111 protein-coding genes (1 of these 111 running past the window's edge) are annotated in these 110053 nt (G+C 70.7%); 58 read left to right on the plus strand and 53 right to left on the minus strand.

Features of this window, described 5'->3' with window-relative positions; genetic code table 11:
- Positions 1 to 81 precede the first annotated feature (81 nt).
- The 9 genes from ACFU8V_RS03510 (at position 82) to dinB (ending at position 11244) form a co-directional block, all read left to right on the plus strand.
- Positions 82 to 1002, plus strand: a complete 921-nt coding sequence (locus ACFU8V_RS03510) for an ABC transporter permease (RefSeq protein WP_378871778.1) — start codon at positions 82 to 84, stop codon at positions 1000 to 1002.
- Positions 995 to 1843 (plus strand): ABC transporter permease, encoded by an 849-nt coding sequence (locus ACFU8V_RS03515; RefSeq protein ID WP_366216361.1) that lies wholly within the window; start codon positions 995 to 997, stop codon positions 1841 to 1843. The genes ACFU8V_RS03510 and ACFU8V_RS03515 overlap by 8 nt, the downstream gene beginning before the upstream one ends.
- Complete coding sequence (locus ACFU8V_RS03520; RefSeq protein WP_378869000.1) at positions 1840 to 3600, plus strand: dipeptide ABC transporter ATP-binding protein; 1761 nt, start codon at positions 1840 to 1842, stop codon at positions 3598 to 3600. The genes ACFU8V_RS03515 and ACFU8V_RS03520 overlap by 4 nt, the downstream gene beginning before the upstream one ends.
- Positions 3600 to 5816 carry a peptidase C14 gene (locus ACFU8V_RS03525; RefSeq protein WP_378869004.1) on the plus strand — a complete coding sequence of 739 codons (2217 nt, stop codon included), beginning with the start codon at positions 3600 to 3602 and terminating at the stop codon, positions 5814 to 5816. The genes ACFU8V_RS03520 and ACFU8V_RS03525 overlap by 1 nt, the downstream gene beginning before the upstream one ends.
- Positions 5817 to 5850: 34 nt before the next feature.
- Positions 5851 to 7239 carry a hypothetical protein gene (locus ACFU8V_RS03530; protein ID WP_378869007.1) on the plus strand — a complete coding sequence of 463 codons (1389 nt, stop codon included), beginning with the start codon at positions 5851 to 5853 and terminating at the stop codon, positions 7237 to 7239.
- Between the two features lie 110 nt (positions 7240 to 7349).
- Complete coding sequence (locus ACFU8V_RS03535; protein WP_303709638.1) at positions 7350 to 8108, plus strand: SDR family NAD(P)-dependent oxidoreductase; 759 nt, start codon at positions 7350 to 7352, stop codon at positions 8106 to 8108.
- The gene (locus ACFU8V_RS03540) at positions 8105 to 9181 is read left to right on the plus strand and encodes an enolase C-terminal domain-like protein (protein ID WP_378869010.1); all 1077 of its coding nucleotides are present in this window, start codon (positions 8105 to 8107) and stop codon (positions 9179 to 9181) included. The genes ACFU8V_RS03535 and ACFU8V_RS03540 overlap by 4 nt, the downstream gene beginning before the upstream one ends.
- 1 nt (position 9182) lies before the next feature.
- Positions 9183 to 9986 carry an SDR family NAD(P)-dependent oxidoreductase gene (locus ACFU8V_RS03545; RefSeq protein WP_303709640.1) on the plus strand — a complete coding sequence of 268 codons (804 nt, stop codon included), beginning with the start codon at positions 9183 to 9185 and terminating at the stop codon, positions 9984 to 9986.
- A 61-nt stretch (positions 9987 to 10047) separates the two neighbouring features.
- A complete protein-coding gene (gene dinB / locus ACFU8V_RS03550; protein WP_378869015.1) occupies positions 10048 to 11244 on the plus strand; it encodes a DNA polymerase IV in 1197 nt (398 codons plus the stop codon).
- 69 nt (positions 11245 to 11313) lie between these two features.
- Here the strand turns inward: dinB and ACFU8V_RS03555 are convergent, their stop codons facing one another.
- Positions 11314 to 11664 (minus strand): nuclear transport factor 2 family protein, encoded by a 351-nt coding sequence (locus ACFU8V_RS03555; protein WP_062633303.1) that lies wholly within the window; start codon positions 11662 to 11664, stop codon positions 11314 to 11316.
- On the minus strand, positions 11657 to 12406 hold the full coding sequence (locus tag ACFU8V_RS03560) for an SDR family NAD(P)-dependent oxidoreductase (protein WP_249521285.1): 750 nt from the start codon (positions 12404 to 12406) through the stop codon (positions 11657 to 11659). Before ACFU8V_RS03560 ends, ACFU8V_RS03555 begins: the two co-directional genes overlap by 8 nt.
- Before the next feature lie 77 nt (positions 12407 to 12483).
- Here ACFU8V_RS03560 and ACFU8V_RS03565 point away from each other — a divergent pair, with 77 nt between their 5' ends.
- A complete protein-coding gene (locus tag ACFU8V_RS03565; protein WP_378869019.1) occupies positions 12484 to 13458 on the plus strand; it encodes a C-terminal binding protein in 975 nt (324 codons plus the stop codon).
- Positions 13459 to 13468: 10 nt separating this feature from the next.
- Positions 13469 to 14326, plus strand: coding sequence for a fumarylacetoacetate hydrolase family protein (locus ACFU8V_RS03570; protein ID WP_378869022.1), 858 nt, complete (start codon positions 13469 to 13471; stop codon positions 14324 to 14326).
- 262 nt (positions 14327 to 14588) lie between these two features.
- Here ACFU8V_RS03570 and ACFU8V_RS03575 read toward each other — a convergent pair whose 3' ends face one another.
- Both ACFU8V_RS03575 and ACFU8V_RS03580 read right to left on the minus strand, forming a co-directional pair.
- Positions 14589 to 15437: an SMP-30/gluconolactonase/LRE family protein gene (locus ACFU8V_RS03575; RefSeq protein WP_378869025.1), complete on the minus strand. Its 849-nt coding sequence runs from the start codon at positions 15435 to 15437 to the stop codon at positions 14589 to 14591.
- Positions 15434 to 16255 carry a hypothetical protein gene (locus ACFU8V_RS03580; protein ID WP_374459534.1) on the minus strand — a complete coding sequence of 274 codons (822 nt, stop codon included), beginning with the start codon at positions 16253 to 16255 and terminating at the stop codon, positions 15434 to 15436. The genes ACFU8V_RS03575 and ACFU8V_RS03580 overlap by 4 nt, the downstream gene beginning before the upstream one ends.
- Positions 16256 to 16320: 65 nt before the next feature.
- On the opposite strand from ACFU8V_RS03580, the gene ACFU8V_RS03585 reads away from it, so the two are divergent.
- Entirely contained in the window at positions 16321 to 17169 is an 849-nt protein-coding gene (locus ACFU8V_RS03585) for a Gfo/Idh/MocA family protein (RefSeq protein ID WP_378869029.1), read from the plus strand.
- A gap of 100 nt (positions 17170 to 17269) precedes the next feature.
- Here ACFU8V_RS03585 and ACFU8V_RS03590 read toward each other — a convergent pair whose 3' ends face one another.
- From ACFU8V_RS03590 to ACFU8V_RS03600, 3 genes are all read right to left on the minus strand, one after another.
- Positions 17270 to 17707, minus strand: coding sequence for a VOC family protein (locus ACFU8V_RS03590; protein ID WP_378869032.1), 438 nt, complete (start codon positions 17705 to 17707; stop codon positions 17270 to 17272).
- A gap of 21 nt (positions 17708 to 17728) precedes the next feature.
- On the minus strand, positions 17729 to 18073 hold the full coding sequence (locus ACFU8V_RS03595) for a TraR/DksA C4-type zinc finger protein (protein WP_085604452.1): 345 nt from the start codon (positions 18071 to 18073) through the stop codon (positions 17729 to 17731).
- A gap of 228 nt (positions 18074 to 18301) precedes the next feature.
- On the minus strand, positions 18302 to 20839 hold the full coding sequence (locus ACFU8V_RS03600; RefSeq protein WP_378869035.1) for an MMPL family transporter: 2538 nt from the start codon (positions 20837 to 20839) through the stop codon (positions 18302 to 18304).
- Between the two features lie 68 nt (positions 20840 to 20907).
- On the opposite strand from ACFU8V_RS03600, the gene ACFU8V_RS03605 reads away from it, so the two are divergent.
- Positions 20908 to 21480, plus strand: coding sequence for a TetR/AcrR family transcriptional regulator (locus tag ACFU8V_RS03605; protein WP_025104106.1), 573 nt, complete (start codon positions 20908 to 20910; stop codon positions 21478 to 21480).
- Between the two features lie 78 nt (positions 21481 to 21558).
- Here the strand turns inward: ACFU8V_RS03605 and ACFU8V_RS03610 are convergent, their stop codons facing one another.
- The 5 genes from ACFU8V_RS03610 to ACFU8V_RS03630 all read right to left on the minus strand — a co-directional run bounded on the left by ACFU8V_RS03610 (position 21559) and on the right by ACFU8V_RS03630 (position 25868).
- Complete coding sequence (locus ACFU8V_RS03610; protein WP_017202962.1) at positions 21559 to 21702, minus strand: hypothetical protein; 144 nt, start codon at positions 21700 to 21702, stop codon at positions 21559 to 21561.
- Complete coding sequence (purL, locus tag ACFU8V_RS03615; RefSeq protein WP_025104105.1) at positions 21702 to 24029, minus strand: phosphoribosylformylglycinamidine synthase subunit PurL; 2328 nt, start codon at positions 24027 to 24029, stop codon at positions 21702 to 21704. Before purL ends, ACFU8V_RS03610 begins: the two co-directional genes overlap by 1 nt.
- A 109-nt stretch (positions 24030 to 24138) precedes the next feature.
- Positions 24139 to 24519 (minus strand): PIN domain-containing protein, encoded by a 381-nt coding sequence (locus ACFU8V_RS03620; protein WP_378869040.1) that lies wholly within the window; start codon positions 24517 to 24519, stop codon positions 24139 to 24141.
- Positions 24516 to 24779 (minus strand): type II toxin-antitoxin system Phd/YefM family antitoxin, encoded by a 264-nt coding sequence (locus ACFU8V_RS03625; RefSeq protein WP_249521272.1) that lies wholly within the window; start codon positions 24777 to 24779, stop codon positions 24516 to 24518. Before ACFU8V_RS03625 ends, ACFU8V_RS03620 begins: the two co-directional genes overlap by 4 nt.
- A gap of 138 nt (positions 24780 to 24917) precedes the next feature.
- Complete coding sequence (locus ACFU8V_RS03630; RefSeq protein ID WP_378869043.1) at positions 24918 to 25868, minus strand: helix-turn-helix transcriptional regulator; 951 nt, start codon at positions 25866 to 25868, stop codon at positions 24918 to 24920.
- 99 nt (positions 25869 to 25967) lie between these two features.
- On the opposite strand from ACFU8V_RS03630, the gene ACFU8V_RS03635 reads away from it, so the two are divergent.
- From ACFU8V_RS03635 to ACFU8V_RS03645, 3 genes are all read left to right on the plus strand, one after another.
- Positions 25968 to 26408, plus strand: coding sequence for a VOC family protein (locus ACFU8V_RS03635; protein ID WP_378869046.1), 441 nt, complete (start codon positions 25968 to 25970; stop codon positions 26406 to 26408).
- A 276-nt stretch (positions 26409 to 26684) separates the two neighbouring features.
- Positions 26685 to 26912, plus strand: a complete 228-nt coding sequence (locus ACFU8V_RS03640) for a hypothetical protein (protein ID WP_025104100.1) — start codon at positions 26685 to 26687, stop codon at positions 26910 to 26912.
- 7 nt (positions 26913 to 26919) lie between these two features.
- Entirely contained in the window at positions 26920 to 27642 is a 723-nt protein-coding gene (locus ACFU8V_RS03645; RefSeq protein WP_378869049.1) for a 3-keto-5-aminohexanoate cleavage protein, read from the plus strand.
- 488 nt (positions 27643 to 28130) lie between these two features.
- On the opposite strand, the gene ACFU8V_RS03650 is transcribed toward ACFU8V_RS03645, so the two are convergent.
- Both ACFU8V_RS03650 and ACFU8V_RS03655 read right to left on the minus strand, forming a co-directional pair.
- Positions 28131 to 28508 (minus strand): VOC family protein, encoded by a 378-nt coding sequence (locus tag ACFU8V_RS03650; protein ID WP_378869052.1) that lies wholly within the window; start codon positions 28506 to 28508, stop codon positions 28131 to 28133.
- Positions 28509 to 28568: 60 nt separating this feature from the next.
- Positions 28569 to 29273 carry a helix-turn-helix transcriptional regulator gene (locus ACFU8V_RS03655; RefSeq protein ID WP_378869055.1) on the minus strand — a complete coding sequence of 235 codons (705 nt, stop codon included), beginning with the start codon at positions 29271 to 29273 and terminating at the stop codon, positions 28569 to 28571.
- Positions 29274 to 29355: 82 nt separating this feature from the next.
- On the opposite strand from ACFU8V_RS03655, the gene ACFU8V_RS03660 reads away from it, so the two are divergent.
- Complete coding sequence (locus ACFU8V_RS03660; RefSeq protein ID WP_378869058.1) at positions 29356 to 30225, plus strand: NAD(P)H-binding protein; 870 nt, start codon at positions 29356 to 29358, stop codon at positions 30223 to 30225.
- A gap of 43 nt (positions 30226 to 30268) precedes the next feature.
- On the plus strand, positions 30269 to 30601 hold the full coding sequence (locus ACFU8V_RS03665) for a hypothetical protein (protein WP_378869061.1): 333 nt from the start codon (positions 30269 to 30271) through the stop codon (positions 30599 to 30601).
- Between the two features lie 62 nt (positions 30602 to 30663).
- On the opposite strand, the gene ACFU8V_RS03670 is transcribed toward ACFU8V_RS03665, so the two are convergent.
- Entirely contained in the window at positions 30664 to 31665 is a 1002-nt protein-coding gene (locus tag ACFU8V_RS03670; RefSeq protein WP_378869064.1) for an SDR family NAD(P)-dependent oxidoreductase, read from the minus strand.
- A gap of 86 nt (positions 31666 to 31751) precedes the next feature.
- Between ACFU8V_RS03670 and ACFU8V_RS03675 the strand changes: the two genes are divergently transcribed.
- A complete protein-coding gene (locus ACFU8V_RS03675; RefSeq protein ID WP_378869067.1) occupies positions 31752 to 32324 on the plus strand; it encodes a TetR/AcrR family transcriptional regulator in 573 nt (190 codons plus the stop codon).
- Positions 32325 to 32500: 176 nt separating this feature from the next.
- A complete protein-coding gene (locus ACFU8V_RS03680) occupies positions 32501 to 32797 on the plus strand; it encodes a hypothetical protein (RefSeq protein WP_378869070.1) in 297 nt (98 codons plus the stop codon).
- Positions 32798 to 32880: 83 nt separating this feature from the next.
- Here ACFU8V_RS03680 and ACFU8V_RS03685 read toward each other — a convergent pair whose 3' ends face one another.
- From ACFU8V_RS03685 to ACFU8V_RS03695, 3 genes are all read right to left on the minus strand, one after another.
- Positions 32881 to 33309 carry a polynucleotide kinase gene (locus ACFU8V_RS03685; RefSeq protein WP_378869073.1) on the minus strand — a complete coding sequence of 143 codons (429 nt, stop codon included), beginning with the start codon at positions 33307 to 33309 and terminating at the stop codon, positions 32881 to 32883.
- Between the two features lie 80 nt (positions 33310 to 33389).
- On the minus strand, positions 33390 to 34370 hold the full coding sequence (locus ACFU8V_RS03690) for a CBS domain-containing protein (RefSeq protein WP_378869075.1): 981 nt from the start codon (positions 34368 to 34370) through the stop codon (positions 33390 to 33392).
- 63 nt (positions 34371 to 34433) lie between these two features.
- The gene (locus ACFU8V_RS03695; RefSeq protein WP_378869078.1) at positions 34434 to 34994 is read right to left on the minus strand and encodes a monooxygenase family protein; all 561 of its coding nucleotides are present in this window, start codon (positions 34992 to 34994) and stop codon (positions 34434 to 34436) included.
- A 70-nt stretch (positions 34995 to 35064) separates the two neighbouring features.
- Here ACFU8V_RS03695 and ACFU8V_RS03700 point away from each other — a divergent pair, with 70 nt between their 5' ends.
- Together ACFU8V_RS03700 and ACFU8V_RS03705 are read left to right on the plus strand one after the other, a co-directional pair.
- Positions 35065 to 35715 carry a MerR family transcriptional regulator gene (locus ACFU8V_RS03700; protein ID WP_378869081.1) on the plus strand — a complete coding sequence of 217 codons (651 nt, stop codon included), beginning with the start codon at positions 35065 to 35067 and terminating at the stop codon, positions 35713 to 35715.
- A gap of 544 nt (positions 35716 to 36259) precedes the next feature.
- Complete coding sequence (locus ACFU8V_RS03705) at positions 36260 to 37003, plus strand: hypothetical protein (RefSeq protein WP_378869084.1); 744 nt, start codon at positions 36260 to 36262, stop codon at positions 37001 to 37003.
- Between the two features lie 30 nt (positions 37004 to 37033).
- Here ACFU8V_RS03705 and ACFU8V_RS03710 read toward each other — a convergent pair whose 3' ends face one another.
- The 5 genes from ACFU8V_RS03710 to ACFU8V_RS03730 form a co-directional block, all read right to left on the minus strand.
- Positions 37034 to 37195 carry a hypothetical protein gene (locus ACFU8V_RS03710; RefSeq protein WP_378869087.1) on the minus strand — a complete coding sequence of 54 codons (162 nt, stop codon included), beginning with the start codon at positions 37193 to 37195 and terminating at the stop codon, positions 37034 to 37036.
- 43 nt (positions 37196 to 37238) lie between these two features.
- Positions 37239 to 38453: an McrC family protein gene (locus ACFU8V_RS03715; protein ID WP_378869090.1), complete on the minus strand. Its 1215-nt coding sequence runs from the start codon at positions 38451 to 38453 to the stop codon at positions 37239 to 37241.
- Positions 38450 to 40576 carry an McrB family protein gene (locus tag ACFU8V_RS03720; protein WP_378869093.1) on the minus strand — a complete coding sequence of 709 codons (2127 nt, stop codon included), beginning with the start codon at positions 40574 to 40576 and terminating at the stop codon, positions 38450 to 38452. The genes ACFU8V_RS03715 and ACFU8V_RS03720 overlap by 4 nt, the downstream gene beginning before the upstream one ends.
- Before the next feature lie 56 nt (positions 40577 to 40632).
- Positions 40633 to 41763, minus strand: coding sequence for a GTPase family protein (locus ACFU8V_RS03725; RefSeq protein ID WP_378869096.1), 1131 nt, complete (start codon positions 41761 to 41763; stop codon positions 40633 to 40635).
- Between the two features lie 115 nt (positions 41764 to 41878).
- Complete coding sequence (locus ACFU8V_RS03730; RefSeq protein WP_378869099.1) at positions 41879 to 43381, minus strand: SulP family inorganic anion transporter; 1503 nt, start codon at positions 43379 to 43381, stop codon at positions 41879 to 41881.
- A gap of 139 nt (positions 43382 to 43520) precedes the next feature.
- Between ACFU8V_RS03730 and ACFU8V_RS03735 the strand changes: the two genes are divergently transcribed.
- The gene (locus tag ACFU8V_RS03735; protein ID WP_378869102.1) at positions 43521 to 44033 is read left to right on the plus strand and encodes a hypothetical protein; all 513 of its coding nucleotides are present in this window, start codon (positions 43521 to 43523) and stop codon (positions 44031 to 44033) included.
- 4 nt (positions 44034 to 44037) lie between these two features.
- Here the strand turns inward: ACFU8V_RS03735 and ACFU8V_RS03740 are convergent, their stop codons facing one another.
- From ACFU8V_RS03740 to ACFU8V_RS03760, 5 genes are all read right to left on the minus strand, one after another.
- Positions 44038 to 44916: a metallophosphoesterase gene (locus ACFU8V_RS03740; RefSeq protein ID WP_029989482.1), complete on the minus strand. Its 879-nt coding sequence runs from the start codon at positions 44914 to 44916 to the stop codon at positions 44038 to 44040.
- A 42-nt stretch (positions 44917 to 44958) separates the two neighbouring features.
- Positions 44959 to 45981: a LacI family DNA-binding transcriptional regulator gene (locus ACFU8V_RS03745; RefSeq protein ID WP_025104078.1), complete on the minus strand. Its 1023-nt coding sequence runs from the start codon at positions 45979 to 45981 to the stop codon at positions 44959 to 44961.
- Positions 45978 to 47687, minus strand: coding sequence for an iron ABC transporter permease (locus ACFU8V_RS03750; protein WP_029989480.1), 1710 nt, complete (start codon positions 47685 to 47687; stop codon positions 45978 to 45980). The genes ACFU8V_RS03745 and ACFU8V_RS03750 overlap by 4 nt, the downstream gene beginning before the upstream one ends.
- A 151-nt stretch (positions 47688 to 47838) precedes the next feature.
- Complete coding sequence (locus ACFU8V_RS03755) at positions 47839 to 48858, minus strand: ABC transporter ATP-binding protein (RefSeq protein ID WP_378869105.1); 1020 nt, start codon at positions 48856 to 48858, stop codon at positions 47839 to 47841.
- 35 nt (positions 48859 to 48893) lie between these two features.
- Positions 48894 to 49967 (minus strand): extracellular solute-binding protein, encoded by a 1074-nt coding sequence (locus ACFU8V_RS03760; RefSeq protein ID WP_378869107.1) that lies wholly within the window; start codon positions 49965 to 49967, stop codon positions 48894 to 48896.
- 264 nt (positions 49968 to 50231) lie between these two features.
- On the opposite strand from ACFU8V_RS03760, the gene ACFU8V_RS03765 reads away from it, so the two are divergent.
- Positions 50232 to 51575, plus strand: a complete 1344-nt coding sequence (locus ACFU8V_RS03765; RefSeq protein WP_378869110.1) for a DUF222 domain-containing protein — start codon at positions 50232 to 50234, stop codon at positions 51573 to 51575.
- Between the two features lie 48 nt (positions 51576 to 51623).
- On the opposite strand, the gene ACFU8V_RS03770 is transcribed toward ACFU8V_RS03765, so the two are convergent.
- The 3 genes from ACFU8V_RS03770 to ACFU8V_RS03780 all read right to left on the minus strand — a co-directional run bounded on the left by ACFU8V_RS03770 (position 51624) and on the right by ACFU8V_RS03780 (position 55612).
- Positions 51624 to 53225 carry a glycosyltransferase family 2 protein gene (locus ACFU8V_RS03770; RefSeq protein ID WP_378869113.1) on the minus strand — a complete coding sequence of 534 codons (1602 nt, stop codon included), beginning with the start codon at positions 53223 to 53225 and terminating at the stop codon, positions 51624 to 51626.
- 127 nt (positions 53226 to 53352) lie between these two features.
- The gene (locus tag ACFU8V_RS03775; RefSeq protein ID WP_378869116.1) at positions 53353 to 54855 is read right to left on the minus strand and encodes a DUF4127 family protein; all 1503 of its coding nucleotides are present in this window, start codon (positions 54853 to 54855) and stop codon (positions 53353 to 53355) included.
- A 40-nt stretch (positions 54856 to 54895) separates the two neighbouring features.
- The gene (locus ACFU8V_RS03780; RefSeq protein WP_126893708.1) at positions 54896 to 55612 is read right to left on the minus strand and encodes a GntR family transcriptional regulator; all 717 of its coding nucleotides are present in this window, start codon (positions 55610 to 55612) and stop codon (positions 54896 to 54898) included.
- Between the two features lie 127 nt (positions 55613 to 55739).
- Between ACFU8V_RS03780 and ACFU8V_RS03785 the strand changes: the two genes are divergently transcribed.
- The 8 genes from ACFU8V_RS03785 to ACFU8V_RS03820 all read left to right on the plus strand — a co-directional run bounded on the left by ACFU8V_RS03785 (position 55740) and on the right by ACFU8V_RS03820 (position 65020).
- Positions 55740 to 57029 carry an ABC transporter substrate-binding protein gene (locus tag ACFU8V_RS03785; RefSeq protein WP_025104070.1) on the plus strand — a complete coding sequence of 430 codons (1290 nt, stop codon included), beginning with the start codon at positions 55740 to 55742 and terminating at the stop codon, positions 57027 to 57029.
- Between the two features lie 10 nt (positions 57030 to 57039).
- Positions 57040 to 58008 (plus strand): carbohydrate ABC transporter permease, encoded by a 969-nt coding sequence (locus ACFU8V_RS03790; RefSeq protein WP_174235376.1) that lies wholly within the window; start codon positions 57040 to 57042, stop codon positions 58006 to 58008.
- A complete protein-coding gene (locus ACFU8V_RS03795; RefSeq protein ID WP_126893709.1) occupies positions 57995 to 58858 on the plus strand; it encodes a carbohydrate ABC transporter permease in 864 nt (287 codons plus the stop codon). Before ACFU8V_RS03790 ends, ACFU8V_RS03795 begins: the two co-directional genes overlap by 14 nt.
- A complete protein-coding gene (locus ACFU8V_RS03800) occupies positions 58855 to 59538 on the plus strand; it encodes a putative N-acetylmannosamine-6-phosphate 2-epimerase (RefSeq protein ID WP_249521228.1) in 684 nt (227 codons plus the stop codon). Before ACFU8V_RS03795 ends, ACFU8V_RS03800 begins: the two co-directional genes overlap by 4 nt.
- Positions 59535 to 60446: an ROK family protein gene (locus ACFU8V_RS03805; RefSeq protein WP_378869123.1), complete on the plus strand. Its 912-nt coding sequence runs from the start codon at positions 59535 to 59537 to the stop codon at positions 60444 to 60446. Before ACFU8V_RS03800 ends, ACFU8V_RS03805 begins: the two co-directional genes overlap by 4 nt.
- 71 nt (positions 60447 to 60517) lie before the next feature.
- Positions 60518 to 61141 carry a PadR family transcriptional regulator gene (locus tag ACFU8V_RS03810; RefSeq protein WP_025104066.1) on the plus strand — a complete coding sequence of 208 codons (624 nt, stop codon included), beginning with the start codon at positions 60518 to 60520 and terminating at the stop codon, positions 61139 to 61141.
- A gap of 45 nt (positions 61142 to 61186) precedes the next feature.
- Positions 61187 to 62902: an AarF/ABC1/UbiB kinase family protein gene (locus tag ACFU8V_RS03815; protein WP_025104065.1), complete on the plus strand. Its 1716-nt coding sequence runs from the start codon at positions 61187 to 61189 to the stop codon at positions 62900 to 62902.
- 156 nt (positions 62903 to 63058) lie between these two features.
- Positions 63059 to 65020 (plus strand): BCCT family transporter, encoded by a 1962-nt coding sequence (locus ACFU8V_RS03820; RefSeq protein WP_085604552.1) that lies wholly within the window; start codon positions 63059 to 63061, stop codon positions 65018 to 65020.
- Between the two features lie 18 nt (positions 65021 to 65038).
- Here the strand turns inward: ACFU8V_RS03820 and ACFU8V_RS03825 are convergent, their stop codons facing one another.
- Positions 65039 to 66622: an SDR family oxidoreductase gene (locus ACFU8V_RS03825; RefSeq protein WP_378869128.1), complete on the minus strand. Its 1584-nt coding sequence runs from the start codon at positions 66620 to 66622 to the stop codon at positions 65039 to 65041.
- A 118-nt stretch (positions 66623 to 66740) separates the two neighbouring features.
- Between ACFU8V_RS03825 and ACFU8V_RS03830 the strand changes: the two genes are divergently transcribed.
- The gene (locus tag ACFU8V_RS03830) at positions 66741 to 67964 is read left to right on the plus strand and encodes an MFS transporter (RefSeq protein ID WP_378871783.1); all 1224 of its coding nucleotides are present in this window, start codon (positions 66741 to 66743) and stop codon (positions 67962 to 67964) included.
- Here ACFU8V_RS03830 and ACFU8V_RS03835 read toward each other — a convergent pair.
- Together ACFU8V_RS03835 and ACFU8V_RS03840 are read right to left on the minus strand one after the other, a co-directional pair.
- A complete protein-coding gene (locus ACFU8V_RS03835; RefSeq protein WP_025104061.1) occupies positions 67961 to 68506 on the minus strand; it encodes a MarR family winged helix-turn-helix transcriptional regulator in 546 nt (181 codons plus the stop codon). The genes ACFU8V_RS03830 and ACFU8V_RS03835 overlap by 4 nt on opposite strands.
- A complete protein-coding gene (locus ACFU8V_RS03840; protein WP_378869132.1) occupies positions 68503 to 68739 on the minus strand; it encodes a hypothetical protein in 237 nt (78 codons plus the stop codon). Before ACFU8V_RS03840 ends, ACFU8V_RS03835 begins: the two co-directional genes overlap by 4 nt.
- 128 nt (positions 68740 to 68867) lie before the next feature.
- Between ACFU8V_RS03840 and ACFU8V_RS03845 the strand changes: the two genes are divergently transcribed.
- A complete protein-coding gene (locus ACFU8V_RS03845; protein WP_025104059.1) occupies positions 68868 to 69314 on the plus strand; it encodes a MarR family winged helix-turn-helix transcriptional regulator in 447 nt (148 codons plus the stop codon).
- A 69-nt stretch (positions 69315 to 69383) separates the two neighbouring features.
- Positions 69384 to 69710 (plus strand): hypothetical protein, encoded by a 327-nt coding sequence (locus tag ACFU8V_RS03850; protein WP_025104058.1) that lies wholly within the window; start codon positions 69384 to 69386, stop codon positions 69708 to 69710.
- 167 nt (positions 69711 to 69877) lie between these two features.
- On the opposite strand, the gene ACFU8V_RS03855 is transcribed toward ACFU8V_RS03850, so the two are convergent.
- Entirely contained in the window at positions 69878 to 70630 is a 753-nt protein-coding gene (locus tag ACFU8V_RS03855) for an SDR family NAD(P)-dependent oxidoreductase (protein WP_062633228.1), read from the minus strand.
- Positions 70631 to 70828: 198 nt separating this feature from the next.
- Here ACFU8V_RS03855 and ACFU8V_RS03860 point away from each other — a divergent pair, with 198 nt between their 5' ends.
- From ACFU8V_RS03860 to ACFU8V_RS03870, 3 genes are all read left to right on the plus strand, one after another.
- A complete protein-coding gene (locus ACFU8V_RS03860; protein ID WP_303709683.1) occupies positions 70829 to 71233 on the plus strand; it encodes a metalloregulator ArsR/SmtB family transcription factor in 405 nt (134 codons plus the stop codon).
- A 1-nt stretch (position 71234) separates the two neighbouring features.
- Positions 71235 to 72212 carry an SRPBCC family protein gene (locus ACFU8V_RS03865; protein ID WP_102208607.1) on the plus strand — a complete coding sequence of 326 codons (978 nt, stop codon included), beginning with the start codon at positions 71235 to 71237 and terminating at the stop codon, positions 72210 to 72212.
- A gap of 95 nt (positions 72213 to 72307) precedes the next feature.
- On the plus strand, positions 72308 to 73660 hold the full coding sequence (locus ACFU8V_RS03870; RefSeq protein ID WP_303709687.1) for an FAD-dependent oxidoreductase: 1353 nt from the start codon (positions 72308 to 72310) through the stop codon (positions 73658 to 73660).
- Here ACFU8V_RS03870 and ACFU8V_RS03875 read toward each other — a convergent pair.
- The 6 genes from ACFU8V_RS03875 to ACFU8V_RS03900 all read right to left on the minus strand — a co-directional run bounded on the left by ACFU8V_RS03875 (position 73651) and on the right by ACFU8V_RS03900 (position 77443).
- Positions 73651 to 74349, minus strand: coding sequence for a Pr6Pr family membrane protein (locus ACFU8V_RS03875; protein ID WP_238695625.1), 699 nt, complete (start codon positions 74347 to 74349; stop codon positions 73651 to 73653). The genes ACFU8V_RS03870 and ACFU8V_RS03875 overlap by 10 nt on opposite strands.
- Before the next feature lie 139 nt (positions 74350 to 74488).
- The gene (locus ACFU8V_RS03880) at positions 74489 to 74875 is read right to left on the minus strand and encodes a DoxX family membrane protein (RefSeq protein WP_303709689.1); all 387 of its coding nucleotides are present in this window, start codon (positions 74873 to 74875) and stop codon (positions 74489 to 74491) included.
- Between the two features lie 28 nt (positions 74876 to 74903).
- On the minus strand, positions 74904 to 75662 hold the full coding sequence (locus ACFU8V_RS03885) for a ribonuclease H (RefSeq protein WP_374461073.1): 759 nt from the start codon (positions 75660 to 75662) through the stop codon (positions 74904 to 74906).
- Between the two features lie 99 nt (positions 75663 to 75761).
- Positions 75762 to 75983, minus strand: coding sequence for a hypothetical protein (locus ACFU8V_RS03890; protein ID WP_085604611.1), 222 nt, complete (start codon positions 75981 to 75983; stop codon positions 75762 to 75764).
- Between the two features lie 103 nt (positions 75984 to 76086).
- The gene (locus ACFU8V_RS03895; protein ID WP_071327868.1) at positions 76087 to 76398 is read right to left on the minus strand and encodes a protealysin inhibitor emfourin; all 312 of its coding nucleotides are present in this window, start codon (positions 76396 to 76398) and stop codon (positions 76087 to 76089) included.
- Positions 76373 to 77443 (minus strand): M4 family metallopeptidase, encoded by a 1071-nt coding sequence (locus ACFU8V_RS03900; RefSeq protein ID WP_378869142.1) that lies wholly within the window; start codon positions 77441 to 77443, stop codon positions 76373 to 76375. The genes ACFU8V_RS03895 and ACFU8V_RS03900 overlap by 26 nt, the downstream gene beginning before the upstream one ends.
- Before the next feature lie 68 nt (positions 77444 to 77511).
- Here ACFU8V_RS03900 and ACFU8V_RS03905 point away from each other — a divergent pair, with 68 nt between their 5' ends.
- Positions 77512 to 79029, plus strand: a complete 1518-nt coding sequence (locus ACFU8V_RS03905) for an SDR family oxidoreductase (RefSeq protein ID WP_025104046.1) — start codon at positions 77512 to 77514, stop codon at positions 79027 to 79029.
- A gap of 70 nt (positions 79030 to 79099) precedes the next feature.
- Here the strand turns inward: ACFU8V_RS03905 and ACFU8V_RS03910 are convergent, their stop codons facing one another.
- Together ACFU8V_RS03910 and ACFU8V_RS03915 are read right to left on the minus strand one after the other, a co-directional pair.
- Positions 79100 to 80191 (minus strand): sensor histidine kinase, encoded by a 1092-nt coding sequence (locus tag ACFU8V_RS03910; protein ID WP_378869147.1) that lies wholly within the window; start codon positions 80189 to 80191, stop codon positions 79100 to 79102.
- Positions 80184 to 80855: a response regulator transcription factor gene (locus ACFU8V_RS03915; protein WP_126893752.1), complete on the minus strand. Its 672-nt coding sequence runs from the start codon at positions 80853 to 80855 to the stop codon at positions 80184 to 80186. Before ACFU8V_RS03915 ends, ACFU8V_RS03910 begins: the two co-directional genes overlap by 8 nt.
- Positions 80856 to 80942: 87 nt before the next feature.
- On the opposite strand from ACFU8V_RS03915, the gene ACFU8V_RS03920 reads away from it, so the two are divergent.
- The 4 genes from ACFU8V_RS03920 to ACFU8V_RS03935 are packed head-to-tail and all read left to right on the plus strand — an operon-like array spanning position 80943 to position 84111.
- Positions 80943 to 81614 (plus strand): M15 family metallopeptidase, encoded by a 672-nt coding sequence (locus ACFU8V_RS03920; RefSeq protein ID WP_378869150.1) that lies wholly within the window; start codon positions 80943 to 80945, stop codon positions 81612 to 81614.
- Positions 81611 to 82732 (plus strand): alanine racemase, encoded by a 1122-nt coding sequence (gene alr / locus ACFU8V_RS03925; protein WP_249520937.1) that lies wholly within the window; start codon positions 81611 to 81613, stop codon positions 82730 to 82732. The genes ACFU8V_RS03920 and alr overlap by 4 nt, the downstream gene beginning before the upstream one ends.
- Entirely contained in the window at positions 82729 to 83679 is a 951-nt protein-coding gene (locus ACFU8V_RS03930) for a D-alanine--D-alanine ligase (RefSeq protein WP_378869155.1), read from the plus strand. Before alr ends, ACFU8V_RS03930 begins: the two co-directional genes overlap by 4 nt.
- 42 nt (positions 83680 to 83721) lie before the next feature.
- Positions 83722 to 84111, plus strand: a complete 390-nt coding sequence (locus ACFU8V_RS03935; protein ID WP_025104040.1) for a VOC family protein — start codon at positions 83722 to 83724, stop codon at positions 84109 to 84111.
- Positions 84112 to 84126: 15 nt separating this feature from the next.
- Here ACFU8V_RS03935 and ACFU8V_RS03940 read toward each other — a convergent pair whose 3' ends face one another.
- The 7 genes from ACFU8V_RS03940 to ACFU8V_RS03970 form a co-directional block, all read right to left on the minus strand.
- Complete coding sequence (locus ACFU8V_RS03940) at positions 84127 to 86736, minus strand: DEAD/DEAH box helicase (protein ID WP_378869159.1); 2610 nt, start codon at positions 86734 to 86736, stop codon at positions 84127 to 84129.
- Positions 86737 to 86760: 24 nt separating this feature from the next.
- Positions 86761 to 87261: a hypothetical protein gene (locus tag ACFU8V_RS03945; protein WP_085604635.1), complete on the minus strand. Its 501-nt coding sequence runs from the start codon at positions 87259 to 87261 to the stop codon at positions 86761 to 86763.
- Positions 87258 to 87821 carry an ATP/GTP-binding protein gene (locus ACFU8V_RS03950; RefSeq protein ID WP_085604638.1) on the minus strand — a complete coding sequence of 188 codons (564 nt, stop codon included), beginning with the start codon at positions 87819 to 87821 and terminating at the stop codon, positions 87258 to 87260. Before ACFU8V_RS03950 ends, ACFU8V_RS03945 begins: the two co-directional genes overlap by 4 nt.
- Positions 87822 to 87889: 68 nt before the next feature.
- Positions 87890 to 88261, minus strand: coding sequence for a hypothetical protein (locus ACFU8V_RS03955; RefSeq protein WP_378869163.1), 372 nt, complete (start codon positions 88259 to 88261; stop codon positions 87890 to 87892).
- 110 nt (positions 88262 to 88371) lie between these two features.
- Entirely contained in the window at positions 88372 to 89085 is a 714-nt protein-coding gene (deoD, locus tag ACFU8V_RS03960) for a purine-nucleoside phosphorylase (RefSeq protein WP_085604641.1), read from the minus strand.
- A gap of 13 nt (positions 89086 to 89098) precedes the next feature.
- Positions 89099 to 89758, minus strand: coding sequence for a DNA alkylation repair protein (locus ACFU8V_RS03965; protein ID WP_085604644.1), 660 nt, complete (start codon positions 89756 to 89758; stop codon positions 89099 to 89101).
- 106 nt (positions 89759 to 89864) lie between these two features.
- On the minus strand, positions 89865 to 90902 hold the full coding sequence (locus tag ACFU8V_RS03970; RefSeq protein WP_025104033.1) for an aromatic acid exporter family protein: 1038 nt from the start codon (positions 90900 to 90902) through the stop codon (positions 89865 to 89867).
- Positions 90903 to 91003: 101 nt separating this feature from the next.
- Here ACFU8V_RS03970 and ACFU8V_RS03975 point away from each other — a divergent pair, with 101 nt between their 5' ends.
- From ACFU8V_RS03975 to ACFU8V_RS04035, 13 genes are all read left to right on the plus strand, one after another.
- A complete protein-coding gene (locus tag ACFU8V_RS03975; protein WP_105949107.1) occupies positions 91004 to 91459 on the plus strand; it encodes an SRPBCC family protein in 456 nt (151 codons plus the stop codon).
- A gap of 94 nt (positions 91460 to 91553) precedes the next feature.
- On the plus strand, positions 91554 to 92642 hold the full coding sequence (locus tag ACFU8V_RS03980) for a DUF998 domain-containing protein (protein ID WP_378869168.1): 1089 nt from the start codon (positions 91554 to 91556) through the stop codon (positions 92640 to 92642).
- A gap of 131 nt (positions 92643 to 92773) precedes the next feature.
- On the plus strand, positions 92774 to 92995 hold the full coding sequence (locus tag ACFU8V_RS03985) for a hypothetical protein (RefSeq protein WP_025104030.1): 222 nt from the start codon (positions 92774 to 92776) through the stop codon (positions 92993 to 92995).
- Between the two features lie 65 nt (positions 92996 to 93060).
- Positions 93061 to 95928, plus strand: coding sequence for a helix-turn-helix transcriptional regulator (locus ACFU8V_RS03990; protein ID WP_378869172.1), 2868 nt, complete (start codon positions 93061 to 93063; stop codon positions 95926 to 95928).
- Positions 95929 to 96001: 73 nt separating this feature from the next.
- Positions 96002 to 96205 carry a cold-shock protein gene (locus ACFU8V_RS03995; protein ID WP_025104028.1) on the plus strand — a complete coding sequence of 68 codons (204 nt, stop codon included), beginning with the start codon at positions 96002 to 96004 and terminating at the stop codon, positions 96203 to 96205.
- 233 nt (positions 96206 to 96438) lie between these two features.
- Positions 96439 to 97458, plus strand: a complete 1020-nt coding sequence (locus ACFU8V_RS04000) for an iron-siderophore ABC transporter substrate-binding protein (RefSeq protein WP_378869175.1) — start codon at positions 96439 to 96441, stop codon at positions 97456 to 97458.
- A gap of 32 nt (positions 97459 to 97490) precedes the next feature.
- Positions 97491 to 98534 (plus strand): FecCD family ABC transporter permease, encoded by a 1044-nt coding sequence (locus ACFU8V_RS04005; protein WP_378869178.1) that lies wholly within the window; start codon positions 97491 to 97493, stop codon positions 98532 to 98534.
- Positions 98531 to 99604 (plus strand): iron chelate uptake ABC transporter family permease subunit, encoded by a 1074-nt coding sequence (locus ACFU8V_RS04010; RefSeq protein ID WP_025104025.1) that lies wholly within the window; start codon positions 98531 to 98533, stop codon positions 99602 to 99604. The genes ACFU8V_RS04005 and ACFU8V_RS04010 overlap by 4 nt, the downstream gene beginning before the upstream one ends.
- Positions 99601 to 100401, plus strand: a complete 801-nt coding sequence (locus ACFU8V_RS04015; RefSeq protein WP_378869181.1) for an ABC transporter ATP-binding protein — start codon at positions 99601 to 99603, stop codon at positions 100399 to 100401. The genes ACFU8V_RS04010 and ACFU8V_RS04015 overlap by 4 nt, the downstream gene beginning before the upstream one ends.
- Positions 100391 to 101344 (plus strand): siderophore-interacting protein, encoded by a 954-nt coding sequence (locus ACFU8V_RS04020; RefSeq protein WP_249520944.1) that lies wholly within the window; start codon positions 100391 to 100393, stop codon positions 101342 to 101344. The genes ACFU8V_RS04015 and ACFU8V_RS04020 overlap by 11 nt, the downstream gene beginning before the upstream one ends.
- A gap of 1 nt (position 101345) precedes the next feature.
- Positions 101346 to 102185: an ABC transporter ATP-binding protein gene (locus ACFU8V_RS04025; RefSeq protein WP_378869185.1), complete on the plus strand. Its 840-nt coding sequence runs from the start codon at positions 101346 to 101348 to the stop codon at positions 102183 to 102185.
- Positions 102186 to 102209: 24 nt separating this feature from the next.
- Positions 102210 to 103241, plus strand: coding sequence for an iron-siderophore ABC transporter substrate-binding protein (locus tag ACFU8V_RS04030; RefSeq protein ID WP_025104021.1), 1032 nt, complete (start codon positions 102210 to 102212; stop codon positions 103239 to 103241).
- Positions 103238 to 105316, plus strand: a complete 2079-nt coding sequence (locus tag ACFU8V_RS04035) for an iron ABC transporter permease (RefSeq protein WP_378869189.1) — start codon at positions 103238 to 103240, stop codon at positions 105314 to 105316. The genes ACFU8V_RS04030 and ACFU8V_RS04035 overlap by 4 nt, the downstream gene beginning before the upstream one ends.
- A 69-nt stretch (positions 105317 to 105385) precedes the next feature.
- Here ACFU8V_RS04035 and ACFU8V_RS04040 read toward each other — a convergent pair whose 3' ends face one another.
- A complete protein-coding gene (locus ACFU8V_RS04040) occupies positions 105386 to 106228 on the minus strand; it encodes an alpha/beta fold hydrolase (RefSeq protein WP_025104019.1) in 843 nt (280 codons plus the stop codon).
- Between the two features lie 95 nt (positions 106229 to 106323).
- On the opposite strand from ACFU8V_RS04040, the gene ACFU8V_RS04045 reads away from it, so the two are divergent.
- Positions 106324 to 106890: a TetR/AcrR family transcriptional regulator gene (locus ACFU8V_RS04045; RefSeq protein WP_025104018.1), complete on the plus strand. Its 567-nt coding sequence runs from the start codon at positions 106324 to 106326 to the stop codon at positions 106888 to 106890.
- Positions 106891 to 106977: 87 nt separating this feature from the next.
- Positions 106978 to 107793, plus strand: a complete 816-nt coding sequence (locus ACFU8V_RS04050; protein WP_025104017.1) for a TspO/MBR family protein — start codon at positions 106978 to 106980, stop codon at positions 107791 to 107793.
- Here ACFU8V_RS04050 and ACFU8V_RS04055 read toward each other — a convergent pair.
- Both ACFU8V_RS04055 and ACFU8V_RS04060 read right to left on the minus strand, forming a co-directional pair.
- On the minus strand, positions 107790 to 108461 hold the full coding sequence (locus ACFU8V_RS04055; RefSeq protein ID WP_025104016.1) for a response regulator: 672 nt from the start codon (positions 108459 to 108461) through the stop codon (positions 107790 to 107792). The genes ACFU8V_RS04050 and ACFU8V_RS04055 overlap by 4 nt on opposite strands.
- A protein-coding gene (locus ACFU8V_RS04060) for an ATP-binding protein (protein WP_378869196.1) crosses the window boundary here: on the minus strand, positions 108458 to 110053 show its 3' portion. Its footprint extends 966 nt past the window's final position; only the last 1596 of its 2562 coding nucleotides appear in the window; its start codon lies off the right edge, out of view; it ends in the stop codon at positions 108458 to 108460. Before ACFU8V_RS04060 ends, ACFU8V_RS04055 begins: the two co-directional genes overlap by 4 nt.

Raw genomic sequence — 110053 nt, forward strand, 5'->3', positions numbered from 1 at the left:
GAAGGCGACGCTGGGGGGAAGAAAAGGGGAGGGGATAGTGTTCCCCCCTCCTTCTTCGGGGGGGGGGCAACCACCCTCGCGCTGCTCCCCCCCACCTCGCTCCTCGTCTTCGTCGTGCTCCGGCTGCTGCCGGGCGACCCCGTCATCACCCGCCTCGGCTCGACGCCGGGCGTGGATGCCGAGACCATCGCCCGGCTCCGGGAGGAGGCCGGCCTCGACGCCCCCGTCATCGAGCAGTACCTGCGCTGGATCGGCGGCGTCTTCACGGGCGACTTCGGTCAGTCCTACTTCAACCAGTACTCGGTGACGGAGCTCATCGCCCAGCGCCTGCCCGCGACGCTGGAGCTCACGCTCATCGGCGTGCTCCTGGCCGTGCTCATCGCCACCCCGGCCGCCGTGTTCGCCTCGCTGCGTCCGCTCGGCGTGGTCGACCGGGTGCTCACCGCGATCTCGACCGCGGGCATGGCCCTTCCCCAGTTCCTCATCGGCATCGTGCTCATCGTCGTGTTCGCCGTGCAGCTCAAGGTGCTGCCGGCCCGCGGCTACACGCCGTTCGCGGAGGACCCCGCCGAGAACCTCGTGCGCATGATCCTCCCCGGTCTCACCCTCGCCTTCGCGGCGGCGCCGCTGCTCATGCGGTTCCTCCGGGCCTCGATGGTCGAGGTGCTGGACGCCCCCTACATCCGCACCGCGAAGGGCAAGGGACAGTCGGCGAGCGGCGTCGTGCTCGGCCACGCGCTCCGCAACGCCCTGATCCCCGGGCTCACCATGCTCGGCCTGATCGTCGGCTACACCCTGGGCGGCGTGGTGATCGTGGAGTACGTGTTCGGCGTCCCCGGGCTCGGCTCGCTCGCGATCGACGCGGTCTTCAAGCGGGACTACGCGGTGCTGCAGTCGGTCGTGCTGCTGATCTCCGCGATGTTCATCCTCACCACGCTCATCGTCGACCTCCTCTACGGGGTGCTCGACCCGCGTCTTCGTGCAAGGAGCAGCCGTGGCTGACACCCTCACCCTCGCGCTGCGCTCCGCGCGTCCCCGCCGACGGGTCGCCGTCGCCTCCTGGATCCCGCTGGGGCTGCTGGCGATCATCGTCCTCGCCTGCGTGCTCGCCCCGCTCCTGGCCCCGTATGACCCCGCGGCGCAGTCGTCCGACCGGTTCGCCGGTCCCTCGGCGGCGCACCTCTTCGGGACCGACGAGTTGGGCCGCGACCTCTTCAGCCGCGTGCTCTACGGCGGCCAGCTCACCGTGTTCATCGCCGGGGGCGCGACGCTCGTGGCCATGGTCCTCGGCATCGCCTGGGGTATGGCGGCGGCGTTCGGACGCGGTTGGGTCGATGAGATCCTCATGCGTCTCGCCGACACGGTCATGGCGATCCCGCAGATCCTCTTCGCGCTCGTCTTCATCTCCGCGTTCGGCGCCGACCCCGTCAAGCTCGCCGTCATCATCGGGGTGCTCCTCACGCCGACCACCGCGCGGCTCGTGCGGTCGTCGGTGCTCAGCGAACTGCAGGAGGACTACTTCACGGCCGCTGTGGCGTTCGGCTCGACCCGGCGCCGGCTGCTCTTCGCCGAGGTGCTCCCGAACGCCAAGGGGCCGATCATCGTGCAGGCGGCCATCAACGCCGCCAACGCGATCCTCCTGGAGGCGTCGATGAGCTTCGTCGGGCTCGGCATCGCGCCGCCCGAGGCCACCTGGGGCACGCTCGTGCAGCAGGGCTACCAGAAGATGTACCAGTCCATCGGATACGTGCTGTTCCCCGCCCTGTTCATCTTCGTCACCATCTGGCTGCTCAACGTGCTCGCCGACCAGTTCGGCGGCGATCGGAAGGGGAGGGGCCGATGACCGACCTCATGCCCGTCCTGCAGGTGCAGGACCTCACCGTCTCCTATGGGGACGTCATGCCCGTCCAGGGCATCACGTTCGCGGTGCGGCCCGGGGAGCGCATCGGCCTCGTCGGCGAATCCGGCTCCGGCAAGTCGCTCACGGCGCTGTCGATCATGCGGCTGAACGACGGGGCGACCCTCGGCGGCAGCATCCGGCTGCGCGACCGTGAGCTGCTCACGCTGAGCCCGCGGGAGATGACTCGCGTGCGCGGCGGCGAGATCGCGATGGTCTACCAGGACCCGATGTCGTCGCTGAACCCGGTCCGCACGATCGGGCACCAGCTCGTCGAGGCGATCCGGCTGCACGACCGGGTCTCGGCGGCGGCCGCCCGCGCCAGGGCCGTCGAGCTGCTGACCGAGGTCGGGGTGCCGCTGCCCGAGGAGCGTCTGGGCCAGTACCCGCACGAGTTCTCCGGCGGGATGCGGCAGCGCGTCATGATCGCGATGGCCATGTCGTCCCGGCCCGCCGTGCTCATCGCGGACGAGCCGACCACGGCCCTCGACGTCACGACGCAGTCCCGGATCATCGACCTCCTCGACCGGCTCGCGGAGGACCACGGGACTGCGGTCGTGCTCATCACGCACGACCTCGGCGTCGCCGCCGGGTTCTGCGAGCGCATCCACGTGATGCGGCACGGGCGCGTGGTCGAGGAGGGCCCCGTCGACCGCATCTACGCCGCCCCGGAGCACCCGTACACGCAGGCGCTCCTCGGCGCGGTCGTCGACCTCACGGTAGACGTGCAGCAGCCCATCCGCACCGCCGCGGAGGTGCTCGAACGCGGGACGGAGCCGCTCGCCGAGGCCGGGTCGATCAGCGCGGTGGACCGGGCGCGGGAGTCCGGCGACCTGCTGGTGGACGTGCAGGGCGTGTCGAAGGTGTTCACGCTCGGCTCCGGACGCCGGGTGACCGCGGTCGACGACGTGTCGTTCCAGATCCGGCGCGGCGAGACGGTCGGGCTCGTCGGCGAGTCGGGCTCCGGCAAGTCGACCGTGTCGAAGGCCGTGCTCGCGCTCGGCGGCATCGACGGCGGGACGGTCGTCTTCGACGGGCAGCGCCCGCACGACCTCCGCGGCGAGGAGCTGCGGCGGCTGCGCAAGCGCATGCAGATGGTGTTCCAGGACCCCTTCTCGGCGCTGAACCGGCGGCAGACCGTCGCGCAGATCATCGAGGCGCCGCTGCGCGCCCACGGCATCGGCACCCGGGCCTCCCGCGCCGAGAAGGTGCGCGAGACCATGCACCGCGTGCGCCTGGACGAGGAGTTCGCGCACCGGCTGCCGCGCTCGATGTCCGGCGGGCAGTGCCAGCGCGTGTCCATCGCCCGGTCGCTCGTGCTGGAGCCGGACTTCCTCGTGCTCGACGAATCGGTGTCGGCGCTCGACGTGTCGATCCAGGCGCAGGTGCTCAATCTGCTCCGGGAGCTGCAGGCCGAGCTCGGCCTCACCTACCTCTTCATCAGCCACGACCTGGCGGTGATCCGGTACATGTCCTCGACGGTCGCCGTGATGCAGCAGGGCCGCATCGTCGAGATCGGCGCGCGCGACGCGCTCTTCGCGAATCCGCAGCACGAGTACACGCGCGGGCTCATGGCGGCGATCCCCGTCGCCGACCCGGTCCTCGAGCGCCGACGGCGTGCGGAGGCCGCGGCGCTCTGGCAGACCCACGGCGGGCAGACGGGCGCGGTCCCCGCGACGACCGCCGGACGAGGAGGACGATGATGACCATCACGGATCAGGGGACGGGGCCCGCGGCGGACACCGCGGGTGCCGGCGCGGCGGTGCGGTCCACCGGCCGCCGCGCGCTCATGGCCGGGCTCGGCGCGGTCGCGCTCGGCACAGCGGGCGCGCTCGCGAGCACGGCACCGGCGCAGGCAGCCCCCGTCGTCGCCGGCGCCAAGGACGTCACGCGAGCGGAGTCCGTCGCCGATCTGGGCCGCCTCCGGGCCCGCGACGGCGAGGTGGCGGTCGTCGCCGGGTACCGGAAGCCCGGCGACGCCGGGCTGCTCGTGTACGTGGGCAGCGAGAACGCGAAGACCACGCCCAACGGCGGCACCGTGATCGCGGGGAAGCACGACACCCGCTGGATCCTGCAGCATGACGGGACGGTCGACTTCCGGGTCTTCGGCATCACGGGACCGGAGAAGCCGGCCGACGACGCGCTCGCCGCGATGGTGAACGATCCCCGCATCCGCCGGATCGAGGCGAGCACGGATCTCCTGTTCCGGCGACGGCACCGCTTCACCCGGTCGTACGTCGAGATCGACTTCGGCGGACACCTCATCACGACCGACGGCATCGAGAAGAACACGCACGACAACCCGTTCGGCGCCGTGATGTTCTTCACCGGGGTGTCGAAGGACGTGACCGTCGAGCATGCGCTGGCCGAGGCCTGGCCCGAGCTGACCGACGCGGTCGCCGTGCCGGATGCCTCCCGGTTCCCCGTCGATTCCTGGTGGGCGGTGCAGTGCGATCCGGTCGCCGGAGGAGGGGCGGACGAGCGCGAGCTGCAGCGGTTCGTGCAGGTGACGCAGCAGATCGACGCCACCCACATCCGCATCGACTACCTCAACGGCTGGCCGCTGGACACGGGGCGAAAGCTCGTCTGGCGGCAGATGGAACCGGTCGCGGGCGTGCGCATCGCGAACATGCGGTTCCTCGGCGCCGGACCCTTCGACGGTCCCACCGACGGTTCCTTCCCCGACTCCCGTGAGCTCACCGGCTCCCACCCGATCGCCTTCGAGTACGCGATCCACTGCGACGTCGCCGACGTGCACGCGAGCCGCACCTGGTGGCCCGTGATCATGCGGCGCTGGAACACGCACTTCACGACGGAGCGCTGCTCGGTGGAGAACCCGCCGACCGTGTTCTACGGCGGCGCGGGCTACCTCACGCAGCAGATCTACAGCCTCTATGGACGGGTCAGCGACTGCACCTCGTCGAACGCCCGGCACCTGAACGACCTCACCGCCAGCGCGTACTGCATCGTCGAGAACTGCCACGGCGACGGCGACGATCAGGGCGGCAACCCCTTCACCACGCACGGCCAGTACGAGCACGACCTCACCTTCATCGGCAACTCCGGGCTCATGGACATCGCCAACTCCGGCGCGCAGTGGGGCACGGCCGCCAAGCGCATCACGATGCGCGACCACGTCTGCTCCTGGTTCGTCGCCGGCACCAAGATCAGCGATCTGACGCTGGAGAACGTGCGGGTCATCGGCCGCTCGACCTTCGATCCGCAGGCGACCATGACCATCAACGCCGACGGCGCCCAGGTGCGCGGGTGCACCGCGGGACTTCTGGCGATCGGACAGCGGTCGCAGCGCTCGTCGCGGCCGACCGTGATCGCGGACTCCACCTTCGCGCTGCCGAAGGACCAGGTGCTCGTGCAGACCCCGGTCACGGCTCCCGTGCGCTTCGTGGACTGCACGATCACCGGGATCGACGGGGTCAAGGCCCGTGGGTCCGGGCCGGTCGAGTTCGTGGACTGCCGACTCAGCGGCCCGGCGGCGGGTGCGCCCTTCGAGCTCGGCGCCGCCACGGTCACCATCCGCGGCGGTTCCGTGCGCGACGTGCGCCTGACCGCGACCGCGGTGCGCGATCAGCTCGTCGCTCTGGACGGCGTCGAGCTGTCCACGGAGCGGACGGACGGCGCGCTGCTGAGCAGGGCTGCCGGTGCCGGCGTCGTCACCTGGCGGGTGAGCGGGGTGACCTCGACAGTGCCGCGGGGCGCGGCCCACCTCGACATCGGGACGGGCGTCAACCACGCCCGCGTCACCGGCAGCCAGTTCGTCGGCGGAGGACTGCGGCTGGCGGACGGGTTCGCCGAGCCGTCGACGCTGCTGTACAGCGACACCCTCGAGCGCGGCGTCGAGACCGCGCTGCCGGAAGCCGGACCGCGCGTCGTCATCGCGGACGTGCTGGCGAGCGCGTGACGGACGGCATCATGGACATCAGGGAGGACCACGCGTGAACGACACCGCAGAGGCGACGCACCTCGGAGACCGCATCCGCATCCCCCGCACGCGGGCGCGCATCGGCGTCGCCCGGCGCGACATCACGCCGCCCGTCGGCATCCGCGCCAAGAACTGGGGCCCGGCCGACTGGGAGCGCTCCGAGGGGGCGCACCGGCCGTTCGAGCTGACCGCGCTCGCGGTGGTGGCCGCGGACGAGCGGCCCCGGGTGCTGCTCGCCGTGGACGGCACGTGGTGGCGCCGGGTCGCCGATGAGCAGGGCGTGCGCGGGGCGATCCTCGACGGTCTGGGCCTCGAGCCCGATCAGCTCATGCTCTCCCTCTCGCACACCCACGCCGGGGCCGTGCTCTGCGCCGCGGATGCGCATCTGCCGGGCGGCGAACTCATCCCCGGGTACCTGGAGGCTCTTGCTGCCGCGGGCATCGCCGCCGGGCGGGAGGCGCTGGAGGCTGCGCGACCGGGACTGATCGAGTGGACCACGGGCACCTGCACCCTCGCGGCGGAGCGGGAGCTCGACCTCGACGGCCGCGCGCTCGTCGGCTACAACCCCCAGGGCACCGCCGACGACACGGTGACCATCGGTCGGATCAGCATCGACGGGGAGGTGCGGGCGACGCTGGTGAACTACGCCTGCCACCCGACGACCCTGGCCTGGCAGCACCGAGAGGTGTCTCCGGACTACGTCGGCGCGATGCGCGAGATCGTGGAGGCCGCGACCGGCGCACCGTGCCTCTTCGTGCAGGGGGCCTCGGGCGAGTTGGCGCCACGGGAGCAGTACACCGGCGATGTCGCGGTGGCCGACCGGCACGGACGCTCACTCGGGCACGCGGTGCTCGCGGCGCTGGACGGGCTCCCGGTACCCGGCGAGGAGCTGACGCTGGACGGGGTCGTGGAGTCGGGGGCTCCGCTCGCGATCTGGACCGGGACCCCGGCGGACGGCGGCGACGGGGCGGCGGGAGTCGTCTCGGCGGTCGAGCTGCCGCTGCGCGACCTGCCCACCCTGGACGAGCTCGCCGAGGAGTGGAAGGACATCGACCCCCGGTCGCGGGAGGAGCGCCTCGGACGGGCCCGAAACCTCCGCGACGGCTACATCGACGGTCCGACCGTGTCGCATCCGGTGTGGGCCTGGCGGCTCGGAGACGCCGTGATCGTGGGGCATCCGGGCGAGGCGTACTCGCGGCTGCAGACGACGCTGCGGGAACGGTTCCCCCAGACGCCGATCGTGGTGATGAACCTCACGAACGGCCCGGGGTTCGTGTATCTCCCGACCCGCGAGGCCTACGACCGCGGCGCCTATCAGTCCTGGCAGACGCCCCTGGCTCCCGGAGCCCTGGAGCTCCTGGAGTCCCACGCCGTGTCGGTTGTGGCCGGGTTGCTGGGGTAGTCCCGCCTTCGAATCGCCCACTTTGCTCCATTTCCGGCCGAAATCGAACCAGTTGCGCGATTCGAACGGGATAGAGTTGCTATAGCAAATCCCCGAGGTAGAGGAGAGACATGACCGCGCGCCCCGTCGCCATCGTCACCGGAGGCTCGGCCGGCATCGGCTGGGAGATCGGACAGCGGCTCTCCGCGGACGGCTACCTCGTCGTCGCGACCGACCGCGTCCCCGGGCTCACCGCGGGCGAGAACCCCGCCGGCATCCTGTGGCGGCAGCTCGACGTCACCGACCATGCCGCCGTCGACCGGGTCTTCGGCGAGATCGAGGCGGAGCTTGGGCCCCTCGAGGTGCTCGTGAACAACGCCGGGATCCAGCGGCATCGCGGGATCGAAGACCTCACGTGGGACGAGTGGTCCGCGGTCGTGGACGTGAACCTGCACGGGGTGTTCTCCGCGCTCCAAGCTGCCGGGAAGCGCATGCTCGACCGGGGCGAGGGCCGCATCGTCAACATCTCCTCCATCTCCTCGCGAGGCTCCGCGGGGCGGGCGCCGTATGCCACGACCAAGGCCGCCGTCATCGGACTCACTTCGACGGCCGGAGCGGAGTGGGCGTCGCGAGGGGTGCGCGTCAACGCCGTGGCTCCGGGCTATGTCGACACCGGAGTGTTCCGGCAGGGCGTCGAGCAGGGGACGCTGAGCCTCGACACGATCCTGTCCCGCATCCCCGCGAAGCGCCTGGCCGACGCGAGTGAGATCGCCGCGGCCGTGAGCTTCCTCGTGTCGGACCAGTCGCGTTACATGAATGGGCAGACCCTGTACGTCGACGGCGGGTTCATGGTGGACTACGGCGTGCCCCTCGCGAAGAAGCCCGAATGACCGCCATCGCCCGGATCGACACGGCCACGGCGGTCCTCCCCCTTCCGGCACCGCTGCAGCTCGGCGCGATGACGGTCACGCGGCGGGAGTATTCCGCGGTGCGGGTGACGGCGGACGACGGCACCACCGGGTTCGCCTACTGCCTGTCGCGCGAGGCCCCGATGGCGGAGATCGTCGACCGCCTGGTGGCTCCGCACGCGGTGGGGCTCGACGCCGACGACCCGGCGGCCGCGTGGGACCGGATGCTCCGCGGCAGCGCGATCGTCGGACGGGTGGGACTCGTGCGGCGGGCGATCGGTCTCGTCGACATCGCCCTGTGGGACGTCGCGGCCCGTCGCGCCGGCGTGCCGCTGTGGACCCTGCTCGGCACGGGTGACGCCCCGCGGGAGGGGATGCTCGTCGCCGCGTATCCGTCTCCGCAGCGCCCGCCGCGGGAGGTCGCGGACGAGGTGCTCGCGCAGGCGGAGGGCTGGGCGCAGGTGAAGATCTCGCGCATTCCCGATCCGGCATACATGCGCGAACTGCTCGCGATCCTCGGCGCGGAGCTGCCGTCATCGACCGGACTCGTGGTGGACGTGGGCTTCGGCTGGCCCGACGCGGAGTCCGCCGTGGCGGAGGTCGCGCAGTGGGGCGAGCCGCGCCTGGCCTGGCTGGAGGACCCGCTGCTCCCCGAGGACGCGGCCGGTGTCGCCCGCATCCGCCGGGAGACCGGGCTGCCGGTGGCGGTGGGCGACGAGGTGACCGACCCCGCCGTGCTCCGGGCTCTCGTCGAGATCGGCGGAGTCGACGCGCTGCGCCTCGACGTCGTGGCGATCGGCGGCATCACCCCCGCGCGCGAGCTCATCGCCTGGGCGGCAGAGCGCGGCGTCCCGGTGTCCGGACACGTGTACCCCGAGGTCACGGCCCACCTCGGCATCCAGGTGGAGACCTTCGCCCGCGGGGTGAATCCCTACGACCCCGCGCCCTCGTTCGTCACGGGCGGGCCGCAGTTCGCCGGCACCGTCACGCCCCCCGCGACTCCGGGGCTCGGCTTCGGCCTCGATCCCGCCGTCTTCCGATTCGAGAGGGACTGACATGACACCTTCCCCGCGCAGCGTCGTGGTGACCGGCAGCGGCAAGGGCATCGGCCGCGCGGTGGCCGCGCGGCTCACCGCCGACGGCTGGATCGTGGTCGGGCTCGAGCGCTCGCCCGGCTCCGGGACTGTGGAGGAGGGCATCGTCGCCGAGGTCGTGCTCGGCGACGCCTCCGACCGCACGGCCCATCAGCGCGCGGCGGCCGCGGCGCGCACGAGGGCTCCTCTGGCCGGCTGGGTCAACAACGCCGGCATCACGAAGCGCACGCCGCTGCACGAGCTCGACGAGACGGTCGTGCGCGAGATCGTCGACATCAACGGCTTCGGCTACCTCTGGGGCTGCTCGACCGCCGTGTCCGCGTTCCTCGATCAGGGCGTCGCCGGGGCGATCGTCAACATCGGGTCGATTCACGGTCGCTCGAGCTTCGTGGACCACGCGGCCTACGAGTTCACGAAGGGCGGCATCGACGCCCTGAGCCGCAGTGTCGCCGTGACATATGGCGGACTGGGCATACGAGCGAACACCGTCGCGCCGGGCGGCGTGCGCACTCCGCATCTGGAGGCGCAGATCGCGCGGGCGGCCGACCCCGCGGCGGAGGAGCGCCTGCTCGCGGAGGGTCCGCCGATGGGACGTATCGCCCGTGCGGAGGAGGTCGCCGCGGTGACGGCGTTCCTGCTCTCCGACGAGGCTCCCTACCTCTCGGGGCAGTCCATCGCGGTGGACGGAGCGTGGACGGCGTCGTTCGGGGACATCACGCTCGACCCCGCGCTGCGGGAGCGGTTCGAGGCGCCCCCGGCCTCCTGAGCACCGGCCACGCGGATGTCCCCGGTCCGTGCGACGATCCGCTCGTCGACGGGAGAACGGGATGCGCGGGGAAGCGACGGTTCTGCACGCCGATCTCGATGCGTTCTACGCCTCGGTCGAGCAGCGTGATGCGCCGGAGCTCCGCGGGCGTCCGGTGATCGTCGGCGGCGGGGTCGTGCTGGCCGCGAGCTACGAGGCGAAGGCACGGGGCGTCCGCACCGCGATGGGTGGCCGGCAGGCGCGGGAGCTGTGCCCCGACGCCGTCGTCGTCCCGCCGCGGATGGAGGCCTACTCCGCGGCCAGCAAGGACGTCTTCCGCATCTTCCGCGACACCACCCCGCTCGTGGAGGGGCTCTCCATCGACGAGGCGTTCCTCGAGGTCGGCGGGCTGCGACGCATCGCCGGCACTCCCGAGGCCATCGCCATCCGGTTGCGGGAGCGCGTGCGCGCCGAGGCGGGCCTGGCGATCTCGGTCGGCGTCGCCCGCACGAAGTTCCTCGCCAAGGTCGCGAGTGCGGTGAGCAAACCCGACGGACTCCTCGTCGTCGAGCCCGACCGGGAGGAGGAGTTCCTGCTGCCGCTCCCCGTCGAGCGGCTGTGGGGCGTCGGCGCGGTGACGGCGGAGAAGCTCCACCGCTACGGTATCCGCACGGTCGGACAGCTCGCGGAGCTCGAGGCCGCGACGGCGGAGCGCATGCTCGGAAAGGCGACCGGAGCGCACGTCCATGCTCTCGCCCGCCTGCGGGACCCCCGCCCCGTGGACACGACCAGGCGCCGGGGATCGATCGGGTCGCAGCGGGCGCTCGGCGTCCGTCCGCGGTCGCCGGAGGAGCTCGACGTGATCCTCACCCAGATCGTCGACCGGCTCGCGCGGCGTCTCCGCGACGGCGACCGCGTGTGCCGGACGGTGGTGCTGCGGCTGCGCTTCGGCGACTTCGCGAAGGCCACCCGTTCGCGGTCGCTGCGGGCGCCGACCGACCGCACCGCGCTGCTGCTCGCCGTCGCCCGCACGCTCCTCGCCGCGGCGCAGCCCGAGATCAGCGGCCGCGGGATCACCCTGCTCGGCCTCTCGCTCACCCAGCTCGACGCGGCGGACAGCGTCCCGCCCGAGCTGCCGATCGACTGGGGCGACGAGTCCCGGCTCGACACCGTGCTCGACACGCTCCGCGACCGTTACGGCTCCGCCTCGGTCTCCCGCGCCGCCCAGCTCGGCCGCGACCCCGGTTGGTCCTCTCCCGTGCTGCCGGAGCACCACTGACCCCTTTCGAATCGCTTGACTGGTCCCATTTCGGCCGGAAATACAGCCAATCGGGCGACTCGAAGCGGGTCAGGCCTTGAGCATCGACGCCCGCGAGATCACGCCGTCGACCACGTCGAACGTCGCGATCGTCTCTGTCGCGACGCCGGCGTTGATGACCCGCTCCTGCGCGACGACCCAGCGGGAGCCGAACAGGACGCTCGTGTCGATCACGCAGGAGAGCTCAGGGTTCTGCAGCCGCGGCTCGTAGAAGGCGCGGATCGCGGCCGACCCGACGAGGGGTTCCGGCGCGACTCCGGTGACCACGGCATCGTCGGCGTAGGTCGCGACGAAGGCGTCGAGGTCGTGGGCGTTGAAGGCGTCGAGCTGGGCCTGCACGGTGTCGAGGGCAGAACGGTCCTGGGCGGTGCGGTCAGTCAATGCGAACTCCTCCGTTGACGTCGTAGGTGGCTCCGGTGATGAAGCGGGCCCGCTCCGAGGCGAGCGACGCGATGATCCAGGCGACGTCCTCCGGCTGCCCGAACGCACCGAGCGGGATGCCCGACTCGAGCTTCGCGCGACCCTCGCCCTGGAGCTGATCCGTGATCGCGCTGGCGACCGGGCCGGGCGTGACGGCGTTGACGCGGATGCCCTCGGCGGCGAGGTGCCGGGCGAAACTGCGGGTGATCGCGAGGATCGCCCCCTTACTGGCCGCGTAGTGGATGCCCGTCTGCAGCGCGCCGACCTGCCCGGCGATCGAGGCGATGTTGATGACCGAGCGGTCGCCGTCGGCGGCCCGGAGCAGGGGGAGCGCCGCGCGGGTGAGCAGGAAGGTGCCGCGGGCGTTCGTCTCCAGGACGAAGTCCCACTCCTCGATGTCGATCTCGGGGTACGGGGTGTAGGGGCAGACGCCGCCGTTGTTGACGAGGACGTGCAGGTCGCCCCAGGCGTCCGTGATCTCGGCGATGAGCGCCGTGATGGAGTCGGGGTCGCGGAGGTCGAGGCGCGACACATGGACGTCCGGCGAGCCCGCGGCGCGGCACTCCTCCGCCACGCGTGCGGCTTCGGCCTCCCGTCCGGCGTAGGTGATCCAGAGGGCGACGCCCTCGCGGGCGAGTTCGAGGGCGGCGGCGGTTCCGATGCCGGAACTGGCGCCCGTGACGAGTGCGCGGCGAACAGTCATGACTAAACGCTATAGCAAGAACCGGCTCTCCGGACAGCGCTGTACGAGAAGTTGCTAGATGCTATAGCATCGCATCCATGACCGCGCCGCTCATCCTCGTCACCGACTGCGACCTCCCCGGGACCGTCATCGAAGACACCCTCCGCGCCGCCGGCCTCCGTGCCGAGCGGGCCGCCTCCGGGAGCCCGGACGACATCGCCGCCGCCGGAGCCGACGCCGAGGCGCTGGTCGTGCAGTGGGCGCGCATCGACGGCGACCTCATGGACCGCCTGCCGAACCTCCGTTTCATCAGCCGTGTCGGCATCGGCTACGACATGATCGACGTCGAGGCCGCCACGGCCCGCGGCATCGCCGTCGCGAACACGCCGAGCTACTGCATCGAAGAGGTCGCCGCGCACACCGTCGCGATGATCATGACCCAGGCCCGCGGCCTCTCCGCCTACGACCGGGCCGTGCGGGAGGGCGTCTGGAAGGCCGTCGACGCCCGGCCGCTCGCCGTGCGGCCGTCCTCCACCACCGTGTCGGTGCTCGGCTTCGGGCGCATCGGATCGATCGTCGCCCGCGGGTGTCGGGCGCTCGGCTTCCGTGTGCTGGTGGCCGACCCGTATGCCTCCGACGACGCCGTGCGCGACGCGGGCTGCGAGCCTGTGGACATCCCGTCGGCGATCGCCCGCGCCGACATCCTCACCCTGCACGTGCCGCTGACGGACGAGACCCGTCACCTGATCGACGCCGCGGCCCTGGCGACGATGAAGCAGGACGCCGTGATCGTGAACACCTGCCGGGGCCCGCTCATCGACGAGGACGCCCTGGCCGCGGCGCTCCGCGACGGCCGGCTCGCCGGTGCCGCTCTCGACGTCTTCGCGGAGGAGCCGCTCCCCGGCACCTCCCCGCTGCGCGCGCTCGACACCGTGCTGCTCACGCCGCACGCCGCCTGGTACTCCCCGGAGGCCCTGGCGGATCTTCCCGTGCACGCCGCCGAGAACGTGATCCGCTCGCTCGCGGGCGAGGCCGTGCTTATCGTCAACCCGGCCTTCGCCGCCGCGCGCTGAGAGGACTCCCATGGAACTGCTGCGACTCGGCGCGATCGGCCAGGAGCGTCCCTACGTCCGCGATGACGAGGGCGTGGTGCGCGATCTCGCCTCCCTGACCCGCGACATCGACGGCGCCTTCCTCGCCGCGGACGGCATCGCCCGCGTGCGGGCGGCACTCGCCGACGGCTCGCTTCCGGAGGGGGAGACCGCGGGACTGCGCGCCGGTGCCCCTGTGGCGCGGCCCACCGCGGTGATCTGCATCGGCCAGAACTACGCGGCGCACGCGGCGGAGTCGGGCTCCGAGCCGCCCGCACACCCGGTGGTGTTCTTCAAGCACCCGAACACGGTCGTGGGGCCGGACGACGTCGTGCTCCTGCCGCCGGGAGCCGAGAAGGTCGACTGGGAGGTCGAGCTCGCGGTCGTCATCGGCCGGACGGCGCGGTACCTGCCCTCCGCCGAGGCCGCGCGCGACGTGATCGCCGGCTACACCATCTCGAACGACGTGTCCGAGCGGGCGTACCAGCTCGAGGTCTCCGGCGGACAGTGGTCGAAGGGGAAGTGCTCCGAGACGTTCAACCCCCTCGGCCCGGCACTGGTCCCCGCGGACGAGGTCGACCCTCAGGCGCTGCGCCTGCGGTCCTTCGTGAACGGCGAGCCGCGGCAGGACTCCTCCACCGCCGACATGATCTTCCCCGTGCTCCAGCTGGTGCACGAGCTCAGTCACTACCTCGTGCTCGAACCCGGCGACGTCATCAACACCGGCACTCCGCAGGGTGTCGCGCTGTCCGGACGCTTCCCCTACCTGCAGGACGGCGACGAGATGACCATCGAGATCGAGCGACTCGGCCGCCAGCACCAGCGCACGGAGCGGGTCCGTCTCGGGTGAGGCCTGTGCCCGGGGCACGGTTCCTTTCGCTGAGTGCAACCGTGTCCCGGGTAGAGGTCTCTCCCGGATGCCCGCGCGGGCTCAGGCATGCGCGCAGGCTCAGGCGAGTGCAGGGGATAGGTGCCTGATGCCGCGCGACAGCCTGGTGCCGCGAGCGCCCGGCGGCTCAGGCATCCACGTGTACTCAGGCACCCGCGCGGGCTCAGGCGGCTGGAGGCGAAAAGTGCCTGATGCCGCGCGAGCGTCTGACCCCGCGCGGGGGTCAGCCGGCGAAGGGGAGGACCGGGAGGCCGTGCACCCCGGGACGCACCGCGAACACCGACCCCGCGGCGGTGCCGTGATCGGACGGCAGGCCCTGCGCGGAGGTCGTGATGAAGAGCGTGCCGAGGTCGTCGCCGCCGAACGTGCAGGCACTGACCTGGGGCACCGGCAGCACGATGTCCTCGCGCACGGTCCCGGACGGCTCGAACCCCCGCACGCGGCTCCCGCCCCACAGCGCGACCCAGACGCTGCCGTCCGCGGCGACCGTGAGGCCGTCGGGCACGCCGTCGTCCTCGGGGATGTGCGCGAACACCCGGCGCCCGCGGAGCTCGCCCTCGCTCACGTCGAACACGTCGATCCGGCCGGTGTCGGTGTCCACGTAGTAGACGCGGCGGCCGTCCGGGGAGTAGCTGACACCGTTGGACGAGGTCACGCGGGGGAGCACCGTGGTCACGTCGAGGGCGGCGTCGATGCGCAGCACGGTCCCGGCACCCGCGGTGGAGTCCGTGGACATCGATCCGGCCAGGAGTCGTCCTCGCGGGTCGCAGCAGCCGTCGTTCATGCGCACCGGGCCGTCGTCGAGCAGGGTCGCGACGGGACGGGCCTCCGCGTCGGGGCCGTCGGCGAGGTACAGGGTGCGCGCGCCCACCGCCACGAAGCCCCCGGACGTCCGCGGGCGGAAGAACGCGAGGTACTCGTCGTCGATGTGCTGGCGGACGATCTCGTCGCCGCGGAGGGTGAGCAGGTCGCCCGCGTCTCCGTCGACCCAGCGCAGGCCGCCCCACCCGGGCCACCAGACCGGGGCCTCGGCGTGGACGGCGACCGGGCCGGTCACGTTCTCGGGAGTCATGCGCCCTCCGCCGTCCGCCGCGGGTCGGTCACGGGCAGCGGCTCCGGAACGGGGTCGGCATGATCCGCCGCTGCGGCAGGGGCGGCCGGAAGCTCCTTCGCCACCTGCTTCTCGAGCACGGTCACGGCCTCGTCCGAGAGCAGGATGAGGCCGTCGAGCTCCTCGCGCACCCGCTTGTAGGCGATGTTCCGCTCCGATTGCGTCGCCGACTCGTCCACGGCGACCTTGAGGAGCTGCTGCGCGCGGTCGAGGCGCTTGCGCTCGGCCTCGGTGAACGTCGAGTCGCGCAGCCGCCGGGCGTCCTTCTCCGCGATCTCGAACGCGACCGCGTAGTCGCCCACGGCCTGCAGGTACTCCGCGATCTGCTGCTCCGTGAGCTTCGCGTCGGCGGCCGCCGGACGCAGCGCGTCCGCGGTCTTCTTCGCGCGCAGGAAGGCGGCCGTCAGCGGCTGGCGGCCGTCGCTCATCGCGGGGAAGGCGATGAGCTTGGCGACGTCGAGCTCGTAGTCCAGCCACCGCGCGGTGATTTCGTCGTGCTCGGCGAAGAGGCGGGCGAGCAGGTCGTCGGGCGCCACGGAGGCCGTGGTGTCGACGACGGTGGGACCCCCGTGCTTCGCCTGCCGGGCGGCCGCGCGCGCCTCGATCTCGGCGGTCTTGACCTGCGCCTTCATGCGCAGGGCCTCCAGCCGGCGCTCGTGCCGACGTTTGGAGCCGCGCTCCCAGGCCTTGGCGACTCCGCCGGCCATGCCCATGATCGGGAAGACGAGCCACCAGTAGTCACCCGCGAAGTTCCAGAAGCCCCGGATGAACTCGTCCATGATGGGTTCAGCCTACTGCGCGACGGCGGGTCGCCGGGGGCCCGCACGAGAGGGAGGGCGGCCGCATGAAGAGCGTCGGCATCGTCGGGATCGAGAACAGCCACGCCACGGAGATCGTCCGCTTCCTGAACGCCGAGGCCACGGACGTGCCCGTGCGGATCACGGCCCTCGTGGCAGGAGAGCCGGAGCGCACGCGGGAGCTGGCGGCACTCGGCGGCATCGAACGCGTCGTCGAGGAGGCGGCCGCGCTCCTCGGCACGGTGGACGCGCTCATCGTGACCGCCCGCGACGGTGCCGATCACCCCGCCCTCGCCGTCCCCTTCCTGGAAGCCGGGGTGCCGGTCTGGGTCGACAAGCCGCTCGCGACCGGCGTCGTCGATGCCGACGCGATCCTTGCGGCCGCGCAGCGTGGGCGGGTGCCCGTCACCTCGTCGTCCACGCTCCGCTGGCTCGCGGACACCGCGGAACTCGTGGCGGAGGCGGCCCGCATCGGGGAGGTCCAGGCGGTGACCGTCACGGGGCCGGCCGATCCGGACAGCCCGTACAGCGGCATCTTCTTCTACGGCATCCACATCGCCGATCTCGCCCAGGTGCTGCGGCCGGGCGCTGCGGAGGACGTCGAGGTGCAGTTCCTGCCGGCCGGCGTCGTCGCGCGCTACCGGGTCGGCGGGGTGCCGGTGACGCTGGAGTTCGTGCGGCCGGACGACGACCGGCAGGTGCCGTTCCGGGCGACCGTCGTCGGCCGCCGGGGCATCGCGAGCCGGGAGATCCCGATCGGCCCCGGGTATGTACGACCCGGCGTCCGCGCCTTCGCCCGGATGCTGGAGACCGGCGAGTCTCCGGTTCCCGCGTCCGAGATCCGCGCTCCGATCGCCGTACTCGAACAGGTCGCCGAGGCCCTCGCCTCCCGCTGACCCGGGCACAGTTTCGGAGATCGGATCCGCTGCGCGGTCGACAGGCCCTGTGCGGCGGCGTGTCGCCTGCCGTCTCCGAAGTCGTGCCCGGGGGTCGGAATCAGGGCTTCGTGAGGTCCTGCGCGAGCATGAGGATGATCCCGCTGGGGCCGCGGAGGTAGGTCAGCCGGTAGATGTCCCGGTAGTTCGCGACGCCGCGCAGGGGATGGAATCCGTGCCGGGCGGCGATGGCGAGGGAGGCATCGATGTCGTCGACGGAGAAGGCGATCCGGTGCATGCCGATCTCGTTCGGCCGCGTCGGCTCCGTCTCGATCGCCTCGGGGTGGATGTACTCGAACAGCTCGATCTGCCCGTGCCCGTCCGGGGTCTGCAGTACGGCGATCCGCGCGTGGTTCCCGTCGAGCCCGACCGCGGTGGACGCCCACTCGCCGCTGACCTCGTCCCGTCCGACCACGGAGAGACCCAGATCGGTGAAGAAGGCGATGGTGGCGTCGAGGTCGCGCACGGCGATCCCGATGTTCTCGAAGGCGATGGCCATGCCCGCGATGCTACTCCGGCGTCAGCGACCGAGCTTCTCGGCGCAGGCCACGCAGTACTCCGCGAACGGGCGCACCGCCAGGCGCTCCGGCGGGATGGGCCGCCCGCAGTGCGCGCAGATGCCGTAGGTCCCGGCGTCCATCCGCATCAGCGCCTCGTCCACCTGGCGGAGCTCCGCCTGCGCCGCCTCGGCCAGCCCCGACAGTCGGGACCACTCCGACGAGAGCGTCACCCCCTCCGGGTCGTGCTCGTCATCGTCGTTCGAGCCCTCGCGGTCGTGCATGAGCTCCGCGAGCGTAGTCGCCGTCGCCGCGACGCGGGCTTCGGCCTCGGCGCGGCGCTCTTGCAACAGCGCTCGCAGATCCATCCGCCCACTCTAGGCCCGCCCTGCGACACGCGCGTCGTCGCCGGACCAGGCATCCGCGCGAGATCAGGCGACACCGGCTGCAGGTGCCTGAACTCCCGCGCCTGCCTGTCCCTCCGGACAGCCCGCCCCCGCGACCGCTCGCGCAGGTTCAGGCGCTCGCGCGGCATCAGGCGACCCTGGTGACAGATGCCTGCCCCCGCGCGAATGCCTGTCCCGCGCGAACCAGACTCAGGCGCGACGGGTACGCGGGGGCTCCACGGTGGGGACGGAGTCGGTGTGCACGCTGGGGTGGTCCCGCTCCAGCGCCGCGCCCTCCATGTCGACGTTCGGGATGATGCGGTCGAGCCACTTCGGCAGCCACCAGGCCGAGCGTCCGAGCAGGTGCATGAGCGCGGGCATCAGCAGCATCCGCACCACGAACGCGTCGAGCAGCACGCCGAACGCGAGACCGAACCCGATGGACCGGATGATGGTCGACTCCGAGAACACGAACCCGCCGAACACCGACACCATGATGAGCGCGGCCGCGATGACGACCGAGCGCCCGGCCCGGAAGCCCTGGGCCACGGCATCGTGCGCGGACGCGCCGTGCACATAGGCCTCCCGCATCCCCGAGGCGAGGAAGAGCTGGTAGTCCATCGCGAGCCCGAACAGGATGCCGACGAGGATCACCGGCAGGAAGCTCAGGATCGGACCGGTGCTGTGCAACCCGATGAGGTCGGCGCCCCACCCCCACTGGAACACCGCGACGATGAGCCCGTACGTCGCGAACAGCGACAGCACGAACCCTCCTGTGGCGATGAGCGGCACGAGCAGCGAGCGGAACACGACGATCATGATGAGCAGCGACAGGCCCACGACGACCACGAGATACAGCGGGAGCACGCTCGCCAGCGCCTCGGAGATGTCGATGTTGGTGGCGGCCTGACCGGCGACGCCGAGGGTGATGCCACCGTCGATATCCGGGAGGCCCCGCAGATCCTGCACCAGCTCCTCGGTGGAGGCGCTGTTCGGGCCTTCGGCGGGCAGCACCTGGAAGGCGAGGAGCGTGTTGTCATCCGACGTGGCGATGGGGGCGACCGCGACCACGTCGTCCTGCTCGGCGATCTTCTCCGCCACGGTCACCTGCGTGGCCAGCAGGTCGTCGTCGCTCACGGCGTCGTCGAGGGTCGCTGTCACCAGGAGCGGCCCGTTCGCGCCCTCGCCGAACTGCTCGTCGACGGTCTGGAACGCGCGGTAGCTGGTGGAGTCGGCGGGTTCGCTCGACCCGTCCGGGAGGCCGAGGCGCATCGACATCGCGGGGATCGCGATCACGAGCAGCGCGACGACGCTGACGAGCGCGGTGACGACGGCGCGCAGCGTCGACATCCGGCGCACGGGCTTCCCGGCCGCGTGCTCCTGGCCGATGGTCGCCCGCGCCTTGCGGCTGAGCAGGCGGGTGCCGACGAGGCCGAGGATCGCCGGGGCGAGGGTCACGGCGACGAGCACGGCGACCGCGACGCACACCGCTCCCACCGTGCCCATGAGGCCGAGGAACGGCACGCCCGTCACGTTGAGGGCGAGGAGCGCGACGATGACCGTGGTCCCCGCGAACACCACCGCGGTCCCGGAGGTACCCGTGGCCAGACCGATGGACTCGCGCACGGGCGACCCGGCCAGCAGCTGCTTGCGGTGCCGGTTCACGATGAAGAGGGAGTAGTCGATGCCGACCGCGAGCCCCAGCATCACGCCGAGGACGGGAGTCACCGAGGCCATGTCGACGACGCCGGAGAACGCGAGCGACGCCGTGACGCCCACGCCGACGCCGACCACGGCCGTGACGATGGGCAGGGCCGCACCGATCAGCGAACCGAGCATCACGATGAGCACGACCGCGGCGAACGCGAGACCGATGGCCTCGCCGACGCCGAAGATCTCGGGCACGCCCTGGGCGATGTCGGTGCCGAAGTCGACCGTGACGCCGTCGATCTCCTCGTCCTGGAAGTGGGCGATGGTGCTCTGCTTGGTCTCTTCGGCGAGCTCCAGGCGCGGATCGACGAAGGAGACGTTGACGATGGCCGTGGAGCCGTCCTCCGAGACGACGCCGATGCCGTCCGCGAGGTCCAGCAGGGTCGTGCCGAGGTCCAGCTGCTCCGCGCTGTCGGCGAGCTCCGCGCGGTTCTCGTCGATGGTGTCCTGCTGCGCGTCGAGCTGCGCGAGCTGGGCGTTCAGCTGCGCGAGCTGCGCGTCGAGCGCGGCGGTCTGCTGGGCTGGCGCGCCGGCGGCCTCGGCCTGCGCGCGTGCCCCTTCGAGCTGGGTGATCCCGGCCTCGAGCTGTGCCCGGCCGTCGTCGAGCTGGGCCTGGCCGGCGTCGAGCTGGGCGCGGCCGTCGTCGAGCTGGGCCTGGCCGTCCGTCAGCTCCTTCGCCTGCTCGTCCTGCAGCCGCTGGGCGTCGAACGGGTCGACGACGGAGGCGACGCCGTCGAGGTCTCCCGCGCTCGCGGCGAGGTCGGAGATCGCCTGCTTCTGCTCGTCGGTGAAGGGCTCCCCGTCGTCCGTCCGGTAGACCACCGTCCCGGTGCCCCCGGCGGTGTCCGGCAGCTTGTCGGCGAGCTGATCGGTGACCTCGCCGGAGGCGGTGCCGGGGATGTCGAAGCTGTTGCTCAGCGTGCCGCCGAAGGTGAGGAAGGCGCCGACGCCGAGCCCGAGGATGAGCACCCAGGAGACGATCACCGTCCACGCCCTGCGCGCAGCGAAAGAACCCAGACGGAACAGCAGTGAAGCCACGTGATCTCCTTCAGACGAAAAGAGCATACGGCACGTCTCGTCTAGGGATCTGTGGCTATCCTGAACGCATGGTGAACGAGCATCGCAGTGGCCCTGTGCGCAGCACGGCGGCCCGCGAGGCGATCCTCGATGCGACGGCCCGGCTCTTCCACAATCAGGGGTATGACCGGCTCACGATCGAGGGCATCGCCAAGGAGGCCAAAGTCGGCAAGCAGACCATCTACCGCTGGTGGCCGTCGCGCGGCGCGCTCATCGGGGAGTGCCTGGCCGAGGGACGCCTCATCCCCGTGGACTTCGTCGTGCCCGACACCGGAGACCTCTCCGCCGACGTGGAGACCTGGCTGCGGAGCGTCCTGTCGATCCTCGAGAAGCCCCAGGGCGGTGTGCTGCTGCGGTCTCTCGTGGCCGCGGCCACGGAGGATGCCTCGGTCGGTGCGCACCTCGGCGAGAGCCTCGGGGTGGAGAAGTACCTGTCGGAGCGTCTCCGCGGCGGCATCCGCGACGGTCAGCTGCCGGAGGACGCCCCGGTCGAGCAGCTCGGTCGCGCCATCCTCGGGGCCATCATCGTGGAGTCTCTCGGCCGCGAGGCCCACGATCCGGGTTCCGTCGTCGCCCTGACCCGCTACCTCTTCGCTCGCTGAGGTCGCGGATTCGCACGGGGTCGCACGGATTCAGGGAACCCCTGCGACCCGGGTGCGAATCTGCGACGCGGGCCCGGATCAGCCGAGGAGCAGGGTGAGCACGGTCGCGCCGCCGCCACCGAGGATCAGCGCCACGATGACGGTCCACGCGATGATGCGGATGCGCCGGTTGCGCTTCTCGCCGAGGTCGCCGTAGTCCTCGCTGAGGCCGTCGCCGCTCATCAGGCCACCGGCTCCGTGACGGTCGGGCCGAAGTACGACGGCAGCGTGGCCTGCGAGCGCTCGCGGAGCTCGGCGGCCGAGACGGTGAAGACGTCCTGCACCTCGAGCTGCGGCTCGCTGTCCGTGACGCCGATGCGGGCGACCGGGTAGCCGCGGCCCTCGCAGAGCCCGCGGAACTTCACGTCGTCCTCGCGGGGAACGGTCACGATCACGCGGCCGGTCGACTCGGAGAACAGGGCGGTCGCGGCGTCCACGCCATCGCGCTCGATGATCTCGTTGAGCCAGACCCGGGCGCCGACGCCGAAGCGCATGACGCCCTCGGCCAGGGCCTGCGCGAGACCGCCTTCGGAAAGGTCGTGCGCCGAGGAGATGAGCCACTCGTCACGGGCCGCGGCGAGCAGTCCGGCGAGGCGCTTCTCGCCCGCGAGGTCGACCTTCGGCGGGCGGCCGCCGAGATGCTGGTGCACGACCTCGGCCCACGCGGAGCCGGAGAGCTCGGTCGACGTGGTGCCGAGCAGGTAGATGTTCTGCCCCTCGTCCTGCCAGCCGGACGGGATGCGGCGGGAGACGTCGTCGATGATGCCCAGCACGCCGACGAGCGGGGTCGGGTGGATCGGCACGTCGCCGGTCTGGTTGTAGAACGAGACGTTGCCGCCGGTGACGGGGGTGCCGAGCTCGTAGCAGCCGTCCGCGAGGCCGTCGACGGTCTGACCGAACTGCCACATGACCTCGGGGTTCTCGGGCGAGCCGAAGTTGAGGCAGTCGGTGATGGCGGTCGGCACGGCACCGGTCACGGCGACGTTGCGGTAGGCCTCGGCGAGCGCGAGCTGCGCGCCGGCGTACGGGTCGAGCTGGCAGTAGCGTCCGTTGGCGTCGGTGGCGACGGAGAAGCCCAGGCCGGACTCCTCGTCCACGCGGATCATACCGGCGTCGTCGGGGAAGCTCAGGGCCGTGTTGCCGAGCACGTAGTAGTCGTACTGGTTCGTGATCCAGCTCGTGTCCGCGAGGTTCGGGGAGGCGACGAGGGCGAGGAACTGCTCGCGCAGCGTCTCCGCGTCGTTCGCACGCGGCAGGTTCTCGGCGGCGTCGGCCTGCAGCGCGTCGATCCACGTCGGGTAGGCGACCGGGCGGTCGTAGACGGGACCGTCGACCGCGACGGTCGAGGGGTCGACATCGACGATGCGCTCGCCCTGCCAGTCGATGATGAGGCGTCCATCGCCGGTGACCTCGCCGAGCACGGAGGTCTCGACCTCCCACTTGTTCACGACGGCCAGGAAGGCGTCGAGCTTCTCGGGGGCGACGATGGCCATCATGCGCTCCTGCGACTCCGACATGAGGATCTCCTCGGCCGTGAGTGTGGGGTCGCGCAGCAGCACGTTGTCGAGCGAGACGTGCATGCCGCTGTTGCCGTTGGCCGCGAGCTCGCTGGTCGCGCAGGAGATGCCGGCGGCGCCGAGGTCCTGGATCGCCTCGACGAGTTCGCCGCGGTAGAGCTCCAGACAGCACTCGATGAGCACCTTCTCGGCGAACGGGTCGCCCACCTGCACCGCGGGGCGCTTGGTCGGGCCGCCGTCGGCGAACGTGTCGGAGGCCAGGATGCTCGCGCCGCCGATGCCGTCGCCGCCGGTGCGGGCACCGAACAGGACGACCTTGTTGCCGACGCCGGTGGCGTTCGCGAGCTTGAGGTCTTCGTGGCGCAGCACTCCCACCGCGAGCGCGTTCACGAGCGGGTTGGCCTGATAGACGGAATCGAAAACCGTCTCGCCGCCGATGTTCGGAAGGCCGAGGCAGTTGCCGTAGAAGCTGATGCCGCTGGTCACGCCGTGCACGACGCGGGCGGTGTCCGGGTGGTCGATCGCACCGAAGCGCAGGGCGTCCATCACGGCGACGGGGCGGGCGCCCATCGAGATGATGTCGCGGACGATGCCGCCGACACCGGTCGCCGCACCCTGGAAGGGCTCGATGAACGACGGGTGGTTGTGCGACTCGGCCTTGAAGGTCACGGCCCAGCCCTCGCCGACGTCGACGACGCCCGCGTTCTGGCCCATGCCGACCATCAGGCGTTCCTTCATCTCGTCGGAGACCTTCTGGCCGAAGCGGCGCAGGTAGTTCTTGCTCGACTTGTAGGAGCAGTGCTCCGACCACATCACCGAGTACATCGCCAGCTCGCCCGAGGTGGGGCGGCGGCCGAGGATCTCCTTGATGCGCGCGTACTCGTCGTCCTTGAGCCCGAGGGCGCCGTACGGCTGCTCCTTCTCGGGCGTCGCGATCGCGTTCTCGACGGAGTCGGGGACGTGCTGGGGGGAAGGTGCAGGGGCGGTGGTCACGCGCACTCCAAAGGAAGGGGCCGGCGGGGCGTCTTCAGTCTACCGGCGCGGTCGGGGCCGTTCTCTCGTGCGTGCCGTCGGACGGCGTCAGGACGGGAAGGCGGCGGCGTCATGGCAGCTCGGCGATGGTCAGGCCCTGCGCGCGTGCGGCGGCGGCGAGCTCGCGGTCGAACGTGAGGAGCGCCGTGACCACGTCGCCGAGTTCGAGCGCGGCGGCGAGGTGGAGAGCGTCTAGAGTGCGGAGCCCTGAGCCTGCCCGGATGGCCGCGGTCAGCGTCTCGTCGTCGAGGGAGACGAGCGCGACGCGGTCGAGGAGGTCGACGACGGCTTCGCGGTCGAGGGAACGGCGGTCGGCGATCGCGTGCAGCTCCACGGCGAGGAGGCGCGAGGAGACGAACTCGCTGCCGTTCGCGAAGGCGAGGACGACCGCTTCCGACCCCTCTTCCTCGATGAGTGCCTTCGCGGCCGCTGAGGTGTCGAGGTAGATCACGACCGGTCGGCCCGAAGCTCGCCGAGGATCTCCGCCACGGACAGCGAATCCGGCACGGGGGCGTGGCGGAGCGGACCGCTCGCGCGGGGCAGCGTCACCCGCCCGTTGGCGATCATGCGCGTCCAGGCCGTCTCGGCGGGCGGCGACAACTCGGCGATCGGGCGCCCGCGGTCTGTCACCGTCAGGTGCTCACCGGCGGTGACGCGCGCCAGCACCCGCGCGGTCTGCTGATTCAGTTCGGTCTTCGACACGGTGCCCATCTCCTCAGGGTAGATCCAAAGTAGTAGAACTACTAGTTCTCGGGTTCGTGGGTCCAGTGAACCATTGCTCGGCGACATTGCGAGGCCGTACGGACGGATCTCCCCGAAGGCTCTGGATAACTGCCCCGCGGGGCGGCGTCAGGAGGAGGAGTGCGCTGCTGCGAACCGTTGCGCCAGCACCCCCGCCGCCTCGCGCAGCGCCTCGGGCCCGACCACCGTGAACGGCGCGTCGAACCGGGCCACCGCGGCGAGCACACCCGTCCACGACCAGGAGCCGACCGTGACTCGGCACGAGTCCTCCGACAGCGGCACCACGGCGCCGTCTCCGACCCACGGCGCCACGTCCCGCGCCGGCAGGGCGATATCCACCACGCCCGTGCACGGCCAGCGGTCCTCGGTCGTCGAACCCTTGGCACGGGCGGCGAGGAAGGTCTGCGCGTCCGCGGCAGGCAGAGGGCGCGGCGTGAAGGAGGGCCCGGTCGGCGTGCGTGGCTGCAGTCGATCGAGGCGATACGTGCGCCAGTCGGCCGCCTCCAGGTCCCAGGCCAGCAGGTACCAGCGGCCCTCGCGCGCCACGACGGCATGAGGCTCCGTGCGCCGTGGTGGGCGGTCCCGCGCGGATCCGTAGTCGAAGCGGAGCACCTTCCGGTCGCGTACCGCCGCGCTCGCCGCCTCCAGTACGGCCGGGTCGGCGCGGACCGCGGCCGGTGCTCCGTCGAAGCGGATCCCGTCGATGCGGTGGCGCAGGCGCGAGGGCATGACCTGACGGACGGTCGCGAGCGCGCGCTGTGCGGCCTCGCTGACCTCGATCCCGGTCGCGCTCGCACTCTGCAGGGCCACGGCGATCGCCACGGCCTGCTCGTCGTCGAAGAGCAGCGGCGGCATGTCCGACCCCGCTTCGAGGCGGTAGCCGCCGTACGGGCCCTTGGTGGATCCGATGCGGTAGCCGAGCGCGCGCAGTCGATCGACGTCGCGGCGCACCGTGCGCGGTGTGACGCCGAGACGGTCGGCGAGTTCCCCGCCGGGCCAGTCGCGTGTCGCCTGCAGCAGGGACAGCAGCGCGAGCATGCGCGACGAGCTTCCGGTCATGGCTCCATTCTGCGCCGGAAAGAGGACAGAAACAGACCTCTACCTCTGTGACGGTGGTATCACACGGTCCGATCAGCGGACCGGGACACGGAGGACACCATGACTCTCACGACCACCACCCACCTCAACTTCCGCGGCACGGCCCGTCAGGCCCTCGACTTCTACCGGTCGGTCTTCGGCGGCGAGGTGACCGCGGCCACCTACGGCCAGTTCGGGATGCCGGAGGGTGTTCCCGGGTTCGACAAGCTCGTGTTCGGGCAGCTCGACGGACCCGTGCGGCTGATGGCGTACGACATCCCGGGCGCGGACGACACCGCCGCGACTGCCGGCACCACCCGTCGCGAGAACGGGATGACGATCACGGACCGCTCCTTCTTCCAGTCGCTGCGAGCGGACTCCCTGGATGAGCTGCAGCCCGTGTGGGACGCCCTCGCCGAGGGTGCGACCGTGATCGAACCTCTCGCCGCCTCCGCGTGGTCCGCCGGTTTCGGCATGCTCACCGACCGCTTCGGCGTGACCTGGGTCCTCGACGTCGCCTGACCGCGTTTGGATGCTCGACCCGGCCCCGTGCGGTCGACCCGGCCCCGTGCGCCCGTCCGCAACGGGCCGGGATACACGGAAGAGGGTGGGTCAACGCGCGGCGTCCCTCCTGCAGTCGACCCGGCCTCTTGCGGTCGACCCGGCCCCTTGCGCCCGTCCGTAACGGGCCGGGATGCACAGCAGGGGGTGGGTCGGCGCCCGTGGGCGACATGACATGTCAAGGGCCTCTTCGTCGTCGGTCGCCTCACGTAGAAAGGAGGAGACGAAAGGCAGGGCATGGCCGCAGGAGACATCGAGACGTTCTCGCGCAACGGCATCTGGTTCAACCGGATCCAGGGCGAGTCGCACACGCTGGGCAGCAGCTTCGAGTCGATGGAGGAGGCGGTGAAGGTCGGCCGTGGCGCGGCGACAGCGCGTCAGGTGCAGCATTTCGTGCGCACGGAAGAGGGGCCGTCCGACGACGTGGCTCCGAACGAGGCGCACCCGCGCGACCTCATGTGGTGAGTCGCGGATGATCCTGCAGGTCTGCGTGAACGGTGCCAGGGACGTCACGGAGCATCCGTGGCTGAGCGCCGACGAGACGGTGGTGGCCCAGGACGCCGCGGCGGCCGTGGATGCTGGTGCCGCAGAGATCCATGTGCATGCGAAGGACGCCGCCGGCCGCGACTCGCTGGCACCCGAGGATGTGCGGCGGTGGCTCGGAGCCGTCCGTGCCGCGGCGCCGGGCATACCCGTGGGCGTGACGACCGGAGCCTGGGCCGAGCCCGACGTGTCGCGACGGCTCGCGGCCATCGAAGGCTGGACGGAACTTCCCGACTACGCCTCCGTGAACTGGCACGAGGCCGGAGCCGACGAGGTGGCCGCGGCGCTGCGTCGACGGGGGATCGACGTGGAAGCGGGCATCTGGGACGCAGCGGGGCTCGAGGCGTGGCGGGTCTCCCCGGTCCGTGGTGCTTGCCTGCGCGTGCTCGTGGAGCTTCCCGCGGAGGCCGCCGACGTCGCCCGTCCGCACGCCGAGGGGCTGATCGCCCACGTGGCGCGCGAGGAGCCCGACCTGCCGATCCTGCTGCACGGCGAGGAGCTGTCGGCCTGGCCCGCCCTCGACCTCGCCGGGGAGCTCGGCCTCGATACGCGGATCGGCTTGGAGGACACCCTCCTCCTCCCGGACGGCACCGACGCCCCGAGCAACGCCGCCCTCGTCCGCGCCGCCCGCGCCCGCCTCCCCCGCGCTTAGTCCGGCCCTCGCGCGGCGCCGGTGCGTCGCGCCAGTGCGTGCGCAGAAGCGTTCCTTTCTCCGCGGTTTCCGGTCCCTTTTCGCACTCCACATCTCAGGCCCGCTCGGTGCGAGTGAAGAACCGTGCCTGACCGCGCGAACCCCCGCTCGTTTTCGCACTCCACATCACGGTTCGCATGCGCGCCGCCGCGGGGTGCGAAACCGCCCTTCGCGTGGCGCGCATCGGTCCGTTCTTGCACTCCGCACTGCGGGGGACTCCGGGCCCCTTGAGTGCGGGCGCAGAATCGCACCTCCTGTCGCGCCGGGACTCGGTGCGGTGCGGGTGCAGAAACGTCCATAGTCCCGCCGGCCATGGAACGTTTTCGAACTCGCCAAACGGCGTACGCGCCACTCTGCCCCGGCGCGGGTGCAATAACGCCCCTCAGCTCGCCCGCCCCGGAACGTTTTCGCACTCCGCACCCGCAGGAGCCCGTACGACCGCCCCGGACTCACCCGGCACTCCACCCGCCCCAGTCGGGACGGTCCACGATGCAGAAGCGGTTCCCCTCGGGGTCTTCCATGATGATGTAGTCGGCGTCGTCCGGGCGGCCGTCCCAGTGCACCTCCCGTGCTCCGAGCCCGGCGAGACGCTGCACCTCGGCAGCCTGGTCCTCCGCGTAGATGTCGAGGTGGATGCGCGGGGGCAGCACGCGCTCCGAGTGGTGCGCGTCGAGCGCGATGCACGGTGCGTCGGCGTCGCGGGGTTTGAGTACGACCCAGTCGTCCTCCGCGGGGTCTCGTTCGACGTAGTCGAGGGCGGCCTTCCAGAATGCGGTCTGGGCCGAGAGGTCGTCCACGCGGATCACGATCGACACGATCTTCAACATGCCCGCGAGAGTACGGCGGGGATCCAGGTCCCGCGGAGGGGCTTGCGCCGCCGCGCGGGATCAGCTTCCGGACCGGCCGAAGTCGCTCGTGAGCCACTCCTCGACCGACGCGAACGGGAACTCCCGCGCCGCAAACGTCCCCGGCACCGTCCGCACCTCCCGCATCCGATCGAGCCGGAACAGCCGCCAGTCGTCGCGGTCGATGTCGAAGCCGACCACGTACCACCGCCCTCCGCGGAGGACATGGCGATGCGGCGCGATCACCCGCTCCGAAGCGCGTCCATGCTGGTCGGTGTAGCTGAAGGCGACGCGAGCGCCCTGCGCGACAGCGTCCGCGAGCGTCCCGACCGCAGCCCACTCCGCGGGCGCCGGCTCTGCGCGGAGGATCTGCGTGGACAACGCCGTCGCCGCGGCCCGTCGTCGAAGCCCAGGCGGGAGGACCTGCTCGATCTTCCCGCGGGCGACGGCGGCGGCCGGGTCTTCCGGACTCCACGCTTCGAGGACGAGCAACCCGGTGATGAGCGTGGTGACGTCGTCGGCGTCCAGGAGCAGCGGCGGGATGCGCGTCCCCGGTCGCAGGCGATAGGCCGCGCCGGGACCGGGGCGGGAGTGGACGTCGTAGCCGAGGTCGCGTAGGCGCTGCATATCGCGGCGGACCGTCCGCGGGCTCACCGCGAGGCGGGCGGCGAGGTCGGGCACGCTCCACTCGCCGCCGGTCTGCAGCAGCGACAGCAGATGGAGGGTGCGGTGCGAGGGGGCGTCCACGGCTCCATCATCGCGCGAGATGCGGCCGGAATCAGGCCGTATCCGTCCATAGCGTGGAGCGACACCGACCGAGAGGACCCTCATGCGCATCGCTGTCACCACTCCCAACGGCCACGTCGGGCACCACCTCACCCCGATGCTGGTCCGCGCCGGCGTCCGCCCCCTGCTGCTCGCCCGGAACCCGGATGGCATCGCCACCGACTTGCGCCCCTATGTCGAGTTCGCCCGGGCCGACTCGCAGGATGCCGAGGCAATCGTCGCCGCGACGCGGGACGTCGATGCCCTGTACTGGGTGGATCCGTCGGTGTTCTCCGACGACCCGCTCGCCGACTACGCCCGAGCGACCGAGGCCCTGGTGCAGGCCGTCCGGGCGAACGGCGTCCGGCGGGTGGTGTTCCAGAGCAGCGTCGGCGCGGAGAAGCGGCACGGCGTCGGCGAGATCGACGGTCTGGCCGCCACGGAGATCGCGCTCGACGCCCTCGACATCGACGTGACGCATCTGCGCTGCGGCTACTTCTTCACCAACCTGCTGCTCGACATCGAGTCGCTGCGGGCAGGGACTCTCGCCACGGTGCTCCCGCTCGACTTCCGGATGCCCTGGGTGGCGCCGCGCGACATCGCGGAGGCCGCCGCGCTCGCGCTGCTGAACGGGGAGTGGACGGGGCGGCGGGTGCAGGCCGTGCACGGGCCCGCGGACCTGAGCTGGGCCGAGGTCGCCGCGATCCTGACGCGCGAGCTTGGGCGAGAGGTGACCGTGCAGCGCATCGACGACGAGGAGATGCGTCAGGGGCTCCGCGCTGCGGGGATGCCCGAGGCGATGGCCGAGGCCGTGCTCGGGATGTCGACCGGACTCCGCGACGACTTCACGGCGGAGCAGCCGCGGTCCGTCCTCTCGACGACGCCGACGACCCTCGAAGCGTGGGTGCGCGAGGAGCTCGTCGGAGTGGTGTGACCGGCATCCTGCCGGAACCGGTCCCGTCAGATATGGTGCGGCCATGGAGACCACATCCGAGGTGACGCCCGAGACCGATGACGACGCACGGTCGGGGACCGTGCCAGAGGCGGAGGAGGCCGAGCATGCGGAGCGGCGCCAGCTTGCTGTGAACCGCTTCGGATGGATCGTCGCGTGGGGTGTATCCGTCGTCGCCCTGATCGTCGGCATCAGCCTCACGGGAGTCGGGACGGCCGAGCACATCGTCGAGTACTCCGACAGCTACGACGTCTTCCGGCGAGAGGTCTGGCCTGCGGGTCTCGTGCTCCTCGGCGTGGGTGCGCTCGGCGTCATCGCCACCGCCCTCGCCACCGCGGTCCTCACGCAGAAGCGCTGACCCCCGACGGAGAACGCCCCCGCCGTTCGGGTCGGCGGGGGCGTTGGTTCCATGGAGTCGCGTTACTGCACGGACCAGCCGCCGTCGGAGGCGAGGATGGCGCCGTTGATGTTCACGGCGTCGTCCGAGAGCAGGAAGGTGATCGATGCGGCCAGGTGCTCAGCGGTCGCGACGGTCGGGATGGCCTGCTGGAACGGGGCGAGGCGGCCGGAGCCGTACTCGGACATGTGCGGGGGCATCGGGATGCCGGTGGCGACGCCGCCCGGGGCGACGGAGTTCACGCGGATGCCCTTCGGCCCGTACATGAAGGCGGCCGACTTGGTGACGCCGATGATGCCGTGCTTGCTGGCCGTGTAGGCGTTGCCCGAGGCGTTTCCGCGCAGGCCCGCCTCGCTCGACACATTGAGGATCGCGCCGCGACCGGCCTTCTCCATGACGGGGATGACCGCGCGCATGAGCTTGAACGGAGCGGTGAGGTTGATCGCGATGACGCGGTCCCAGACGGCATCCGGCGTCTCGCCGGCCGGGGAGAAGTCGTCGTTGATGCCAGCGACGTTCGCGAGTCCGTCGATGCGGTCGCCCGCGGCGGCGAGCACGGCGTCGATCGCGTCCTGCGTGGTGAGGTCGCCCGCGACCGTCACGATGTCGGCGTCCGGCAGCTCGGCCTTGAGGGCGTCGAGCTTCTCGGCGGCGATGTCGCTGGCGATCACGCGACCGCCTTCCCGGGCGATGCGCGAGGCGGTGGCCTTGCCGATGCCGGAGGCGGCACCCGTGACGATGACGGTCTTGCCGGCGAAGCGGCCCGCCGTGACCTTCTCGGTCCAGCCCTCGGAGGCATCGTCCTCGGGAATCTCGCCGTTGTTCGCGGCGCGCACGAGGTCGTCGACGACCGACTGCGGGAGCTGGCCCTGGCTCATGGTGACGAGCTGCTGCAGCGGGAGTCCGAGCACGGGGGTGAGGAGCTCGGGGTCGGCGCCCGTCTGCTCGAAGAGGCCCCGGATGAGCGGGCCGCCGGTGGGGTCGTTCATCCAGTCGCCGATGGTGGAGTGTGCGGTGAGGGCCATGCTCTTTCTCCTTGCTCGGGTGCCGTCGTAGTTTCGCAACGGTGCGTCTACTTATGTTCCAGTGTACGCCTCTGTACGCTCGAAAGGTGCCCCGTCCTCGCAGTGAAAAGGCCCGCCAGTCCGTGCTGGAGGCGATGCGCCGCGCGCTCGCCGCAGACGGATACGAGGCCGTGACGATCGAGGGCCTCGCGGCTGAGGCGGAGGTGTCGAAGCAGACGATCTACCGATGGTGGCCGTCGAAGGCCGCGATCCTCGGGGAAGCGCTGCTCGAGGGGACGGTCCCTGGTTCAGATGTCGTCGTGCCGATGACGGATGACCTCGGCGCGGACCTGCGCGCATGGTTCACGGCGGTGTCCGCGGGTCTGGCCCGGCCTGAGGGTGTGTCGCTGGCGCGGGCGCTCATCGAGGTGACGGCGGCTGATCCGGAGCTGGGGCTGGTGTTGAACGAGCGGCTGGCGGCGCCGATCCGGGAGTGGGTGGCGGAGCGCGTCGCGCGCGGACGCGCGGACGGAGACGTGCGGGCGGACGTGGATGCCGCCGCGGTCGCCGATGAGTTCATCGCGATCGCCTCGTACTCCGCGCTGATCGGGCAGCCGTTGAGTGCGGAGCGGGTGGAGGAGACGGTGGTGCGGTTGCTGCGGGGGATCGCGGCGGGCTGAGCCTCTCGCTGGATTGCTGTGCGGCGCGACGGTCGCGGTTCTCCATGCTCACTCGTTGCGTACCGCGAGTCAAGAATATCGGTTGCGACCTCATATGTGTGCTTTCATATGTCTCATGACGCAGCGAGCGCGATCCCGCGGCTTCGTGTCGGTGGGCCGGCGGGTGTGCGACGGCGGTGAGTGAGGAACTGCTAGAGGTGGGCATCATGCTTTATGTCGCGGTCGGCGTAGCTCTTCTTCTCTGGGGGACGTTGGTGGGGCGGGTCGGCAGGAAGCTCGGCACTCTTCTCGCCATCGTTCCCGTTCTGGTGTGGTTCGGGGTCCTTGCGTGGTTCGGCTCGTCGGGCAACCTCGACAGCCCGGCTGGAGATGCGCTTGCCGTGTACCTCGTGGTCGGGCTCCTTGCTTTTACGATCGGCGTCAATCTCACCGATCGCTCCGTGTCCGTGCGCAATTCACGATGGAAGCCATGACCCGCTCGGCGTGTGATGCCGGCGACGAGTGTGGCGGTGACGTTTTGACGGTGCCGCCGGCCACGGCCTGACCTTGCGCGGGCTTAGAAGTCGCCCTCCGCCACCTGGAAGCAGGCCAGCCCGCGAGACCGCCACATCTCGACCACGCTGCGGCGGTCGTCGACCACGCCGATCACGTCGAAGTGTGGTTCGATGTGGGCGTCGTAGATCTCGGCCTTGACTATGTTGTCGGCGCGCTGGTCGCCCGTGCGGCGGAGTAAGAGGCGGTCGAAGGGGATCTCGTTGAACGTCAGCCAGGCCTCAGTGGCACGACGAGCGGTCTCATCTCGGCCCGAGACCACGATGATCGCGTCGACGTCGGGGTGTGCGGCGAAGGCTTGGGCGGCGACCACGACCGGGTGGTTCGGGGTGTCGATCGACACGCTGCGCATGTCGTACGGGGAGCGGTCGCCGATGAGTGCGAGGGTGCCGTCGACGTCGAAGATCCAAGCGCGAGGGCGATCGGTGGGCATGGTGTGAGGGTAATGGTAACGCGGTGTACTTCTGCTCTTATGCTGTGCCTTGGCGAATTCGCCAGCCGCGGCTACCCCTTCTATAGTCGGGCTTTGCTAGCAGCCGTGAGCCAATTGAGGCAGCCCAAGACCATGGTTTCGCTGTCAGTGTCTTCCGCTCGCGTTCGAAAGTGCATGATGTCGTTTCGTAGGTCGAGAACGCGCTTGAGGCTCGCAACGCAAGTCTTTCGGTCCAATCCGAGGGCTAGCGTGGCCCAGTGCTTTGGGTTCTCGAGCACTCTAATGTACTCGCCAAACGTCATATCGCTCGCGCCGCCGAAGTCCTCCCTCACGATGCTCTCGTCAAGCGAGGACTCGAGTTCTGGGAGGGGCAGCTGGTCCAGGATTAGGCGGAGCAGGCTCTCGATTTCGCCGATTCGTACGAACAAACCGGTCGAGTTCTGAAAGGTGGCGGCCAGGTCCGTTGAAGTGACGATGCCCACAATGATGTTCTCGCGATTTCGGAAGTAGATGAAATCGCTGGCGAGTATGGTCGGCACGAGGTCCATGAGGTTGTCTGCCGACTCCGCGACGTGTCCGCCCGTAGTCATGACGTCCTTGGCTTTCGCGTCGACATGCCCACTCGCCCGCGAGCGCGCAATTGACTTCCACGTCACCGTTCCATGCAGCTTTCGCCGCGTCTTATCCATCACTGGGACTTGCGAAAAGTCCGACATGAGCATGAGCGTCTCCACCAGTTCGAGCGTGTCGTCCGGACCGACCGCCGTCAGTTCTGGGGCATCTTGCGCGATGTTCGAAACAGGGAGGCCCACCTGGTGGTTCGAGCGACTACTGGTCCTTCGATCGCTGATGGTGACTGTTCCCCAATAGTCGGCGCGTTCGAGCTCGGGCTCGACTATGTAGCCTCGGTGGCGAAGGGCGGCATTGATAGACGCCACCACAGACTTGCCGCGCCGAGTGTTCCCGTTGAGTTCGAGAAGACGGCGGAGATCAACTTCGACGGGCTGCTCAATGCTGACGCTATCGAGAAGGTCTTCTAGACTCGCGTGATTCTCAGGCATTCGCGCTCTCCTCGATCTCGACAGGCGTCGCCGCATGCGTTTTGGGGGTAGGCCGGTTCTCGCCTAGCCCACATCATAGTGAGGCTGTTCCAAACGACCTTCTCGCTTCGCATCAGAAGGGCTCGCATTTCGGGTGGGCTTGTGCCTTATCCGACCGTCCGCGAACCGCGCCCGCGCCCGGTCATGATGTTTGCCGACGGGGACGAGCTCCGTGGCCTTCGGCAAGCCCATGCGCTTCGTCGAGACGTACACGCTCTCTGCGGTGTCGACGAGGAACGTCTCGTGCCACACGCCGACCGCTCCCGGAGCCTTGCGGGCGGCGCGGTTGAAGGCGGTCCAGGCCGGACGGTGCTGCTGGTCCGGGTTGGAGGCATAGGCGTAGAGCTTGTCGACGGACGACCAGAACTGCACGACGTAGGGCCCGCCCGATCCGAGGAGGAGCTGGTAGCCGAGCAGGCCGGAGTCGGGCTCGGTGCTGAGCTCGCGGAGCATGCGCGGCATGGCGACGAACGCGGGCAGCCACAGGTCGGGGCGCCACCACCGGTTGATGTGCATCCCGATGTGGAACACCACGAGCTCGCCCTCGTGGCGGTGGGTCATGCGGCCCGTGATGACCTTCGACATGGCGACTCCTCAACTGGATAGCGATGCTATCCATAATGGATAGCGCTACTATCGAAGTCAAGAGGTGGCCATGAAGATCTCCGAACTGTCAGCGCAGACCGGCGTGACCGTGCCGACGATCAAGTACTACCTGCGCGAGGGCCTGCTGCCCGAGGGCGAGCGCACCTCCGCGACGCAGGCCGCGTACGGCGAGAAGCACATCGAGCGGCTGCGAGTGATCCGGGCGCTGCTCGACGCGGGGGTCAGCATCGCCGAGACGCGACGGGTGGTCGCGGCGCTGGATGATCCGCCCGCGAACCCGCACGAGCTGCTGGGGACCGCGCATGCCGCGATCACCCCGCCGGCCGATGACGCGTTGGACCTCTCTGGCGCCGAGGCGCTCGCCGCCCAGCTCGGGTGGAAGCCAGGGATGTGTGACCCCGCGGTGCTGCATGCGGTCGCGCGCGCGTTGCAGGGGCTGAAGCGCGTCGGGTTCACGGTGCCGGAGGCGGTGATGGAGGAGTACCTCGCGAGTGCGCGGCGGATCGCGGATGCGGAGATCGCGGGGGTGCCGGAGGAGTCTGCGGAGGCTGCGGTGCGGTACGTGGTGCTGGGGTCAGTGCTGGTGGAGCCGTTGTTGTTGGCGTTGCGCCGGGTGGCTCAGCAGGTGAGCTCGGGGGAGAAGTTCGGTTCCTCGGCTGATGGGTTCGCGATCCCTGGCGCTGATCGCCCTGGTCGCTGAGCAGGAGGCGACATACCCCTCCGTCTTCGCCCGCACCCTTGCATCTGACGCCGCCACCCGGTTCGCTGGAGTGATGAGCAAGAGCGACGAACTGCGCGAGAAGATGGACCAGCTCGTCGGCACTTCGCGGTCCGCGGGCGCTTCATCGGTGGGGACTAAGCCAGCCAAGATTGGTCGGGCCACGACATCTACGAGTGGTTCCCCGGTGAACGGTAGATGGTGCACCGCGTCGATGTGGAGATCTTCGGCGGTCGGAACGAAGCCCTCGAGCTTCACCCCGCGTGCGCGAGCGTCTTGAGAGCCCAGAGTTTGAAACGCTGTGGAACCGGATTCGGCATCGAACTGAGTACAGACTGCGTGTAGACGAGAACGACCTGCGTGAAACGCTGATCAACAAACTGCGACAGATGGAGCCCGTCCGCAAGCGCAAGGGTGAATGGCAGTCGTCTCGCGTCGACCGGATCGACCAGAGCGGCCTAACCGCCGACGTGGCGAGCATCCGCCGCGCAGACGTACATATGCAGACAGCGAGGACCTTCCAGACATGCTGTCGGTACTCGCCGATCGGACTCAGCTCACGCGCGCGACGATCGCTTCGGTTCTCACCGAATCGGGGACGCTGTCGCAGTTCCGCGGCAATCCACAGGCCTATGTTGATCGGGTCTCGAAGCTGCTGAACGAAACCAAGGCACAATTCCTGGTCAATGGCCTCACATATGGCCTCGTTGCTGACGATCGTCCCGATGATGAGCGCTGGTACCCACTCACTCTGCTGGAGCAGGCGGACCTCCAGGGCTACGTGGGCAACGGTGGCAACATCGTGGTCAACGGCGACGGCGAGGCGATCGACTTCAGCGCAAAGTCCCCATACACCCATGTGGTGTCGGACTCCCAGGTCGAGTCCGCCCTTGCGCTCGAGCTTCTCCGACGTGAGGACGTGAAGTCGTTTGTCAAGCTCCCCCCAAACTTCACTGTGCCCACTCCGTTTGGCAGCTACAACCCAGACTGGGCGGTGACAGTAGATACCCTCGATGGTAACCGCCATATTGTTTTCGAGACTAAGGGGACCGCGAACGCGGCGCTGCTCGGTGGGTTCCAAGAGCCGAAGACGATCGCTGGACGCCTGCACTTCTCGGCCGTGGCCGAGCGGCTTGGTTACGTCGATTCGACGTATGCCGTCGGAGTCGACATAGACGATCTTGAGGGAGCAGCAGCGCGCGCCACTGGCCGCACGGACGGTACCGACGCGACCAGCACCCCACCGACCACGCCGACAGCCAGGTTGTGAGTCATCAAGACCCACAAACCGTAGACATCATCACGAAGGTCTCGCTCTTCGCATCCGCTTCATCGTCGACGGATGCACGCGGTGCCAGTCGAAGGCCCCGATCGCGACCGTGATCATCACGGCGACGAGCGCGGCCATGGGGTTGGTTCCGACGGAGTCGCCGAACACGACCAACAGCAGGAACAGGAGCACTCCGGCGAAGAACGTCGAGATGCGGATGCGCGCAGAGGCCTATCTACGCTGCCGAGAACGAGGGAAGCACAAGGGCAGCGCCGAGTTCCCGAACTCGCCCCACTAGCTCTCCCGGCTCCCCACTCACATCCACCGCGTGCGCGACCACCGTCGTCCCCGTCGCAGCAATCTCATACCGCCGCGGCTCCACATCCCCCGACACATACAGCAAGTGCACCTCGCGAACGCCCGCCGTCAGGGCGTACGCGAGCGCCTGATACACATCTGCGTTAGGCGGCGACCCATCGCTCTCGCCCCACACCTTGTACTTCGTATCCGCGACCGCAACTACTCGCCCATTCCGCGAGATTACGATGTCCGGGCGCATCCGGATCTTCCCATCCGTGTCCAACCGCCAGTCCGACATCTGTAGGTCGACGTCGAACCCCTCCGGATGCAGCGTCGCCTGAAGAACCCGCCCGACGAAGTCTTCGTACATCTTCGCAACGTTCAGCAATAACGCGGACCCCGAGCTCGCACCCTCGGCGTGTGCCCACGATGTCGCCTCGAGAACCCATCGGGCGAGGCGGAGTGCCGGCTGGTAGTGCGCGTTCAACCGTGACTCTGCGGGCAGCATGACCGGGCCCGTCGCACGCAGATCGGATACCTCGGAGAACAACCCCAGCAGCGGACCGAGCTTGTCGACCACCCGCCCCGGAAGCTGCTCCAACCGCACCAACGCGCGCAGCGCAGCCTTGAGAATCCTGTTCTCGGGAACGTCTTCCGTGTAGTCGTCGTAGGTGAGCTCCACCGGCACGGGAATACCCGGCCGCACCTTGAGCTGCCGCGGGATGTCCCAGCGGCCGCGGATCACGGTGCGCGTCTCCTCGACGGAGACGTATCCCTTGAGTAGCCCTCGGCCCGTCGCCTCTCCGACTGCCCGCAGCAACGCGGATGCCAGCGCGGCAGGCAGATCCTGATCGGCCTCGAAGGAGAACGACGCATCATCCACCTCCGCCTGCAAGCCTGAGTACGAGGCCATGAAGATAAGACTTCGGAGCGGCGTCTTCGGGCGCACGATCAGACGTACGTCATCGATCGCGACCACACCGACGCGCGTCACTTCCGTGACCCGCCAGATGTCGAGATCCGTCGTTGGCGAGACCCGACAGAATCGCAGCTCCTGCAGACGCGCTGCTTGTGACGCAGTGAGCGCGACGAAGGACTCGCCCTTCTCGGCGATCTCCTCGACTCGAGGCTCGGCCACTACGGCGTTCATGTCTGAGGCGATGGGTCCGCGCTCACCGTGACGGCCGCGAGCAGAGCATCCAGCCCGTACTTCACGTGTACGTCGACGCCGGTACCGATGTGCCGCTCTTCGAGCAGGGGCAGGATGCTCTCTTCCCACACGGCGCGCAGGTCCGCCTCGCTCAGGTCGTCCGTCCGGAGCAGATGGCTCGGGCCGATGCGGTCCTCGCGATCGCGGATGCTCTCGTTCAGCAGCTCGAACAGCTCTGCGACCGGAAGTGTCTGCGGATGTTGCTCCGCCCACCGCCAGAGGATGCCCTTCACAGGAGCGACATCCGGATGCAGCTCGAAGAATGCGAACCGGCGGCGCATCGCCGAGTCGAGCAGTGCGATCGACCGGTCGGCGGTGTTCATCGTTCCGATGATCAGCACGTTCGCGGGGAGGCTGAAGGACTTCCCGCCATCATCGCCCGACCCGGCGTAGAGCACGTCGATCGCATCGTCGCGGTACTCGAGCAGGTAGTACAGCTCACCGAACACCTTGCTGAGGTTCGCCCGGTTGATCTCATCGATCATCAGCACGTGCGGCACATCAGGGTTCTTTCGGGCCTCGTCCGCGATCTCTCGCAGCGGCCCGCGCGTGAGGGAGAAAGACAGCTGCCCCGCGGCATCCGTCACCGGTCGGTAGCCGGCGAAGAAGTCTTCGTAGGTGTATGACGGGTGGAACTGAATGCGCTTCACGACGCTGCCGGGCTTGCCGAGTCGGTCGGCCAGCGCGCGAGCGACATACGTCTTGCCGGTTCCGGGAGGGCCGTAGAGGATCACCTGCCCCCGGCGGTGAAGAGCGCTCGTGACCTTGCCGAGCCAGGCCTGGGTGACACCCGCGAGTCCGGGGAGGTCGATCTCCGAGGGGAAGAAGCCGCGCGGGTGTGGGAGGTCAGGGGACGGATCTGGCAATGGAGATGGGTCGGGAACGGGCTCCGGATTGTCGCCGTTCCTCCACCGCGCTTCGAGGTCGCCATAGAAGTCGACAGGCCTGCCCTCCTTCACTTGGAGAGCAATCACGATCTTCTGAAGGTCGGCGTCCGGGTCCTCTGAAAACTCACCGCCGATCTCGCCGATGAAAGCTCTACGGATGAGGTCGCGTTGGTCCGGCGAGACGATGGGGCCGAAGAACCCGGGGTGCACGAGGTAGAGGAGTGCGTATCGCTGGGTGGGGAAGCCGCTCTCCTCTCCCAGCACGAGATCGCGCCAATGAAGAGGCTCATCGAGTGCGAGTTGCTGCGCGTCGTCACTGAGCCGAGTCCACGCAAGCAGCACATCGAGGACCACAGTGATGGCCCGGTTGATCTGCCCTTGCATTCCGCGACCAGGGTTGAAGGCACCTCCGGTAAATGCCGCATCAAAGACCCGCGGGATTTCGACGGGATGACGCATCACATGGAGTATGGACTCCACTCGTTCGCGCTTCTTCGCGTGGCCGATGATCTTGGTGATCGGCAGCAGCTGGAGAGCCAGTACTTCCGCCATGAGGAGCTTCACGTCGTCCGTCGCGTCAGCGAACTGTAGTTGAAGGTTGTCGTTGAACCCCTTGCCTTCGACCTTCTCGGCGACAGCCCAGAGTGCGTGCAGATCGCGGATGTTCGCTGGCGTCCAGATCTCGCGACCAGGGGCGAAGGCAGATTGTCCCTTGCGTAGACCCTCTTCGACGATCACCTCGGCGGCGGCGAGAAGTGTGCGCTGAGCCGAATCTGCGCTCACCCAACGCTCTGGGAGTGCTCGCTCGATCTCGTTCCGCTCCTTTTCGCGCTGGATGGCCGTCAGCCGCTGGGCTTCGGCAAAGAGCTCGTTGCCGGGATGAGCCTCGAGGGCGGCGAGGCCGCTCTTCGTGATGGCCCACTCGCCGGCAAGGGAAGGGTTCTTCCGCAACCAGCCGGCCGGTACGAATTCCGAGCTGGCGAAGCGCCAGTTTGTCTCGCCTCGGGGTTTGTTCGCCGTGTTGATCTCCGACTCGTATGGAGTGAGCGGTACGCGTGCCAGCGATTCCCCCCAGATCTCGCTGACTGGCAGGTAGGAGCCATCAGAAGCTCGCTCTCCGAGGACCTCGAGGGCGATCCTCACGCGCTCGGCAGTCTTGAGTTCTTTCTCCACCATGCTCCCCTGGTCAGTCTGTTGCGAGTCTAAGAGAGCGGATTCAACTGGTGTTCCGTTCAGTCCCGCCCGCCACTCACCTTCTTGAACCACACGCCGACCTGCGTCTGGAACAGCTCGCGCACCAGGTTGTTGTCGAGCGCACCGTCAACGCCTCGCAGTCGACCCTGCGTGAGCTCCCCGCAGACCACCGCCCACGCGTATCCGATCGCCAGGGTGAACGTGCTGGCGACGGTGCCCGAGATCACTCCGCCCACCACCGTTCCGGCACCCGGGATGAACTTCAGGAGTCCGGCGACGGCGCTTCGTCCTGCTGCAGAGACGGCGACTGTCGCCGCGGTCGCCGCGATCGTGGCGGTCTCGACCCTGACGCCGTAGATCGCCGCCACCCTCGCCATCATCCCGAGCTGAATGGGCACGAGAACACCGGCGTCCGCAACGGGGATCGGGATCGCCCCGACCGTCAACGCGGCCGTGGCAGCCGCGCGGACAGCTGTTTGAGCTTGCTTGCGCTTTCTTGCCAGATCGACTTTCTGGGCGGCGGCGAATGCTGCTTCAACCCCCTCGGGAGCTGCGCGAAACGTGGCATCGACGAGCTCCGTGAGCCCGTGTTGAACCTGGCCGGTGAACTCGTCCGCCGTCGACATCACCAGGATTGGACGGCCTCCCACGATCGGCAGGTCGAGCCCGGCGATGTGGTCCGACAGAGTTAGAGCGTCGGCGTGATACTCGCCGTTCCGCGACGGCACCTGTGTCAGGACGGCGACGACAGGCAGGCCGAGCTCGTGCAGGCGACGGATGAGCTCCGCCTCGGTGTCCTCGAACCGCCGGTCCGTCGCCCGGACGCAGTACCAGGCGACGTGGATCTGCTCGGAGAGCGGCCGCTGGCGCATCTTCTTCAGGTAGTCGCCGAGTTCGCGGATCAGCTCATCGGTGTCCTTGCCGATCTCGAGGCCACGCGTGTCGAGCAGACCGAGGAACCCGGAACGATGGATGTAGAGATGCTCGTCCATCGTGACGGGCTCGCCGACACCGGTGGGAGCGACCTCCTCGCCGAAGATCGCGTTGATCAACGTCGACTTCCCGACGCCGGTCTTGCCGAAGATGGCGAGGTTGAAGCGGCCGATCTCGTCCGCCTGCTCTTTCCATTGATCGCGGAAGTCGTCTTCGGAGAATGTCTCACCCGTCATTGCGCTCCCCTGCCGCCGTGGCCTGTGTCCTCATGGGTGCATCCCCAAAGTTATGCCAGCGTAACTGGGCGCTGAGCTCCGGAGCGCGAGGGCTCGCCTCCGAACCACAAGAGAGCTATTCGAACCCGCCCGTCAACCGCCCATGCATCGTCCCGCTCGAGTCATTCATCCCGACGATCTCCAGCGCTTTCCCCAACGCGGCATACTTCGTCTCGATCGCGTCCAATGCCGCAACGGTCGACGCATCCCACACATGCGACCCGGACAGATCCACGACCACCCGATCCGGATCCTCCGTATATGAGAACAACGTCGTCAGGTCGTTGCTCGACGCGAAGAACAGCTCGCCCTCCACGACATACGTCACCACATCGTCAGCAGGCCCCAGAACCCGACGAACCGAGACGAAGTGCGCCACCCGCCGCACGAACAGCACCGACGCGACGAGCACCCCACCCACAACCCCGACCGCCAGATTGTGCGTCAGCAACACCAACAAAACGGTAGACACCATCACGAACGTCTCGCTCTTCGGCATCCGCTTCAGCGTCGACGGCCGCACGCTGTGCCAGTCGAACGCCCCGATCGCGACCATGATCATCACGGCTACGAGCGCCGCCATCGGGATCGTCCCGACGAAGTCACCGAACACCACGACCAACACGAACAAAAACAGACCGGCGCAGAACGTCGAGATGCGGGTCCGCGCGCCCGACGCCTTCACGTTGATCATCGTCTGACCGATCACCGCGCACCCGCCCATGCCGCCGAAGATCCCCGACAGGACGTTGGCGACGCCCTGCCCCCACGACTCCCGGGTCTTGTTCGAGTGGGTGTCGGTGATCTCGTCGACGAGCTTCGCGGTGAGCAGCGACTCCATGAGCCCGACGAGCGCGACCCCGAGCGCGAACGGCGCGATGATCGTGAACGTCTCCCACGTCAGCGGAACGTTCGGGATGAACAGCGACGGCAGACTCCGCGGCAGCTCACCCTGATCGCCGACCGTCGGCACCGTGATCCCGAAGGCGAGCACGACGCCGGTCACGATGATCACCGACACCAGCGGCGCCGGCACGATCTTGGTGAGCTTCGGCATCACGAGCATCACCACGATCCCGAGCGCCACCAGCGGATACACCAGCCACGGCACGTCGATGAGCTGCGGGAACTGCGAACTGAACACGAAGATCGCGAGCGCGTTCACGAACCCGACCATGACGCTGCGGGGGATGAACCGCATGAGCTTCGCCACACCCAGCACCCCGAGGATCACCTGGAAGATCCCGGCGAGGATGACCGTCGCGATGAAGTAGTCGAGCCCGTACGTCGGCGCGACGGGAGCGATCACGAGCGCCACGGCTCCCGTCGCCGCGGTCACCATCGCGGGTCGCCCGCCGAGGAACGCGATCGATACCGCCATGATGAACGACGAGAACAGCCCGACCTTCGGGTCCACCCCCGCGATCACCGAGAATGCGATCGCTTCCGGGATCAGCGCGAGTCCGACGACGAGCCCGGCCAGGACTTCGCGCGTCAGCAGCCGCGGATTCTTCAGTGCATCGAGCACCGAGGGGTGGGCGCGATAGCGGGCGCGGTCGTCGACCGTCGTTGCAGACATGGAGCTCCAGGGGAAGGCGCCTCAGAGAGGAGGCAGACGTTCCAGCCTACGACTGATGCGCGAGCGCCCACCCCGTGCCCCTTCCACCCGCCCCATACATCCGCCAGGATGAACACGACCGCCCCGAGAGGAGCCCCGCATGTCGTCGCTCGCCCCGTCCGCCTCACCGGACACGGCACCCGCCGCGCTCCCCGGGGCCGTGGTCATCGCCGCGATCCGCCGCGTCCTCCTCTGGTCGCTGATCACCGCGCTCCTCTACCCCGTGTTCATGACCGCCAGTAAAGGCATCTGCCCCGGCGGGGTCGACGCGAACGGCGGGTTCATCGACTCCGCGGGTCAGCCGGTCGACGAGGCTCCGCAGTGCATCCAGCTCACGCTCGCGCCGAGCCCCCTCGTCTACATCGCCATCGCCGTCACCGTGCTGCTCGCGCTCGGTCGCGTGATCAAGGCGACTGACGAGCGCGCGGCGCTTCGCACCCTGGAGTGGACCCTGCGCGGAGTCGGACTGTTCGTGGTGGTCGCGATCGTCGTCTCGCACGTCTGGTTCGCGCTGATCCCGCTCGAGCAGTTCACCGGCGACTCCTGGACCGTGTTCAGCCCGTTCCCGTTCGGCTCGATCGACGTCGAGGTGACGCCGATGACGACCTCGTGACGGCTTAGTCCCGCCAGTCGATCCCGACGCCGGCGATCCGTCGTCCGGCCTCGTCGGCGGCGACCGGCTCCCCGACGTCCGCCCCGCGCTCGAGCGAGACGGCGGAGTGCACGATGGTGTCGGCGTACACGTGCACGAGGTTGTAGCCCTGTGCGGCGTCCTGTCCGCGGGTGGCGCCGACGGGCTGCGCGAGGTCCTGTCCGTACGCGCTCGACGAGGCCACGGCGACAGGGATCCCGGCGAAGGTGCCGAACGACGGATGGTGCACGTGCCCGGACAGGATGCCCCGCACGTCCGACCCCCGCAGCACCGCGGCCAGCGCGTCCTGATCCCGCAGCTCGACCGTCACGGCGAGGTCGAGCACCGTCGGCAGGGGCGGATGGTGGATGAGCAGCAGCGTGCCCTGCGGTGCCGCCGTCGACAGCTCTCCCTCCAGCCGATCCAGCTGCGACGACGGCACCTCCCCCCAATGCGCGCCGGGCACCGTCGAATCGACGACGATGACGCGCATCCCCCCGAACCACCGCACCTCGACGATCGGCTCATCACCCGCCCCCGCGAGTCCGAGCTCCGATCGCATGGCACGACGGTCGTCATGGTTGCCGGCCGCCCACACGACCTCGCAGCCGAGCGCGTCGGCGGCGGGCGTCACGAGCTCGCGCAGTCGCTGGTAGGAGGCGGCATCGCCCCGGTCCGTCAGGTCTCCCGTGAACAGCAGCGCGTCGGGACGGAGCCCCGAGGCGACGAGCCGGTCGAGCATCTCCGCCAGGTTCGCGTCGGCGTCGGCCCCGCTGCCGTACAGCGGCGACCGTTCACCGGGCAGGTGCGTGTCGGAGATGTGCACGAAGGTGTGCGACGGGCGAGGGTGTTCGGTGAGGATCATGTCTCTTCCTGGTCGGCGGACGGAGGCAGGTCGGGGCAGATGTCAGACGGCGGCGGCGGTGGAGCCCGGGACGAGCGTTCCCGTGAACGAGCGGCGTACGAGCGTCTCCGGCCCGTCCGCCGTGAGCAGCTGCTGCATGGTCTCGACGGCGGCCGCGGCCACCGCCTCCACGGGGATCCGCAGCGTGGTGAGCCCGAGCAGATCGGCGCCGGGCAGGATGCCGTCGCACCCGGTCACGCTCACGTCCCCCGGCACGCGGAGCCCGGCGGCGCGGGCGGCGCGCATCACGGCGAGCTGCCGGTAGTCCGAGGCGCACATGACGGCGGTCGCCCCGGCGCGCACGGCGGCGAGGGCCTCGTCGACGCCGTCCTCGGGACGCGCACCGGCGGAGATCATCGTCACGGCGACGCCCGCCGCGGTCAGCACCTCCTGCATCGCGAGCGCGCGGAGGTGCTCGGGGTACGAGGCCTCGGGGCTTCCGGCGAGCACGACGACGGTCCGGTGGACGAGCGCGACGATGTGCTCCGCGAGCAGACGTCCGTGCCCCTCGTCGTCGTAGTGGGCGGTGTGGATGCGGCCCGCCGACTCCACGCGCCCGGCACGCAGGATCGGCACCTGGTCCGCGAAGGGCTCGAGCTGCGCCGCGGAGATGCCGCCGGTGGCGACGATGAGTCCCGCGACGCGCATGCCGAGCAGCCGGTGCAGCGCATTCACCTGCTTGGCGCCCTGTTCGTCGGCGCCGATCGTGACGGTCACGAGGTCGAGGCCGCGCTGATGCGCCTCCTCCTGCAACCGGGAGAAGAGGAGACCGTACGCGGGGTTGCTCGCATCGCGAAGCATGAGGCCGACGGTGCCGGTGCGTCCGGCGGCGAGCTCCGCGGCCATCGTGTTGCGCACGTACCCGAGCCGCTCGGCCGCTTCCAGGATGCGCTCCTGCGTCTCCGGCGCGAACCGGCCCTCGCCCTTCAAGGCTCTGGTCGCCGTGGCTCGCGACACCCCGGCCGCCGCGGCGACGTCGCTGATCGTGACCCGCAGGGCGGGAGTCCCAGCATCCGCCCCGCTCATGCGCGCTGCTTCCGTCGGCGGGGCGCTCCGGCGCGCGATCCTCGTCCATACACGAGATACATGGTGACACCCATGATGATCATGAGCAGCACGGTGTAGACGAACGTGATGGGCATCGCGTCGAGGTTGTTCTCCCCGCGCGTGCTCTCCTGGATCGCGACGCCGAGCGGCTTGTACAGCGGGTGGTAGAGGAAGATCGCGGCGTCGTAGTCGTCGAGCAGGCTGTTGAAGTTCAGCGCCGTGATCGCGGCTGCGGTCGGCAGCACGAGGGGGATGAGCACGCGCCGGAACGTGGTCAGCGAGCGGGCGCCGAGGATGCGCGAGGCGTCTTCCAGGGAGTCCGGCACGGACGCGAACCCGGCCTTGAGCAGCCGCAGCGTGAACGGGATCTTCACGCAGATGTACGCGACGAGCAGCAGGACCGGCGTCCCCGTGAGCACGATGTTGCCCACGAGCGGCTGCGGCGCGTCGAACGCCATCACGAAGGCCAGCGCGATCAGCACGATCGGCAGGATCCACGGGATGTGCAGCACGTACTCGATGACCGTGGTGAGCAGGTTGCGGTGCTTCTGCATCATCCGCGCGACGAACAGCAGCCCGCCCACCACGATGACCGCGGCGAGGGCGCTGTAGACGACGCTCACGATGAACGGGCGGAGGGCCGCCGCGCTGGAGAACACGGTGATGTAGTTGTCGAGCGTGAAGCTGTCGAGCGTGATCGATCCGGCGAGGATGCTCCGCGCGTCCACGAACGAGAAGATCACGATGAGCACGACCGGGATGAGGTAGATCACCCAGAGCAGGTAGGCGACCACGTGCACGACCGCGTTCGCGAACGGGTTGCGGATGCGCTGCTTCTGGATCGGCGTCGCCACCTTCGCCACCGAGAAGTACACCCCCGATTTCTCGGCGCGGTTCATGATCGCGAGCAGGATGATGGTCGCGACGCCGAGGACGATCGCCAGCAGCGCCGCGATGTCGCGCGTGATCGGGCTGCGCGACAGGTCGATGATGAGGGGGGCGACGGTCTGGAAGTCCGGGCCGCCGAGCACGAGCGGCGCGGTCAGGGCCCCGAGACCGATGAGGAACGTCAGCACCGTGACGGCGAAGAGCATCGGCTTCATGACCGGCAGCACGATGCGGCGCAGGATCGTCCAGGTCGACGCGCCCATGAGCTTCGCCGCCTCGATCGACGCGTAGTCCACCTTGCCGAGCGACGAGGACAGGAACAGCATGTGGTTCGTCGTCGTCGCGAACGTCATCACGAACACGACCGCGAAGTAGCCGGAGAACCAGTCCCGGTTCATGTCCGGCCAGATGTTCACCATCAGATTCGTGATGAAGCCGAATTTCCCGTAGATGAAGTTGTAGCCGGCGGCGAGCACGATGCCGCCGTAGATCAGGGTCGTGGCGTAGCCGAGCCAGAGGAGCTTGGCGCCGCGCACCTGGAAGTACTGCGTCACCAGCACGATGAACACCCCGACGACGTTGACCGTGACGGACAGCGTGATCGCGAGGAGGAAGCTGTTGCCGAGCGTCTTCAGCGCGCGCTCGCTGCCGAGCAGCTTCTCGACGGCGCGGATGCTGAACTGGCCGTCCGGGAAGAAGGTCGCGGCGAGCAGCTCGGCGTTCGGCAGCACGAGGAAGGCGGCGGCGAACCAGATCACGACGATGCCGGTCACCCAGGCCAGCGGTGAGCGGAGCATCGCGCGCACGCTGCCGGGCCGTCCGCGGCGGAGGCGGGGCTTCGTCGCGGTGCCCGCCTCGGCGGCCTCGGTCGTCAGGGCGCCGGACGCGTCGGTCATGGCCGCGGACGGCGGCGGCACCGGGCGGGAGTCGTTCTGCGGAGCGCTCATGTCACGCCGCCGGGTACTGCAGGATCCACCGCGGGTCGACGTCGATGCGCACGGCGTCGCCGACGTCCCACCGGTGCGCGCTCGCCGCGGCCGGCACGCTCACCCGGAGCGTCGCATCGGCCGCCGACACCGTGTAGACGCTGTGGCTGCCGTGGTACGTGCGCTCCGCGACGGTGCCGTCGAGCGACGCCGTGCCACCGGCGGTGGCCGCGGACGGCGATGCCAGGTGCAGCTTCTCCGGCCGCACGTAGCTCTCGGCCGTGGCGTCGAGGCTCCCGCCGATCGCGACGAGCTGCGCGGGGGAGAGGCGGTTGTTCTCTCCGATGAACCGGCAGACGAAGGGGGTCGCGCTGCGGTCGTAGATCTCCTCGGGCGTGCCCACCTGCTGCAGCGTCCCGGCGTCGAGCACCGCGATGCGGTCGCTGAGGGTGAGCGCCTCCTCCTGGTCGTGCGTGACGTACACGGTGGTCACGCCGACCTCGTGCTGCAGCTCCTTGAGCTGTTCGCGCAGCTGCACGCGGAGCTTGGCGTCGAGGTTCGACAACGGCTCGTCGAGCAGCAGGATGCTGGGGGTGAGCGCGAGCGCTCGGGCGATGGCGACGCGCTGCTGCTGCCCGCCGGACAGCTCCGCCACGTTCTTCTCCAGCTGCGACGCGGCGAGCCCGGTGCGATCGGCGACCTCGTCCACGCGCCGCCGCTGCTCGGCCTTCGACACCTTCTGCACCGAGAGGCCGAACGCGATGTTCTCCCGCACGTTCATGCTCGGGAACAGCGCGTAGTTCTGGAACACCATGCCCACGCCGCGCTTCTCGCTCGGCACCCGGGTCACGTCGCGACCCGCGATGTGGATGCGACCGCCGGTGGGCTCGATGAACCCCGCGAGCGTGCGCAGGGCGGTGGTCTTGCCGCATCCGGACGGACCCAGGAGGGTGAAGAACTCACCCTCCTGGATCTCCAGATCGAGGTGCGAGACCGCACGGTGGTCGCCGAACACGACCTCGACGTCGTCGAAACGGATCATCGTCTTCTCTCTCTGCCGGTGCGGGACTGCGCGGGTCAGCCGATGTACTCGAGCGTGACCTTCTCGACCCAGGCGCCGAGGTTCTCGCTCACGAAACCGAAGTCGATGTCCTGACGGTCGAGCGTGCCCATGAGCTCGACGACCTCGGGGTTGGCCTTCTCGACAGCGCCCTCGTTCACCGGCATGGCGTTGAACTCCGCAGCGAACTCGCCCTGCACCTCGGCGCTGCCGAACCAGTCGATGAACTCCTGCGCCTTCTCCTCGTTGTCCGTGCCGTTGATCTGCGCGATCTGCTCGGTCACGTAGGGGACGCCGTACTCGGGCACGATCATGCCGGTGCTGGTGCCGTACTCCTCGTCGCGGGCGGAGATGCCGCTCGACGGCAGCACGCCGTAGTCCACCTCGTCGCGGGTGATGCGGGCGTAGAGGTCGGTGCCCTCCACGGCGGGGGAGCCGTTGGCGTAGTACGACTTCACCAGGTCCCAGCCCTCGTCGCTCACGCCGAGGTCGCCGTCCTCGTCGAGGTGACGGGTGAGCATGCTGGCGAGCACGAGCTGCGGGGTCGCCTGGCCGAGCGCGGGGTTGACCTCGTAGCGGCCGGCGAACGCCTCGTCGGTGTACAGGTCGTCGGGGTCGGTGGGCGCGTCGCTGATGCGGTTCTCGTCGTAGACCGTGACGATCGCCTGCTCCACGAGCGGCCAGAACGCGCCGTCCTTCGGGTCGCCGGCGTCCGCGGGCACCTCGCCGCTCCAGCTCGGCTCGTAGGCCGTGATGGCCTCTTCGGTCTTGAGCTGCTCGAAGAACATGTTGTTCAGGCCGAAGACCACGTCGCCGACGGGGTTGTTCTTCTCCGCGATGATGCGGTTCGTCAGGTCGGCGCCGCCGAGGCCCACGATCTCGATGTCGATGCCCGCGTCGGCCGCCTTCTCGGTGATCCACTCACCACGGCCGTCGCTGTTCGAGTTCGTGTAGACGATGAGGGTGTCCCCGGAGCCGCCGTCGCTGCCGCCCGCGTCTCCGTCGCCGCCCGCCGTGCATCCGGTGAGCGCGATCGCCGCCGCGGCCGTCGATCCGATGAGCGCCCAGCGCCTCTGCTGCCTGTCGGCCATGTTCGTCCCTTTCTCGCCTTCGAGGTGTGTCGATGCGACACTACCGGTTCTTGTGGTGAAGGCACAAAGATTGTCTGGTTTCGTGAGCGCGGTCGCGCGTCCGCACTCAAGATAGGCGCGCGGCGTGAACGCGAGGATGCGATGAGGTGAACGGGCGGGGGTCTGCGCCGGATCCGGACGCGAGATCCCTGTCGGTCGGGCGGAATGCCGGCATCCGTTAGAACAAATCTTCGAAAGTCGGGCCACTGGAAGATAAAATGAAGCATGTCGAAAATGTCCGGGTTGCGCGAGGCGATGGAGCGTCTCGACGAGGCGTGGGGCGCCGCGGGCGATGCGCCGGAGCTCTCCCGCGCGCAGCTCGTCGACGTCGCCGACGCGATCGGACTCCTGCGGCGCCGACTCGATGCACTGCACGTCGACGTGGCGGCTGGCATCGCCCGGGAGTCGCGCGCCGAGCTCGGGGCCGACAGCCTGGCGAAGCAACGCGGGTACCGCACGGCGGCGAAGCTCATCGCCGCGATGACAGGCATCTCGACGGGCGAGGCGCAGCGTCTGGTGAAGGTGGGAGAGGCGACCGCCCCGCGAAGCGACCTGCTCGGCGCGCCGCTGCCCGCACGGTACCCGCTCCTCCGGGAAGCGCTCGCGTCGGGTGCCCTCGGAGCGCCGGCGGCGGCACATCTCGTCGCGCTGCTGGATCGCTGCCGCGTGGCCGCCGGGGCGGAGCGCATCGCGGAGGCGGAGCGCGTGCTGACCGGTGCAGCCGAAGGGCTCGAGCTCGATGCGGTGCGCAAACTCGTCCTCCGCGCCGAAGCGTGGCTCGACCCCGACGGCGTGGCGCCGCGGGCGGAGGAGCAGCGCGCTCGGCGCGGACTGCGCATCTTCGAACGGGACGGCATGGTGCACCTGCACGCGCAGCTCGATGCCGAGACCGCGGCGCCGGTCGTCACCGCGATCCGCGGGCACGTGTCCGCCGTGTTCGCCGCGCGCCTCGATGCCCCTGACGCCGAGTCGCCGGACGCCGACCGGCGCTCGGTCGCGATGATCCAGGCCGATGCGCTGGCCCTCTTCTGCGGGCATGTGCTCGGGTGCGACGGTGATCGGGTGCCGCTCGCGGGGGCGACGGTGGTCGTGCGCGTGTCCCTCGACGATCTCCAGGCCGGCACCGGGTCGGCGACGATCGACGGGCTCGACCAGGTGATCGACATCGGCGCCGCGCGGCGGATGGCGGCCAGCGGCGGCGTCATCCCCTGCGTCCTCGGCGGGGCGAGCGAAGTGCTCGACTGGGGTCGCGAGAAGCGCCTCTTCACACGAGCCCAACGCCTGGCGCTCGCCGAGCGGGATGGCGGGTGCGCCATGTGCGGGCTCCCGCCGGGGATGACGAAGGCTCATCACCTCCGCTGGTGGCAGCGCGACCGAGGTCCGACCGATCTCTCGAACGGGATCCTGCTCTGCGAGACCTGTCACCACCGTATCCATGACAACGGGTGGGAGATCGTCATCGAGGGTTCCGGTGTGAGCGGCCGGCCGTGGTTTCTTCCGCCGCGGTGGGTCGACCCGGAGCGCACGCCGCGGCTGGGCGGACGGGCACGCTTCGATGTCGCGGCCTGAGTGCGGTGCGCAGGCACGCGAGTTCGGGCGCGGGGCGTTGTGGGGCTGTCAGCGGCGGAGGCGGGAGCGCACGCGTCGCGCGGTGCGTGCCAGGGCGTCACGCCAGGCGCCTCCGGGCCATTCCCGGTGCAGGCGCAGGCTGCCGTCGTCGTTCCGCACGAGTTCGACCCGCCGGCCCGCGAGAAGGGGCGAGCGGCCGAGGTGTGCGACCACGTCCGGGGCGGCCGTCAGTGGCGCCGTGAACACCCAGCCGGCCACGCGGACCGCGACCGACAGATCGGCGTCGCGCGCACCGTCCTCGCGGAACACCTTCATGGGGTCCACGGCGACGGGAACCGCGTCGAGGCGCTTCGGTCGGCGCCCGCCGACCTTGCGCTCCGAACCCGCGGTGGACTCCGCGGCCTGGCCCGGCTCCGGGGTGTCCTGCGCGACCACGTCGACCCGGTCGGCACGGCGCTCCTTGCGGGCGTTCAGCAGGCCCGAGGGAAGATCCTCCGTCGTCGACAGCGGGAGGGACAGCAGATGATCCGCCGAGCCGACCGTCTCGAACACGAAGGCCTCTTCGCCGTTCCGGCGCACGCGGACGCGCACGGTCAGCTGCAGCCCTCCCCGCGACCAGCGCGCCGAGGTCACGGCGGCGGTGCAGGTCGTCTCGGCCTCGAAGGCGGCGAAGGCGAGCAGGTCGTCGCGGCGGTCGGCGCGCAGCAGAGCGGCGCGGATGCGCTGCGGGAACGACAGCCCCGCGTCCACGCCGGGTCCGAAACGACGCTGCGTGAGCGGCACGACCACGTCCAGCAGACGGTCGCGGTACTCCGCCGGGTACTTCACCATCCGTCGCCCGGCGATCCTGTTGAGGATCTTGCCGCGGAACCAGTGCCGCAGCAGCCGATCCCGCACCTTCCCCGGTTCGGTGTTCGCCTCGACCACGTCGAGCACGGTCTCCAGATGCGGGAAGTACGACTCCGGCTCGATGCGGGCCGAGCTCGCGCTCCCCGGCTCCTTCACCCACGCATAGCAGGGCTCGCTCGCGAGCACCGAGATCGTATCGGCGGCGAAGTACGCCTGCATCACGAAGAGATGGTCTTCGAGCCGCACCTTCCCGTCAGGGAAGCGGATGCCGTTCTCCCGCAGGAAGGCGGCCCGGAACATCTTGTGCGGCGTCAGCATCTCCAGGATCGGGTCTTCCCCGAGCACCGCGTGCGGGATGTCGCGCTGGAAGATCTTGGCGGGCAGCTTGCGTCCGATGCCCACCTCCTTGCCGACCACGACATCGGAGCCGTTCTCGTCCGCGTAGTCGCACAGCCGCTCCAGCGCCCGCGGGTAGAGGCGGTCGTCCTGATCGACGAACTGCACGTACGTCCCTCTGGCCTCTTCGACACCCCGGTTGCGCGGAGTGCCGGGCCACCCGGAGTGCGGCAGCGACAGCACGCGCACATGCGGACGGTCCTTCGCGATGCTCTCGAGCCGCGCGGCCGTCTCCTCCCCGGAGCCGTCGTCGCAGAGCAGGACCTCGAAGGACCCCGCGGGCAGCGTCTGCGCGTCGAGCGAGGCGATGAGGTCGTCGAACGACGCCTTCGGCCGGAACACCGGCACCACCACGCTCACCCGCACGCGGCCCCCGGCCGCCTCGTCCCCGGTCGCACTGCTCATGGACGTCATCCCCCTGTGATCGTGACCGGCCCGAATCTCCCCCGCCGGAGATTCCAGCCAACCATCCCTTCCTGTGGAGCGCGCCAGGCTCGCGGCGGTCCCGGGTGTATGCCGCCGCCGTGGAGGATCAGTGCAGGGTGAGACCGATCTCGAACGAGCGCCGCCAGGGGAGGGTCAGCTCCGCGATCCGCACGTCCTCGGCGGGCAGCATCGACTCCAGGAGGGCCGTCAGCTCCGCACGGATGACGCGCTCGGCCGTCGCGACCTGCGCATCCTCGGCCATCGGGTAGATGTCGGGGAAGAGGGAGGGGCCCGCATCGGTGCGCACCACGGCCTGGTAGGCGAAATCGTCGAGCAGCCGCGTGAGCAGGGCGATCCGCGCGGCACGCTCGTCGAAGGAGCCGGTGGCCCGGCCCACCACTCCGGCGGCGGCCACCGCGACGACGCTGCCGAGCGTGTTCCCGGCGGTGTTCCACCCGCCGAAGGCCTCCAGGCGCCCGAGCAGTCCGGCCTCCGCCAGTGCGCGCACGAGCGCCTCGTCCGCGCCGTTCGGGTAGCGCACGTCGGCCAGGGCCACGTGCTCCCCGGCCTCCAGACGCTCCCGCACGAGTGCGACCGTCCCCGCGACGGCCTCGACGTCGACGACCTCCGGCCGCCCGCGGAACATGTCGTGCCGGTCGGGGTCCGGGGCGTGCAGCACGAGGGTGACGTCGCCTCCCGCGGCGACCTCCTCGGCCCCGGCCGCGCGGATCTGCCGGCTCGCCGACGCCGCCAGCGACATATTCTCGTACGGCGGGACGCGCTCCATGCCGGCGGCGTCCGCGCAGGCCACCGAGAACGAGGCGGTCACCCCGGCGTTCACCGCGAGGGCCCGGGCGACGAGCGCGGCCCCGACCTCGTCGGCCCCCGGGTACATCAGCACGCGCCGGCCCGACGGCAGCATCCGCATCCAGTGCCGGAGCCACACCTGCTCCGCGCTGCCCGCCGCGAAGGGGGCGGTGTCGTCGGCGGTGATCGCCAGGAAGTCGAGGGTCTCGTCCTCCACGAGGCCGAGCGTGGAGAGGTTCACGATGTGGTTGCGCAACCGCCGAGACGAGTAGTCGGAGACCACATCGGCCGGCACCGGGGTCAGCGCGTCGAGCGGCAGCACCTCGGTCTCGCCGAGCAGCCGGTGCGCGTCGCCGCCGAGCGCGTGGATCTCCTTGCCATGCTCCGTCCAGTAGGTCGGCTCCTCGGCCGCGGAGTAGGAGTTGCTCGCCCTGGTCACCAGCGACACCGCCGAGATCGGCAGGTCGGGCCGCATCCGCCGCACCTCGCGCAGCACGTCCAGGCGCGCCAGCACGTCGCGAGCGGTGTCGTGACTCGTGCGGCTCGCGATGAGTCCCCCGTAGAGCAGCATGTCCACCGACACCACCAGGTGCACGGTGGCCGGGTCCGCGGCACGCTCGCGCAGCCAGGCGCCCAGCCCGTCGGCATCGCCCGCGGTCCGGTAGGAGGGGAGGATCTCGGCGGGCGGAACGTCGAGGGTCACGCCCGCGACGCCCGCGACGTCTCCCGGGAGCTTGACGTTCACCGGACGGTCGTCGAGGGGCAGCAGCGCGATGCGCGGGCGGAGGATCGGGTCGGACACGAGGAGCCTTTCGTCGGTGAAGGGGGTCGCAGATCAGGGATCAGGGGCGGGCGATGGAGACGAGGTACGAGTAGCGGTCGCCGCGGTACACCGACTCGGCGTACTCGATCGGGCGGCTGCGGGCGTCGTAGGTCGTGCGCTTCACGAGGAAGGCGGGCGAGAACGGCGGCGTCTGCAGCGCGGCCGCCTGCTCCTCGTCGAGGACGACCGCGTGGATCTCCTGGTCGGCGCGCACGGCGGTGATGCCGAAACGGGTGCGCAGGTCGTCGTAGAGCGAGTCGCCCTCGATGCCGTCCTCCAGGCCCGGCACCGCGTCGGCCGCGATCGAGCACACCTCCAGGCAGATCGGGATGTCGTCGGCGGTCCGCACCCGGCGGATCCGGACGACGGGCGACTGCGGGCTGAGGTTCAAGGCGTATCCGGCGGTCTGCCCGGCCGCCGCGGTGCCCACGTCGACGGAGAGGGAGCCGGGCCTCATGTTGCGGGCGAGCATGTCCTCCGAGAACGAGGTCAGCTCGAACGCCTTGCTGATCCGCGAGGCGCTCACGAACGTGCCCGCTCCCTGCAGCCGGTACACGAGGCCGTCCCGTTCGAGCTCGTCGAGGGCGCGACGCACCGTCTGCCGATTCACCTCGAGCGACTCCGCGAGTTCGCGCTCCGTCGGCAGCTTCTCGTGGGGTGCGAGCCCCTGGTCGATGACCTTCTCCAGATGCCGCCGCACGCGTTCGTGCTTCGTGAGGCCCTCGATCGCCGCCATGGTTCCCCCTCGTTTGGACTAACCCAATCTTGACGATCACCCGGGATTGTGTCAATGTCTCCTCTCAGCGGTTCTTAATTGGTCTATTCCAATCCTTTGCACGGTCAACGATGAGCGGAGAATCCCCATGCACGTGAAGCACAACATGCGCCGACGCGTCCTGGTCGCCGGGGCGCTGGGCACGGCGACGATCGTCGCCCTGAGCGGCTGCGCCGGCGGCGGCGGCGACGCGGACGGCCCCACCGAGATCACGTTCTCGTACCTGTGGGGAGGCGAGGAGGCGAAGGCGCTGGAGGCGATCATCGCCGACTTCAACGCCAGTCAGGACGACATCGTCGTCACGGGCGTCTCCAGCCCTGACACCCAGAAGCAGCTCACGTCGATGTCGTCGTCGAACGGCTCCTTCGACATCTCCGACAACTTCGGCAACACCGTCGGCGCCTGGGCCTCGAAGGGCATCCTCGCGCCGCTCGACGAGGCGATCGCCGCCGAGGACATCGACGTCGACGACTTCGTCCCCAGCGCCATGGAGCAGATGACCTACGACGGCAAGATCTACTCGCTGCCGATCGCCATCCACAGTTTCCAGCTGCTCTACAACCCGCAGCTCCTGGAGGAGGCCGGGGTCACCCCGCCGACCACGATGGACGAGCTCGCCGCCGCCATCCCGAAGCTCACCAAGAAGGACGCGTCGGGCAAGATCACGCAGCTCGGACTCGGCTCGGCGAACGACAGCACCACCCTCACGACCCTCGGCTACGCCTTCGGCGGGAGCTGGGACGGCGAGGACGGCCCGACCCCCGCGGAAGACGGCAACCTCGAGGCCCTGCAGTGGTATCAGGACAACGTGATCGAGCCGGTCGGTGCCGACGCCATGGCCACGTTCGTGTCCGGACAGGGCGAGTACCTCTCCGCGCAGGACCCGTTCTTCAGCGGCCAGGTCGCCATGATCATCGACGGCGAGTGGCGGTCGGCCAGCGCCGCCAAGATCGCCCCCGACTTCGAGTGGGGCGTGACCGCGATCCCCGCCGCCTCGCCGGACCTGGAGAACAGCACGCAGGTCACCGCGAGCACCCTCTTCATCCCCGCGAACTCGAAGCACAAGGAGGAGGCGGCCACGTTCCTCGCCTACCTCGTGAGCGACGAGCCCATGGAGAAGTTCGCCGTCGCGCTCGGCAACCTCCCCGGCCGCTCCTCCCTCGCCGGCAGCGCTGCGTTCGACGAGCTGCAGGACTTCGGCGTCTGGGCGGAGGCCGCGTCGTCCCCGAACGCGAAGTCCCTGGCGAGCCGTCCGTACAGCGCCGAGTACGCGACCGACCTCGCGACCGCGTTCGACGAGGTCGTGCGACTGACCGCCACCCCGGAGGAGGCGATCGCGACCGTCGAGGAGCGCATGGCCTCCTACGCCTCGAAGTGAGCCGGTCCTCGTGACCACGGCAACAGCACCCCGGGTCCGGCAGGAGAACGCTCCTGCCGGACCCGGCGCTCCCGTCCGGCGGCGCCGCAGCCGCCGGACCACGCTGATCGGCCTGGCTTTCGCGTCGCCGTTCATCGTCGGCTTCCTGTTCCTGTTCGCCTATCCGATCGCGGCGTCGGCGTACTACAGCTTCACCGACTTCAACCTGTTCCAGTCGCCGGAGTGGGTGGGGCTGGACAACTACACCCAGATGTTCGCCGACGGGGTGTTCTGGAAGTCGCTCGCCAACACGGCCGTGCTCACCGTGTTCGGCGTGCCGCTCGCGATCGGCATCGCGCTCGCCGGCGCGCACCTGCTGAACACACCCGTGCGGGGCCAGCCGCTCTACCGCGCGCTCGTCTACCTGCCCTCGATCGTGCCGGTCGTCGTCGGCGGCTACCTGTGGCGCTGGCTGCTGAACGCCCAGTACGGCTTCATCAACCACTTCCTGTCGTGGTTCGGCATCGAGGGGCCGGCCTGGCTGCAGCAGCCGGAGTGGACGAAGCCCGCCATCATCCTCATGTCGCTGTGGACCGTCGGCGGCACCATGATCATCTACCTCGCCGCCCTGCAGGAGGTGCCGAAGGAGTTGTACGAGGCGGCCGAGCTCGACGGCGCGGGGGCGTGGCGCCGCTTCACGAACGTCACCTGGCCCACGGTCTCCCCTGTGACCCTGTTCCAGGTGATCGTGAGCATCATCGGGTTCCTGCAGATCTTCACGCAGCCCTACATCCTGTCGCAGGAGCGCCTCAACCAGGCGGGCTCGGGGCCGGGGCAGTCGATGCTGTCCTACGCGATGTACCTGTACCAGAACGCCTTCGTGTTCCTGAAGATGGGCTACGCCTCCGCCATGGCGTGGACGCTGTTCATCATCACGCTCGTCGTGAGCCTCATCGTGCTCGCGACCTCGAGGAAGTGGGTCCACGATGGCGCACGCTGACATCTCCGCTCCGGTGCGCCCCCGTCGCACCCGGCGCACGCTCCGCCGCGTCCGGCAGCAGATCGCGGTGACGCTGCTTGCGCTGCTGTTCCTGTTCCCACTGCTGGTGATGCTGTCGACCGCGTTCAAGACGCCCGGCGACGTGTTCTCCTCGCCGCCCACCCTGCTGCCCGCCGAGTGGACGACGGCCAACTTCGCCGAGGCGTTCGCGCAGATCCCGGTGTGGCGCTACCTCGCCAACACGCTCTTCGTCTCCGGCATGAGCATCCTCGGCACGGTCATCTCGTGTCCGCTCGTCGCCTACGCGCTGGCGAAGGTGAAGTGGCGCGGCGCCCGACCGCTCCTGATCCTCGTGCTCGCCACGATGATGCTGCCGCCGCAGGTCACGCTGATCCCGCTGTTCCTCGTGTGGAACGGGCTGGAGGCGACGAACACCTATCTCCCGCTCATCGTCCCCGCGTTCCTGGGCACGCCGTTCTTCATCTTCATGATCCGGCAGTTCCTCCTCGCGGTGCCGGACGAGCTCATCGAGGCCGCCCGTCTGGACGGTGCCTCCGAGTTCCGCACCTACGCGACGATCGTCCTGCCCCTGGCGCGCCCGGCCATCGTGACCGCCGCGATCTTCCAGTTCGTCTGGGCGTGGACCGACTTCCTCAATCCCCTCATCTACCTCAACGACCAGTCGACGTACACGCTGTCCATCGGTCTGTACGCCTTCTTCGGGGAGAACGACGTGGCCTGGGGGCCGCTCATGGCCGCGTGCGTGATGTTCACCCTCCCGGCCGTGGCGATCTTCCTCCTCGGACAGAAGTTCTTCATCGGCGGTGCCAGTGCAGGAGCCCTCAAGTGACCCATGAATCCCTCGCCCTCCTCCGCGGCCGGCTCGTCGCCTCGGTTCAGGCCTCCGCGGGAGCCCCCGCGAGAGACACCCACGTCATCGGCGCGCTCGCCGAGTCGGCACTGCTCGGCGGCGCGAGCGGCCTGCGGCTCAACGGGCCGGAGGACATCCGTCGGGTGCGACCGGTGACCGATGCGCCGATCATCGGGCTCCACAAGGTCTGGAACGGCGTCCGCAACGTCATCACCCCGAAACGCGCGCTCGCCGCGGGGCTGGCGGAGGCCGGTGCCGACATCATCGCGGTGGACGCCACGACGGAGCAGCTCGGCACGGACTTCCGGCTCATCGGGGAGATCGCCGCGGCGACGGGGCGGCCCGTGATGGCCGACGTGTCGACGGTCGCGGAGGGCGAGCGCGCGTGGGCGGCGGGGGCGGCGGTCGTCGGCACGACCCTGTCCGGCTACACCCCGCACTCTCCGCGACAGGACGACCCGGACCTCGACCTCGTGGCCGCGCTCGTCGCTGCGGGGATCCCGACCATCGCCGAGGGGCGCTACCAGACCCCTGCGCAGGTGCGCGCGGCCTTCGACGCCGGGGCCTTCGCGGTCGTCGTCGGCGGAGCGATCACCGATCCGATCGCCCTCACGCGTCGATTCGTCGCGGTGACGCCGGCCGCCCGGGAGCGGGTGTGATCGTCGGGATCGACATCGGCGGCACGAAGATCGCCGTCGCGGGGTTCCGTGCGGAGCCGGGCGGGGCGCGCCGTCGCGCCACGGCCGTGCACACCCTGTCGACGCCGGCCCGGGAGGGCGGCGAGGCCATCGTGCGGGCGGTCGTCGATGCGATCGATGTGATCCGCGGCGGGGAGCCGCTCGCGGCGGTCGGCGTGGGCACCGCGGGCGTGGTCGATCAGGACGGCGGCATCACCTCCGCGACCGATGCGATCAGCGGCTGGGCGGGCTTCCCGCTGCGTGCGGCGCTCGTCCGAGCCCTCGATGCCCCGGTGGCGGTCGTCAACGACGTGCACGCGGCGGCGGTCGCGGAGGCCACGGCAGGGGCGGGTCGGGGAGCGCGTGGTCTGCTGATGGTCACGATCGGCACCGGCATCGGGGGAGCCGTCGTCCTCCCGGACGGTCTTCGCGCGGGCGCGACAGGCACGGCGGGATCGGTCGGGCACACCGAGCTCGCCCTCCCGCCAGGACTGGCCGGTCGTCGATGCGGCTGCGGAAGGGTCGGGCACGTCGAGGCCGTGGCCTCCGGTCCGGCGCTGGAGCAGACGTACCGCGAGCGCACCGGCATGGCGCGCACGCTGCGGGAGGTGGACGCGGCCGCTCGTGCCGGGGATGCGGTCGCCGAGGAGGTGATCGCGGAGGGGGCGGCGTTCCTCGGTCGCGCGCTCGCCGGGGCGCAGGCGCTCCTGGACGTCGAGGTCGTCGCCGTCGGCGGCGGCGTGGCGGCCATCGGGGAGCGGTATCTCGCCGAGGTCGCCCGCGCCTACCGCGCGGCGGCGATGCCGGGGCCGTCGACAGCCCGGGTGCGATCGGCGGAGCTCGGGGTCGATGCGACCGTCACCGGGGCCGCGGTGCTGGCGCCGGCCTGAGTCCGGATTCCCACCCCGCATTCAGCGTTAACGATATATCGTTGAGTATCGTTCACGACTGGGAGGTCATCATGAACAACGCATTCCCCTCCACCCCGTTCGGCGGCAGCGGCAACGGCAGTAACGGCGGCGACTTCGCCGGCGGCCTCGGCAACCTCTTCGGGGGCTCGCAGGGTCCGGCCGGAGCGCTGTTCGAGGCGATGGACCAGCTCCGCAAGTCGTTCGAGTCGCGTCCCTCCGGCGGGTCGCGCATGGCCCGCGGCGATGTGCGCGCCGCCGTCCTCTCGCTCCTCACCGAGCGACCGATGCATGGCTACCAGATCATCAACGAGATCGCCGAGCGCAGCGGCGGCACCTGGAAGCCGAGCGCAGGTTCCGTCTACCCGACGCTCCAGCTCCTCGCCGACGAGGGTCTGATCGAGGCCGAGGAGCAGAACGGTCGCAAGACCTACGCCCTCACGGAGGCCGGCCGGGCCGTCGCCGCGGAGAGCACCGAGACCCCGCCGTGGGTGCCGTCCTCCGACAAGGACCGCAGCCGCGACGCCCGGTACAGCGCTCTGCCCAAGGCCGGGGTCGACCTCGCCGCCGCGGCCGCACAGGTCGGGCGCAGCGGCTCCGCGGAGCAGGTGCAGCAGGCCATCGAGGTGCTCGACGAGGCCCGCCGTAGGCTGTACACGATCCTCGCCCAGGACTGACCGCGTCGTGCGGCGTCCGGCGCGGAACGGCGGAAGGATGACGCGATGACGGCAGCGGCGGCACAGGGTCCTCACCGAGCCCGGTACCGCCGCATCCTGTCGTTCGCGAGCCGTGAGTTCCTGAAGATCTGGTGGTTCGAGCTCGTCCTTCCGCGGTTCGGGCTGTCTTCCATCGCGGAGCGCACGCGCGCCCGCCGCATGCAGCGGTTCGCGCGGCGGTTCCATACGCTCGCGGTCGAACTCGGCGGGCTCATGATCAAGGTCGGGCAGTTCATGTCCTCGCGCCTCGATGTGCTCCCGCCCGAGATCACGGCCGAGCTGGAGGGGCTGCAGGACGAGGTCCCCGCCGTGCCCACCCCGCAGATCCGGGCGCTCGCGGAGGCCGAGCTGGGCATGCCGCTCGAGCGGGTGTACGCCTGGTTCGACGACACCCCCGTCGCGGCCGCGTCCCTCGGCCAGGTGCACCGTGCCCGGCTGTCGGCGCTCGACGCGGAGGACACCGGGCTGGACGAGGTCGTGGTCAAGGTGCAGCGCCCGGGCATCGACGAGATCGTCGCGGTCGACCTCGCCGCCCTCCGCCGGGTCGCGCGGTGGCTCACCCGGGTCCGGATCGTGGCCGACCGCGTGGACGCCCCCGCCCTAGTGGAGGAGTTCGCCGTCACGAGCATGGAGGAGATCGACTACCTCCACGAGGCCCGCAGCGCCGAGCGGTTCCGCGAGAACTTCGCCGACGACCCGCGCGTCGCCGCCCCCGAGATCGTCTGGGAGCGCACGACCCGCCGGGTGCTCACGCTGTCCGATGTGACGGCGATCAAGATCAACGACACCGCGGCGCTCCGGGCGGCCGGCATCGACCCCTCCGCGGTCGCCGACGCTTTCGCCGAGGTCATGTTCGACCAGGTCTTCACGCACCGGTTCGTGCACGCCGACCCGCACCCCGGCAACATCTTCGTCACGCCGGTCCCTTCGACGAGCTCAGGGACCCAGGGCGGCTCAGGGACCCCGGGCGGCTTCCGGCTGACGTTCATCGACTTCGGCATGATGGCCGAGGTCTCCGACAACCTCCGGCAGGGACTTCGGACCCTCCTCATCGCGGTGACCGCGCGGGACAGTCGCGGCCTCGTCCGTGCGGCGAAGGAGATCGGCGTACTCCTCCCCACGGCCGACACCGGCGAGCTGGAGCGGGCGCTGACCACCCTCTTCGCGCGCTTCGGCGGGATGGGGTTCGCGGAGCTGAGCCGGGTCGACCCGCGGGAGTTCACCGACTTCGCCGAGGAGTTCGGCGACATGGTGCGGCGCCTTCCGCTGCAGCTCCCCGAGGACATGCTGCTCCTCATCCGGGCCGTGTCCCTCACCTCCGGCATGTGCAGCGGCCTCGATCCCGCGTTCAACGTGTGGGACGCGGCCGAGCCGTATGCCGCGCGGCTGCTCCGCGACGAGTCCGGCACCCTCATGCAGGACATGGCGCAGCAGGCGATGGCGAACGCGGCCACGACCTGGCGGCTCCCGAAGCGCATCGACGACATCATCACCCGCGTCGACGACGGCAACGTCTCCTTCGACACCTCGCGTCTGGAGCGCCGCCTCGACCGGCTGGAGGGTATCGCGCGGCGGATCGCCTCCGGGGTCCTGTTCGCGGCGATGCTCATCGGCGGGGCGCTGCTCGTCGGTCCGCTCCCGCCGCTGGGCATCACCCTCCTGTGGGTCTCGGTGCTCCCGCTCCTCGGCGCCCTCTTCCTGGGTCGCCGCCGCCCCCGCTGACCCCCGCCAGGCCCAGACCCGCCCGGCGGTCCCGCCCAGGCCCCGCCCCAACACCCCCGCCGGAACAGGCGATCGCGCGGAACCAGGCGCTCCCAACCAGGAGTGCCTGATCTCCCGCGTACGCCTGAGCCCGCACAGGTGGAAAGATGGTCTCTCATGGACACGCCTGACGAGAAGCCCACCGAACGCTCCGCAGGATCCCCGACCCGTCCGCGCACCGACGCCGTCGTGACCGGGACGCACCGCCAGGCGGCGAAGGCCTCCGAGACCGCGCGCAAGATCGTCCGCGACATCACGACGGTCCCGCCGCGCAGCGTGCACCCGGCGCTGGTTCCCGGGGTGTCGGTGGAGGAGACGGGGCGCACCTACCGCACCGACCCGCTCGTGTTCGGCGTCGCCGCCGCGTTCGCCCTCGCCTTCATCGCGTGGGGCGTGTTCGCGGGGGACAACCTCGCCGGCACCACGAGCACCGTGCTCGCCTGGGTCGTGGAGTACTTCGGCTTTTTCTTCACGACCATCGCAACGATCATCCTCGTGTTCATGCTGTTCGTCGGCTTCAGTAAGTACGGGCGCATCCCGCTCGGCCGCGACGACGAAGAGCCCGAGTTCTCGATGTTCTCGTGGATCTCCATGCTCTTCGCGGCGGGCATGGGCATCGGCCTGGTGTTCTGGGGCGCGGCCGAGCCGCTGACCTTCTTCGAGAATCCGCCGCCCGGCACCGTCGAGGCGAACACCCTCGAGGCCATGCACACCGCGCAGACGCAGGTGCTCTACCACTGGGGCCCGCAGGCCTGGGCGTTCTACGCGCTCGTCGGTGGAGCCATCGCCTACGGCGCCTACCGCCGCGGCCGCACGCCGCTGATCTCGTCGATCTTCGCCCCGCTGCTCGGCGAGAACCGCACGACGGGCCCGGTCGGCCGCACGATCGACATCTTCTCCATCATCGTGACGCTGTTCGGCACGGCTGCCTCGCTGGGGCTCGGTGCGCTGCAGATCGGCCACGGCGTCGAGATCGTCAGCGGAGCCGGACCCCTCGGCAACGGCATCCTCATCGCGGTCATCGCGGTGCTCACGGCCTGCTTCATCGCGTCCGCCGTGTCGGGCGTCTCCAAGGGCATCCGGGCGCTGTCGAACATCAACGCCGTGGTCGCCATCCTGCTGGCGTTCTTCGTGTTCTTCGTCGGCCCGACGCTGCTCATCCTCAACGTGATCCCGTCGGTGGCCGTGCAGTTCCTCGGCGATCTGCCGACCATGATCGGCCGCTCCGCCTCGCAGGGTGAGGCCGCGCAGGCCTTCCTGTCGAGCTGGACGATCTTCTACTGGGCGTGGTGGATCTCCTGGTCGCCCTTCGTCGGCATGTTCATCGCGAAGATCTCGCGCGGCCGCACGCTCCGTCAGTTCGTGTCGGTCGTCATCGTCGTGCCCTCCGCGATCTCGCTCGTGTGGTTCGCGATCTTCGGCACGACGGCCATCCAGCAGCAGATGGACGGCGCAGGCCTCGTCGTCGACCCGCCGGAGGAGGTGCTGTTCGGGGTGCTGGAGAACCTGCCGTTCCCGCTCGTGACCAGCATCATCCTGATCATCCTCATCGCGATCTTCTTCATCACGGGTGCCGACTCCGCCTCGCTCGTCATGGGCACGCTTTCGCAGCAGGGCCGCCCGGAGCCGTCACGCTGGGTCGCCGTCGTCTGGGGCGTGCTGGTCGGTGTGATCGCCGCCGTGCTGCTCGTCAGCGGCGCCGAGGGGAGCGGGCTGCAGTCGCTGCAGAACGCGACGATCATCGCGGCGCTGCCGTTCGCGATCATCATGACGTTCATGATGATCGCGTTCATGAAGGATCTGCGGCGCGATCCCCTGATCCTCCGCGACCGGTATGCCCGCGCCGCCGTCCGCCACAGCGTCATGGCCGGCCTCGAGGAGTACGGCGACGACTTCGCGCTCGTGCCCGTCGAGTACGACCACTCGGAGGACGACCTCGCCTGGATCGACGAGGACACCGTCGACGACACCCTCGCCGAGGTGTACGAGGCCGCGACCGAGGCGATCGACATCATCCCGCCGGCCGAGGTGGACGCCGCCGTCGATGCGGCGATGGACGCCCCTGCCGACAAGGACTGAACGCGAGAGCTCAGGCGCTCACGCCGGATCAGGCACTCCCTCACGCATGACGCCTGAACCGGCGTGGTCGCCTGTCTCGGCGGCCGCGGTGATCCGGGCGGCCATGCCGGAGAAGATGAGCCCGTGGAAGGGCAGCACGGCGAGCCAGTACAGCCGGCCGAGGAGTCCGCGGGGGAAGAACACGGCGCGCTGCTCGTAGCGGGCGCCGTCGCCGTCGGGCACCGCGCGCAGTTCGAGCCAGGCCTCGCCCGGCACCTTCATCTCGGCGCGGAGTCGCAGCAGATGCCCCTCCTCGGTCTGTTCGACCGCCTCGACGCGCCAGAAGTCGATCGCGTCCCCGACCCGGGCGGCGGTGCGGCTGCGGCGTCCGCGGCGCAGGCCCACGCCGCCGACTACGCGGTCCATGAGCCCCCGCACCGCCCAGAGCAGCGGCGACGAGTACCACCCGTTCTCCCCGCCGATCCCGAGGATGACGCGCCACAGCTCCGCGACGGACGCGCGCGTCGCGACGGAGCGCTTGTCCGTGAAGACGGTGCGTCCGGCCCAGTCGGGGTCGCTCGGCAGCGGGTCGCTCGGGGCGCCGGTCACCTCGGCGTCCTGCCAGCTCGTCTCCACGGCGTCCGCGTCCACCCGGCCGAGGGCCAGCGCCACGGACCGGCGATACGGCGTGAGTCCGCCCTCGGGCCGCGGGATGAGCGCGTCGACGGCGTGGTCCTTCATGATGCACTCGTTCTGCAGCGAGGCGACGAGGGGCCGGGCGATGGAGCGCGGCACCGGGGTGACGAGGTTCACCCAGTGCGAGGCGAGCTCCGGGGTCAGCACCGGAAGGGCGGCGATGGCGCGCTGCCGCAGTCCGGCCTCCACCGCGTACCCGTTCATCATCTGGCCGTAGCGCAGCACATCCGGTCCGCCGATGTCGACCGCGCGATTCACCTGATCGCCGACCCGTGCCGCCCCGAGCAGGTAGTGCAGCACGTCGCGCACGGCGATGGGCTGGATGCGGTTGCGCACCCACTTCGGCGCCGGCATGTACGGCAGCACATCGGTGAGGTGCCGGATCATCTCGAAGGACGCCGAACCGGAGCCGATCACCACGCCCGCCTGCAGGACGAGGGTGGGCACCCCGGACTCCAGGAAGATCTCGCCGACGTGGACCCGGGAGCGGAGGTGCGGGGAGAGCTTCACGTCGTCCGGGTGCAAGCCGCCGAGGTAGACGATCCGCCGCACCCCGGCCCGGGCGGCTGCCGTGGCAACGGTGGCCGCCGCGCGCTCGTCGCTCTCCTCGAAGCCCTTGCCGGCCGACATGGAGTGGATGAGGTAGTACACGACGTCGACGTCGTCCATCGCGGAGGCGACGGCGTGCTCGTCGTCGGCGGAGCCCTCGAAGATCTCGCACTCCTCGCCCCAGCCGAAGGAGGCGGCGCGGACGGCGTCGCGGGCGAGGACGCGGAGCCGGTAGCCGGCGTTCAGCAGGCGCGGGGTCAGGCGGCCGCCGATGTAGCCGGTGGCGCCGAGCACGAGGGCGCGGGGCGCGGAGCCGTCGTCGCGGGGGACAGCCCGAAGGGCGTCCTCGCGACCGGTGGGCTGGGTGAGCTCGCTCATGCTCCGAGCGTAGATCCCGGGGCCGACACGGGGAACGGGCTTGCGTCCGGAGCATCGCGCCGTCGCGACACGCTCGCGAGCACACCGGAGACAGGGTACGGTCGTATCCGTGACTTCCATCGAATCGATTCGACGAGCGCCCGCGGACCGCGCCACCCGCCGCGCGCGCGTCGCCGTCTCGGCGCTGTTCCTCACGAACGGCGCCCTGTTCGCGAACATTCTGCCGCGGTACCCGGAGATCAAGGCCGCCCTCGGCCTGGACAACCTCGGCTACGGTCTCGCGCTCGCCGCCTTCCCCGCCGGCGCGATCGCGGCCGGACTCCTGGCGGCCACGCTGATCCGCCGCTTCGGGTCGGCGCGCATCGCGGTCATCGGCACCGTCCTCACGAGCCTCGGCCTGCTGGCAGCGGCGCTGTCTCCGAACGGCGTCCTCTTCGCGATCGCTCTCTTCGTCGGCGGCGCCTCCGATGCCATCACCGATGTCGCGCAGAACGCCCACGGCCTGCGCGTGCAGCGGCGGTACGGGCGCTCGATCATCAACTCCTTCCACGCCATCTGGTCCATCGGCGCGGTGCTCGGCGGAGTGATGGCCGCGGGCGCGATCGCCCTGCAGCTCCCGCTCGCCGTCCACCTGGGGATCTCGACCGCGGTGTTCGCGACGGTCGCCCTCGTCGCCCTCCGCTTCTGCCTGCCCGGCCGCGACGACGAGGCCGAGGAGGATGCGGTGGCGGAACCCGAGGAGATCGCCTCCGCGGTCCGTCGCGGCGTTCCGGCGCGGACGGTGCTGGCCGTGATCGCCCTGACCCTCATCGCGATGGCCGGAGCCATCGCCGAAGACGCGGGCAACTCGTGGGCCACCCTCTACCTCGGCGACTCCCTGGGAGCGGCGGGAGCGGTCGCACCGCTCGGATTCATCGCCCTCGTCGGCGCGCAGTTCGTCGGGCGTCTGCTCGGCGATCCGATGACCGATCGCTTCGGGCAGCGCTGGGTGGCGCGGGTCGGCGGCCTCATCGCCGCCGTTGGGATGACGCTCGCGCTGCTGTTTCCGAGCGTGCCCGGCACGATCCTCGGGTTCGCGGCCGTGGGCTTCGGCATCGCCACCCTCATCCCCGCCGCGATGCATGCCGCCGACGAGCTCCCGGGACTGCGGCCCGGGGTCGGGCTCACCGTGGTGTCCTGGCTGCTGCGGCTCGGCTTCCTGCTGTCGCCGCCGTTCGTCGGGTGGCTGGCGGAGACGCAGAGCCTGCGCGTGGGTCTCGTGGTGGCACCGGTCGCGGCGCTCGTGGCCGTGCTGCTCGCGGGATTCCTGGACGCCCGGCGCCCGCGGAACGCGTCGGACTAGGCCGGCTCCTCCACGAGGTCGGCGCCGCCGTGCACGGCGTCCGCCTCGGCGGCCTCCTGGATCGCGGCGGTCATCCCGACGAGGAACCGCATGACGACCACGCGCTCCTCATCGGTGAGGTCGTCCACGAGGGAGAGCATCCGGCGGTGCATGGCACCGAGTGTCGCGCGCACCTCGTCGTCGCTGCTCACGGTGGGCACGACGATGCCGGCGCGGCGGTCGGTCGGGTGCGGTTCGCGGCGCGCGTGCCCGCCCTTCTCCAGCCGGTCGATGAGCGTCGTCGTCGACGCGGTGGAGATGTCGAGCATGCGCGCCAGATCGATCGGCCGCACGATGCGACCGGCCTTCTGCTCGCGCAGCAGGAACCGGAGGGCGACGAGGTCGGTCTCGTTCATGCCCATGGACGCGCGCGTGCGGGCGCGCATCGCCGTCTCGGCACTGCGGTAGCGCCGCAGCATGTTGAGCACGTCGACCGTGGTGGCGCGCTCGCTGTCGGGGTACCAGTATCCGGAGGCGTGGAACTCACCGGTGCTGTCGGTCACGCGACCTCTCCTTCCTCGCTGGAACCGGCCTCCCGCTCGAGCATCTCCATCGCGCCGGTCTCGACCTCGGCCGGGACGATGCGCAGAAGACCGCCCGTGATCGCATCGGTCTCGGCGGCGATGATCTGCTCGATCCGGCGTCGCGAGACGGAGGGGAAGAGTTCCTCCAGGCGTGCGAGCAGATCGGCGTAGCGGATGTACGACGCCTCCTCGAGGCTCAGTGGCTCGGGCATGGCATCCTTTCGGGGGCAGGGTTCCATCATCGCACCTCCGGAAGTCCCTGGTCGCACCCGATATCGCTAGACAGCCTTACTGTCAGGTTGCCGAGGTACCATGGAGTTCGGGGAAGGAGGATCTCTGCATGGGAAACACGAGTACCGACGTCACGACCTCAGCGCTCGCTCGCGATGTCGACGACTTCCGTCGCGCCGACGCGCAGTTGAACCGCCGTCTCGCCGCCCGGCGCGAACCCAACGATACCGACCGTGCGGCGATGCACTTCATCAGTACCGCGCCCGTCGAGAAGCCCGTCACTCCCCGCGACCTCGCCACCTACCTCGGCATCAGTACGGCCGCCGTCACGAGCGTCGTGCGACGGATGTCGGAGCGGGGGCAGATCGTCGTCGCGCCTCACCCCCTGGATGCGCGGTCCAAGGTCCTCCGGCCGTCGCTCCGCGATCTGCACGGACAGGGCGACGAGCTGGCGCAGCGCGTGGCCGCCATCGAAGGCGAGTTCACCGCGGAGGAGGCGGCCGTGATCTCCCGCTTCTTGCGCCGTCTCACCGACGAACTCGGCGATCTCCCCTGATCGACTTGATTTAACTAGTTAAACTAGTAAACTATCCTCGTCCAGCTTTTCTGCCACGAGGAGAAGAACATGGGAACCCTCACCTACGCGAACCTCGCCGAGCCGATCGAGATCGACGACGAGCTGCTCGCCCACCTTCGCGCCGCCACCGTCACCAAGCTGCGGCGCAACGAGCCGTTCGCGCTCACGGTGGAGACCGGCGCCGACCGCACCGAGACGCTGTGGATCCACGCGTCCATCCCGATCCGCTTCGTCGTCGAGACGTCGGTCACCCTGCAGCGACCGCTGCTGGCCCGTCTCATGCAGGCCGCGGGTTCGACCGGCGGACTCGACCTCACCGACCCCGAGCTCGCGCTCGATGCGGTATCGCGCGAATTGCACGCGATGTCCGCCTGATAACGGAGGGGTGCAGACCTGCCTCATCGCCTCGGGATCCTCTTCAAGGGCTCTCGGATCCCGGGCGGTGACGGCTACGGCGAGAACGGAGCGGGGGCTCTCGATCGCCGACCGCGGCATCCGGCCGCCGGGATTCGGGTTCCCGGCAGTCGGATGCCGTTTCTTCGTCAGAGGGCGGTGTAGCCGCCGTCGACCAGGTGGTAGCTGCCGGTGATGAAGCTCGCGGCGTCGCTCGCGAGGAACACCACGAGGTTCGCGACCTCCTCGGCCTGGCCCAGGCGCCCGATCGGGTGCTTGGACACGAGGAAGTCCTTCGCCTCGTCGCCCATGTTCGCCAGGAGCGGGGTGTCGATGAAGCCGGGGCCGACCGAGTTCACGCGGACGCCCTGCGCGGAGTACTCGAGGGCGGCGGTCTTCGTCATGCCGACGACGCCATGCTTGGCGGTGACGTAGGCGGGGGAGCCCGCGAAGCCGACGCTGCCGAGGATCGAGGCGATGTTCACGACCGAGCCGCCGCCGTTGGCGAGGATCGACGGGATCTGCGCCTTCATGTTGCGGAACACGGCGTTGAGGTTGATGGCGATCACCTTGTCCCACGCGTCTTCCTCGTAGTCCGCGGTGGGCGCGGTGGCGCCGCCGATGCCGGCGTTGTTGACGCCGATGCGGAGCGGGGCGAGCGAGTTGGCGAGCTCGACCGACGAGGCGATCCAGGCCGGGTCCGTCGCGTCGCCGACCGACGCCTCCGCGGTGCCGCCAGCGGCGCGGATCTCCTCGACGACCGCGTTCGCGTGCTCCGCGTTCAGGTCGTTGACCACCACCGCCGCGCCGTTCTGCGCCAGCAGCAGGGCGACCGCGCGGCCGATGCCGCTGCCCGCTCCTGTCACGATCGCCGAGCGGTTCGAGACGTCGTACTGAGCCACTTTCGGGCTCCTTCCCGGGCGGGCGCGGTGCCGGGAGATCTTCTCGGACGGTCCGTCCTTCCCTCCAGCCTACGCCCGGAATACCGGTGTGGATTCATGTGAATGGAAATGTTCAGCGGGCTAGCTGCGCTGTGGGGACCGTCTGCCCCGGGGAAAAACTCTTGACACGCTCGCGACGCGGGTCTAACGTACAACCAAATGGTTGCACAAACGGAGTTGAGCGAAGCGGAGGTCGACCGTGTCTTCCACGCACTGGCGACGTCGACCCGGCGGGACATCCTGCGCCGGACGATCGAGCGGGAGCAGTCCGTCTCGACCCTCGCCTCCGAGTACGAGATGTCGTTCGCCGCGGTCCAGAAGCACGTGGCCGTGCTGGAGGCGGCGAACCTCATCGTCAAGCGCGCCGAGGGACGCGAGCGGCTCGTCCGCGCGAACCCCGAGATGATCGCCCGCGCCAGGGCGCTCCTCGCCCGATACGAAGAGCTGTGGCGGTCGCGCATCGCCCGGCTCGACGATCTCCTGGCCGAGCCGTCCCCGCCCGCGGGGAAGCCGTCCTCCACCGACCCCACCAGCAGTCAACGCAACGAATCGCAAGGAGACTGACATGCCTGTCACGGACATCATCACGGATGCCGAGAACCTCACCATGACCGTCGTCGCCGACCTCGCCGCGCCCGTCGAGCGCGTCTGGGCCGCCTACACCGACCCGCAGCAGCTCGAGCGGTTCTGGGGTCCTCCCGGCTGGCCCGCCACCTTCACCCAGTGGGACCACACGGTCGGCGGGCGAGCCGTCTACACGATGAACGGCCCCCGCGGGGAGAAGGCCTCCGGCACGTGGGAGTTCCTGGAGATCGACGCGCCGCGCAGCTTCACGGTGCTCGACTCGTTCGCCGATGAGGAGGGCACGCCGGACGCCAACCTCCCCTCCATGCGCATGACCTTCACGTTCGAGCCGACGGCCGAGGGCACGCGCATGGTCAACACGAGCCACTTCACGTCTGCCGAAGCGCTCGAGCAGGTCGTCGCGATGGGTGCCGTCGAGGGCACCCGGATGGCCATGGCCCAGCTCGACGCCGTGCTGCAGGACCTCCGCGACTACGCCCAGGGCAAGGGCACCCGGGTGGAGCTGCTGGACGACACGCATGTGCGCATCACCCGCCTCGTCGAGGGTCCGCGCGAGCTGGTGTGGCGCGCCCACTTCGAGCCCGACCTCATCCGGCAGTGGATGCTCGGCCCGGACGGGTGGGAGATGACCGAGTGCGTGTCGGCGACCGAGGTCGGCCAGTCGTACCGGAACTCCTGGGCACCAGTGGGCGACACGGAGGGTGAGCCGTTCGGATTCGAGGGGGAGGCACTGCTGATCGACGCCCCGAAGCGCGCCGTCACCACCGAGCGGATGCAGGGCATGCCGACCGAGACGCTCAACGACCTCAACCTCTACGAGGAGGACGGCGCGACCCTCGTCACGGTGCTCATCGAGTACCCGGACAAGGAGACGCGGGACATGATCCTCGCCACCGGCATGGCCGACGGCATGGAGGCCTCGTTCGCGCGACTGGAGCGGGAGCTGCTGTCCGTCTGACACCCAGGCACGCGCGCCGGAACAGGCGGTTCTCGTGGAGAGCCGCCTGTTCCGGCGCTTCTGCCTGTGCGAAAGCGGGATAAAGTGGCGGCACGATGAGGATCACGCGCCGTACCCTGCTCCTCGGCGCCGGAGCCGGTGCCGTCTCGGTGCTTCTCGCCTCCTGCACCCCGGAGCCGGAACCGACGCCGACCCCCACCCGCACGCGCGAACCGGAGCCGCCGCCCGGTGTCCCCGCCCCGAGCGGGAGCGTCCGCAGCACCTGGACCACCGACCCCTTCGCCCGGGGCGCCGCGAGCTTCACTCCCGTGGGGGTGCTCGCCGCGACCCGTGCGGCGCTCGCGCAGCCCGTCGACGACCGGCTCTTCTTCGCGGGCGAGGCGACCGACGACGAGGCGCCGGGTACCGTCCGGGGAGCCCTGCGGTCGGGCCGCCGCGCCGCGCGGGAACTCACCGTCGCCGCCGAGGACGGCGAGCGGGTGGCCGTGATCGGCGCCGGGATCGCCGGAGCGACAGCCGCTGCGCAACTCGCGGAGGACGGCCTGCAGGTGACGGTGTTCGAAGCGCGCGACCGCGTCGGCGGCCGGATCCTCTCCCGCGCGGACGAGGAGTGGCCGGTTCCGGTGCAGCTCGGCGCGTGGCTGTTCGGCGAGGCCGACGCGGAGCTTCTCGAGACGATCGACGAGGGGGACATGGACCTCGTCGACCTCGACGGGGCGCGGTGGCGCTCGGCCGAGGGTGACGTCGACCCCGTGGATCCGCAGCCGGTGGAGGCCGCGGTGACCACGGCGCAGTCCGCCCCGCAGGACTCCTCCGTGGCGGATGCCCTGGTGGCGGCCGGCATCGACCCGGAGGACCCCGCGACCGCCGCGCTCCTCGCGCTCCTCGCGGCACGGACGGGCGCGGACGCCGCCGACCTGTCGAGCTGGTTCGCCCCGCCGCTCCCCGACGCGGCGCTGCAGGGGGTCGGCGACGACCTGACCCCGTTCATCGAGAGCACCCTGGACGGGGTGAAGGTCGGGCTCAGCTCGCCGGTCACCCGTCTCGCGTGGGACGACACCGGGGTGAGTGTGCGCCTCGGCACCGGGGAGGCCCTCTCCTTCGACCGGGTGCTGCTGACGGTGCCGCTCGGGGTGCTGCAGGAGCAGGCCATCGAGTTCGATCCGCCGCTGCCGTTCGACAACCGCGGCGCCATCTCCGCGCTCGGGATGGGCGCCATCGAGACGGTGTGGCTGCGATGGGACGAGCCGTTCTGGGACGGTGACGAGGCGATCTGGCACGCGGTCGGCGACGACATCGCGATCCCTACGTGGATCAACCTCCGCCCCTCGACCGGCGAGAACGTGCTCGTCGGGATCGTGGGCGGTGCGGCGGCCCGGGACTTCGCGGAGCTCGGGGACGCGGAGGCCGTCGAGGCGGCACTCGCTTCGCTGGCGCTCTACGCCTGAACCGGCTCGCGCGCGGCCTCGGCCGGGGCGCGGTCCTCGGGAGGAGGCTCGGCAGGAGTGCGGTCCCACGGGTCCGGCAGGCGGCTGATGAGCACGAGCGCGGTCGCCACGGCGGCGAACACGGCCAGCGCGATCGCGCAGGAGACGGTGAACTCGACGGGACCGCTCACCTGCCGCGGGTCGAGGAAGTAGTACGGGTACCAGCCGATCAACGGTCCGCGGATGAGCGTCGCGACGCCCCACAGCACCGGGTAGGCGAGGGTCACCGGGATCACGCGCCACGGCACCGCCCGATGCCCCGGGGCCAGGGCCCAGGCCGCGACGGTCACCGCGGGCAGCCAGAAGTGCAGCACCTGATCCGACCACGGCACGTCGATGCGGATCCCCCGGACTCCGGCCTGCCAGACGAGGATCGCGAACACGAGTCCCGCCGTGATCGTCCAGGTGAGCACGAGGGCGAGCGCCACCGTGAGCCACCGCGGGTCGCGGGCTCTCCTCAGCGCGAGGACTCCGGCGACGGTGAGGAGGACGACGAAGGCGATGTTCGACTGGTTCGTCAGGTACGCGAAGAAGTTCTGGCTCGCGATGGTGTTCGACGCGAGTCCCCACGCGAGGCGGTGGATCAGCGCGACGAGGCAGACGGCGGCGGCGGTGAGCCGGAGCAGGCCGAAGACGGTGCGCCTGCTCACCGTCGCCTCGTCCTTTCCGCCATCCGCCGAGTCTACGGAGCCGACCCGGGGTGACGCCGCATCAGGCCGTCGGGCGGGTTCAGGCGCGGGCGGGTGTGGGGGCCTGTTCTCGCGGGAATGCCTGGTGTGGCGGAGGGGGTCAGCGGCGCGGGGCGCGGGTCGACCACAGGGCCAGCGCGATGAGCACCGGCTGGAAGAACAGACGCACGAAGCGCTTCATGTCGGTGTCGAGGCCGAAGCCGTCGCGATGATGCATCCACTGCGCCACATTGCCCGGGAAAACCGCGGCGAAGAAGAGCGCGGCGACGGTGCCGACCGTGCGACGGCGGCGACGGGCGAACAGCAAAGCGGAGCCGAGCGCGACCTCCGCGACGCCGGACGCGAGCACCGTGGCGTCGGGATCGAGCGGCAGCGATTCCGGCACCTGCGCCTGGAATTCCTCGCGGGCGAACGTGAGGTGGGAGACGCCGGCGAACACGAGCGCGGCGCCGAGGAAGATCCGGCCGATGGTGCGGGGAGTCGACATGGTGCGAGTGTACGCCTCGCCGTTGCCGTCAGATCAGGCGGCGGAGCGCTTCTTCGAGGGTGATGCCCTGCGCTTCGGCGCGGTCCCGGAGGCGCGCGTGCTCGTCGGGCGACAGCGGGAGCTGGAGCACGATGGGGTCGTCCTGCGCGAGGTCGAGTCCGTCGAGGAGGTCGGAGGTCTCGGCCCACAGCGGCGCGGCGAACTCCGCCTCGGCGACGGGTGTCGAAGTGCGAGACGGGGCTGCCGTCGAGGAGGAGGCCGGGGCTTCGGCAGCGGCGGCGGCGACCGGGGCGGAGGCGGCGACGGCGGCTCCGGCATCGGTCGCGCGGGTGAATCCGGGGCCTCGACGCGGCTCCTGCTTCTGCTGATAGGCCTTGGCGGCGGCGTTCGCGCGCTCGTCGGCGGCTTCGTTCAGCGGGTGCCCGGCGTGGCCCTTGACCCAGGAGAACTCGACGTCGCGACCGCGCAGGGCCTCGTCGATCCCCTCGAGGAGGTCGCGGTTCAGCACGGGCCCGCCGTCGGACTTCCGCCACCCGCGGCGCTTCCAGCCCGGCATCCACTTCGTCACGGAGTCGATGACGTAACGGCTGTCGCACTCGATCAGGAGCTTCTCGTCGGTGCCGGCCGTCGCCCGGAGCAGTTCGAGGACGGCGCGGAGCTCGCCCTGGTTGTTCGTGCCGTGCGGGGAGCCGCCGGCCGCCCAGTTCGCGTCGTCGATGTACCAGGCCCAGCCGTTCGGGCCGGGGTTGCCCAGGGCGGAGCCGTCTGCGGCGGCGGTGATGGTCATCCGTCCACCGTATCGCTGGCCGCGGACGCCCTTTCGCGCCGCGGTCGCACGGATTCGGGCGGAACCTGCGACGGGAGTGCGAAACAGCGACGCGCGGTGTCAGTCCTCGGGGTCGGCGTTCTCGGTGCTCGCGGCCTCGGGGGCGGGCGGGGCGACGGGGAACACGATGGAGCTCACCGAGGACGGGGTGTCGAGGCCGAGGGCCAGCGGGTCGACCGTCGGCGCGGCGTCGAGCGTGTCTGCGGCCGAGGTCTCGAGAGGTTCAGAGGGGAGTCCCCACTGCTTCTCTTCTTCCTCCGGTCGCTGCTGGAAGAGTCCCATGTCTCCATTGTCACCCCCGGGCGGCGCGGGGTCGCAGTTTCCCACCGAGGTCGCAGGGATCCGGCGGATCCGTGCGACGGGAGCGCGAATCTCCGACCGCGGCTCACTCCGCGCGCGCCGCCTCGCGCACGGCGTCGACGAGGGTGCGCCACGGACCGTCCACGGCGGAGTCGGGCAGCTCCCGCTCCCGACGCTCGGACGGGGTGCGGGCGCGGATGCTCCAGACGAACCGGTCGGCCCCGGGCTCCGTGTCGACGTCGTCGTCCCAGGGGCAGCTGTCGATGAGGCCGATCCATTCCTCGGCGTCCGGCGGCTCAGCCTCCACCCGCCACTGGCGACGGATGCCGGCGAGACCTCCCGAGCGCACGACGGCGATGACGACGGGGGCGTCAGGCGGCGTCGGGTCCTCGGTCATCCTCATAGACTCCCACGGTCGTCCACGCGCGTCGAGCGGCGGCGACCGCCTCCTCATCGACGGAGGCTGCGGCGGCGACCGTGGCATCGGCGAACTCGGTGAAGGTCGCGGTGCTCGCCAGTCCGCCGGTGAGTGCCCGGTACCAGACCGTGCCGGCGCGCTCCCAGGCGTTGCCCCCGAGGTCGAGGGCGAAGAGGGCGAAGGCGCGGTTCGGGATGCCGGAGTTGATGTGCACGCCGCCGTTGTCCTCGGTGGTGCGCACGAATCCGCTCATGTGGTCGGGCTGCGGGTCTTTCCCGAGTTCATCGTCGTCGTAGGCCGTGCCCGGCGCGCTCATGGAGCGCAGGGCTGAGCCCTCCACCGCATCCGTGAAGATCTCCGCCCCGATGAGCCAGCTCGCCTGGTCGGCGGACTGACCCAGGGCGTACTGCTCGGTGAGCGCGCCGAACACGTCGGCCACGGACTCGTTCAGTGCGCCCGGCTGGCCCTGATACTCCAGGTTCGCCGTGTGCTGCACGACACCGTGGGCGAGCTCATGTCCGATCACGGTGAGCGAGCCCGTGAAGTGCTGGAACACCTCGCCGTCGCCGTCGCCGAACACCATGCGCTCGCCGTCCCAGAACGCGTTGTCGTAGTCGACGCCGTAGTGGACGGTCGCGTCGAGAGGAGCACCGGCGTCGTCGAGCGAGTTGCGGCCGAACGCGGAGAGCAGCATCTCGAACGTCGCGCCCAGGCCGTCGAACGCCTCGTTGACGGCGGTGTCGGCGACGGACTCATCGTCTTCCGTGCGGACCACGGCCCCCGGGAGCTGCTGGGTGTTGCCGGCGTCGCTGATCGTGCGGTTCGGCGCATCGGAGAGCCGCGCGACGAGGTCGCCGTTCTCGTCGATCGAGAGGTCGATGCGGGCGCGGAACGGCGGGCGCCCCGCGGTGAGCGTCTGTCGGGCCGCGGCGGCGGCCTTCGGGAACCGACCCGACTCCGCCAGACGGGCGAGCAGGTAGGAGGGGACGACGCCGGGATGCGGGGAGGATTCTGCGCTGCTCATGCGTCGACCCTACGCCGGGGCGCGGACACAGCAGGAGACCCCCAGGACGGTCGCGTAAAATCGGCCTAATGACCGACGCGCCCGACGCCACCCCCGACCTGGGCCCCGGCATCGACCCCGACGACCTCGCCACGACGCTGCGCGTCCTCGCCGAGCTGCACACCATCGACAACGAGCACCCCGACTTCGTGGCCGTGCGCCACGCGACGGCAGCCATGTTCAAGGCCGTCAAGCGCGTGCGGCGCAAGGAGATCCGGGATGCGATCGCCGAGGCGGACAAGGCCGTCGTCGCCCGCACCGCCACCGGCGCCCCCGACCGCATCGACGACGAGACGCGCGGGCACGACCTCGCGTCCCGTGTGATCGACGCCCCCATCGCCGGCGAGCTCCTCAAGCCGCGCAACTGCTACATCTGCAAGCAGCCGTACACGCTCGTCGACGCGTTCTACCACCAGCTCTGCCCGGACTGCGCCCGCTTCAGCCACGGCAAGCGCACCGCCCGCACCGACCTCACCGGAAAGCGCGCGCTGCTCACGGGCGGCCGCGCGAAGATCGGCATGCACATCGCGCTGCGCCTCCTCCGCGACGGTGCGCACACCACGATCACCACCCGGTTCCCGCGTGACGCCGTGCGGCGGTTCTCGGCCCTCCCGGACGCGGGCGACTGGCTGCACCGGCTGCGCGTGGTCGGCATCGACCTCCGCGACCCCGCCCAGGTGATCGGGCTCGCCGACTCGGTCGCCGCGCAGGGCCCGCTCGACATCCTCATCAACAACGCCGCGCAGACGGTCCGCCGCTCGCCGGGGGCGTACTCGCTGCTCGCCGACGCGGAGCTCCAGCCGCTGCCGGACGGTCCGCTGCCGGAGATGGAGACCTTCGGGCACACCGTCGACCCGCACCCGCAGGCGCTGCAGGCCTCGGTCGACGCGCATCCGCTGCTGTCGGTCGCGGCGCTCGGCGGCACGGTCGCGGAGCAGGGGGGACAGGCGCTCACGGCCGAAGACCTCGCGCGGCTCGCGATGGCCCCCGGCTCCTCCTCGCTCGAGAAGCACGCGGACGGCACGGCGATCGATGCGGGCGGTCTCGTGCCGGACGTGAACCGCGTCAACAGCTGGGTGCAGTCGGTGGATCAGGTCGATCCGCTGGAGATGCTCGAGGTGCAGCTCGCCAACACGACCGCGCCGTTCCTGCTCATCAGCCGGCTGCGGGCGTCGATGGCCGCGTCGTCGTCGCGCCGGAAGTACGTCGTGAACGTCTCCGCCATGGAGGGACAGTTCTCCCGCCGTTACAAGGGCCCGGGCCACCCGCACACCAACATGGCGAAGGCCGCGCTGAACATGCTGACCCGCACGAGCGCGGGGGAGATGTTGGAGAAGGACGGCATCCTCATGACCGCCGTCGACACCGGCTGGATCACCGACGAGCGCCCGCACTACACGAAGGTGCGCCTCGCGGAGGAGGGCTTCCACGCCCCGCTCGACCTGGTCGACGGCGCCGCCCGGGTGTACGACCCCATCGTGCGCGGCGAGGCCGGCGAGGACATCCACGGCGTCTTCCTCAAGGACTACGAGCCCAGCCCCTGGTGACGCCCGTTCGAATCGCCTGAATGGTTCCATCCGGAGCCGAAACAGGGCCAAACGGGCGATTCGAAAACCGTCAGCCGGGGTAGGGGTGCGGGAACCAGACCGTCACGATGAGGCCTCCGCCGGTGCGGGGCGTCAGCACGAGGGTGCCGCCGTGGGTCTGCGTGATGCGCTGCACGATCGCGAGGCCGAGACCCACCCCGGCGTGCTCCGTCCCGCGCGTGCGCTCGGTGCCGCGCTGGAAGGGCTCGACGAGCGTCGCGACCTGGGAGGCGTGCAGCTCCGCACCCGTGTTCTCCACGACGAGGGCCACCGCGTGCGGGAGGGAATGGGTGCGCACCGCCACGGAACCGCCGCCGTCGCTGCGGTTGTGGACGATCGCGTTGGCGACGAGGTTCATGACGAGCTGCGGCAGCAGGGCGGAGGAGCCGAGCACGGTCGCCGGCACGCCGGACACCTCCACCTCGACCCCGCGGCGGTCGGCGAGCGGCAGGAGGGCCTCGACGGATTCCTCTGCCAGGAGCGACAGATCGACGAGCGTCCGCGGGAAGGTGCGCTGATCCGCTCTGCTCAGCAGCAGCAGCGCCTCGGTGAGGTCGATCGCGCGCGTGTTCACCTCGTGGAGCCGGTCGATCAGGGCGTCGACGTCGCGGTCGGGATCGGTGCGGGCCACGTCGAGGAGCGTCTGCGAGATGGCCAAGGGCGTGCGCAGTTCGTGCGAGGCGTTCGCGGCGAAGCGCTTCTGCTCGGCGACGTGCGCCTCCAGCTGCTCCAGCATCGTGTCGAAGACGTCGGCGAGGTCGCGGAACTCGTCGCTCGGGCCCTCCATGCGGATCCGGTGCGACAGGGAGCCCTGCGCCGCGAGCCGTGCGGCGTCGCCGATGCGGTCGAGAGGCGCCAGCATCCGTCCGGCGAGCAGCCAGCCGCCGCCGAGACCGATCGCGAGCAGGGCGACCATCACCATCGCGGCGACGGGTACGAACGCCCGGATCAGATCCGAGCGGTTGGGGACGAAGAACTCGACGACGGGGATCTGCACATCCGGCACGTAGCGCAGGAGATAGAGCGCCACGGCGCCGAGCAGCAGGAGCCCGGAGACGACGACGATGCCCGCGTAGCTCAGGGTCAGCTTGAGGCGGACGCTGAGGCCGCGCCGCCTAGGCATCCGCGTCGGCCCCGATGCGGTAGCCGACGCCGGGCACCGTGAGGATCAGCCACGGCTCGCCGAGGCGCTTGCGCAGCGAGGACACGGTGATGCGGACGGCGTTCGTGAACGGGTCGGCGTTCTCGTCCCACGCCCGCTCCAGCAGCTCCTCGGCGCTGACCACGCCGCCCTCGGCATCGACGAGCACCTCCAGTACGGCGAACTGCTTCCGGGTGAGGGCGACGTACCGGCCGTCGCGGTAGACCTCGCGGCGGAAGGGGTCCAGGCGCAGCCCGGCGAGTTCCAGCACCGGTGGCCGCGCGCGCTGTCGGCGGCGGTCGAGGGCACGCAGCCGCAGCACCAGCTCCCGCAGCTCGAACGGCTTGGTGAGGTAGTCGTCGGCGCCGAGCTCGAACCCGGAGGCCTTGTCGTCGAGGCGGTCGGCGGCCGTGAGCATGAGGATGGGGATGCCGCTGCCCGAGGCGACGATCCACCGCGCGATGTCGTCTCCGGACGGGCCCGGCACGTCGCGGTCGAGGATCGCGATGTCGTACGCGTTGATGCTCAGGAGCTCGAGCGCGGTGTCGCCGTCGCCGGCGATGTCGGCCGCGATCGCCTCCAGTCGCAGCCCGTCGCGGACCGCCTCGGCGAGGTAGGGCTCGTCCTCGACGATCAGCACACGCATGGCAGTGATCCTACGCAGTGCGGCATATCGCCGGTGTATGGAAAAGGCCATACGCCGTGGCAACCGCGGGCTCTCTTCACTGGAATCATGAACGACCTCCGCACCCCCCGAGCCGTCCGTGCCCGGCGCCGTCGGCGGATCGCCACCACGGCCTCCGTGCTGGCGCTCGCCGTGGTCGCCGCCGTCGCCGTGCAGCAGTCGCTGTCGGCCGCGTTCGCCGAGACCGCCCCGATCGTCACGCCCGCCACCACCGGTTCCGATTCCGAGCCGCACACGCCGACCGGATCGGTGCTCGCCCCGAGCGAGGCCGACGGCGTGATCCGCGACGGCGACCAGCCCACGGTGTTCGATGTCGACAGGGTCGCCGTCGGCAACCTCGACCCCGCGCTGCTTGACGCCCTCCAGCGCGCCGCCTCCGATGCGGAGGCCGACGGGGTGACGTTCCTCGTGAACAGCGGATGGCGTTCGGCGGCCCTGCAGGAGCAGCTGCTCCGCGACGCCATCGACGACTACGGCTCGGAGGAGGAGGCGCGCCGCTGGGTGGCGACCGCGGAGACCTCGGCGCACGTCTCCGGCGACGCGGTCGACCTCGGTCCCCTGCCCACTCTCGACTGGCTTACGCAGCGCGGATGGCGCTACGGCCTCTGCCAGACCTACGGCAACGAGTCCTGGCACTACGAGCTGCGACCGGAGGCCGTCGAGGACGGGTGCCCCGCACAGTACGCCGACCCCACCGAAGACCCGAGGATGCAGCGATGACGGCCGTGCTCGCGGAGGGGATGACCCTGTCCCGCCTCGACGCACCGACACTATCCACCCTTCCGGCCGCCGTGACCGAGAACCTCCGCCGCGTGCGGGAGGCCGCCGCGGTACCCGTCATGGCCGTGGTCAAGGCCGACGCGTACGGTCATGGCATGGTGGCCGTGGCGACCGTCGCCGTGGCTGCGGGGGCCGAGTGGCTCGGGGTCACCGACGTCGCCGAGGGGGTCGCGCTGCGCGAGGCCGGACTGCGCGTGCCGATCCTCGCCTGGCTGCACCCCGCGGGCATCGACGCGCCGCGCGCGGCCGCCGCCGGGGTCGACGTGGCCGTGGGCTCCGTCGACGAGCTGCGTCAGCTCGCGGCCGATGCCGCCGCTTCGGTGCGTGTGCATCTGCATCTCGACACCGGGATGGCGCGGGGAGGGTGCCCCGTGGAGGACTGGGATGCGCTGCTGCGCACGGCGCGCGCGGCCCGCGGCCGGATCGAGGTCGTCGGGGTGATGGGGCACCTCCCCCGCGCCGACGCCGCGGATCCGCGGGCGAACGCGGCCGCGGTGCTGCGGATGCGCCAGGGGAGGGACGCGGTCCTGCGCGCCGGCTTCGGACCGCTGCTCGTGCATCTCGCGGCGACCTCGGGCGCCCTGACCGATCCCGCGACGCACTTCGACATGGTGCGCGTGGGGGCCGCGCTCGTGGGGATCGACCCGTCCGAGACGGTCTCTCTGGTCGGGGCTTCGCGTTTCACCGCACCCGTCGTGCACAGCGCCGCGGTGCCGGCCGGCACCGTCGTGGGCTATGGCGGGACGCACACGACGGCGGTGGCCACGCACCTGAGCGTGGTCGGCGTCGGATACGCCGACGGGGTCCCGCGGGAGATCGCGCCGGGCGCGGGGGTGGAGATCGGAGGGGAACGGCACCCGATCGTCGGCCGGGTGTCGATGGATCAGATCGTCGTCGACACCGGGGGGAGGGCGTTCCCCCGAGGAGCGGTCGCGACGGTGTTCGGGCCGGACGGCGGCGCGGTGCCGTCGGTGCAGGAGTGGGCGCGGTGGGCGGGCACCATCCCGCACACCATCGTCACGGGCATCGGCCCGCGGGTGAAGAGGAGCGTGGCATGACGATGAAGGTCCTGGTCATCGGAGGGGGACAGAATCCCGAGCACGAGGTGTCGCTCGCCTCGGCGGCGGCGGTCGCCGCGGCGCTGCGGTTGGGGGGACACACCGTCACGACCGTGACGATCGACCGCGACGGCGTGTGGCGGGCCGACGGCAACCCGCCCGGCGTGAGCCCGGCGTCGTCGTTGCAGCAGGCCCTGCCGCTGCTCGCGGCGAGCGACGTCGTGTTCCCCGCGGTCCACGGTGCGCTCGGGGAGGACGGCGCCCTCGCGGCGCTGTGCGCGCTCGCCGGGGTGCCGGTCGTCGGCTCCGCGCTGGGGGCGGGCGCGATCGGCATGGACAAGTGGGCCACGAAGCTCGTGGCCCAGGCTGTCGGGCTGCGCACCGCCCGGGGGCGGCTCGTCGCCGCGGAGGACATCGGCGACGTGGAGTTCGAGGGCGCCGTCGTGGTCAAGCCGGTGACGGCCGGCTCGAGCCACGGCGTGAGCCTGGTGACGGAGGAGGGCGACCTGCTCACCGCGCTGCGGGGGGCGGCGCGCTTCGACCGGCGGATCCTGGTCGAAGAGGTCGTGCATGCACGGGAGATCGACGTCGCCGTGCTGCGGGAGAAGGGCGGGGTGCGGTGGGCCGCCCCGCCCCTGGAGATCCACGCGCCCGGGCTCTTCGACACCGCGACCAAGTACGACGGCACGGCCCGGTTCACGGTTCCCGCGCAGCTCGATGCGGCCGCCACGACGGCGCTCAAACGCGCCGCGATCGCGATGTTCGACGCCCTGGGGTGCGATGGGGTCGCCCGGATGGACTTCTTCCTCACGGACGAGGGGCCGGTGCTCAACGAGGTCAACACGATGCCGGGGCTGACCGCCGCCTCCCAGGTGCCGCGGATGTTCGCGGCGGCCGGGGTGGACTACGTCGACCTCGTGGGTCGGCTCGTGCGCGCGGCTGTGTGAGAGGGGGTCGACAGGGCGCCTGCGGAGGCGGATGCTGGGGACATGGCAGCCTTCACAGCGGAGAACGCGTTCAGCGGTTTCAGCGTCGACGACATCGACGCGGCGAGAGAGTTCTACGGCACGACCCTCGGGCTCGACGTCGAGGTCAACGCGATGGGGTTCCTCGACCTGCGTCTGCCCCGCGGCGGGTCGGTCCTCGTCTACGCGAAGCCGAACCACACCCCGGCGAGCTTCACGATCCTGAACTTCCCGGTGGCGGACGTCGATGCCGCCGTCGAGGAGCTCAACGAGCGCGGGGTGCAGACCAAGATCTACGGCGACGACGAGTTCCCGTCGGACTCCCGCGGCATCGTCAGGGGGAACGGGCAGGGACCGGACATCGCGTGGTTCCGCGACCCGGCGGGCAACGTGCTCGCGGTCATGCAGGCCTGACGGGGCACGCCTCGCTCACAGCCGGTCGACCGCCGTCACCGTGACGACCGCCTCGCCGGCCTCGTCCGACGCGGCGAGGTCGACGGTGGCGCTGATGCCCCAGTCGTGGTCGCCGGCCGGGTCGTCGATGATCTGCCGCGCCGTCCACGCGGTCGGACCCTCGGTGAGCAGCAGCATGCGGGAGCTCCGGGCGTCCGGTCCGGTGCCGATGTCGTCGTGCTCGGCGAAGTACGCGTCCAGCGCGTCGGACCAGGCGGCGGCGCCGAACGTCGGGTCGAGCTCGGCCAGGGCGTCCACGTCCTCCCGGGCGGCGAGCTGCACCCGCCGGAAGAGCTCGTTGCGGACGAGCGTGCGGAAGGCGCGGGTGTTGCTCGTGAGGCGCTTCGGTGCGGGCGGCACGATCGGCTCGTCGGTCTCGCCGCGGGCCGCGGTCCCGGCGGTCAGCTCGCTCCATTCGTCGAGCAGGCTGGAGTCGATCTGGCGCACGAGCTCGCCGAGCCAGGCGATCAGGTCGTGGAGGTCCTCGTCCTTCCGCTCCTCGGGGATCGTCTGGGAGGCGGCGCGATACGCGTCCGACAGGTACCGCAGCACGACGCCCTCGGAGCGGGCGATCTTGTAGAACGCGACGTACTCGCCGAACGACATGGCCCGCTCGTACATGTCGCGGACGACGGACTTCGGGTGCAGCGCGAAGTCCCGGATCCACGGCTGCGCCGCGCTGAAGGTCTCGAAGGCCGCGTCGAGGAGCTCCTCCAGGGGCTTCGGGTAGGTGATCGCCTCGAGGAGCTCCATGCGCTCGTCGTACTCGATGCCCTCGCGCTTCATCGCGGCGACCGCCTCGCCCCGCGCGAGGAACTCCTGCTGGCTGAGCGCGGCGCGCGGATCGTCGAGCGTCGCCTCCACGATCGAGATCATGTCGAGCGCGTACGACCCCGTCCCGACCCCCTGGTCCCCCGAGCCCGCCTGGTCTCCCGAACGCGCCTGGGTCCCTGAGCTTGTCGAAGCCTGGGTCCCTGAGCCTGTCGAAGGGTCCAGCAGGTCGAACGCCGCGAGGGCGAACGGCGAGAGCGGCTGGTTGAGCGCGAAGTTGGGCTGCAGGTCGACCGTGAGCCGGACGCCCTTCGGCGCTCCGAGCACGCCCGTGTCGAAGGTCTCCACGACGCCCGATTCCCGGAGCGTGCGGAAGATCGCGAGGGCGCGGAGGGCGAGCGCGCGCTGCCGGGTGCGCGGCTCGTGGTTGTCGAAGACGAGCCGGCGGACGTTCCCGAACACATCCCCGCCCCGGGCGATGACGTTGAGCAGCATCGCGCTGGTGATCTGCATGTGCGAGGTCAGCGTCTCCGGCGTCGCGTCGATGAGCTTCCGGAACGACGGCTCGCCCCACGACACGAAGCCGTCGGGGGCCTTCTTGCGGATGATCTTCCGCTTCTTCTTCGGGTCGTCGCCGGCCTTGCGGATCGCGGCGAGGTTCTCGGTCTCGTGCTCCGGGGCCTGGGCGACGACGGTGCCCGCGGTGTCGTAGCCCGCGCGTCCGGCCCGGCCCGCGATCTGATGGAACTCCCGCGCGTTGAGCTGCCGCATCCGCGTGCCGTCGAACTTCGTCAGCGCGGTGAGCAGCACGGTCCGGATCGGGACGTTGATGCCCACGCCGAGCGTGTCGGTGCCGCAGATGACCCGAAGGAGACCGCGCTGGGCGAGCTGCTCCACGAGCCGGCGGTACTTCGGCAGCATGCCGGCGTGGTGCACGCCGATGCCGGCCCGGAGGAAGCGCGAGAGCGTCTTGCCGAACGCTGTCGTGAAGCGGAAGCCGCCGATGAGGGCGGCGATCTCGTCGCGCTGCTCACGCGTGGCGACCTTCGTGCTCGACAGGGCCTGGGCCCGCTCCATGGCGGCCGCCTGTGAGAAGTGCACGATGTAGATCGGTGCCTGCCCGGTGTTGAGCAGGTCGTCGATCGTCTCGTGGATGGGCGTCGTCTCGTAGAAGAAGTGCAGGGGGACCGGGCGCTCGACCCCCGTGACCGAGGCGGTCTCGCGTCCGGTGCGGCGCGTGAGGTCGGCGGCGAGGGTGGTGACGTCGCCGAGGGTGGCCGACATCAGCACGAACTGCGCCTGCGGGAGCTCAAGGAGCGGCACCTGCCAGGCCCACCCGCGGTCCGGGTCGCCGTAGAAGTGGAACTCGTCCATGACGACGAGGCCGACGTCGGCGGCATCGCCCTGGCGCAGGGCCAGGTTGGCGAGGATCTCCGCGGTGCAGCAGATGATGGGGGCATCGGCGTTCACGGCGGAGTCTCCCGTGACCATGCCTACATTCTCGGCGCCGAACACCTCCGCCAGCGCGAAGAACTTCTCGCTCACGAGGGCCTTGATCGGTGCCGTGTAGTAGCTCCGGTGCCCGCGGACCATCGCCGCGAAGTGGGCGCCGACCGCGACGAGCGACTTCCCGGTGCCGGTCGGCGTGGACAGGATGACGTTCGCACCGGAGACGATCTCGATGAGCGCCTCGTCCTGCGCGGGGTACAGGCGGATGCCGGTCGACTCCGCCCACTCCACGAACGCCAGGTAGACCGCATCGGGGTCCGCCGCGTCGGGAACGAGAGAGGGTTCGAGCCGCGGCGTGGGATTCATGGTGCTTCGATCATCCCATCTGCGTCATGTCGCCGATCCCGTGACCCCGAGCGCGGTGAGCAGCTCGTACGCCGTGGAGCGCGCGTGCACGATCACGGTGCCGAGCTGCGACGAGGAGGCCGACACCGAGAGCAGGAGCTGGCCGTACGGCGCGAGGATGAAGCTCAGCAGCGCCATCTGGTTCTCGCCGATGGACAGCGACACGATGGCCGACAGTGTCGGCTCCGTCCCTCCAGCGATGATCTCGGCCTCGGCCCGCGCGACCCCGAACAGCGAGCCGTTCATCGCCGCGAGCTGCTCGCCGCCGTCGGGGTCGACGCCGAGCGAGGCGATGTGGAGGCCGTCCGCGGTGCCGAGGACCGCGGTCGTCAGCTCCGGGAAGCGCTCCTCCAACTGCTGCAGACGGGCCTGGGCCGACGGGCCGACGATCCGCGACCACAGCGCCCAGTTGCCGGCGACGTCGGGGTGCATGCGGGACGGATCGGGTGTCGTGGCGGCGTCCTGCCGCCCGGCGGGTCCGGTCATGGCTTCTCCTCCGGAAGATCGAGAGCGGCACCGGCGACGCGCATCACGCTGTCGCGGTCGCGCGCGTCGGCCGCGAGGACGCGGGAGACGGGGATGCCGTGTCGAGCGAGCACGGGGGCGAGATCGCGGCGGATGTCGCCGATCGCGTGCCCTGCCGCGTGGCTGACGGCGATCACGATCCGATGCTCGTCTCCGGAGAACACGTCCAGCCACTCCTCGGCGTCGGCCGCGAGGGTGTCGTGGTCCGCGCGCAGCCAGAGCAGCACCCGAGTGCCCGGCATCGAGACCCGCTGCCGGGCGGACGCGAAGCGCTCCTGCCCCGGGATGCCGACGAGCGCGATGGAGACCTCGGGCGTGGGCCGCCACGTCCCGTAGTCGAGGCCGACGGTCGTCGTCGTCTTCCCGTCGCCGCTCGCGAGCGACATCGGCACGTCGGTGTCTACCGGCGGGACATCGCTCAGGGCGCGGACCGCGGTCGTCTTGCCCGCGCCCACCGGACCGGCGAAGATCACGCGGTACCGCTGAGGCAGGTCGGTCCGTCGCCGACGCGGGCGCCTCATCGTCCGCTCCGCGGGACCGCTCTTCCGCTGTCGCCCTCTCCCGAGGCCGCTCCCCACGGCCTCATGGATCACGCGCCGAGGGCGGCGACCCGGCGGTTCACCGAGGAGCGCAGCAGGGCGAGGTTCGTGGCCTGGCGATCGGCGGCCAGGTAGATGAACAGGTCGTCGTCGAGCATCTTGAGCAGGTGCAGCTGCGTGTTCAGCGTCAGCAGCATGTCCTCGAGCTCGCCCTCGATGCCGAGGGCGTCGATCGTGCGCTTCTTGTTCTTCACGATCTCGCTGTTGAACGCGCTGGCGACCTCGAGGTCGAAGTCCGGGCGGACGGAGCTCGAGGCGAGCGGCAGTCCCGATTCGAGGTCGACGATCGACGCTCCGATGAATCCGTTGATGTCGCCTTCGATGTCCGCCAGCAGCGCGTTGAGCTGATCTTGCGTGGCCATGGTTCTCCCCAGTCGTCTTCGTCGCGCGCAGCAGCGACCGCCCTGTGCGGTCGTCCCCGGCGCCGCGCGACCTGTGAAGTGTATAACGTTACTCGACGAGGAGGCCAGTCTCAGACCGAGGTCGCCGCGCGGAGGGCGATGCGCACCATGTCCCCGAACGTCTGCTCGCGCTCCTGGGCCGTGGTCTCCTCGCCGGTGACGATGTGGTCGCTGACCGTGCAGATCGCAAGGGCGCGGCGTCCGTGGAACGCGGCGAGCGTGTAGAGGCCCGCCGCCTCCATCTCGACGCCGAGGATGCCGTGCTGCACGAAGGGCGCGGTGAGCTCCGGCCGCGTGCTGTAGAACTGATCGCTCGAGAACAGCGGCCCCACGTGCACCGTGGACGACAGGGGCTCCGTCTCGCTCGCCTCCACCGCGGCGCGCAGCAGGGCGAAGTCGGCGAGGGGAGCGTAGTCGAGGCCGTGGAAGCGCACGCGGTTGATCCCGGAGTCGGTGCTCGCGCCGTTGGCGATGATGATGTCGCGCACCGCGAGCTTCTCGGTCAGCGCGCCGCACGACCCCACCCGGACGATCGTCTGCACGTCGTACTGGGTGAACAGCTCCGTCGCGTAGATCGCCATCGACGGCTGCCCCATCCCCGAGCCCTGGACGGAGACCCGATGCCCCTCCCAGGTGCCGGTGAAGCCCAGCATCCCGCGCGTCTCGGAGTACAGCTCCGCGTCGTCGAGGAAGGTCTCGGCGATCCACCTCGCCCGCAGCGGGTCGCCGGGGAACAGCACGATGGGGGCGATCTGACCGGGTTCCGCGGCGATGTGCGTGCTCATCCGCTCAGCGTACTCAGCCCTCGCGACGGCGGACGATCTCCCCGATCCAGAGGGGTGCGAACGGCGAGGTGCAGCCCGGGGCCGTGGGGTAGTCGGCCAGGACCTGGAGCCGCTCGCCGATGTCCACCGCCCGTGCGCGCAGGTCCGGATGGAAGATGCCGATGTTCGCGAGGGTCTCGTTCATCGCCCACTGCAGGCGTGGCGGGGCCTGCTGCAGGTCGCGCTCGATGAGGTCGAGGAGGTGCGACAGGTCGAGGCCGTCGGCGTCCTTCGTCACCCGGCCCGTCGTGAGCGACCACGCGGCGGCGGCGACGGTGGGATCGGCGTCGTCGAACCAGCGCCGACGCAGCTCCTCGGCGAGGGGCGACTTCTTGAGGACGTAGTTGACGAACCAGTCGTTGACCTTGGGCGGACGGGTCTCACGCAGCATCGTGTCGAGCTCGTCGGCGGTGAAGTCGGCCGGGCGGCACACGAGCAGGGCCAGCAGCCGGGCGGACGTCTCGCCCGTCGCCCAGAGCTCCCGCGCGAGGGCCTGATCGGTCTTAATGCGCTTCGCGAGGGCGCGCATCCGGCTCAGGTTGATGCCGTGGTCGTCGCCGCGCTTCTCGTTCGCCGCGCGCTGCTTGGGGTCTTCCAGCGCCGCGAGCTCCGCCAGCGCCTCCTCCACTGTCATCCCGCCAGGGTAACCCCCGTCGACCGACCCCTTTCGGTGCGTCCCGGCCCCCTGCGGACGCACTTAGGGGGCCGGGAGGCGCGAAAGGGGGTGGGTCGGCGGGAGGTCAGTCCTCGTCGAGGAGCTCGCCGCGGATGCGACGGAGGTCTTCCATGAGGGAGCCGATGAGGATCCAGTGCTGCGAGGACGGCGGACGGATCACGAGCGGAGCCGTCAGAGCGGGGATCGCGGAGGTCAGCGGCTCGGGCTCCGCGGAGGGCGCCGTGGTCTGCACGGCGAGGCGCACGTCGTGTCCGGCGCGGCGGAGCTGCTCGGCGATCGCGGTCACCGCGGGCTCCTCGCCGAGCCGGTCGTCGTAGTGGTCGAAGTAGGCGCGGGTCATGCCGATGGTCTGCGTGACGATGGGCGAGAGCCGGTCGAGCAGCGCCTTCAGCTCCTGCAGGTCGGCACGATGGGTCGAACGCCGCGGGTTCAGCGTGAGCGACTCCTCCCCGGCGGCGATCGCGGCGGCGGCGGCATCCTTCATGGGCCGCAGCAGCCGCACCTCGACCATGAGCTCCTGGAGCCGCGCCGGCGTCTGCGGGGCGGGCAGGGCGTCCGCCAGGCGGTCGAGGCTCGCGGCGAGCTCCCGCCCGAGCAGCCCCACGTTCCGCCGCGCCGGCTCGACGAGCACCGGGGGCACGATCAGCGCGTTCACGACGATGCCGATCACCACCCCGATCAGGGTCTCCACGATCCGGGCGACCGCGTACTCCGGACTCGACGACCCCAGCGCCAGCACGAGCATCGCCGAGATCGCGACCTGGTTGCCGGTGCCGGGGGACGCCCGGAAGATCCACGCCACGAGCATCGCGACGACGATCGCCAGCAGCACGATCCAGCTCGGCGAGCCGAGGAGCAGGCCGAGCCCGACCGCGATGACGACCCCGACGATCACGCCGATGCTGCGCTCGAGCGCCTTCGACAGCGACTGGTTGACACTGGGCTGCACGACCAGGAGCGCGGCGATCGCGGCGAACACCGGCAGCTGCCCGGGGAAGACCCAGCCCGCGATCAGCCACGCGGCGATGGTCGCCGCGGCCGACTTCACCACCTGCAGCAGGGGGGAGCGCTGGGAGGCGCGGATCGCGGCGGGGATGCGCATGACCTCCACGGTAGTCGGGCCGATGTCAACCCCATCGCCCTTCTCGCGCCCAGCAGGCTGAATGGAGGCACACCAACGACGAACAAGTGAGGAGCATCCCCATGGTGCAGATCATCGAGACCATCGACGTCGACGTTCCCGTCCGCACGGCGTACAACCAGTGGACGCAGTTCGAGAGCTTCCCGAAGTTCCTCGACGAGGTCGTCTCCATCACGCAGATCGACGAGACCCACACGCACTGGAAGGTGAACGTGGGGGGCGCGGAGCGTGAGTTCGACGCCGAGATCACCGAGCAGCACCCGGATGAGCGCGTCGCGTGGAACAGCGTCGGCGGCGAGACCGAGCACGCGGGCGTCGTGACGTTCCACAAGCTCGACGACGACACCACGCGGGTGACCGTCCAGCTCGACTGGGCGCCGGAGGGGCTGCTGGAGAAGGTCGGTGCGCTGGTCGGCGCGGGATCCCATGCGGTGAAGAAGGATCTGAAGAACTTCAAGGAGTTCATCGAGGGCCGTGGCGTCGAGACCGGCGCCTGGCGCGGTGACGTGGACGCCTGACACCTCTGCGTCGAGGCCCGGGACCGCTGTCTGCGGCCCGGGCCTCGTCGCGTGCGGGGCTGCGGACGTCGGACGGGCGTGCTTGCATGGGCGCATGGACACGAGGGAGCGTCTGCGCGGCGAGGCGCGGGCCGTCGTCGCGACCGTGGTCTGCTTCGTCGGGGGAGCCCTCGCCGGAGCGCTGCTCCTCACCGGTCCGCCGCGGCCGCTGACCGGTGAGGGAGGCCTCGCGGTGCCCGCCGCGGGAGTCGCCGGCGGCGTCGCGGCTCTGGCCTTCGTCATCAGCACGCTCCTGCACCGTCGGGGGGAGGCTGCGGGGATGCCGCGCTGGCAGCGGGCGGTGTCACGGCTCTCCGCCGCCGCGCTCACCGTGGCTTTCGGGGCCGTGACGGCGATGGGCGTGCTGCTCACCGCGGAGGTGCTCGCGGCGGGCCTGCGGGGTCTCGCGCTCGGAGCGATCGGCGGCGGGCTGCTCACGGGGGTCGCGGCCGCGGTCGGCGGACGGCTCGCGTTCGGCGCCGGAATCGGTCTCCGGACGGCCGACCTCGCCGGACTCCTGTTCGGGTTCCTCGTGATCGGCACGCTGTTCGCGATGGTGACCGCCGTCGACCCGCGGTGGTGGGAGGAGAACTTCTCGCAGCTCGGGGTGGGCTGGGCGTTCAACGGCACCCTGGTCGTGGCCGGGCTGCTGGTCGCCACCGTCGGCGCGTACATCGGGCGCGACCTGCACCGGCTGCGCGGCGACGACGCGCTGTCCCGGATCGCGACCGTGGTCGTGCTGTGGGCCGCGGCCGGACTCGCGCTCGCCGCCGTCGGGCTCCTGCCGCTGTACCGGGCCCCCGTTCCGCACGACATCGCGGCCGTCGCGGCGCTGCTCCTCTTCCTCGGGGCTGCCGCTGCGACGACGCTGACCGTCCCGGGCCGACCCCTGGCCCTCGTGGTGACCTCCGTCGCGGTGGGGGTGCTCGTGATCGCGGCCGTCCTGCTGTGGTGGCCGCTCGGCTTCTTCCCGGTGACCGCGGTGGAGGCGGTCGTCGTCGGGCTCGGGCTGCTGTGGATGACGACGCTCGTGCGGGTGCTCGCGATCCTCGTACCGGAGGGGACCCGTCCGTCCGCGCGGCCCTCGCTCTGGCAGGGCAGGCAGTCGCGCGAGCTCAGGCGGGTTCGCGCGCCAGGAGCCTGATGCGGCGTGAGGGCCTGCGTCAGCATAAGGAAGGGAGGCGGAGGGGGCGCGGAAGATAGGGCATCCGTCCGATGTGGAGGGGGCACCTCAGAGCGGAGTGTAGGGATACACCGAACCGTCGAGGAGACATCATGTTCGACCACCCGTATCTCAGCCATCAGGTCACCGTCTTCGAGCAGGAGCAGATCGAACGCGCGGTCGCCCGGCGCCGGATGCTCCTGGAGCACGCGGATCAGATCGTGCCGCGTCCGGCGGGTCCGCTGCGTCGGCTCCTGCGCCGCCTCGCACGCCGGGGAACGCCGGTGCCGCGGGCGTCCCACGCGGGAGCGTGCGATCCGATCGTCGCCCGATGACGGACGGCGTCGTGCTGTCGTTCCCCGGCTCTCCGGATGTCCGGGGGGAGTGGCACGATGGGTCCATGGCCCCAGCCCCCTCCGCCGCGATGGTCGGGCGTGACGCCGAGATCGCCGGGATGCGCCGCCTGTTCGACGGCGTACGCCAGGGCGTGCCCGCCGCGCTGCTCGTCGAGGGCGAGGCCGGGATCGGCAAGACCCGGCTGGTGCGGGAGTTCGGCACCGAGATCGCGAGCGCGGCAGACGTGCACGTCGGCTGGTGCCTCGACCTCGGCGCCTCGCGTGCGCCGTTCGGGCCCCTCGCGGGCATCCTCCGCTCGCTCGTGGAGCGGCTGGGAGCCGAGCGCGTGCGTGAGGCGGTCGGCGTGGGCGTCGAGGCGCTCGGCATGCTGCTGCCCGAGCTCGTCGACGCCCCCGCCGCCCGCGACCGCACCAGTCCCGAACGCCTGCGCGACGCGATCGCCTCCCTCATCGAGGCCGCCACGGAGCTGGCGCCGCAGGTCATCGTCGTCGAAGACCTGCACTGGGCCGACGACTCGACCCTCGCGATCCTCTCCTTCCTCCTGCGCACGCTCGACCGCGGCCGCCTGCTGCTGCTCATCACCTGCCGCACCGACGACGTGCGTCGAGGCGACGCGGTGAGCCGGTTCATCGGCGAGGCCACGCGGGCGCGACTGCTCGAACGGATGACGGTACCGCGTCTCGACGACCATGCCGTCGGCGAGCTCGTCGCGCAGATCACGGGACGCGCGCCGACCGCGACGGCGCTGGAGCGGCTGCAGGTCAGGGCGGAGGGCGTCCCCTTCTTCGTGGAGGAGATCGCCGGGTGCGCCCAGGGGCCCCTGCCGGAGAGCCTGCGCGACCTCCTGCTCGCCCGGTTCGACCGCCTCGGAGACGATGCGCGCCGCGTGGTGCAGGTCCTGTCCGGCGCCGAGCGGCCGCTCACGGATCCGCTGCTGCTGCGTCTCGTCGAGCTTCCGGAGGATCGGGTCGACGACGCCGTCCGCGAGGCCGTGCGCAGCGGCATCATCGTCGTCGGCGAAGACGACTACCGGTTCCGGCACGCCCTGCTGCGCGAAGCCGTGCACGACGATCTGCTGCCCGGAGAGCGCGCGCGTCTGCACCGCGCCTACGCCGAGGTGCTGGACGAGGACGGCGGCGGCGACGCGGCGGCCCTGGCCCACCACTGGCAGCTCGCGCAGGACGATCGTCGCGCCATCGCGTCCGCCGCCGACGCCATGCGGCAGGCCAAGGCCCAGTACGCCTTCGCCAGTGCGGCGCGGTTCGGGGAGCTCGTCCTCGAACTCTGGCCACTCGTGCCGGACGCGGAGCAGGCGACGGGATTCGCACGTCTCGACCTCCTCCACGTGCTCGGGTCGGTCCTCCGCAACGCCGGTGACGGCGAGCGGGCGCTGGCGGTCGCCAATGTCGCGCTGAGCGAGGTCGACCCGGCGACGGTCGACCCGCGGCTGCACGCGCGCCTGCTCCGCAACAAGGCGCTGTATCTCGTCAATCTCGGACGCCTCGGGGCCATCCCGCTCCTCCAGGAGGCGCTCGCGCTCGCGGAGCGCGTCGACGACGAGGCGTTCCGCGCGGAGCTGCTGAACCAGCTGGCGAGCCGTCGCATGATCGCGGGCGATCGGGAGGAGGCGATCCGGCTCGCCGACGAGGCCGAGCGTCGCGCGGCGGGCGCATCCACGACGGATCAGCTCTCGATCGCCGCGAACGTCCGCGGCGGGTCGCTGGCCCATCTCGGCCAGGTCGCGGAGGGTGTGCGCGAGTACGAGCGCGCGCGCGACCTCGCCGCCGGATCGACGGCCGAGATGCGCTACCGCGTCAACTACTCCGACCTGCTGACGCTGCTGGGCCGCTACCGGGAGGCCGTCGCCGTCGCCGAGGAGGGTCTGCGCCGGGCTCGTGAGCTCCGTGTCGAGCGCACCTCGGGTTCGATCATGGCGCAGAACATGATCGTGCCGTTGCTCGAGCTCGGCGAGATCGACCAGGTCGAGGACATGCTGGCCCGGGACTTCCTGCAGGGCACGCTGCGGGTGTTCCGGATGTACGTGAGCATGACCAGGGTGCGGGTGCTCGCCTGGCGGGGCCGGGCCGCGGAGGCTGCGGAGACCCTGCAGGAGTGGCTGCCGGCGTTCGAGGAGACCGGAGTCTCGGAGCGGCAGATCTGGTACGACCGGATCACGATGCAGGTCGCCGTCGCCGAGAGTCAGGGCGACCTCCGCGGGGCGCTCGACGTGATCGGGGAGATGCTCGAGGACGACCGGCCGGCGTTGCTGCATCAGCGGCGGCTGCTCCTGGAGGCGGGGGCCCTCGTGACGGCGCTGCGTGCGGGCGGGGCCGACGTCGATGCGGCGGTCGCGGCTGTGCGGACGGCCTGGGAGGCGCAGCCGCCGGAGCTGCAGGACGACGCGTGGTCGACGGTGCTGCACGCCCTGCTCGACCCGAGTCCGGCCGCGGTCGACGAGGCGCTGCGGTGCGCGGACGGCGACGACGTGCCGGTCACCTTCCGTGTGGTGCTGCGGCTCGAGCGGGCCCGGCTGCACGTCGCCGACGGAGAGCGCGCCGAGGCCGCTGCCGTGCTGACGGCGGCGACGGAGATCGCCGAGGGGCTCGGTCACGTGCCGCTGCAGAAGGCTCTGGCGGGGTTCGGCGAGGCGGCAGGGCTGCGTCCGACCGGGCCCCGCGAGGCCGCCGACGCGGAGCAGCTGACGGCCAGGGAGCGGCAGGTGCTCGCCCTGATCGCGGAGGGACTGAGCAACCGCCAGATCGGGGAGCGCCTGTTCATCAGCGTGAAGACCGTCAGCGTCCACGTCTCGGCGGTGCTGCGGAAGCTCGGCGTGAGCACGCGCACCGAGGCGGCGCTCGCCCATCGCACGGCCGAAGAGGGGGAGTCCCGTCAGTCCGCCGTGGTAGCGTGACCGAGCATGCATGTCGGATCATCGGCATGATGCAGGCCGCGTGAGCGGCCGGTCAACAGAAAGTAGAAAACACATGGCCACTGGCACTGTGAAATGGTTCAACGCAGAGAAGGGCTTCGGCTTCATCGCTCCCGATGACGGCACCGAAGACCTCTTCGCCCACTACTCGGCTATCGCCGGCTCCGGTTTCAAGGAGCTCCGCGAGAACCAGAAGGTCGAATTCGACGCTGAGCGTGGCCCCAAGGGCATGCAGGCGGCGAACATCCGCGCTCTCTGAGCGTGCGCTGACTTCCTGAAGCCGGCCGGATCCGTACGGGTCCGGCCGGCTTTTCGCTGCCCCGGCACTTTCGAATCGCCCACTTTGCGGCATCCGGGCGCCGGATGGGACAAGGTGAGCGATTCGAAACGGGAGTGAGGGCGCCCTAACCTCCGTGTTAGATTAGGCGAGGCTTACCAAAGGCCGGACGCTCTCGCGTCGACACCCCATCTCCCATCCCGAAGGGAACGCCTGTGCGCACCTCTCGACTCCTCGCCCTCGGCGCAGCTGCCGCGCTCGCCGTGACGCTGTCCGCCTGCTCGTCCTCCGCGCCGGAGTCGACCGCGACCACCGGGGGCAACCCGGCCTCCGACGACGCGTTCCCCGTCACCATCGAGCACGTCTACGGCGAGACGACCATCGACGAGAAGCCCGAGCGCGTGGCGACGATCGCGTGGGCGAACCACGAGGTGCCGCTGGCCCTCGGCATCGTCCCGGTCGGCATGAGCAAGGCCACCTGGGGCGATGACGACGACAACGGCATCCTCCCCTGGGTCGAGGAGAAGCTCGATGAGCTCGGCGGCGAGACCCCGGTGCTCTTCGACGAGACCGACGGCATCGACTACGAGGCCGTGGCCGACACCGCTCCCGACGTGATCCTCGCCGCCTATTCCGGCCTCACGCAGGAGGAGTACGACACGCTTTCCAAGATCGCGCCGGTCCTCGCCTACCCCGACGTCGCGTGGGGCACCTCCGTCGACGACATGGTCGAGATGAACGCCAAGGCCCTGGGGCTCGAGGCCGAGGGCGAGGCCCTGATCGAGGACCTGCACGCCGACGCCGCCCTCGCGGCCAACAGTGCACTCGAGGGCAAGAAGGTGCTCTTCGCCTACTTCGACCCGAGCGACCTCAGCCAGATCGGCTACTACACCGCGGCCGACACTCGCCCCGGGTACCTGCACGACCTCGGCCTGCCGCTCCCCGCGATCGTCGAGGAGAACGCGGACAGCGACCAGTTCTACCTGCAGGTGAGCGCCGAGGAGGCGCAGAAGTTCGACGACGTGGACGTGCTGGTGACCTACGGCGACGACTCCACCCTGGCCACGCTGCAGGCCGACCCGCTGCTGTCGAAGATCCCCGCCATCGCGGAGGGCCGCGTCGCGATCCTCCCGGACGCCACGCCCATCGCCGCATCGGCGAACCCGTCGGCGCTGTCGATCCCGTGGGGTCTCGAGGACTACCTGGCCATCCTCGCCGCGCCGCTCGCGAAGTAAGCTCCGCGTCCGCCCCCCAGCGGAGAGTCGTCGTGATCTCAGCACCCGTCCTCGCGTCGGACGCCGCCACCCTGCGGCGTCCGACGGTGGTGCGCACCCTCTGGCTGCTCGCCGGGGTCGGAGTGATCCTCTTGCTCGTCGTGCTCTCGGTGTCGTTCGGGGTGCGCGCGGTCACGCTCGACGACATCGCCGCGGCGCTCTCCGGCCAGACCGACACGATCGCGCAGGCCGCGGTCGTCAAGCGCATCCCCCGCACCGTGCTCGCGCTCCTCGTGGGGGCGGCCCTCGCGCTCGCCGGGGCGACCATGCAGGCCGTCACGCGCAACCCCGTGGCCGACCCCGGCATCCTGGGGGTCTCGAACGGCGCCTCCTTCGCGGTCGTCCTCGGCATCGCGTTCTTCGGACTCAGCAACCCCTACGGGCAGATGGCCTTCGCGATCGTCGGCGCCGCGGCCGCCGCCGTCTTCGTGTACACCGTCGGCTCCCTCGGTCGCGGCGGAGCCACCCCGCTCAAGCTGGCCCTCGCGGGGGCGGCGACCTCCGCCGCGTTCGCCTCGCTCATCAGCGCGGTCATGCTGCCGCGGGTCGACCTGCTGCAGACGTTCCAGTCGTGGCAGATCGGCGGCGTCGGCGGGGCGGAGTGGCCGCGGATCGCGATCACCGCCCCGGTCCTCGCGGTCGGCGCCCTCATCTGCTTCCTGTGCGCCCCGGGCATGAACTCCCTCGCGCTCGGCGACGACATGGCCAAGGGCCTCGGCGAGCACGTGCTGCGCACCCGGATGCTGTCGGCCCTCGGCGCGGTCATCCTCGCCGGCGCGGCGACGGCCATCGCGGGACCGATCGGGTTCGTCGGGCTCATCGTCCCGCACATGTGCCGGATGCTCGTCGGTACCGACCACCGCTGGCTGCTGCCCTTCTCGGCCCTCGCCGGCGCGGCGCTGCTCACCGCGAGCGACATCGTCGGCCGCGTGATCTCGCCGTCGTCCGAGGAGATCCAGGTCGGCATCATCACCGCGATCATCGGGGCGCCGTTCTTCATCTGGATCGTCCGCCGACAGAAGGTGCGGGAGCTGTGAGCACGACCGAGCACACCCTCGTCCGCGGCGACGAGTCCGCCGCCGCCCGCACCGCGCGCATCATCGCCGGCCGCCGGGCACGCCACCGCCGTCATGCCGTGGTCACGCTCGCCCTCGGGGTCGTCGTGATCGTGCTGTTCGTCGTGGCGCTCATGGTCGGCAACACGTTCTACCCGCTCGACGAGGTCATCCGCGTGATCCTCGGCGAGACGGTGCCCGGTGCGTCGTTCACCGTCGGCGACCTGCGCCTGCCGCGCGCCGTCCTCGCGATCCTCACGGGCCTCGCGTTCGGCATGGCGGGCGTCACCTTCCAGACCATGCTGCGCAACCCGCTCGCCTCGCCGGACATCATCGGCATCTCGAACGGCGCCGGCGCCGCCGCGGTGTTCGGCATCGTCGTGCTCTCGCTCAACGGCCCTGCCGTCTCGCTCCTCGCGCTCGTCGGCGCCCTCGTGACGGCGCTGGCGATCTACCTCCTCGCCATCAAGGGCGGCTTCGCGGGCACCCGCCTCATCCTCATCGGGATCGGCGTCGCGGCGATGCTGCAGAGCGTCATCTCCTACCTGCTGTCCCGGGCCGCGAACTGGGACATCCAGACCGCGATGCAGTGGCTCACCGGCAGCCTCAACAACGCGTCCTGGGAGCGGGTGCTGCCGATGGCGATCGCCGCCGCGATCCTCGTGCCGCTGCTGCTCTCGCAGGGGCGGGCGCTGGGCACGCTCCAGCTCGGCGACGACTCCGCCGCGGGGCTCGGCGTGCGGGTCACCGCCACGCGCCTCGTCTTCATCCTCGGCGCCGTGGCCCTCCTCGCCTTCGCGACCGCCGCCACCGGGCCGATCGCGTTCGTCGCGTTCATGGCCGGACCCATCGCCGCGCGGCTCACCGGTCCCGGCGCCACGCTGCTGCTGCCCAGCGGCCTCGTCGGGGCGGTGCTCGTGCTCGGCGGCGACCTCATCGCCCAGTTCGCGCTCGGCGCGCGCTACCCGGTCGGCGTGGTCACCGGCGTCGTCGGCGCGCCGTACCTCATCTATCTGCTCATCCGCACCAACCGCACCGGAGGCTCGCTGTGACCGCCGCCCACCGCCTGTCCGCCGAGGGGGTCACCCTCTCGTACGGCGACCGCACCGTCGTCGAGGGCCTCGACCTGCAGATCGCGCCGGGGAAGATCACCACGATCGTCGGCGCGAACGGCTGCGGCAAATCGACGCTGCTGCGCGCCCTCGCCCGGCTGCTGTCCCCGGGGGACGGGGAGGTCGTGCTCGACGGGAAGTCGATCCATGCCCGGCCCACGAAGGAGGTCGCGCGCATCCTCGGCCTCCTGCCCCAGTCGCCCGTGGCCCCCGAGGGCATCGCCGTCGCCGACCTCGTCGGTCGCGGGCGTCACCCCCACCAGCGGGCCCTGTCGCGGTGGAGTGCGCACGACTACGAGGTCGTCGCCGACGCCCTGGACGCGACCGGCATCAGCGACCTCGCCGACCGCAGCGTGGACGAGCTCTCCGGCGGTCAGCGGCAGCGCGTCTGGATCGCGATGGCCCTCGCGCAGGAGACCGACATCCTGCTGCTGGACGAGCCGACGACGTTCCTCGACGTCGCCCACCAGGTCGAGGTGCTCGACCTGCTCACCGACCTCAGCGTGGCCCGCGGCACCACGATCGTCATGGTGCTGCACGACCTCAACCTCGCCGCGCGCTACGCCGACGAGCTGGTCGCCATGAAGGACGGCCGCGTGCACGCGATCGGCGCCCCGCAGGACATCGTCACCGCCGAGCTCGTGCAGGAGGTCTTCGGCCTCCCCAACCAGATCACCATCGACCCGGTCTCCGGCAAGCCGATGGTCACCCCCATCGGAAGGCATCATGTCCGCTGAATCCACCACGACCGAGCGCCCGACCTACATCCTCACCCGCGCCGAGGTGCGCGCCGTCTCCCGCGTCTCCCCGTCGTTCGTGCGGGTGACGCTCGGCGGCGAGGAGCTCAGCGAGCTGGGGACGCCGGGGGAGGTGTATGACAGCCGGGTCAAGCTCGTCTTCCCGCCCGCGTCCGGCGTGCTCGCCGAGATCGACCGGTCGACGTACGACTGGTGGGGCTCGTACCTGTCCGTCCCGGAGGAGGAGCGCGGCTCGATGCGCACCTACTCCGTGCGCGAGCTGCGGGTCGACGACGACGGCCGCACCGAGGTCGACATCGACTTCGTGCTGCACCTGGAGCCGGGGCTCACCGGTCCGGCGTCTCGGTGGGCGAGCACGGCCGCGGTGGGCCAGGAGCTGTGGCTGGTCGGCCCGCGTCGGGGCGTCGTCGCGCACGGCGGCGCGGAGTACGCCCCGGGGGCGGCGACCTCGGTGGTCCTCGTCGGGGATGAGACCGCGGCCCCCGCCATCGCCCGCATCCTGGAGGACGCCCCGCGCGACCTCCGCGGCACGGCGTTCATCGAGGTGCCGTCGCCCGCGGATGTCCTCGCGATCGACGTTCCGGCGGGGGTGGACGTGCACTGGCTGCCGCGCGACGCCGGCGAGCCGCACGGGTTCCGCCTCATCCCCGCGGTGCTCGAGCACCTGGGCGACGACGATGCCGGGGACGAGATCCGCGTCACCGACATCGAGGGGGAGGACCTCCTCTGGGAGACCCCCGAGTACTCGAGCCTGGGAGAGGAGATCGCGCCCGACGACGCGGCCGGCCGCTACTTCTGGATCGCGGGCGAGAGCGGTGTCGTGACGACGCTGCGTCGGCACCTCGTGAAGGACCTCGGGATCGACCGCGCGCAGGTCGCGTTCATGGGCTACTGGCGCCGCGGCGTCGCGATGCGGGGCTGAGATGACCGACGCCATCGATCGCCACAGCCTCGCGGGGGAATCCCTCGTCCTCGGCTACGGCCGCACCCGGGTCGTGCACGACGTCTCCCTGCGCCTCGCGCCGGGCCGGGTGACCGCGCTGATCGGACCGAACGGCAGCGGCAAGTCGACCGTCCTCCGCGCCCTCGCGCGGCTGCACCGCATCGAGGCGGGGACCGTGAGCGTCGGCGGCGCGGAGTCGCGCGACGCCGCCACCCTCTCCGCCAAGGAGTTCGCGAAGACCGTCGCGATGCTGTCGCAGTCCCGGCCGCACCCCTCCGGGATCGAGGTCGCCGACGTGGTCGCCTACGGCCGCCATCCGCACCGCGGGCGGTTCTCCGGCGTGAGCGACGCCGACCGTGCCGCCGTGGCGCGCGCCCTCGCCCTCACCGGCCTGTCCGCGATGGCCGCCCGTCCGGTCGACCAGCTCTCCGGCGGCGAGCTGCAGCGCGTCTGGCTGGCGACCGCACTCGCCCAGGACACCGGGGTGCTGCTGCTCGACGAGCCGACCAACCACCTCGACCTGCGCTACCAGGTGGAGACCCTCGATCTGGTGCGGGAGCTCGCCGACGACCACGGCACCGCGCTCGGCGTCGTGCTGCACGACCTCGACCACGCCGCCTCGGTCGCCGACGACGTCGTGCTGATGCACCGCGGCCGGGTCCACTCGGCGGGGGCTCCCGCCGAGGTGCTCACCGGCGAGAACCTGTCGCACGTGTACGGACTGCGCATCGACACCGCCCTCGACGAGGAGACCGGCCTGGTGCGGGTGCGTCCGCGCGGCCGCCACCACGGTCGCCTCCGCGCCCCCTCCGCCTCCTGATCCCGACCCCTGAAGGAACCACCGATGAAGAAGACCCCCCTCGCCGTGCTCGCCCTCGGCGGCGCCCTCACCCTCGCGCTCGCCGGCTGCGGCACCACGCAGACGCCGTCCGCCGAGGGGTCCGACGCCCCGACCTCGACGAGCGCGGGCTGCACGGACGACACCACGAGCACCTCGACCGGGGCGGTCTCCGTCACCGACGATCTCGGCCGCACGGTGGAGCTCGACAAGCCGGCCGAGCGGATCGCGGTGCTCGAGTGGCAGCAGATTGAGGACGCCCTGTCGCTGTGCGTGACGCCGGTCGCGGTGGCCGACGCCGAGGGGTACAGCACCTGGGTCACGGCGGAGGAGCTGCCGGAAGGCGTCGTGGACGTGGGCACCCGTCAGGAGCCGAACCTGGAGACGCTGTTCGGCACCGATCCCGACCTCGTGATCGTCGAGGTCAACGCCGCGGACGACCCCATCGTCGCGCAGCTCGAGGCTTACGACGTGCCCGTGCTCGCGACGATCGGCGCCGATGCGAAGGACCCGATCGCCAAGATGCTGAACACCTTCGACCTCATCGCGCAGGTCACCGGCCGCGAGGAGCGGGCCGACGTCGTCACCGAGGAGTTCCAGGACCACCTCGACACCGCGAAGGCCGAGCTCGCCGACCGCGACCTCGCCACGACCGACTTCGTGTTCTTCGACGGCTGGGTCGACGGCGGCAACGTGGCGCTGCGTCCGTTCGGCCAGGGCTCGCTCGTCGGCGAGGTGGGCGAGGAGCTCGGGCTGACGAACGCCTGGACCGGTGAGGTCGACCCCGTGTACGGCCTCGGACAGACCGATGTCGAGGGCATGACGACGGTCGGCGACGCGAACCTGTTCTACACCGGCACCGCGGACCCGGATTCCGAGAGCTTCGTCGACGCCCTCGCGGACAACCCCGCCTGGACCTCGCTCCCCGCGGTGGCGGAGGACCGCCTGACCGCGTTCCCGGCCGGTATCTGGACCTTCGGGGGTCCGCGCTCGACCGCGCAGATCATCGACGGCTACCTGGAGGTGCTCTCCAAGTGACGGAGACCCTCCGCCTCGACGACACGACGGCGACCGCGGAGCCCGACGCCCCGGCGTCCGCCGTCCCCGTGGGGGCGGAGGGTCGGAAGCCCGCGGTGTGGACGGGCGTCGGTGTGCTCGTCGCTCTCGCCGTCGTGCTGGTCGCGGTCGCCTGCTGGCACCTCACCCAGGGCACGAGCGGCGCGGTGTTCGCCGACACCGACGTCCTCTGGGGCTCGCGGGTGCCGCGGCTCGCCGCCGGTGTCGCGGTGGGCGTGGCCCTCGGGGTCGCCGGCATCCTGCTGCAGTCCCTCGCCCGCAATGCCCTTGCGTCGCCGGACACGCTGGGCGTGACCGCCGGGGCCTATCTCGCCGTCACGGCGCTCGCCGCATTCGGGATCGCCGTGCCGGTGTGGGCCTCCGGGGCGGTGGCGTTCGCGGGCGGCATCGTCGCCGCGGGCATCGTGCTCGGTCTCGCCGGCGGGGCGGGGTCGTCCACGACCCGCCTCATCCTCGCGGGCTCCGCGCTGGCGCTCGCCTTCCAGGCCGCGACCTCGACGCTGCTCATCCTGTTCGACGAGGAGACCAAGGGACTGCTCGCCTGGGGGAGCGGGAGCCTGTCGCAGCTCGGACTCACCGCGTTCCTCCAGGCGGCGCCGGTCGTCGTGGTCGTCACGGTGCTGGCCCTCGTGCTCGCGCGGCGCCTGGACATCCTCACGCTGGGGGACGACACCGCCTCGTCGCTCGGCGTGCCGATCCGGTCGACCAGGACCATCGGGATCCTGCTCGCGGTCACCCTCACGGCGGTCGCGGTGACGCTCGCCGGGCCGATGGGATTCGTGGGGCTGTGCGCGCCGGTGCTCGCGCGGCTGCTGACGCGGGTGGTGCCGAGCCTGAACCGCCACGTGCTGCTGATCCCCGCGGCGGGGCTCCTCGGCGCCCTCGTCGTCATCCTCTCCGACGCCCTCCTGCGCGCGCTCATCGGCGCGGAGGCTGCGATCCTCATCCCGACCGGCGTCGCGACGACGCTGCTCGGCGCGATCGTGCTCGTGCTCATGGCCCGGCGCCTCCGCGACGCCGGTCCCACGCGCGAGCCTCCGCGGGTGCGCTTCGGCGTCCGCAGCCGCCTGCGCTTCCGGATCACCCTCGCCCTCGTCGCCCTCGGCCTGGTCGGGGTGCTCCTGCTCGGACTGCTCGCCGGGCACACCTGGCTGCTCACCGGCGACATCGCGCTGTGGCTGCAGAGCCAGGCTCCCGCGCCCATCGCCTTCGCCCTCGACGAGCGCGCGCCGCGGATCGTGGCCGCCGTGGTCGCCGGCGCCGCGCTCGCCCTCTCCGGCGCCGTGATCCAGGGGGTGAGCCGCAACCCGCTCGCCGACCCGGGCATCCTCGGCGTCACCGGCGGCGGCGGGCTCGGCGCGGTGCTGGTGATCACGAGCATCACGTCGTCGACGGGCGGGATGATCGCGGGAGCCGTCACGGGCTCGCTGCTCGCCTTCGCCCTCGTCTACCTGCTGTCGTGGCGGGGAGGCCTGAACGCGGACCGGTTCCTGCTGATCGGCATCGGGGTCTCGTACTTCACGGTCTCCCTCACGACCTTCCTCCTGCTGCGGTCGAACCCGTGGGACACCCCGAAGATCTACACCTGGCTCTCCGGCACGACCTACGGGCGTGTGTGGGAGCAGGTCGTCCCGCTGGCGATCGTCCTCGTGATCGCGGTGCCGTTCGTGGTGATGAGTCGCCGGGAGCTCGACGTGCTGTCGCTCGATGAGGACACGCCGCGACTGGTCGGCATCCGGCTGGAGCCCGTCCGGTTGACGCTGCTGCTGGTGGCGGCCGTCCTGGCGGCGCTGAGCGTGACGGCGATCGGGGTCATCGGCTTCGTGGGGCTGGTGGCGCCGCATGCCGCGCGGGCACTGGTGGGCGCACGGCACTCGCGGGTGATCCCGACGGCGGTGCTCCTCGGCGGGCTGCTCGTCGGCATCGCGGACACGATCGGCCGGACGGTGATCGCCCCCGCGCAGCTTCCGGCGGGTCTCGTGGTCGCGCTGATCGGCGCCCCGTACTTCGTCTGGCTGCTCTGGCGCTCCCGCTGACCCGCTTCGAATCGCGCAAATGGCCCCATTCCCGGAGGAAATGGGGCCATTTGGGCGATTCGAACGGGGTTACCGGGCCAGGAACTGCGTCAGCGCGGCGTTGACCTCGTCGGCGTGGGTCCAGAGGAGGCCGTGCGGGGCGCCCTCGACCTCGACGTACTCGGCCTCGGGCACGGCCTGGCGGAAGCGGCGGGCGGTCGCGTCGATCGGCAGGATGTTGTCCTTCGTGCCGTGCAGGATGAGGGTGGGCTTGCCGGCGGCGGCCACGGCCTTCACGTCGTCGCGGAAGTCCTCGATCCAGGTCGGGACCACGGCGTACGCGGCGACCGGGGCGCTGGTGACGGAGAGGTTCCAGTTCGCGTCGACGACCTGCTGGCTGATGCGCGTGCCGAGGTTCTCGTCGAGGTTGTAGAAGTCCGTGTAGAACTGGGTGAACCAGGCGTAGCGGTCGCCCTTGGCGGCGGCCTCGATCCCGTCGAAGACCTCCTGCGGCACGCCTTCCGGGTTGTCGTCGCGCTGCACGAGGAAGGGCTCGAGCGACGCGAGGAAGGCGAGCTTCGCGACGCGCTCGTGACCGTAGCGGCCGACGTAGCGGGCGAGCTCGCCGGTGCCCATGGAGAACCCGACGAGCACGACGTCGCGGAGGTCGAGGGTCTCGAGCACCGTGTTCAGGTCGGCGGCGAAGGTGTCGTAGTCGTAGCCGGAGCCGACCTTGGAGGACTGCCCGAAGCCGCGGCGGTCGTAGGTGATGACGCGGTACCCCTGGGCGAGGAGCTCGCGGGTCTGGCGCTCCCAGCTGTGGCCGTTGAGCGGATAGCCGTGGATCAGGACGACGGGCTGGCCGCTGCCCTGGTCTTCGTAGTAGAGCTCGATCGGGGTGGTGTTCTCGGTGCCGACGGTGATGTAACCCATGATGTGTTCCTTTCGGTGCCGGTGAGAACGATCGTTCTCGCCTGATGTGATCAATCTAGAGAACGTTCGTTCTCGTGTCAAGTAGACTTCTGGACATGACCGAAGACGAGGCCCGCGAACGCATCCTCTCCGCCGCGGAGGAGCTGTACTACCGCAAGGGCTACGCGGCGGTCGGCATGGACGAGCTGCGGGCTGCCGCCGGGGTGTCGCTGCGGCGCGTGTACTCGCTGTTCCCGGCGAAGACCGACATCGTCGCCGCGGTGCTCACCCGGAAGCACGCCGAGTGGGAGCAGGGGCTCACGGCGGCCGTAGCGCAGAGCGGCGACGACCCGCGCGCCCGCCTCCTCGCGGTCTACGGCTACCTGGAGGACTGGTTCTGCAGCGACGGGTTCCGGGGCTGCGCCTTCATCAACGCGTTCGGCGAGCTCGGGGGAACGAGCCCCGAGGTGGCCGCGATCGTCCGCGCGCACAAGGCCTCGTTCCAGCAGTACATGGCGGAGCTCGTCGCGGACACCGGTGCCCCGGCGGGTCTGGCCGCCCAGCTCTCTCTCCTCGCGGAGGGCGCGCAGAGTACCGCGGCGATCGGCGCGGACCCGGAGGCCGCCGTGCACGCGCGCCGCGCCGCCGAGGTCCTGATCGACGCCGCCCTCGCTCCGGCCTGACGCCCCCACTCGCTAACTTGGTTAGCGAAATGGGGAGGTCCTGTCAAGGCCACTGCTTTCCGCGCCCGCCCCGCGTAGGGTGCGGGCATGGAGACCTCGACGAAGGGCATCGCCCGCCAGAGCCTCGTGATCGCCGCCGCCGTGTTCATGCTGATCGCCGCGGCCATCGGCGCCGGAGCATTCGGCGGGGACTCCGTCGACGAGCTCCAGAACGGGGCGCTCTCGGCGCAGGGCTCGTACCTCGCCCCGGCCGGGCCGGCGTTCTCGATCTGGTCGCTCATCTACCTCGGACTCCTCGCCTACACCGTGTGGCAGGCCCTCCCCGCGCAGCGCCAGGACGAGCGTCAGCAGGCGGTCGGCGGCTGGATCGCCCTCTCCCTGGTCCTCAACGGCCTCTGGCTGGTGACCGCGCGGTACCTGACGCTGTGGCTCACCGTGCTCGTGATCGCGCTGCTGCTCGCGACGCTCGCGCGCATCATCGTGCTCCTCGGCCGGTACCCCGCCCGCTCCCTCGCCGACCGCCTCCTCACCGACGGCGCGAACGGCCTGCACTTCGGCTGGGTCACGATCGCGACGGTCGCCAACACCGCTGCCTGGCTCACGCAGACCGTCCCGGAGATCGGGGCGGATGCCCCCGACGCCTGGGCCGTCGCCGTGCTCGTCGTCGTGCTGGTGATCGGCGCCGCATCGGCCTGGTTCACCGGCCGCCTCGCCCCGGCGCTGGCGACAGCCTGGGGGCTGAGCTGGCTCGCGATCGGGCGTCTCACGGGCGAGCCGGAGAGCACGCCGACCGCCGTCACCGCGATCATCGTCGCCGTCCTGCTCGTCGTCGTCGGCGTCGTGGCCGTCCTCCGCCGGCGGCGCCGCGCCGGCACGCACGACCGCGCGCCGCTCGGTCGCTAGAGCACCAGTCGGTAGCCCATCCCCGACTCGGTGAGGAGGTGGACGGGCGCCGAGGGTTCCCGCTCCAGCTTCTTGCGGAGCTGCGACATGTACAGCCGGAGATAGCCGGAGTCGGACACCTGCGCGCTGCCCCAGATCTCCTTGAGGAGATCCTGCCGGGTCACCAGCGCGCCCGGGTGCCGTGCGAGGTGCTCGAGCATCCGCCACTCGGTCGGCGTGAGGTGCACACGGGTGCCGGCGCGGGTCACGGTCTTCGTCGCGAGGTCTACGACGACATCCCCGAACGCGACCACGGACTCCCCGTTCGCGGCGACCGCGCGGCGGGAGAGCGCCCGGAGCCGGGCCAGCAGTTCATCCACCTGGAAGGGCTTCGTGACGAAGTCGTCCGCCCCCGCGTCCAGCGCCTCGACCTTGTCGGCCGAGCCCGTCCGCCCCGACACGACGATGATGGGCACGCTCGTCCAGCCGCGGAGGGCCTGGATCACCTCGATGCCGTCGAGCCGGGGCATGCCGAGGTCGAGCATGATGAGGTCGGGGTGAGTCTGCGCCGCGGCGGCGATCGCGGCGGCGCCATCGGCGGCCACGACGACCTCGTACCCGTGGGCCGCGAGGGTGATCCGCAGCGCCCGCACCATTTGGGGGTCGTCGTCGGCGATGAGGAGCTTCACTCCGTGCCCTCCGTGTCGGCGGTCCCTGCGGCGAGCGGCAGGGAGATGACCATGGTGAGTCCGCCCCCGGGGGTGTACTCCGGTGTCAGGCTACCGCCCATGCCCTCGGTGAATCCGCGGGAGAGGGCGAGCCCGAGCCCCAGCCCGGTCGTGTTGTCGGTGTCGCCGAAGCGCTGGAACGGCTGGAAGATCGCATCGCGCCGCTCGGGGGCGATCCCCTCGCCGCGGTCGACGATCCGGATCTCCGCCCGATCGCCCAGCCGGCTGCTCGACACGAGCACACGGCTGCCCGCCGGCGCGTGCCGGTGGGCGTTGGCGAGCACGTTCACGAGCACGCGCTGGAGCAGCACCGGGTCGGCGTGCAGCGGCGGGAGGTCGGGATCGAGCGCGAGCTCGACGTCGGCGGGGCCGAGGCCGAGCTCGTCCACCGCGGCGAGCACGGGGCCGGCTGCGTCGATCCGCTGCGCCGAGACCGCGAGCACCCCCGCCTCCACCCGGCTCACGTCGAGGAGGTCGGTGACGAGGGTGGAGAGGGTCGCGAGACTCTCGTCCGCGGTCTCCAGCAGCTCCGCGCGGTCTTCGGCGGACAGGCCGTGCGCGCCGCGGAGGCCGCCGATCGCCGCGACGGCCGAGGCGAGCGGCCGCCGCAGATCGTGACTGACGGCGGAGAGGAGGGCGCTGCGCACCTGATCGGTCTCGGCGAGAGCCTCCGCCTCCCGTGCCGTGGCTCGCAGGTCGGTGTGCTCGATGGCGGCGGCGAGCTGGGCGACGATCGCGTCGAGCAGGCGGCGCTCCGGACCGGCGATCGGCTCGCCGTTGAGCTCCAGCACGGCGCGCGGGCCCCCACCGGACGCGACCCCGACCGGGATGGTCGTGGCGCGGCCGTCCGGCACGGGCTCGCCGTCGCTCGCCAGCACCTCTCCGGACGGGGTGAGCAGCCGCACGCCGCTCAGACCGAACGCCTCCCGGGTGCGGCTGACGAGGGCGAGCACGGCGTTGTCGCCGCGGAGCACGTTCCCGGCGACGGCCGCGAGGAGCTCCGCCTCGGCGGTCGCCCGCTGCGCGGTCCTGGCCCGGCGGGCGGCCTGGTCGACGATGAGGCTCACGAGGATCGCGATGATGACGTAGAGGGTGAGGGCGAGCACGTGCAGCGGGTGCGCGATCGTGATCGTGAACAGCGGGGCGACGAAGAGGAAGTCGAGGGTGATGCCGGAGAGCACGGCCGCGAACACGGCGGGGCGGATCCCGCCGATGAGGGCGACGACCACGACGAGCAGCTGGTAGGCGAGCACCTCGGCCGTGATCGACTCCGGGCTGCGGACCGTGAACATCAGCCAGGAGAGCAGCGGACCGAACACCAGGGCCACGCCGAAGCCCAGCGCCTGACGCCGCCAGCCGAGCGCGCCGCCGGTGATGCGGGGGAGGGCGAGACGGCTGCCCGCCGCGGCGTGGGTCACGATGTGCACGTCGATGTCGCCCGAGCGGCGGATGACCTCGGCGCCGATCCCCGGTCCGGTGAGCGCGGCGGCGAGGCGGCCGCGGCGGCTCACCCCGATCACGAGCTGCGTCGCGTCGGCGCCCTGGGCGAACTC

The sequence above is a fragment of the Microbacterium sp. NPDC057658 genome (assembly GCF_042799975.1).
Classification (GTDB): domain Bacteria; phylum Actinomycetota; class Actinomycetes; order Actinomycetales; family Microbacteriaceae; genus Microbacterium.

What these genes read in the sequence shown, in the direction of transcription:
- ACFU8V_RS03630 (WP_378869043.1), bottom strand. Translation starts at nt 25,868, where the DNA reads ATGACCGGAAGCTCGTCGCGCATGCTCGCGCTGCTGTCCCTGCTGCAG.
- ACFU8V_RS03965 (WP_085604644.1), bottom strand. Translation starts at nt 89,758, where the DNA reads ATGACAGTGGAGGAGGCGCTGGCGGAGCTCGCGGCGCTGGAAGACCCC.
- ACFU8V_RS03840 (WP_378869132.1), bottom strand. Translation starts at nt 68,739, where the DNA reads ATGCCCGAGCCACTGAGCCTCGAGGAGGCGTCGTACATCCGCTACGCC.
- ACFU8V_RS04025 (WP_378869185.1), top strand. Translation starts at nt 101,346, where the DNA reads ATGACCGACGCCATCGATCGCCACAGCCTCGCGGGGGAATCCCTCGTC.
- ACFU8V_RS03795 (WP_126893709.1), top strand. Translation starts at nt 57,995, where the DNA reads ATGGCGCACGCTGACATCTCCGCTCCGGTGCGCCCCCGTCGCACCCGG.
- ACFU8V_RS03625 (WP_249521272.1), bottom strand. Translation starts at nt 24,779, where the DNA reads ATGGGCACCGTGTCGAAGACCGAACTGAATCAGCAGACCGCGCGGGTG.
- ACFU8V_RS03565 (WP_378869019.1), top strand. Translation starts at nt 12,484, where the DNA reads ATGACCGCGCCGCTCATCCTCGTCACCGACTGCGACCTCCCCGGGACC.
- ACFU8V_RS03640 (WP_025104100.1), top strand. Translation starts at nt 26,685, where the DNA reads ATGGCCGCAGGAGACATCGAGACGTTCTCGCGCAACGGCATCTGGTTC.
- ACFU8V_RS03810 (WP_025104066.1), top strand. Translation starts at nt 60,518, where the DNA reads ATGAACAACGCATTCCCCTCCACCCCGTTCGGCGGCAGCGGCAACGGC.
- ACFU8V_RS03730 (WP_378869099.1), bottom strand. Translation starts at nt 43,381, where the DNA reads ATGTCTGCAACGACGGTCGACGACCGCGCCCGCTATCGCGCCCACCCC.
- ACFU8V_RS03940 (WP_378869159.1), bottom strand. Translation starts at nt 86,736, where the DNA reads ATGAATCCCACGCCGCGGCTCGAACCCTCTCTCGTTCCCGACGCGGCG.
- ACFU8V_RS03935 (WP_025104040.1), top strand. Translation starts at nt 83,722, where the DNA reads ATGGCAGCCTTCACAGCGGAGAACGCGTTCAGCGGTTTCAGCGTCGAC.
- ACFU8V_RS03865 (WP_102208607.1), top strand. Translation starts at nt 71,235, where the DNA reads ATGCCTGTCACGGACATCATCACGGATGCCGAGAACCTCACCATGACC.
- alr (WP_249520937.1), top strand. Translation starts at nt 81,611, where the DNA reads ATGACGGCCGTGCTCGCGGAGGGGATGACCCTGTCCCGCCTCGACGCA.
- ACFU8V_RS03520 (WP_378869000.1), top strand. Translation starts at nt 1,840, where the DNA reads ATGACCGACCTCATGCCCGTCCTGCAGGTGCAGGACCTCACCGTCTCC.
- ACFU8V_RS03540 (WP_378869010.1), top strand. Translation starts at nt 8,105, where the DNA reads ATGACCGCCATCGCCCGGATCGACACGGCCACGGCGGTCCTCCCCCTT.
- ACFU8V_RS03955 (WP_378869163.1), bottom strand. Translation starts at nt 88,261, where the DNA reads ATGGCCACGCAAGATCAGCTCAACGCGCTGCTGGCGGACATCGAAGGC.
- ACFU8V_RS03770 (WP_378869113.1), bottom strand. Translation starts at nt 53,225, where the DNA reads ATGAGCAGTGCGACCGGGGACGAGGCGGCCGGGGGCCGCGTGCGGGTG.
- ACFU8V_RS03560 (WP_249521285.1), bottom strand. Translation starts at nt 12,406, where the DNA reads ATGACTGTTCGCCGCGCACTCGTCACGGGCGCCAGTTCCGGCATCGGA.
- ACFU8V_RS03850 (WP_025104058.1), top strand. Translation starts at nt 69,384, where the DNA reads ATGGGAACCCTCACCTACGCGAACCTCGCCGAGCCGATCGAGATCGAC.
- ACFU8V_RS03980 (WP_378869168.1), top strand. Translation starts at nt 91,554, where the DNA reads ATGGACACGAGGGAGCGTCTGCGCGGCGAGGCGCGGGCCGTCGTCGCG.
- ACFU8V_RS03970 (WP_025104033.1), bottom strand. Translation starts at nt 90,902, where the DNA reads ATGCGCATCCCCGCCGCGATCCGCGCCTCCCAGCGCTCCCCCCTGCTG.
- ACFU8V_RS03995 (WP_025104028.1), top strand. Translation starts at nt 96,002, where the DNA reads ATGGCCACTGGCACTGTGAAATGGTTCAACGCAGAGAAGGGCTTCGGC.
- ACFU8V_RS03650 (WP_378869052.1), bottom strand. Translation starts at nt 28,508, where the DNA reads ATGTTGAAGATCGTGTCGATCGTGATCCGCGTGGACGACCTCTCGGCC.
- ACFU8V_RS03870 (WP_303709687.1), top strand. Translation starts at nt 72,308, where the DNA reads ATGAGGATCACGCGCCGTACCCTGCTCCTCGGCGCCGGAGCCGGTGCC.
- ACFU8V_RS03760 (WP_378869107.1), bottom strand. Translation starts at nt 49,967, where the DNA reads ATGGCCGACAGGCAGCAGAGGCGCTGGGCGCTCATCGGATCGACGGCC.
- ACFU8V_RS03885 (WP_374461073.1), bottom strand. Translation starts at nt 75,662, where the DNA reads ATGACCATCACCGCCGCCGCAGACGGCTCCGCCCTGGGCAACCCCGGC.
- ACFU8V_RS03580 (WP_374459534.1), bottom strand. Translation starts at nt 16,255, where the DNA reads ATGGACGAGTTCATCCGGGGCTTCTGGAACTTCGCGGGTGACTACTGG.
- ACFU8V_RS03985 (WP_025104030.1), top strand. Translation starts at nt 92,774, where the DNA reads ATGTTCGACCACCCGTATCTCAGCCATCAGGTCACCGTCTTCGAGCAG.
- ACFU8V_RS03910 (WP_378869147.1), bottom strand. Translation starts at nt 80,191, where the DNA reads ATGCCTAGGCGGCGCGGCCTCAGCGTCCGCCTCAAGCTGACCCTGAGC.
- ACFU8V_RS03765 (WP_378869110.1), top strand. Translation starts at nt 50,232, where the DNA reads ATGTCGAAAATGTCCGGGTTGCGCGAGGCGATGGAGCGTCTCGACGAG.
- ACFU8V_RS03915 (WP_126893752.1), bottom strand. Translation starts at nt 80,855, where the DNA reads ATGCGTGTGCTGATCGTCGAGGACGAGCCCTACCTCGCCGAGGCGGTC.
- ACFU8V_RS03785 (WP_025104070.1), top strand. Translation starts at nt 55,740, where the DNA reads ATGCACGTGAAGCACAACATGCGCCGACGCGTCCTGGTCGCCGGGGCG.
- dinB (WP_378869015.1), top strand. Translation starts at nt 10,048, where the DNA reads ATGCGCGGGGAAGCGACGGTTCTGCACGCCGATCTCGATGCGTTCTAC.
- ACFU8V_RS03690 (WP_378869075.1), bottom strand. Translation starts at nt 34,370, where the DNA reads ATGCCTGAGAATCACGCGAGTCTAGAAGACCTTCTCGATAGCGTCAGC.
- ACFU8V_RS03975 (WP_105949107.1), top strand. Translation starts at nt 91,004, where the DNA reads ATGGTGCAGATCATCGAGACCATCGACGTCGACGTTCCCGTCCGCACG.
- ACFU8V_RS04050 (WP_025104017.1), top strand. Translation starts at nt 106,978, where the DNA reads ATGGAGACCTCGACGAAGGGCATCGCCCGCCAGAGCCTCGTGATCGCC.
- ACFU8V_RS03545 (WP_303709640.1), top strand. Translation starts at nt 9,183, where the DNA reads ATGACACCTTCCCCGCGCAGCGTCGTGGTGACCGGCAGCGGCAAGGGC.
- ACFU8V_RS03750 (WP_029989480.1), bottom strand. Translation starts at nt 47,687, where the DNA reads ATGCTCCGCTCACCGCTGGCCTGGGTGACCGGCATCGTCGTGATCTGG.
- ACFU8V_RS03755 (WP_378869105.1), bottom strand. Translation starts at nt 48,858, where the DNA reads ATGATCCGTTTCGACGACGTCGAGGTCGTGTTCGGCGACCACCGTGCG.
- ACFU8V_RS03535 (WP_303709638.1), top strand. Translation starts at nt 7,350, where the DNA reads ATGACCGCGCGCCCCGTCGCCATCGTCACCGGAGGCTCGGCCGGCATC.
- ACFU8V_RS03585 (WP_378869029.1), top strand. Translation starts at nt 16,321, where the DNA reads ATGAAGAGCGTCGGCATCGTCGGGATCGAGAACAGCCACGCCACGGAG.
- ACFU8V_RS03825 (WP_378869128.1), bottom strand. Translation starts at nt 66,622, where the DNA reads ATGAGCGAGCTCACCCAGCCCACCGGTCGCGAGGACGCCCTTCGGGCT.
- ACFU8V_RS03525 (WP_378869004.1), top strand. Translation starts at nt 3,600, where the DNA reads ATGACCATCACGGATCAGGGGACGGGGCCCGCGGCGGACACCGCGGGT.
- ACFU8V_RS03945 (WP_085604635.1), bottom strand. Translation starts at nt 87,261, where the DNA reads ATGACCGGACCCGCCGGGCGGCAGGACGCCGCCACGACACCCGATCCG.
- ACFU8V_RS04040 (WP_025104019.1), bottom strand. Translation starts at nt 106,228, where the DNA reads ATGGGTTACATCACCGTCGGCACCGAGAACACCACCCCGATCGAGCTC.
- ACFU8V_RS03745 (WP_025104078.1), bottom strand. Translation starts at nt 45,981, where the DNA reads ATGAGCGGGGCGGATGCTGGGACTCCCGCCCTGCGGGTCACGATCAGC.
- ACFU8V_RS03895 (WP_071327868.1), bottom strand. Translation starts at nt 76,398, where the DNA reads ATGACCGAGGACCCGACGCCGCCTGACGCCCCCGTCGTCATCGCCGTC.
- ACFU8V_RS03700 (WP_378869081.1), top strand. Translation starts at nt 35,065, where the DNA reads ATGAAGATCTCCGAACTGTCAGCGCAGACCGGCGTGACCGTGCCGACG.
- ACFU8V_RS03950 (WP_085604638.1), bottom strand. Translation starts at nt 87,821, where the DNA reads ATGAGGCGCCCGCGTCGGCGACGGACCGACCTGCCTCAGCGGTACCGC.
- ACFU8V_RS03685 (WP_378869073.1), bottom strand. Translation starts at nt 33,309, where the DNA reads ATGCCCACCGATCGCCCTCGCGCTTGGATCTTCGACGTCGACGGCACC.
- ACFU8V_RS03930 (WP_378869155.1), top strand. Translation starts at nt 82,729, where the DNA reads ATGACGATGAAGGTCCTGGTCATCGGAGGGGGACAGAATCCCGAGCAC.
- ACFU8V_RS03880 (WP_303709689.1), bottom strand. Translation starts at nt 74,875, where the DNA reads ATGTCGACTCCCCGCACCATCGGCCGGATCTTCCTCGGCGCCGCGCTC.
- ACFU8V_RS03665 (WP_378869061.1), top strand. Translation starts at nt 30,269, where the DNA reads ATGGAGACCACATCCGAGGTGACGCCCGAGACCGATGACGACGCACGG.
- ACFU8V_RS03705 (WP_378869084.1), top strand. Translation starts at nt 36,260, where the DNA reads ATGCTGTCGGTACTCGCCGATCGGACTCAGCTCACGCGCGCGACGATC.
- ACFU8V_RS03595 (WP_085604452.1), bottom strand. Translation starts at nt 18,073, where the DNA reads ATGGATCTGCGAGCGCTGTTGCAAGAGCGCCGCGCCGAGGCCGAAGCC.
- ACFU8V_RS04045 (WP_025104018.1), top strand. Translation starts at nt 106,324, where the DNA reads ATGACCGAAGACGAGGCCCGCGAACGCATCCTCTCCGCCGCGGAGGAG.
- ACFU8V_RS03590 (WP_378869032.1), bottom strand. Translation starts at nt 17,707, where the DNA reads ATGGCCATCGCCTTCGAGAACATCGGGATCGCCGTGCGCGACCTCGAC.
- ACFU8V_RS03905 (WP_025104046.1), top strand. Translation starts at nt 77,512, where the DNA reads ATGACCGACGCGCCCGACGCCACCCCCGACCTGGGCCCCGGCATCGAC.
- ACFU8V_RS03720 (WP_378869093.1), bottom strand. Translation starts at nt 40,576, where the DNA reads ATGGTGGAGAAAGAACTCAAGACTGCCGAGCGCGTGAGGATCGCCCTC.
- ACFU8V_RS03990 (WP_378869172.1), top strand. Translation starts at nt 93,061, where the DNA reads ATGGCCCCAGCCCCCTCCGCCGCGATGGTCGGGCGTGACGCCGAGATC.
- ACFU8V_RS03715 (WP_378869090.1), bottom strand. Translation starts at nt 38,453, where the DNA reads ATGAACGCCGTAGTGGCCGAGCCTCGAGTCGAGGAGATCGCCGAGAAG.
- ACFU8V_RS03670 (WP_378869064.1), bottom strand. Translation starts at nt 31,665, where the DNA reads ATGGCCCTCACCGCACACTCCACCATCGGCGACTGGATGAACGACCCC.
- ACFU8V_RS03740 (WP_029989482.1), bottom strand. Translation starts at nt 44,916, where the DNA reads ATGATCCTCACCGAACACCCTCGCCCGTCGCACACCTTCGTGCACATC.
- deoD (WP_085604641.1), bottom strand. Translation starts at nt 89,085, where the DNA reads ATGAGCACGCACATCGCCGCGGAACCCGGTCAGATCGCCCCCATCGTG.
- ACFU8V_RS03695 (WP_378869078.1), bottom strand. Translation starts at nt 34,994, where the DNA reads ATGTCGAAGGTCATCACGGGCCGCATGACCCACCGCCACGAGGGCGAG.
- ACFU8V_RS03575 (WP_378869025.1), bottom strand. Translation starts at nt 15,437, where the DNA reads ATGACTCCCGAGAACGTGACCGGCCCGGTCGCCGTCCACGCCGAGGCC.
- ACFU8V_RS03610 (WP_017202962.1), bottom strand. Translation starts at nt 21,702, where the DNA reads ATGAGCGGCGACGGCCTCAGCGAGGACTACGGCGACCTCGGCGAGAAG.
- ACFU8V_RS03890 (WP_085604611.1), bottom strand. Translation starts at nt 75,983, where the DNA reads ATGGGACTCTTCCAGCAGCGACCGGAGGAAGAAGAGAAGCAGTGGGGA.
- ACFU8V_RS03815 (WP_025104065.1), top strand. Translation starts at nt 61,187, where the DNA reads ATGACGGCAGCGGCGGCACAGGGTCCTCACCGAGCCCGGTACCGCCGC.
- ACFU8V_RS03735 (WP_378869102.1), top strand. Translation starts at nt 43,521, where the DNA reads ATGTCGTCGCTCGCCCCGTCCGCCTCACCGGACACGGCACCCGCCGCG.
- ACFU8V_RS03605 (WP_025104106.1), top strand. Translation starts at nt 20,908, where the DNA reads ATGGTGAACGAGCATCGCAGTGGCCCTGTGCGCAGCACGGCGGCCCGC.
- ACFU8V_RS03780 (WP_126893708.1), bottom strand. Translation starts at nt 55,612, where the DNA reads ATGGCGGCGATCGAGGGCCTCACGAAGCACGAACGCGTGCGGCGGCAT.
- ACFU8V_RS03820 (WP_085604552.1), top strand. Translation starts at nt 63,059, where the DNA reads ATGGACACGCCTGACGAGAAGCCCACCGAACGCTCCGCAGGATCCCCG.
- ACFU8V_RS03845 (WP_025104059.1), top strand. Translation starts at nt 68,868, where the DNA reads ATGGGAAACACGAGTACCGACGTCACGACCTCAGCGCTCGCTCGCGAT.
- ACFU8V_RS03660 (WP_378869058.1), top strand. Translation starts at nt 29,356, where the DNA reads ATGCGCATCGCTGTCACCACTCCCAACGGCCACGTCGGGCACCACCTC.
- ACFU8V_RS03860 (WP_303709683.1), top strand. Translation starts at nt 70,829, where the DNA reads ATGGTTGCACAAACGGAGTTGAGCGAAGCGGAGGTCGACCGTGTCTTC.
- ACFU8V_RS04030 (WP_025104021.1), top strand. Translation starts at nt 102,210, where the DNA reads ATGAAGAAGACCCCCCTCGCCGTGCTCGCCCTCGGCGGCGCCCTCACC.
- ACFU8V_RS03635 (WP_378869046.1), top strand. Translation starts at nt 25,968, where the DNA reads ATGACTCTCACGACCACCACCCACCTCAACTTCCGCGGCACGGCCCGT.
- ACFU8V_RS04020 (WP_249520944.1), top strand. Translation starts at nt 100,391, where the DNA reads ATGTCCGCTGAATCCACCACGACCGAGCGCCCGACCTACATCCTCACC.
- ACFU8V_RS03900 (WP_378869142.1), bottom strand. Translation starts at nt 77,443, where the DNA reads ATGAGCAGCGCAGAATCCTCCCCGCATCCCGGCGTCGTCCCCTCCTAC.
- ACFU8V_RS03645 (WP_378869049.1), top strand. Translation starts at nt 26,920, where the DNA reads ATGATCCTGCAGGTCTGCGTGAACGGTGCCAGGGACGTCACGGAGCAT.
- ACFU8V_RS03570 (WP_378869022.1), top strand. Translation starts at nt 13,469, where the DNA reads ATGGAACTGCTGCGACTCGGCGCGATCGGCCAGGAGCGTCCCTACGTC.
- ACFU8V_RS03920 (WP_378869150.1), top strand. Translation starts at nt 80,943, where the DNA reads ATGAACGACCTCCGCACCCCCCGAGCCGTCCGTGCCCGGCGCCGTCGG.
- ACFU8V_RS03725 (WP_378869096.1), bottom strand. Translation starts at nt 41,763, where the DNA reads ATGACGGGTGAGACATTCTCCGAAGACGACTTCCGCGATCAATGGAAA.